At 63.8% G+C, this 113,592-nt stretch carries 110 protein-coding genes, 4 tRNA genes and 1 pseudogene (2 of these 115 cut by a window edge); 59 read left to right on the top strand and 56 right to left on the bottom strand.

Annotated features, from left to right (window positions below):
• Both NGM15_RS10015 and NGM15_RS10010 read right to left on the bottom strand, forming a co-directional pair.
• On the bottom strand, window positions 1–75 hold the beginning of the coding sequence (locus tag NGM15_RS10015; RefSeq protein WP_253430277.1) for an archaellin/type IV pilin N-terminal domain-containing protein. 546 nt of this gene lie to the left of the window's left edge; the window shows 75 of its 621 coding nt (coding positions 1–75); the start codon lies at window positions 73–75; its stop codon lies beyond the left edge, outside the window.
• Window positions 76–77: 2 nt separating this feature from the next.
• A complete protein-coding gene (locus NGM15_RS10010) occupies window positions 78–680 on the bottom strand; it encodes an archaellin/type IV pilin N-terminal domain-containing protein (RefSeq protein WP_253430274.1) in 603 nt (200 codons plus the stop codon).
• Between the two features lie 606 nt (window positions 681–1,286).
• Here NGM15_RS10010 and NGM15_RS10005 point away from each other — a divergent pair.
• From NGM15_RS10005 to flaJ, 6 genes are read left to right on the top strand one after another with little or no spacing between them, the layout of a single operon-like run.
• Window positions 1,287–2,384: a FlaD/FlaE family flagellar protein gene (locus tag NGM15_RS10005; RefSeq protein ID WP_253430272.1), complete on the top strand. Its 1,098-nt coding sequence runs from the start codon at window positions 1,287–1,289 to the stop codon at window positions 2,382–2,384.
• Between the two features lie 4 nt (window positions 2,385–2,388).
• Window positions 2,389–2,832 (top strand): archaellum stator protein ArlF, encoded by a 444-nt coding sequence (arlF, locus tag NGM15_RS10000; protein WP_253430269.1) that lies wholly within the window; start codon window positions 2,389–2,391, stop codon window positions 2,830–2,832.
• Entirely contained in the window at window positions 2,822–3,289 is a 468-nt protein-coding gene (gene arlG, locus NGM15_RS09995; protein WP_253430266.1) for an archaellum stator protein ArlG, read from the top strand. The genes arlF and arlG overlap by 11 nt, the downstream gene beginning before the upstream one ends.
• The gene (arlH, locus tag NGM15_RS09990) at window positions 3,286–4,011 is read left to right on the top strand and encodes an archaellum protein ArlH (RefSeq protein WP_253430263.1); all 726 of its coding nucleotides are present in this window, start codon (window positions 3,286–3,288) and stop codon (window positions 4,009–4,011) included. The genes arlG and arlH overlap by 4 nt, the downstream gene beginning before the upstream one ends.
• 1 nt (window position 4,012) lies before the next feature.
• The gene (locus NGM15_RS09985) at window positions 4,013–5,692 is read left to right on the top strand and encodes a type II/IV secretion system ATPase subunit (protein WP_253430261.1); all 1,680 of its coding nucleotides are present in this window, start codon (window positions 4,013–4,015) and stop codon (window positions 5,690–5,692) included.
• 14 nt (window positions 5,693–5,706) lie between these two features.
• Entirely contained in the window at window positions 5,707–7,431 is a 1,725-nt protein-coding gene (flaJ, locus tag NGM15_RS09980) for an archaellar assembly protein FlaJ (RefSeq protein WP_253430258.1), read from the top strand.
• A gap of 183 nt (window positions 7,432–7,614) precedes the next feature.
• On the opposite strand, the gene NGM15_RS09975 is transcribed toward flaJ, so the two are convergent.
• The 4 genes from NGM15_RS09975 to NGM15_RS09960 all read right to left on the bottom strand — a co-directional run bounded on the left by NGM15_RS09975 (window position 7,615) and on the right by NGM15_RS09960 (window position 9,646).
• Window positions 7,615–7,761: a DUF1328 family protein gene (locus NGM15_RS09975; RefSeq protein WP_253430255.1), complete on the bottom strand. Its 147-nt coding sequence runs from the start codon at window positions 7,759–7,761 to the stop codon at window positions 7,615–7,617.
• A 189-nt stretch (window positions 7,762–7,950) separates the two neighbouring features.
• Complete coding sequence (locus tag NGM15_RS09970; protein ID WP_253430252.1) at window positions 7,951–8,745, bottom strand: NAD+ synthase; 795 nt, start codon at window positions 8,743–8,745, stop codon at window positions 7,951–7,953.
• Window positions 8,746–8,949: 204 nt separating this feature from the next.
• Complete coding sequence (locus tag NGM15_RS09965) at window positions 8,950–9,411, bottom strand: homing endonuclease associated repeat-containing protein (protein WP_253430249.1); 462 nt, start codon at window positions 9,409–9,411, stop codon at window positions 8,950–8,952.
• A 164-nt stretch (window positions 9,412–9,575) separates the two neighbouring features.
• A tRNA-Gly gene (locus tag NGM15_RS09960) sits at window positions 9,576–9,646 on the bottom strand.
• 99 nt (window positions 9,647–9,745) lie between these two features.
• Between NGM15_RS09960 and hemC the strand changes: the two genes are divergently transcribed.
• From hemC to NGM15_RS09945, 3 genes are read left to right on the top strand one after another with little or no spacing between them, the layout of a single operon-like run.
• Window positions 9,746–10,972, top strand: a complete 1,227-nt coding sequence (hemC, locus tag NGM15_RS09955; protein ID WP_253438018.1) for a hydroxymethylbilane synthase — start codon at window positions 9,746–9,748, stop codon at window positions 10,970–10,972.
• The gene (gene cobA / locus NGM15_RS09950; RefSeq protein WP_253430247.1) at window positions 10,965–11,768 is read left to right on the top strand and encodes a uroporphyrinogen-III C-methyltransferase; all 804 of its coding nucleotides are present in this window, start codon (window positions 10,965–10,967) and stop codon (window positions 11,766–11,768) included. Before hemC ends, cobA begins: the two co-directional genes overlap by 8 nt.
• Window positions 11,769–11,771: 3 nt before the next feature.
• Window positions 11,772–12,536: a uroporphyrinogen-III synthase gene (locus tag NGM15_RS09945; RefSeq protein WP_253430244.1), complete on the top strand. Its 765-nt coding sequence runs from the start codon at window positions 11,772–11,774 to the stop codon at window positions 12,534–12,536.
• 33 nt (window positions 12,537–12,569) lie between these two features.
• Here NGM15_RS09945 and NGM15_RS09940 read toward each other — a convergent pair whose 3' ends face one another.
• Window positions 12,570–13,895: a glycosyltransferase family 2 protein gene (locus tag NGM15_RS09940; RefSeq protein ID WP_253430243.1), complete on the bottom strand. Its 1,326-nt coding sequence runs from the start codon at window positions 13,893–13,895 to the stop codon at window positions 12,570–12,572.
• A 113-nt stretch (window positions 13,896–14,008) separates the two neighbouring features.
• Between NGM15_RS09940 and NGM15_RS09935 the strand changes: the two genes are divergently transcribed.
• Window positions 14,009–15,160, top strand: a complete 1,152-nt coding sequence (locus NGM15_RS09935; RefSeq protein ID WP_253430240.1) for a CapA family protein — start codon at window positions 14,009–14,011, stop codon at window positions 15,158–15,160.
• Window positions 15,161–15,409: 249 nt separating this feature from the next.
• On the opposite strand, the gene NGM15_RS09930 is transcribed toward NGM15_RS09935, so the two are convergent.
• Together NGM15_RS09930 and NGM15_RS09925 are read right to left on the bottom strand one after the other, a co-directional pair.
• Window positions 15,410–16,534 (bottom strand): YhjD/YihY/BrkB family envelope integrity protein, encoded by a 1,125-nt coding sequence (locus tag NGM15_RS09930; protein WP_253430237.1) that lies wholly within the window; start codon window positions 16,532–16,534, stop codon window positions 15,410–15,412.
• A 115-nt stretch (window positions 16,535–16,649) separates the two neighbouring features.
• Window positions 16,650–18,107 carry an MATE family efflux transporter gene (locus tag NGM15_RS09925; protein ID WP_253438015.1) on the bottom strand — a complete coding sequence of 486 codons (1,458 nt, stop codon included), beginning with the start codon at window positions 18,105–18,107 and terminating at the stop codon, window positions 16,650–16,652.
• Between the two features lie 426 nt (window positions 18,108–18,533).
• Between NGM15_RS09925 and katG the strand changes: the two genes are divergently transcribed.
• Window positions 18,534–20,717: a catalase/peroxidase HPI gene (gene katG / locus NGM15_RS09920; RefSeq protein ID WP_253430234.1), complete on the top strand. Its 2,184-nt coding sequence runs from the start codon at window positions 18,534–18,536 to the stop codon at window positions 20,715–20,717.
• Window positions 20,718–20,802: 85 nt separating this feature from the next.
• On the opposite strand, the pseudogene NGM15_RS09915 reads toward katG, so the two are convergent.
• Window positions 20,803–21,138 (bottom strand): annotated as a pseudogene (locus NGM15_RS09915) (helix-turn-helix domain-containing protein); the annotation flags it as partial.
• A 102-nt stretch (window positions 21,139–21,240) separates the two neighbouring features.
• On the opposite strand from NGM15_RS09915, the gene NGM15_RS09910 reads away from it, so the two are divergent.
• The 4 genes from NGM15_RS09910 (at window position 21,241) to NGM15_RS09895 (ending at window position 25,793) form a co-directional block, all read left to right on the top strand.
• A complete protein-coding gene (locus NGM15_RS09910) occupies window positions 21,241–21,618 on the top strand; it encodes a hypothetical protein (protein ID WP_253430231.1) in 378 nt (125 codons plus the stop codon).
• Window positions 21,619–21,623: 5 nt separating this feature from the next.
• Window positions 21,624–22,556 (top strand): CPBP family intramembrane glutamic endopeptidase, encoded by a 933-nt coding sequence (locus tag NGM15_RS09905; protein ID WP_253430228.1) that lies wholly within the window; start codon window positions 21,624–21,626, stop codon window positions 22,554–22,556.
• Between the two features lie 1,506 nt (window positions 22,557–24,062).
• Window positions 24,063–24,893, top strand: a complete 831-nt coding sequence (locus tag NGM15_RS09900) for an IS5 family transposase (RefSeq protein ID WP_425494479.1) — start codon at window positions 24,063–24,065, stop codon at window positions 24,891–24,893.
• Between the two features lie 96 nt (window positions 24,894–24,989).
• The gene (locus NGM15_RS09895; RefSeq protein WP_253430221.1) at window positions 24,990–25,793 is read left to right on the top strand and encodes an alpha/beta fold hydrolase; all 804 of its coding nucleotides are present in this window, start codon (window positions 24,990–24,992) and stop codon (window positions 25,791–25,793) included.
• A 300-nt stretch (window positions 25,794–26,093) separates the two neighbouring features.
• Here NGM15_RS09895 and NGM15_RS09890 read toward each other — a convergent pair whose 3' ends face one another.
• Window positions 26,094–26,456 carry a DUF7344 domain-containing protein gene (locus tag NGM15_RS09890; protein WP_253430218.1) on the bottom strand — a complete coding sequence of 121 codons (363 nt, stop codon included), beginning with the start codon at window positions 26,454–26,456 and terminating at the stop codon, window positions 26,094–26,096.
• A 93-nt stretch (window positions 26,457–26,549) separates the two neighbouring features.
• Between NGM15_RS09890 and NGM15_RS09885 the strand changes: the two genes are divergently transcribed.
• From NGM15_RS09885 to NGM15_RS09875, 3 genes are all read left to right on the top strand, one after another.
• Complete coding sequence (locus NGM15_RS09885) at window positions 26,550–27,206, top strand: helix-turn-helix domain-containing protein (RefSeq protein WP_253430215.1); 657 nt, start codon at window positions 26,550–26,552, stop codon at window positions 27,204–27,206.
• 520 nt (window positions 27,207–27,726) lie between these two features.
• Window positions 27,727–28,005, top strand: coding sequence for a gas vesicle protein GvpA (gene gvpA, locus NGM15_RS09880; RefSeq protein WP_253430212.1), 279 nt, complete (start codon window positions 27,727–27,729; stop codon window positions 28,003–28,005).
• Window positions 28,006–28,447: 442 nt separating this feature from the next.
• Entirely contained in the window at window positions 28,448–29,752 is a 1,305-nt protein-coding gene (locus NGM15_RS09875; protein ID WP_253430210.1) for a 5'-deoxyadenosine deaminase, read from the top strand.
• A 127-nt stretch (window positions 29,753–29,879) separates the two neighbouring features.
• Here the strand turns inward: NGM15_RS09875 and NGM15_RS09870 are convergent, their stop codons facing one another.
• Window positions 29,880–30,074 (bottom strand): XapX domain-containing protein, encoded by a 195-nt coding sequence (locus tag NGM15_RS09870; RefSeq protein ID WP_253430207.1) that lies wholly within the window; start codon window positions 30,072–30,074, stop codon window positions 29,880–29,882.
• A 108-nt stretch (window positions 30,075–30,182) separates the two neighbouring features.
• Between NGM15_RS09870 and NGM15_RS09865 the strand changes: the two genes are divergently transcribed.
• Window positions 30,183–30,407 (top strand): helix-turn-helix domain-containing protein, encoded by a 225-nt coding sequence (locus NGM15_RS09865; protein WP_253430204.1) that lies wholly within the window; start codon window positions 30,183–30,185, stop codon window positions 30,405–30,407.
• Window positions 30,408–30,564: 157 nt separating this feature from the next.
• Here the strand turns inward: NGM15_RS09865 and NGM15_RS09860 are convergent, their stop codons facing one another.
• Window positions 30,565–31,386, bottom strand: a complete 822-nt coding sequence (locus NGM15_RS09860; RefSeq protein WP_253430202.1) for an HD domain-containing protein — start codon at window positions 31,384–31,386, stop codon at window positions 30,565–30,567.
• 334 nt (window positions 31,387–31,720) lie between these two features.
• Here NGM15_RS09860 and tatA point away from each other — a divergent pair, with 334 nt between their 5' ends.
• The 4 genes from tatA to NGM15_RS09840 all read left to right on the top strand — a co-directional run bounded on the left by tatA (window position 31,721) and on the right by NGM15_RS09840 (window position 34,402).
• Complete coding sequence (gene tatA, locus NGM15_RS09855) at window positions 31,721–32,029, top strand: twin-arginine translocase TatA/TatE family subunit (RefSeq protein ID WP_253430200.1); 309 nt, start codon at window positions 31,721–31,723, stop codon at window positions 32,027–32,029.
• A gap of 11 nt (window positions 32,030–32,040) precedes the next feature.
• A tRNA-Arg gene (locus tag NGM15_RS09850) sits at window positions 32,041–32,113 on the top strand.
• A 430-nt stretch (window positions 32,114–32,543) separates the two neighbouring features.
• Window positions 32,544–33,899 (top strand): TIGR00341 family protein, encoded by a 1,356-nt coding sequence (locus NGM15_RS09845; RefSeq protein ID WP_253438012.1) that lies wholly within the window; start codon window positions 32,544–32,546, stop codon window positions 33,897–33,899.
• A 107-nt stretch (window positions 33,900–34,006) separates the two neighbouring features.
• Window positions 34,007–34,402, top strand: a complete 396-nt coding sequence (locus NGM15_RS09840; RefSeq protein WP_253430198.1) for a DUF5518 domain-containing protein — start codon at window positions 34,007–34,009, stop codon at window positions 34,400–34,402.
• Window positions 34,403–34,421: 19 nt separating this feature from the next.
• Here the strand turns inward: NGM15_RS09840 and NGM15_RS09835 are convergent, their stop codons facing one another.
• The 3 genes from NGM15_RS09835 to NGM15_RS09825 form a co-directional block, all read right to left on the bottom strand.
• On the bottom strand, window positions 34,422–35,093 hold the full coding sequence (locus NGM15_RS09835) for a DUF2238 domain-containing protein (protein WP_253430196.1): 672 nt from the start codon (window positions 35,091–35,093) through the stop codon (window positions 34,422–34,424).
• Window positions 35,094–35,203: 110 nt separating this feature from the next.
• Window positions 35,204–35,854, bottom strand: coding sequence for a metal-dependent hydrolase (locus tag NGM15_RS09830; protein ID WP_253430194.1), 651 nt, complete (start codon window positions 35,852–35,854; stop codon window positions 35,204–35,206).
• Window positions 35,855–36,103: 249 nt separating this feature from the next.
• Window positions 36,104–37,123: an aldo/keto reductase gene (locus NGM15_RS09825; protein ID WP_253430192.1), complete on the bottom strand. Its 1,020-nt coding sequence runs from the start codon at window positions 37,121–37,123 to the stop codon at window positions 36,104–36,106.
• 94 nt (window positions 37,124–37,217) lie between these two features.
• Between NGM15_RS09825 and NGM15_RS09820 the strand changes: the two genes are divergently transcribed.
• From NGM15_RS09820 to NGM15_RS09810, 4 genes are all read left to right on the top strand, one after another.
• A complete protein-coding gene (locus NGM15_RS09820; protein WP_253430190.1) occupies window positions 37,218–38,543 on the top strand; it encodes a nickel pincer cofactor-dependent isomerase, group 22 in 1,326 nt (441 codons plus the stop codon).
• A gap of 215 nt (window positions 38,544–38,758) precedes the next feature.
• Complete coding sequence (locus NGM15_RS18710) at window positions 38,759–38,884, top strand: hypothetical protein (RefSeq protein WP_256498840.1); 126 nt, start codon at window positions 38,759–38,761, stop codon at window positions 38,882–38,884.
• The gene (locus NGM15_RS09815; protein WP_253430186.1) at window positions 38,868–40,073 is read left to right on the top strand and encodes an RNA-guided endonuclease TnpB family protein; all 1,206 of its coding nucleotides are present in this window, start codon (window positions 38,868–38,870) and stop codon (window positions 40,071–40,073) included. Before NGM15_RS18710 ends, NGM15_RS09815 begins: the two co-directional genes overlap by 17 nt.
• A gap of 208 nt (window positions 40,074–40,281) precedes the next feature.
• Window positions 40,282–40,551 carry a cupin domain-containing protein gene (locus NGM15_RS09810; protein WP_425494478.1) on the top strand — a complete coding sequence of 90 codons (270 nt, stop codon included), beginning with the start codon at window positions 40,282–40,284 and terminating at the stop codon, window positions 40,549–40,551.
• A 99-nt stretch (window positions 40,552–40,650) separates the two neighbouring features.
• Here the strand turns inward: NGM15_RS09810 and NGM15_RS09805 are convergent, their stop codons facing one another.
• From NGM15_RS09805 to NGM15_RS09795, 3 genes are all read right to left on the bottom strand, one after another.
• Window positions 40,651–44,910 (bottom strand): DUF7282 domain-containing protein, encoded by a 4,260-nt coding sequence (locus NGM15_RS09805; protein ID WP_253430181.1) that lies wholly within the window; start codon window positions 44,908–44,910, stop codon window positions 40,651–40,653.
• Between the two features lie 564 nt (window positions 44,911–45,474).
• Window positions 45,475–45,548: transfer RNA gene (locus tag NGM15_RS09800), tRNA-Ile, on the bottom strand.
• Window positions 45,549–45,615: 67 nt separating this feature from the next.
• Window positions 45,616–46,272: an FxsA family protein gene (locus NGM15_RS09795; protein WP_253430178.1), complete on the bottom strand. Its 657-nt coding sequence runs from the start codon at window positions 46,270–46,272 to the stop codon at window positions 45,616–45,618.
• Between the two features lie 202 nt (window positions 46,273–46,474).
• Between NGM15_RS09795 and NGM15_RS09790 the strand changes: the two genes are divergently transcribed.
• The gene (locus NGM15_RS09790) at window positions 46,475–46,981 is read left to right on the top strand and encodes a halocyanin domain-containing protein (RefSeq protein ID WP_253430175.1); all 507 of its coding nucleotides are present in this window, start codon (window positions 46,475–46,477) and stop codon (window positions 46,979–46,981) included.
• 55 nt (window positions 46,982–47,036) lie between these two features.
• Here the strand turns inward: NGM15_RS09790 and NGM15_RS09785 are convergent, their stop codons facing one another.
• From NGM15_RS09785 to NGM15_RS09760, 6 genes are all read right to left on the bottom strand, one after another.
• Window positions 47,037–48,146: a geranylgeranyl reductase family protein gene (locus NGM15_RS09785; protein ID WP_253430172.1), complete on the bottom strand. Its 1,110-nt coding sequence runs from the start codon at window positions 48,144–48,146 to the stop codon at window positions 47,037–47,039.
• Between the two features lie 74 nt (window positions 48,147–48,220).
• Window positions 48,221–48,844 (bottom strand): GTP-dependent dephospho-CoA kinase family protein, encoded by a 624-nt coding sequence (locus NGM15_RS09780; RefSeq protein ID WP_253430169.1) that lies wholly within the window; start codon window positions 48,842–48,844, stop codon window positions 48,221–48,223.
• A 70-nt stretch (window positions 48,845–48,914) separates the two neighbouring features.
• Window positions 48,915–49,112, bottom strand: coding sequence for a transcription elongation factor subunit Spt4 (gene spt4, locus NGM15_RS09775; RefSeq protein ID WP_253430166.1), 198 nt, complete (start codon window positions 49,110–49,112; stop codon window positions 48,915–48,917).
• A 2-nt stretch (window positions 49,113–49,114) separates the two neighbouring features.
• Window positions 49,115–49,687 carry a DNA-directed RNA polymerase gene (locus NGM15_RS09770; protein ID WP_253430163.1) on the bottom strand — a complete coding sequence of 191 codons (573 nt, stop codon included), beginning with the start codon at window positions 49,685–49,687 and terminating at the stop codon, window positions 49,115–49,117.
• A complete protein-coding gene (locus NGM15_RS09765) occupies window positions 49,688–50,074 on the bottom strand; it encodes a type II toxin-antitoxin system VapC family toxin (RefSeq protein ID WP_253430160.1) in 387 nt (128 codons plus the stop codon).
• Between the two features lie 9 nt (window positions 50,075–50,083).
• Window positions 50,084–51,316, bottom strand: a complete 1,233-nt coding sequence (locus NGM15_RS09760) for a translation initiation factor IF-2 subunit gamma (protein WP_253430157.1) — start codon at window positions 51,314–51,316, stop codon at window positions 50,084–50,086.
• 434 nt (window positions 51,317–51,750) lie between these two features.
• Here NGM15_RS09760 and NGM15_RS09755 point away from each other — a divergent pair, with 434 nt between their 5' ends.
• Window positions 51,751–52,656, top strand: coding sequence for a winged helix-turn-helix domain-containing protein (locus NGM15_RS09755; protein ID WP_253430154.1), 906 nt, complete (start codon window positions 51,751–51,753; stop codon window positions 52,654–52,656).
• A 62-nt stretch (window positions 52,657–52,718) separates the two neighbouring features.
• Here the strand turns inward: NGM15_RS09755 and serS are convergent, their stop codons facing one another.
• On the bottom strand, window positions 52,719–54,098 hold the full coding sequence (gene serS / locus NGM15_RS09750; protein ID WP_253430151.1) for a serine--tRNA ligase: 1,380 nt from the start codon (window positions 54,096–54,098) through the stop codon (window positions 52,719–52,721).
• Between the two features lie 289 nt (window positions 54,099–54,387).
• Complete coding sequence (locus tag NGM15_RS09745; RefSeq protein WP_253430148.1) at window positions 54,388–54,627, bottom strand: hypothetical protein; 240 nt, start codon at window positions 54,625–54,627, stop codon at window positions 54,388–54,390.
• A gap of 368 nt (window positions 54,628–54,995) precedes the next feature.
• Between NGM15_RS09745 and NGM15_RS09740 the strand changes: the two genes are divergently transcribed.
• Entirely contained in the window at window positions 54,996–56,204 is a 1,209-nt protein-coding gene (locus NGM15_RS09740; protein WP_253430145.1) for a potassium channel family protein, read from the top strand.
• 15 nt (window positions 56,205–56,219) lie between these two features.
• On the opposite strand, the gene NGM15_RS09735 is transcribed toward NGM15_RS09740, so the two are convergent.
• The 5 genes from NGM15_RS09735 to NGM15_RS09715 form a co-directional block, all read right to left on the bottom strand.
• Window positions 56,220–56,753: a GNAT family N-acetyltransferase gene (locus tag NGM15_RS09735; RefSeq protein WP_253430142.1), complete on the bottom strand. Its 534-nt coding sequence runs from the start codon at window positions 56,751–56,753 to the stop codon at window positions 56,220–56,222.
• 132 nt (window positions 56,754–56,885) lie between these two features.
• Complete coding sequence (gene argS, locus NGM15_RS09730; RefSeq protein WP_253430139.1) at window positions 56,886–58,658, bottom strand: arginine--tRNA ligase; 1,773 nt, start codon at window positions 58,656–58,658, stop codon at window positions 56,886–56,888.
• An 85-nt stretch (window positions 58,659–58,743) separates the two neighbouring features.
• Complete coding sequence (locus tag NGM15_RS09725; protein ID WP_253430136.1) at window positions 58,744–59,631, bottom strand: class 1 fructose-bisphosphatase; 888 nt, start codon at window positions 59,629–59,631, stop codon at window positions 58,744–58,746.
• 2 nt (window positions 59,632–59,633) lie between these two features.
• The gene (locus NGM15_RS09720; protein WP_253430133.1) at window positions 59,634–60,422 is read right to left on the bottom strand and encodes a class I fructose-bisphosphate aldolase; all 789 of its coding nucleotides are present in this window, start codon (window positions 60,420–60,422) and stop codon (window positions 59,634–59,636) included.
• Window positions 60,423–60,648: 226 nt separating this feature from the next.
• Window positions 60,649–61,206, bottom strand: coding sequence for a hypothetical protein (locus tag NGM15_RS09715; RefSeq protein ID WP_425494440.1), 558 nt, complete (start codon window positions 61,204–61,206; stop codon window positions 60,649–60,651).
• Between the two features lie 201 nt (window positions 61,207–61,407).
• Between NGM15_RS09715 and NGM15_RS09710 the strand changes: the two genes are divergently transcribed.
• Both NGM15_RS09710 and NGM15_RS09705 read left to right on the top strand, forming a co-directional pair.
• Entirely contained in the window at window positions 61,408–62,262 is an 855-nt protein-coding gene (locus tag NGM15_RS09710) for a 3-hydroxyacyl-CoA dehydrogenase family protein (protein ID WP_253430130.1), read from the top strand.
• 65 nt (window positions 62,263–62,327) lie between these two features.
• Window positions 62,328–62,780: a hypothetical protein gene (locus NGM15_RS09705; protein ID WP_253430126.1), complete on the top strand. Its 453-nt coding sequence runs from the start codon at window positions 62,328–62,330 to the stop codon at window positions 62,778–62,780.
• Between the two features lie 246 nt (window positions 62,781–63,026).
• Here NGM15_RS09705 and NGM15_RS09700 read toward each other — a convergent pair whose 3' ends face one another.
• A complete protein-coding gene (locus NGM15_RS09700; RefSeq protein WP_253430124.1) occupies window positions 63,027–64,073 on the bottom strand; it encodes a phytoene/squalene synthase family protein in 1,047 nt (348 codons plus the stop codon).
• A 193-nt stretch (window positions 64,074–64,266) separates the two neighbouring features.
• Here NGM15_RS09700 and NGM15_RS09695 point away from each other — a divergent pair, with 193 nt between their 5' ends.
• The gene (locus tag NGM15_RS09695; protein WP_253430122.1) at window positions 64,267–65,409 is read left to right on the top strand and encodes an acyl-CoA dehydrogenase; all 1,143 of its coding nucleotides are present in this window, start codon (window positions 64,267–64,269) and stop codon (window positions 65,407–65,409) included.
• Between the two features lie 6 nt (window positions 65,410–65,415).
• Here NGM15_RS09695 and NGM15_RS09690 read toward each other — a convergent pair whose 3' ends face one another.
• The 5 genes from NGM15_RS09690 to NGM15_RS09670 form a co-directional block, all read right to left on the bottom strand.
• A complete protein-coding gene (locus NGM15_RS09690; protein ID WP_253430119.1) occupies window positions 65,416–65,718 on the bottom strand; it encodes a PadR family transcriptional regulator in 303 nt (100 codons plus the stop codon).
• Between the two features lie 91 nt (window positions 65,719–65,809).
• A tRNA-Gln gene (locus tag NGM15_RS09685) sits at window positions 65,810–65,913 on the bottom strand.
• 72 nt (window positions 65,914–65,985) lie between these two features.
• Window positions 65,986–66,735, bottom strand: coding sequence for an HNH endonuclease (locus NGM15_RS09680; protein ID WP_253430116.1), 750 nt, complete (start codon window positions 66,733–66,735; stop codon window positions 65,986–65,988).
• A gap of 89 nt (window positions 66,736–66,824) precedes the next feature.
• Entirely contained in the window at window positions 66,825–67,253 is a 429-nt protein-coding gene (locus NGM15_RS09675; RefSeq protein WP_253430113.1) for a metal-dependent transcriptional regulator, read from the bottom strand.
• 76 nt (window positions 67,254–67,329) lie between these two features.
• Window positions 67,330–67,824: a ferritin-like domain-containing protein gene (locus NGM15_RS09670; RefSeq protein WP_253430110.1), complete on the bottom strand. Its 495-nt coding sequence runs from the start codon at window positions 67,822–67,824 to the stop codon at window positions 67,330–67,332.
• Window positions 67,825–67,946: 122 nt separating this feature from the next.
• Here NGM15_RS09670 and NGM15_RS09665 point away from each other — a divergent pair, with 122 nt between their 5' ends.
• The gene (locus NGM15_RS09665; RefSeq protein WP_253430107.1) at window positions 67,947–68,591 is read left to right on the top strand and encodes a DUF456 domain-containing protein; all 645 of its coding nucleotides are present in this window, start codon (window positions 67,947–67,949) and stop codon (window positions 68,589–68,591) included.
• Between the two features lie 162 nt (window positions 68,592–68,753).
• Here NGM15_RS09665 and NGM15_RS09660 read toward each other — a convergent pair whose 3' ends face one another.
• Window positions 68,754–69,146 (bottom strand): DUF5811 family protein, encoded by a 393-nt coding sequence (locus NGM15_RS09660; protein ID WP_253430104.1) that lies wholly within the window; start codon window positions 69,144–69,146, stop codon window positions 68,754–68,756.
• Window positions 69,147–69,263: 117 nt separating this feature from the next.
• Window positions 69,264–71,069 (bottom strand): translation initiation factor IF-2, encoded by a 1,806-nt coding sequence (infB, locus tag NGM15_RS09655; RefSeq protein ID WP_253430101.1) that lies wholly within the window; start codon window positions 71,067–71,069, stop codon window positions 69,264–69,266.
• A 282-nt stretch (window positions 71,070–71,351) separates the two neighbouring features.
• Between infB and NGM15_RS09650 the strand changes: the two genes are divergently transcribed.
• Together NGM15_RS09650 and NGM15_RS09645 are read left to right on the top strand one after the other, a co-directional pair.
• Window positions 71,352–71,597: a PRC-barrel domain-containing protein gene (locus NGM15_RS09650; RefSeq protein ID WP_253430099.1), complete on the top strand. Its 246-nt coding sequence runs from the start codon at window positions 71,352–71,354 to the stop codon at window positions 71,595–71,597.
• Window positions 71,598–71,601: 4 nt separating this feature from the next.
• A complete protein-coding gene (locus NGM15_RS09645; RefSeq protein WP_253430096.1) occupies window positions 71,602–72,066 on the top strand; it encodes an NOB1 family endonuclease in 465 nt (154 codons plus the stop codon).
• Window positions 72,067–72,151: 85 nt separating this feature from the next.
• Here the strand turns inward: NGM15_RS09645 and NGM15_RS09640 are convergent, their stop codons facing one another.
• The 6 genes from NGM15_RS09640 to NGM15_RS09615 all read right to left on the bottom strand — a co-directional run bounded on the left by NGM15_RS09640 (window position 72,152) and on the right by NGM15_RS09615 (window position 75,616).
• On the bottom strand, window positions 72,152–72,544 hold the full coding sequence (locus NGM15_RS09640; RefSeq protein ID WP_253430093.1) for a DUF8048 family protein: 393 nt from the start codon (window positions 72,542–72,544) through the stop codon (window positions 72,152–72,154).
• An 8-nt stretch (window positions 72,545–72,552) separates the two neighbouring features.
• The gene (locus tag NGM15_RS09635; protein WP_253430090.1) at window positions 72,553–72,813 is read right to left on the bottom strand and encodes a MoaD-like domain-containing protein; all 261 of its coding nucleotides are present in this window, start codon (window positions 72,811–72,813) and stop codon (window positions 72,553–72,555) included.
• 148 nt (window positions 72,814–72,961) lie between these two features.
• Window positions 72,962–73,240, bottom strand: coding sequence for a ubiquitin-like small modifier protein 1 (locus NGM15_RS09630; RefSeq protein ID WP_253430087.1), 279 nt, complete (start codon window positions 73,238–73,240; stop codon window positions 72,962–72,964).
• A gap of 106 nt (window positions 73,241–73,346) precedes the next feature.
• Entirely contained in the window at window positions 73,347–74,456 is a 1,110-nt protein-coding gene (locus NGM15_RS09625) for a glycosyltransferase (RefSeq protein ID WP_253430084.1), read from the bottom strand.
• A gap of 209 nt (window positions 74,457–74,665) precedes the next feature.
• On the bottom strand, window positions 74,666–75,136 hold the full coding sequence (locus NGM15_RS09620) for a hypothetical protein (RefSeq protein ID WP_253430081.1): 471 nt from the start codon (window positions 75,134–75,136) through the stop codon (window positions 74,666–74,668).
• A gap of 93 nt (window positions 75,137–75,229) precedes the next feature.
• Window positions 75,230–75,616 carry a DUF7971 family protein gene (locus tag NGM15_RS09615; protein ID WP_253430078.1) on the bottom strand — a complete coding sequence of 129 codons (387 nt, stop codon included), beginning with the start codon at window positions 75,614–75,616 and terminating at the stop codon, window positions 75,230–75,232.
• 1,125 nt (window positions 75,617–76,741) lie between these two features.
• Between NGM15_RS09615 and NGM15_RS09610 the strand changes: the two genes are divergently transcribed.
• Window positions 76,742–77,779: a Cdc6/Cdc18 family protein gene (locus NGM15_RS09610; RefSeq protein WP_253430075.1), complete on the top strand. Its 1,038-nt coding sequence runs from the start codon at window positions 76,742–76,744 to the stop codon at window positions 77,777–77,779.
• Window positions 77,780–77,834: 55 nt separating this feature from the next.
• Here the strand turns inward: NGM15_RS09610 and NGM15_RS09605 are convergent, their stop codons facing one another.
• On the bottom strand, window positions 77,835–78,404 hold the full coding sequence (locus NGM15_RS09605; protein WP_253430072.1) for a GMP synthase subunit A: 570 nt from the start codon (window positions 78,402–78,404) through the stop codon (window positions 77,835–77,837).
• A 92-nt stretch (window positions 78,405–78,496) separates the two neighbouring features.
• Between NGM15_RS09605 and NGM15_RS09600 the strand changes: the two genes are divergently transcribed.
• On the top strand, window positions 78,497–78,634 hold the full coding sequence (locus NGM15_RS09600; protein WP_253430069.1) for a hypothetical protein: 138 nt from the start codon (window positions 78,497–78,499) through the stop codon (window positions 78,632–78,634).
• A gap of 82 nt (window positions 78,635–78,716) precedes the next feature.
• Here NGM15_RS09600 and pan1 read toward each other — a convergent pair whose 3' ends face one another.
• Entirely contained in the window at window positions 78,717–79,934 is a 1,218-nt protein-coding gene (pan1, locus tag NGM15_RS09595) for a proteasome-activating nucleotidase Pan1 (RefSeq protein ID WP_253430066.1), read from the bottom strand.
• Window positions 79,935–80,058: 124 nt separating this feature from the next.
• Between pan1 and NGM15_RS09590 the strand changes: the two genes are divergently transcribed.
• The 3 genes from NGM15_RS09590 to NGM15_RS09580 all read left to right on the top strand — a co-directional run bounded on the left by NGM15_RS09590 (window position 80,059) and on the right by NGM15_RS09580 (window position 84,597).
• Window positions 80,059–80,328, top strand: a complete 270-nt coding sequence (locus NGM15_RS09590) for a MarR family transcriptional regulator (protein ID WP_253430063.1) — start codon at window positions 80,059–80,061, stop codon at window positions 80,326–80,328.
• Between the two features lie 103 nt (window positions 80,329–80,431).
• On the top strand, window positions 80,432–81,826 hold the full coding sequence (gene mre11 / locus NGM15_RS09585) for a DNA double-strand break repair protein Mre11 (RefSeq protein WP_253430060.1): 1,395 nt from the start codon (window positions 80,432–80,434) through the stop codon (window positions 81,824–81,826).
• Window positions 81,823–84,597 (top strand): DNA double-strand break repair ATPase Rad50, encoded by a 2,775-nt coding sequence (locus tag NGM15_RS09580; protein ID WP_253430057.1) that lies wholly within the window; start codon window positions 81,823–81,825, stop codon window positions 84,595–84,597. The genes mre11 and NGM15_RS09580 overlap by 4 nt, the downstream gene beginning before the upstream one ends.
• Before the next feature lie 57 nt (window positions 84,598–84,654).
• On the opposite strand, the gene NGM15_RS09575 is transcribed toward NGM15_RS09580, so the two are convergent.
• The 3 genes from NGM15_RS09575 to NGM15_RS09565 all read right to left on the bottom strand — a co-directional run bounded on the left by NGM15_RS09575 (window position 84,655) and on the right by NGM15_RS09565 (window position 85,860).
• Window positions 84,655–85,107 carry a DUF7346 family protein gene (locus NGM15_RS09575; protein ID WP_253430054.1) on the bottom strand — a complete coding sequence of 151 codons (453 nt, stop codon included), beginning with the start codon at window positions 85,105–85,107 and terminating at the stop codon, window positions 84,655–84,657.
• Window positions 85,104–85,589, bottom strand: coding sequence for a DUF7322 domain-containing protein (locus tag NGM15_RS09570; protein ID WP_253430051.1), 486 nt, complete (start codon window positions 85,587–85,589; stop codon window positions 85,104–85,106). The genes NGM15_RS09575 and NGM15_RS09570 overlap by 4 nt, the downstream gene beginning before the upstream one ends.
• A gap of 106 nt (window positions 85,590–85,695) precedes the next feature.
• Complete coding sequence (locus NGM15_RS09565; protein ID WP_253430048.1) at window positions 85,696–85,860, bottom strand: DUF7331 family protein; 165 nt, start codon at window positions 85,858–85,860, stop codon at window positions 85,696–85,698.
• A gap of 170 nt (window positions 85,861–86,030) precedes the next feature.
• Between NGM15_RS09565 and NGM15_RS09560 the strand changes: the two genes are divergently transcribed.
• From NGM15_RS09560 to NGM15_RS09530, 7 genes are all read left to right on the top strand, one after another.
• A complete protein-coding gene (locus tag NGM15_RS09560; RefSeq protein ID WP_253430044.1) occupies window positions 86,031–88,769 on the top strand; it encodes a DNA-directed DNA polymerase in 2,739 nt (912 codons plus the stop codon).
• Between the two features lie 295 nt (window positions 88,770–89,064).
• Window positions 89,065–89,973 (top strand): ABC transporter ATP-binding protein, encoded by a 909-nt coding sequence (locus tag NGM15_RS09555; protein WP_253430041.1) that lies wholly within the window; start codon window positions 89,065–89,067, stop codon window positions 89,971–89,973.
• 61 nt (window positions 89,974–90,034) lie between these two features.
• Window positions 90,035–91,465, top strand: coding sequence for a Fe-S cluster assembly protein SufB (gene sufB, locus NGM15_RS09550; protein WP_253430038.1), 1,431 nt, complete (start codon window positions 90,035–90,037; stop codon window positions 91,463–91,465).
• Between the two features lies 1 nt (window position 91,466).
• Window positions 91,467–92,675, top strand: coding sequence for a Fe-S cluster assembly protein SufD (gene sufD / locus NGM15_RS09545; RefSeq protein WP_253430036.1), 1,209 nt, complete (start codon window positions 91,467–91,469; stop codon window positions 92,673–92,675).
• A gap of 153 nt (window positions 92,676–92,828) precedes the next feature.
• Window positions 92,829–93,515 carry a hypothetical protein gene (locus NGM15_RS09540; protein ID WP_253430032.1) on the top strand — a complete coding sequence of 229 codons (687 nt, stop codon included), beginning with the start codon at window positions 92,829–92,831 and terminating at the stop codon, window positions 93,513–93,515.
• A gap of 88 nt (window positions 93,516–93,603) precedes the next feature.
• A complete protein-coding gene (locus NGM15_RS09535; RefSeq protein ID WP_253430029.1) occupies window positions 93,604–95,496 on the top strand; it encodes an ATP-binding protein in 1,893 nt (630 codons plus the stop codon).
• A 163-nt stretch (window positions 95,497–95,659) separates the two neighbouring features.
• Window positions 95,660–97,057, top strand: coding sequence for an FAD-dependent oxidoreductase (locus NGM15_RS09530; protein ID WP_253430026.1), 1,398 nt, complete (start codon window positions 95,660–95,662; stop codon window positions 97,055–97,057).
• A gap of 75 nt (window positions 97,058–97,132) precedes the next feature.
• On the opposite strand, the gene NGM15_RS09525 is transcribed toward NGM15_RS09530, so the two are convergent.
• From NGM15_RS09525 to hemB, 3 genes are all read right to left on the bottom strand, one after another.
• Window positions 97,133–98,569, bottom strand: a complete 1,437-nt coding sequence (locus NGM15_RS09525; protein WP_253430022.1) for a hypothetical protein — start codon at window positions 98,567–98,569, stop codon at window positions 97,133–97,135.
• A 164-nt stretch (window positions 98,570–98,733) separates the two neighbouring features.
• Window positions 98,734–100,386: an ammonium transporter gene (locus NGM15_RS09520; protein WP_253438006.1), complete on the bottom strand. Its 1,653-nt coding sequence runs from the start codon at window positions 100,384–100,386 to the stop codon at window positions 98,734–98,736.
• Window positions 100,387–100,884: 498 nt separating this feature from the next.
• Window positions 100,885–101,901: a porphobilinogen synthase gene (gene hemB, locus NGM15_RS09515; RefSeq protein ID WP_253438004.1), complete on the bottom strand. Its 1,017-nt coding sequence runs from the start codon at window positions 101,899–101,901 to the stop codon at window positions 100,885–100,887.
• A gap of 209 nt (window positions 101,902–102,110) precedes the next feature.
• Between hemB and NGM15_RS09510 the strand changes: the two genes are divergently transcribed.
• The 7 genes from NGM15_RS09510 to NGM15_RS09480 all read left to right on the top strand — a co-directional run bounded on the left by NGM15_RS09510 (window position 102,111) and on the right by NGM15_RS09480 (window position 111,035).
• On the top strand, window positions 102,111–103,286 hold the full coding sequence (locus NGM15_RS09510) for an acyl-CoA dehydrogenase family protein (RefSeq protein ID WP_253430019.1): 1,176 nt from the start codon (window positions 102,111–102,113) through the stop codon (window positions 103,284–103,286).
• A 222-nt stretch (window positions 103,287–103,508) separates the two neighbouring features.
• Complete coding sequence (aroC, locus tag NGM15_RS09505) at window positions 103,509–104,663, top strand: chorismate synthase (protein ID WP_253430016.1); 1,155 nt, start codon at window positions 103,509–103,511, stop codon at window positions 104,661–104,663.
• A gap of 116 nt (window positions 104,664–104,779) precedes the next feature.
• Window positions 104,780–105,322, top strand: a complete 543-nt coding sequence (locus NGM15_RS09500) for an NUDIX hydrolase (RefSeq protein WP_253430013.1) — start codon at window positions 104,780–104,782, stop codon at window positions 105,320–105,322.
• 220 nt (window positions 105,323–105,542) lie between these two features.
• Window positions 105,543–107,444, top strand: coding sequence for a 2-oxoacid:acceptor oxidoreductase subunit alpha (locus tag NGM15_RS09495; protein ID WP_253430009.1), 1,902 nt, complete (start codon window positions 105,543–105,545; stop codon window positions 107,442–107,444).
• A 2-nt stretch (window positions 107,445–107,446) separates the two neighbouring features.
• On the top strand, window positions 107,447–108,379 hold the full coding sequence (locus NGM15_RS09490) for a thiamine pyrophosphate-dependent enzyme (protein ID WP_253430006.1): 933 nt from the start codon (window positions 107,447–107,449) through the stop codon (window positions 108,377–108,379).
• Window positions 108,380–108,603: 224 nt separating this feature from the next.
• Entirely contained in the window at window positions 108,604–110,427 is a 1,824-nt protein-coding gene (locus NGM15_RS09485; protein ID WP_253430003.1) for a Rieske (2Fe-2S) protein, read from the top strand.
• A 101-nt stretch (window positions 110,428–110,528) separates the two neighbouring features.
• On the top strand, window positions 110,529–111,035 hold the full coding sequence (locus tag NGM15_RS09480) for a DUF367 family protein (protein WP_253430000.1): 507 nt from the start codon (window positions 110,529–110,531) through the stop codon (window positions 111,033–111,035).
• A gap of 23 nt (window positions 111,036–111,058) precedes the next feature.
• Here NGM15_RS09480 and NGM15_RS09475 read toward each other — a convergent pair whose 3' ends face one another.
• Window positions 111,059–111,280, bottom strand: coding sequence for a hypothetical protein (locus NGM15_RS09475; protein ID WP_253429997.1), 222 nt, complete (start codon window positions 111,278–111,280; stop codon window positions 111,059–111,061).
• Between the two features lie 127 nt (window positions 111,281–111,407).
• On the opposite strand from NGM15_RS09475, the gene NGM15_RS09470 reads away from it, so the two are divergent.
• Complete coding sequence (locus NGM15_RS09470; protein ID WP_253429994.1) at window positions 111,408–111,557, top strand: 50S ribosomal protein L40e; 150 nt, start codon at window positions 111,408–111,410, stop codon at window positions 111,555–111,557.
• Window positions 111,558–111,607: 50 nt separating this feature from the next.
• Here NGM15_RS09470 and NGM15_RS09465 read toward each other — a convergent pair whose 3' ends face one another.
• Complete coding sequence (locus NGM15_RS09465; protein WP_253429991.1) at window positions 111,608–112,219, bottom strand: MBL fold metallo-hydrolase; 612 nt, start codon at window positions 112,217–112,219, stop codon at window positions 111,608–111,610.
• A 213-nt stretch (window positions 112,220–112,432) separates the two neighbouring features.
• On the opposite strand from NGM15_RS09465, the gene NGM15_RS09460 reads away from it, so the two are divergent.
• The 3 genes from NGM15_RS09460 to NGM15_RS09450 form a co-directional block, all read left to right on the top strand.
• On the top strand, window positions 112,433–112,840 hold the full coding sequence (locus NGM15_RS09460; RefSeq protein ID WP_253429988.1) for a hypothetical protein: 408 nt from the start codon (window positions 112,433–112,435) through the stop codon (window positions 112,838–112,840).
• Window positions 112,841–112,913: 73 nt separating this feature from the next.
• Window positions 112,914–113,087 (top strand): DUF5786 family protein, encoded by a 174-nt coding sequence (locus NGM15_RS09455; protein WP_253429984.1) that lies wholly within the window; start codon window positions 112,914–112,916, stop codon window positions 113,085–113,087.
• Window positions 113,088–113,120: 33 nt separating this feature from the next.
• Window positions 113,121–113,592 carry the 5' portion of an endonuclease dU gene (locus NGM15_RS09450; protein ID WP_253438001.1) on the top strand. The gene runs 215 nt beyond the window's last position, so only the first 472 of its 687 coding nucleotides appear in the window; its start codon is at window positions 113,121–113,123; its stop codon lies off the right edge, out of view.

Below are 113,592 nucleotides of genomic sequence, written 5' to 3'. Positions count from 1 at the left end.
CATCGCGATGAAGACGATGAGGGTACCGATACCCACCTGCCCGCGTTCGTCAGTGTTTGTTAGATTCTCGAACATGATTAGACCTCCACCACGCTCTTGTCACCGAAGGTCGCGGGTGCGGTTACACCGTACGTGAACTTCGCACCGGACTGGTCGACGAGGCTGAGCGTCGCACTGTCACCCTCTTCGAGCACGGCGTCGTTCTCGAACTGCGGATTGGCGTCGGTGAGATCGATCTCGATCCGGACCCGGTCGTCCGTATCCGTCAGCGAGTCACCCTCGGCTTCCGTGCCGGCGATACCGGTTGTGTTGAACCCGTCGTCGTACAGCAACGCTTGCGAGACGTCGGAGCTCGTATACTGGACGGTCATCGACGTGAGGTCAATTACGTCAGAACCGGCGGATTTCTTGACAATAATGTTGAGGTCGGTGATGTTACCGTAGTTCGGGTCAGCCTCTGTCTGGTTCACCTCGCCCGTCGCGTGAATGACCTCGATTTGGTTCGCCACCGCCTGCTGGGTTTCTGTACCGGTATCGGACGCCTGGCTCTGCAAAGAGCCAGCCGTATTGATCAGGACGCCGGCGGCGATCGCCGCAACCAGCACCATCGCAATGAAGACGATGAGGGTACCGATACCCACCTGACCGCGTTCGTCGTTATCTGTTATTGTTTCGAACATGTATGCGTACACCCTGTGTGCCCTCTCGAGCCGCCGGTCGCAATAGCAGTCAACCCACCATTGTCCCTCGAGACACCCTGTCGGTCCCTCGAGCCTGTCTCCGCCGACTCGACGGGCACAGCCCGTCGCTTCCTGGGGGGACGTAGCGACGGAGTCGTGTGGACGCGAACGGACGCGTCTGAACCCCGTCGAAAGTCGGCGTGCGGCGATATCGTTGACATCACAGATTCTGGGGATGTACCCCAGTCGATCCATAGCCTAGTTAGGTAATCAACCTCCGTAGAATATCGAACGGCGTATCGAACGCCGACTCACGACTCGATACGCAGGCCGAATCGTGGAGCGAACTCGAGCGTACTACTATACCGCTACTGTGACTACTGAGTGATGAATGACTGTAACTGCGCGACGTGACGACGGGCTCGCCGCCGGCCCGCGTCACTGCCTCTCTGGTGTCTGTGGCCGTCGTCAGGGTTCCGGCCGCAGTCCCGTTTTCGCTTTTGGTTCCGTTTTGAATTCTACTTCCGCCTTCGCTTCTGCTGTCGCACTCGACCTCCCTTACGCTCCCACTCACGACACGCGACGCGCCACACGCGCGGTGATCCGATGAATCTCGGCCTGGGAAACATCCGCGAACTGCTCGAGAACTTCCTCGGGAACTCCGGGGGTCGACGAGGGCGGGACCGTGAGGCAGAGCGGCAGGCGAACGCGGAGGCCGAAGCCGGAGCCGCCGACACTGACGCCGCACACGACGGCGACGAACCCGGACCCGACGAAGCCGCCACTGGCCAGTCCGAAGCCACGACCTTCGAACGCGAGGAACGTCCCGACCCCGACGAACTCGACGAGGACGAGGTCGTCGACGACCTCTACCACCGCATCGAGAATCTCGAGGACGACCTCGAGCAGAAGGGCAACACGCTGGGATCGATCCAGGACTCCACCCAGCACGTCTCGAGCCAGGTCGAGGACGTCAACGACACGATCCGCCAACTGCTGGGGATCTACGACCGGTTGACCGACGACGTGAACCCCTTTACGGGGAGCGGCGAGGAGCGCCACGGGTTCGGGGTCTTCGACGACGAGGACGAACCCGAGGGCTTCGGCCTCGGTCAACCGGCGACGGAGGCGACCGAGGCGAGCCGCGACCGTGACGGCCTCGAGATGGATGCCGACCCAGAAGCGGAATCCGTCTCCTTCGACGACCTGAAAGGGATGATCGAGGACGCGGCGGCCGACGCGACCGCCGACGAAACCGGGCAGACCATCACGTTCGACGAGGACGACGTCGACGACACGCACGTCGAGGTGCAGGCCACCGATAGCGTCGATGGTGCGGACGGAGAGGCAGCCGAAGACGAGGACGAGGACGAGGCTGACACGAGCGACGCCACCCTCGCGCGTCTCTCGAACACGTACGCGAGCGACATCATCGTCTTCGAGTGGCTCACCGCTCTCGTACGGACCGGCGGCCCGGCCGCCACACTGCGGGCCATCTCGTACTATCGCGAGATCGGCTGGATCAGCGAGGACGTCAAGGACCACCTCGAGAGCGTTCTCAGCGGGCCGGACCTCGACATGCACGTCGATCCGGAGACGACACCCGACGAACTCACCGCCGAAGACCACGCCGACAGCTACACGTACATCATGAAACTCCAGGAAATCCACGAGACCAAGCGAGAAGTAACCCCCCAGAGGTGACAGGATGGGATTCAGCACCAGCGGGGCCGTGGCGATCCTCTTCATCGGGCTCCTCGTCGCCGTCGGCATCGTCTACCCGACCGTCGAGACCGCCCACGAGCGACGGGCCGACGCGATCGACGAACGGGACGAGCGCGCGCTCGACCTGCGGAACTCGGACGTTGCGCTCGAGGCGACCTACGACGATGTGGCGAACGAACTTCGCGTGAACGTGACGAACACAGGGGCGACGACGTTATCGGCGACCGAGACGACGCTGCTCGTCGACGGCGTCGTTCGGCCGGACGCCGCAACCAGCGTGGAGGACGACGCGACGCGCGAGCGCGTCCACAGCGGCGAGGAACTCCAGTTCATCGTCTCGGACGTTACCGACTACCCCAACCGGGTCAAGGTCGTCACCGAACACGGCCTCGCCCGAATCCTCACGGAGGTGACCGATGGCCAGTGAATCCGTCTCGACTCTGATTCTGTTCATCGCCGCGATGCTCGTCGCGGCGGGAATCGCGGGCACGCTCGTAGCGAACGTCAACGAACTCAGCAACTCGATCGACACCCAGAGTAGTAGCGTCAAGCAAGAAATCGACACCGACATCGAGATCATCAGCGACGCCGGGAGCAACGCCGTCTACAACGACTCCGAAGGCGAGGAGCGAATCACGCTCCTCGTCAAGAACACGGGCAAGCGAACGCTCCCCACTGACGGCGCGAACCTGGACGTCCTCGTCGACGGAACTTACATCCAGAGCGACGGCCTCGAGGTGTCGGTGCTCACCGCCGGCCCGACCTGGCGACGCGGCGAGGTCGCCGAACTCGTCGTCGCCGTCGACGGCGGGCTCGATCCCGGCGACCACCGCGTCGTCGTCGACGTCGGCGGTGACAGGGAGGTGTTCGAATTCTACCTATGACCGACCACTACTCACTCGGATTGACGGAGACGGACCGCGTGGACAACGCTATTGGCGGCGGCCTGCCGGAGGGGAGCGTCGTGCTCATCGAGGGTGAAGACGGCGCCGGCAAGAGCGCCCTCTCCCAGCGCTTCTCCTACGGGATGGCCGAGGAGGGGACCTACGTCACCTACGTCTCGACGGAACTCGAGTCCTGGGAGTTCGTCCAGCAGATGCACTCGCTGTCCTACGACGTCGTCGAGCACTTACTCGGCGAGCAAATGCTGTTCCTGCACGCAAACGTCGACACCCACTCGCGGGGGAAGAAGCGCCAGTTGCTGGCGCGACTGGCCGACGCCGAGACGCTCTGGCGGGCGGACGTGGTCTACGTCGACACGCTCTCGGCGCTGTTGCGAAACGATCCCAACTTCGAGGCGGCCGACCCGGCCGACACCGATCACGTCCTCCAGCGACTGGTCACGTTCCTCCGGCAGGTCACGCTCCAGGACAAGACGGTCGTGTTGACGGTCGATCCGACGAGCGTCGACGACGACGCGCTCCGTCCGCTTCGGAACGTCGCGGACGTCTACTTCGACATCGAGACGTCCGCAGTCGGCCAGGAGATTCGCCGCCAGATCAGGGTGCGTCGCTTCCAGAACATGAAGAGCCCGGTCGACGACTCCATCGGGTTCAACGTCCAGCAGGGCCGGGGCGTCTCGATCGTCAGCCGGACGGTGGCCTGAGATGGCGGACTTCGGCACCGCGCGACTCTCGAACGAACTCGAGGCACTGGCGAACGAGTATCCTCACCTCCGCGAGCACCTCGAGTGGTTCCACGAGGAGTACGGCGAGTACCCGACGCTCATCGAGGAGCCGTCGGGCGAGTGGGAGTCCCACCGCCCGAACGTGATCTACGAAGCGGAGGCGCCAATCTTCTGCCACGTTCACGGTGACGTGGGCATCGACAAGACGTACTACTGCGTCGAACCCATCCTGGACGAGGCCGACAAGGCGCTGTACAACCAGATCAGACAGCGGATCCTCGACAAGAGCGTCACCCGGCCCGCCCCGACCGACAACGAGGAGTTCGAGGCCCACCTCGACGAGTTGCTGAGCGAGGTCGCCGAGGTAACTTCGGGAATTACCGGCCAGTCGATCGGTCGACTGCGCGCCTTCGGCGGCGGAAAGATCGGCCTTACCCAGGCACAGTACGACAAAATACGCTACCAGCTCCAGCGCGACATCGTGGGCCTCGGCCCCCTGGAACCGGTGATGGTCGACACGGCCAACGAGGACATCCACGTCATCGGCCCCCACCAGTGTTACATCGATCACGGCACCTACGGGATGGTCGAGGCGACGGTCGACTTCGGCTCCGCCGAGGAGTTCGAGCAGTGGCTCCGGAACATGGGCGAGCGGATGAACCACCCCATCTCGGACTCGGACCCGGTGATCGACGCGACCCTGCCCGACGGCTCGCGTATCAACATCATCTACTCCGACGACGTCTCCGTGCAGGGGCCGTCGCTGACGATCCGGCAGGGCGAGGAGATCCCGCTCACCATCCTCCAGATCACGAAGTGGGGAACGCTCAGCCCCGAACTCGCGGCCTACCTCTGGCTCTGTCTGGAGAACGAGCAGACGGTGTTCGTCGTCGGCGAGACGGCGTCCGGGAAGACGACGACGCTCAACGCGATGCTCTCGTTCATCCCGCGTGACGCCAAGATCTACACCGCGGAGGACACCGCCGAGGTCGTGCCGCCTCACAGTACCTGGCAGCAGCTCCTCACCAGGGAGGGCTCGAGCGACGGCAACGCTGACGTCGACATGTTCGATCTCGTGGCGGCCGCCCTCCGTTCCCGCCCCGACTACATCATCGTCGGTGAGGTTCGTGGTGCGGAAGGACAGATGGCGTTCCAGGCCGCTCAGACCGGCCACCCGGTCATCCTGACGTTCCACGCGAGCGACATCGTCTCGATGATTCAGCGATTTACCGGGAACCCGATCAACGTCCCGGAGACGTTCATGGACAACTGCGACGTCGCGCTGTTCCAGAACCGGGTGAAACAGGGCGACGACATCCTTCGACGGGTGACCTCGGTCCAGGAGATCGAAGGCTACTCCGACTACGAGGGCGGTGTCGTCACCCGCGAGGCCTTCAGCTGGGACCCCAGGGACGACAACGTGACGTTCACCGGGCGGAACAACTCCTACGTCCTCGAAGAACAGATCGCGACCCTGCTCGGCTATCAGGACACCCGCGACATCTACAACGAACTCGACCGTCGCGCGGAGATCATCCGCCAGCTCATCGACGCCGACGTGCTCGGGTACACCGAGGTCAACAAGGCCATCACGGACTTCCAGCGCGACGGCGTCCAGGGGCTCCCGATCCAGGTTCGCGGGCTCGAGCAGTTCGCGTAACGATCACCGAAATTATGGCGACCGACACCCAGACTCAACCGCCCGACTTCTCCACTCGCTCGGCGCTGGCCTCGATCAACGCGGCCTACGAGACCATGGAGATGTCCGTCGAGCGGTACCTCCTGCTCGTCGTTCTCCCGGCGTTTGCCATCTTCGTCGCGTCGGTCGTCGTGCCGTTCGTGCTCGGCTTCTCGCTCACGGTGACGGTTCCCGCCGTCGTCTTCGGACTGTTCGCCGTCGTCGTCGCAGTCATCTACCCGAAAATCGCCCAGGATCGCAGGCGCAAGGAAGTTCGCCAGCGCTTTCACCTCTTCCTGACTCATATCACCGTCCTCTCGACGACCAACGTCAACCGCGTCGAGGTGTTCCGGATCCTCGCGGAGGAAGACGAGTACCAGGCCATCGCCGAGGAGATGGGCCATCTCGTCGCCCTCGTAGACACCTGGAACCTGAGTCTCGACGACGCCTGTCGCATCCGGGCGAAACAGACCCAGAGCCCCCTGCTCTCGGACTTCCTCGAGCGCCTGGCGTACACTGTCGGCGGTGGCCAGGAGATCAGCGACTTCCTGATGGACGAACAGGATACGATCATCCAGCAGTTCGTCACCCGGTACGAGGGCGACCTGACCAAACTCGACGTGATGAAAGAGCTGTACCTGTCGATGATGCTCTCGGTGGCATTCGTGCTCGTGTTCGCCATCATCCTCCCGATCCTGATTGGAACGAGTCCGACCTTGCTCATCGCCGGGACCATCGTCATGTTCGGCTTCGTCCAGGCCGGCTTCGTCTACGCCGTCCACACCATCTCCCCGTACGACCCGCTCTGGTACATCGAAGAGACCGACGGCGAGGGACCGCTCGTCCGTATTCCGCAGGCGCTCGTCGTCGGCGTCGGCGGGTGCCTCCTGCTCGCCGTCCTCGTCGTCGCCGTCGCCCTCGGATTCACGCCGCTCGCGCCGGATCGGATTCCGCTCCCAATCATGGCAGCCATCCCGGTGACGCCGCTGTTGCTCCCCGGGTGGCGGATGCGACAGGAGGAACAGAAGGTCAAGAATCGCGACAGCGAGTTTCCGAGTTTCATCCGTGCACTCGGGGCCGTCGAGAGCGTCAAGCAGACCTCGACCGGGAGCGTCCTGGAGAGCCTGCGCCACAAGGACTTCGGCTCGCTCACGAAGAACGTCGACGCGCTCTACAAGCGGCTGAACATGCGGATCGACGACGTTCGATCCTGGCGGCTGTTCGCCGCGGAGACGGGGTCGTACCTGATCCAGAAGTTCGGCGACATGTACGTCGTCGGCCGGCAGATGGGCGGCGATCCGAAGGTGCTCGGCCAGGTCATCAGTAAGAACCAGAACCAGGTGCTGAAGGTGCGCGAGAAGCGCCAGCAGGCGACGACCACGCTCATCGGGGTCCTCTACGGGATCACCGCCTCGAGCGTCTTCGCGTTCTTCATCGGTCTCGAGATCGTCGAGGTCATGATGGACATCACCGCGGAGATGGACCTAGATCAACAACTCGTCGGCGACTTGCTCAATACCAGCCAGTACAACCTCGTCGTGATGGAGTACCTGTTGATCACGACGATCTTCATCAACGCCGCGCTCTCTGCCATCATGATTCGGCTCACCGACCGGGGGCACATCCTGAGCGGGCTCGTCCACTTCGTGTTCATGTCCTGGCTGGGCGCCATCGTCGCCGCGATTACGACGTACGTCGTCAACGCGGTCGTCGCCGTCTGAGGGACTCGATCTCGTGGTTGCCACCATAGCGTCGGTAACTGTGTCCGAATCGCTCGAGAGAGCTGGCGCTCCCGAGCACCTATCTCGTCGGAGAACGGCGGTCGCTGGCGATTACTGCGTGCTGCGCCGAAGAGGGCCGACCACCCCGCTGGTGGCCGACCCCTGCCCGGGACCGCCCCCGGGCTACAGTAACAGCGACGCCACGGCCAGTACCAGGAAGATCAGGACCAGCCACTTGGCGATGGTCATGCTCAGGCCTGCTACACCACCTGCCCCGAGGGCGGCGGCGATCAATGCTATCACGAAGAACAGCAGTGCCAGTTCGAGCATACCATCTATGCGAACCACGGATTTCTGCAAACCAGTGCGGCCTGCAGGTGCCACTAACTCACAAGGGGGGAGATAGTACGTGTCCAGTGACCGTCACGACCGGTGATGAGAACCATTCTCGCGGTCGAATAGCTGATTGCTCGCGGCTCGAGTTAGAAAACGGCACCTGTCGTGGCCAGCGAACGCCGATCACTCGAGGGGTTCCGGGGCGGGCGGGACCTGCCGTTTGTGCGCGCTGACCTCGTACAACCCTCGAACCATCTCGACCGTTTCAGGATCGACCTCGAGACGCCGAGCCGTCGCCGCGACCGAGAGCGGCCCGTCGACGTGGCTCACGAGTATCGCATCGAGGGTGTCGTAGTCGATGCCGAGTTCGTCCTCGTCGGTCTGATCGGCCCAGAGCTCGGCCGTCGGCGTCTTCGTCACCAGGTCCTCCGGGACGTCCAGGACGCGGGCGAGTTGGCGAACCTGCTGTTTGTACAGGTTGCCGATCGGGTGGCAGTCGACCGCGCCGTCGCCGTACTTCGTGAAGTAGCCCACGGCGGCCTCGCTGCGGTTGCCGGTCCCCAGCACCAGTTGCCCGTCGTGGTTCGCCACCAGGTAGTTGAACACCGCCCGGACGCGAGCGCGGGCGTTGCCGACCGCCACGTGGTCACCCTCGGCTTCGGGGTAGGCCGCGAGCAGTGCCTCGACGACGGGTTCGACTTCGATCACGTCGTAACTCATCTCGAGGTCCCGCGCTACCCGCTCGGCGTCGCTCATGTTGTCCTCGCTGCTGACGCGGGCGGGGAGCACGAGACCGTGGACGCGCTCAGCACCGAGGGCCTCGACGGCGAGGTAGGCGACGGTCGTGCTGTCGATCCCGCCAGAGAGTCCTAGGACGACGCCGTCGACGCCCGCGGCTTCGACCTGGTCGCGGACGAACTGCACCATATGTTCGCGTCGCGCCTCGAGTTCCGCGTCCGAGAATCGAAGATCGATCATCGCGCGTGTGTTTGCTCGAGAGCGACTAATAGGCTCGCCTCGAGCGGGAAAAGTGGACGGGCGTTCGATTTGGCAACGCCCACCGCAAAGCGTTCATCGTTTGCCCATTCTCGAGAGTGGATTGAGAATTCGAGTTAGTACTCTATTTATGGTCGTATTCATTATCCACCGTCTCGACTAGTTACGCACTTATTGGCACAGGAATTACTCGATCATCACCTCAAAATCTTCCATGAGTATATGCAGCGCAAGGTGTTGACGTTTGGTTAGTGCAATGATGTTGTCGGGAGTGTTGAGCCATGGAATCGGCTTTTTGTGATGAATTTGCTTGTCCACTACTGCGTCAAATCCGAACTCAGATACCGCGAGAAGACGATGAACGCTAACCTCAGATTGCTCTCCCTCGTATGTATGCACCCACCGCTCGTAGCCGCTTGAGTCTGGATGGTACGGGACGTGATCGTATGCTTCCCCGACTTGATCGTACGTCTCAACACCTGCCGCCTCCTTCGCTTTATTCCATCCTCCTACAATATCGCAGATATGGGTTACGCACGGCGAAAGATTGAGTTCTCTATATTCGGCTTGCGTGGGTGACTTCTCGAGCTTCTGAGCCGCTTTCTGGAGCGATGAGATACAATCAGCCTTCGTGTAGACTGTCGCCATATGAAACCACTTCGAGCGTTTTCACAAATAAACTGATTCTTCAGCGATCCAACAGTCAGGATGATGGATCTCATCCCGACGATCATCGGAACAACTCACGAAACAAACTGACGCGATCTCGAGACTCTCGTAGCTACCTTCTTCCCGAAGGACTGATTAAGAAGTGCGCGGTCCGGGAATTGAACCCGGGCTCTAAGCTTGGGAAGCTTATGTCCTGCCACTGGACCAACCGCGCTCGCCCACTCCTACCACCTCCTCGTTTAAGTGCATTCCTTTCTGCGTCACCCAACTCGAGAGCGTGCGCTTTTCATACTCGAGGCTCGGACTCATGGATATGCGAACCAAGGGGACGGTCACACTGGCGACGCGAGGCTCCACCCTCGCCCGGCGCCAGGCGGACCTCGTGGGCGAGGCCCTCGAGAACCGCCGCTACGACGTCGCGTTCGAGACCGTCGAAACCACGGGCGACCAGCTACGAGACGAGTTGATCCACCGACTGGGGAAAACCGGCGCGTTCGTCCGCGAACTCGACGAGCGCGTCCTGGAGGGGAGCGTCGACGGCGCGGTCCACTCGATGAAGGACATGCCGACTGAACAGCCCGGCGACCTCGTCACCGCGGCGGTGCCGGAACGCGCCCGACCTGGCGACGTGCTGGTGACCCCCGACGGAACGAGCCTTGAGGATCTCCCCCATGGTGCTGTTGTGGGGACCTCGAGCCTGCGCCGACGGGCCCAGCTCCTCTCGGAGCGCCCGGACCTCGAGATCGAACCGATCCGCGGCAACGTCGACACCCGCCTCGAGAAGGTGCTGGCGCCCGCGCTTCAGGCCGAGCGCGAGGAGCGACGCGAGGCGGACAGCGAACGGAAGGGGAACGCGGGTAGCGATGGTGGGAGTTACAAGCCGTCGTACGACGACCCTGACGACGACGCCGAGAACGGAGACGAGGCCGACGAAATCACCACGGTCGACGACTGGTACGCCACCCTGAGTGACCTCGAGCAACGCGCCCTCGAGCGCGAGGTCGACGTCGCGTACGACGCGCTCGTCCTCGCCGAGGCCGGCCTCGAGCGCAGCGGACTGAACGAGTACGTCGAGTACCAGCGACTCTCCCCCCAGACGTTCGTCCCCGCACCCGGCCAGGGGGCGCTCGCGGTGACGGCCGTCGACGGCGAGACTGCCCGCGAATTCAACGAGGTTCTCGACCATCCCCGGACCCGCGTCGAGACGACCGTCGAACGGTCGATCCTGGCGGAACTCGGCGGCGGGTGTATCGCCCCAGTGGGCATCTACGCCGTCTTGCAGGGGGAGTACGTCCACGCGAACGTGCAGGTGTTCGACGAGGACGGCCAGGAGTCGGTAGTCGGCAGTCGCGACCTGCCGGTGGAACGCCACGCCGAGGCCGCCCGACAGTTCGCCCGCGACCTGGCCGAACGCGGCGCCGCCGAGTTGATCGAGGCCGCTCGAGACACAGAAGACGAAGAGAATGAAGCGGGCGCGGCGGACGTCCAGGCCGAAGAAGGTGCGGCGGACGTCCAGACCGAAGAGGGCCGCGATGACTGAGGCTGAGGCCGACATCGGCACCGTCTACCTCATCGGCAGCGGACCGGGCGATCCCGACCTGCTCACCGTGAAAGCGAAACGATTGCTCGAGACCTGTGACGTCGTCCTCCACGACAAGCTACCGGGCCCCGAGATCCTCGAGTCGCTCCCCGACGACGCCGAGGACGTCGGCAAACGTGCCGGCGGCGAACGCACGTCTCAGGCGGAGATCAACGAACGGCTGGTCGCGCTGGCCCGGGAGGGAAATGACGTCGCCCGCCTCAAGGGCGGCGACCCGTTCGTCTTCGGACGGGGCGGCGAGGAAGCCGAGTATCTCGCCGACCACGAGGTCCCGTTCGAGGTCGTCCCTGCGGTCACCTCGGCGGTCGCCGCGCCCGCCGTGGCCGGCATCCCGGTCACCCACCGCGACCACGCTTCCTCGGTGTCGTTCGTCACCGGCCACGAGGACCCCACGAAACCCGAGTCGGTCGTCGACTGGGAGGCGCTGGCCGCCACGGGCGGGACCATCGTCGTCCTGATGGGCGTCGGTCGCCTCCCCGACTACACCGCGGCCCTGCTCGAGGCCGGTATGGCGCCCGAGACGCCCGTCGCCCTCGTCGAGCGCGGCACCTGGCCCGGTCAGCGGGTCGCGACGGGAACCCTCGAGACCATCGTCGACGTTCGCGACGAGGCCGGCATCGAACCGCCCGCCGTGACGGTTATCGGCGACGTGGCGGGAACGCGCAAACGGGTGCTCGAGTTCCTGGCGAACGAGCGAGAGCAGGGTGGCGATCGGATCGAGAACGGGGGGAACTGACCCGTGCGTGACCTCACCGTCGCCGTCTTTCGCCCCGACGACGACCGCCTCGAAGACGCTATCGAATTGGTCGAGTCCCTCGGCGCGACGCCCGTTCCCGACTCGATGCTGGCCGTCGAGCCGACCGGCGCGAGTCCGCGCGAAGACGCGGATTACGCGATCCTGACGAGCAAGACGGGGGTCGAACTCGTCGCCGGGTCGGCCGAGAGCGAAGAACGTGACCGCTGGGACCCGGGTACCGCGACCGTCTGTGCCATCGGCCCGAAGACCGCCGACGCCCTCCGCGAACAGGGGTACGATCCCGAAATCGTCCCCACGGAGTACACCTCGAGCGGTCTCGTGGCCGACCTCGAGGGCCGCGTCGACGGCGCTCGCGTCGAGGTCGCCCGGAGTGACCACGGAAGTCCGGTCCTGCTCGAGGGGATCGAGGCCGCCGGCGCCTACGTCCACGAGACCGTCCTCTACCGACTCGTCCGGCCCGACGGGAGCGGCGATTCCACGGAACTCGCCGCCGCGGGGGACCTCGACGTGGCCTGTTTCACCTCCTCGCTGACGGTCACCAACTGGCTTGAGGCCGCTGACGAGCGGGGTATTCGGGACGCGGCGCTCGAAGGACTCTCGAATGCCACGGTCGGCGTCATCGGCGAGCCGACGCGCGAGACCGCAGCCGCGGCAGGAATCGACGTCGACCTGGTCGCGAGCGAGGCGACGTTCGAGACGCTGGCGACCGAGACGGTCGAGCTGGCGGCGCCGACGTACTACGAGTGATCGGCCGTCACCACCCTGGCCGACCGCAGCCGTTTACGCTCCCGTTTTCGTCACCCGGTACCACTCGCCGTTCCAGCTGATCGCGTACTCGAGGACGGCCTTGAGCGTCAGGACGCCGAAGGCAGGCACGACGAAGACGACGAAACAGGCGCTCCAGTGGAGTCCGTCGATGCGCCCGTCCCGGACGTCCCTGAGCGCGACGCCGCCGATCAGGGCCAGGAGGCAGGCCACGGGCACGAGCAGGGCCGATTCGGTGTCGAGCATGAGCAAGAGAGCGATTTTGCCGGCCAGCAAGAGGACGGCGAGGGTGCCCAGCAGGGCAGACGTCAGGCGGCCGATCGAGACCAGGCCGCGCCGATCGATCCCCTCCGTGAGGGCCTCGCGAAGCGTCCGGTGGAGCACCTCGACCTGGCCGACGCGCCAGCGCTTCCGTTGGCCCCACAGGTCCCGGAGCGTGTGAGGTGCTTCCATCGTGTTCGTCCACTGGCGTGCCTGTGTGACCGAACAGCCCGCCCGGTAGCAGTCGTGGGCGAACGCCAGGTCCTCGGTGAGCACGTCGTCGAACCCCCCGACGCGCTCGAGGGCCTCGCGGGTAAAGACGGTAGAGGAACTCCGGCAGTTCGCGAAGCCGAACAGTTCGACGAGCTTGTAGCTCGAGTGAAAGAGGACGCGCTCGCAGTACGCCAGCGTCTCGACGGGGCCGGTCGCTCGCGGGACGCGACGGCCCTGGAAGACGTCTGCGTCGCCGCCGTCAGCCTCGTCCTTGCCTTCGCCCTCTCCCTCGAGTTCGGCCATCGCCCGCGGAAGAAAAGCCGGGTCGACCCACTCGTCGGCGTCGAAGACCGCGAAGTGGTCGGCGTCGCTCTCGGCGACCGCCCAGTTGATCGCGCCCGCCTTCGAGCCTGGACGGCCGTTGACGCGACACCGAACCCGGTCGTGACGGGCGGCCAGTCGGCAGGCCACCGATACGGTGGGCTCGTCGTTCGGTTCGACGACGACCGTCACGGCCAGGTTTTCGTACTCGCTCTCGACCAGACTCTCGACGCTGATCGGGAGCGTCTCCGCGTCCCCGTAGACGGGCACGATGGCCTCGAGTGGCGGCCCGTCGGTAATTCGCGGGTCGTCGTCGTTCGAGGCCCACACTTCCCGGAGCAATAGTGCGCCCGTCGCGAGGAGGAACGCCGTGAAGAGGACGACGGCAGGCAGGGCCTCGAGGTAGACGACCTGAACGGTCACTAACAGTAACTCGACGGTGACCGTCTGGATGTCCGCCCCTTGGTAGAGGCCGGCGAGGACCAGCGATCCGGTCCCGACTCCCGTCCCGAACCGTTCGATCACTCGAGAAATCGGGGAACCCATACAGGGCAACGTTCCAACCGACCCGTATTCAATATTATGAACGAACGTTCGAACTGCACGCAACCCCTGCTCGAGGCTGAAGGTTTTTGTCAGTTTGCTCGGTAGGTCGAGCAATGACGGAGCGACGGGTGACGCGCCGACGGTCAGTTCTCGCGACCGGCGGCGCAGTTGTGCTCTCGGGATGTGCGTCGGTTCTCGACCGCAACCGTTCGGATCAGAATGAGGCACGGGGTGCGAACGAGAATGGGTCGCGTCGCGAGGAGAAGGCGGACCAGGAGCGAACCCGCATTGGCTTCGTCGGCGACGTCATGCTGGCACGAGGCGTCGAGGCCGAGCACGTCGACGGCGGTCCGTCCGACCCCTGGGAACCCGTCCTCCCGTACCTCGACTCGCTCGACGGCCTGGTCGGGAACCTCGAGTGCTGTCTCTCGACTCGCGGCGAACGATTTCCCGACCGAGAGTTCTACTTCCGGGCGGACCCGTCGTGGGCGGCGCCGGCGCTCTCGCGGGCCGGGTTCGACGCGCTCTCGCTCGCCAACAACCACCTGCTGGATTACGGTCCGACGGCGCTGCTCGACACGCTCGAGGCGCTGGACGAGGAGGGAATCGCCCACGCCGGCGCGGGTGGGACGCCCGACGATGCCTACGCGCCGACGCGCGTCTCCGTCGACGGGGCCGACCTCGCGGTCGTCTCGATCGCCGACCACTTCCAGTCCTACGGCGTCACCGACGACCGTCCTGGAACGGCCTACCTCGAGTGCGACCCGACGGAGGCCCGGACCCAGGTTCGGCTGCGGGAGGCACTCTCGCAGGCGAGGGCGTTCGATTCCGGCCCCGACCTCGTCGTCGTCTCGGTTCACTGGGGACCGAACTGGGTCGAGTACCCCGAAACGGCGTATCGAAAGTTCGCTCACTACCTGATCGATTCGGGTGCCGACGTCGTCCACGGCCACAGCGCCCACGTCTTCCAGGGCGTCGAGACCTACAACGGTGGCGTCATCCTCCACGACACGGGCGACTTCGTCGACGACTACGTGATTGAGGAGGAACTGCGAAACGACCGCAGCTACTGCTTCGAACTCGTCCTGGAGGCGGGTACGCTCGAGGCGGTCCGACTGGTCCCGATCGCGATCGACGACTGTCGGGTCCATCACGCGAGCGACGACGCGGCCGACTGGGCGCGAGGCACCATGCGCGAGCGCTCTGACCCGTTCGACACCGACTTCGAGCGCGACGACGACGCGCTGGTAGTCACGCTCGAGTAGGACTGACGGTCTCGAGCGCAGTCACGCTCGAAATCGCTTGTAACGAGCAATACTATACCTTCTATAGTTTGCTTCCCGACTGATCGTCTTCTCAAAAGCTTGTATCGGTCAGGCCGGGAAGCCCGTACTGGCCAGCGCCGGGAAGCCCGTACTGGCCAGCGCCGGGAAGCCCGTACCGGTAGCGCCGGGAAGCCTGTACGGCTAACGTCGGGCAGGTCGTTCCCGTCGATAGCCAGCCACCGGAGGGACTCAGGAGTCGCGAGACCGACGGACAGTACCCACCTTCACCGTCTCGACCCGTCCCAGGGCCGCCATCAGTGTCCGTCTCCAGGACGGCTCCTCCTGGCGCTCGAGTTCTCGCCGGAGCGCCTCGTTCTCGCGCTCGAGCCGGTGGACCGTCGATGCGAGCCGATCGACGCGGGTCTCGAGGTCGTTCCGACGTGACCGCTGGGTGCGCAGGGTCGATCGAAGGTGATCGCGCTCACGCGTGAGTCGATTTCGCTGCTGTTCGAGTTGCTCGAGTTCCCGCTCGCGGGTGACCTGCCTGGCGGGGGCCCGATCGAGGTCGTCCTCGTCTTCGACCTCGAGGGTGAGCCGTCCCGCCGTCGTGGCGTTGACGACCGCGCCGACGAGCAACACCAGGCCACCGAAGTACAGCCAGGTCAAAAGCAAGAGGATGGCGCCGATCGCACCAGCGGAGTCGGTGCTACCCGAGAGGGCGACGTACACCTGAAACAGCGCCTGGAGCGCCGCCCAGCCGACGGCGGCGACGACGACTCCCGGGAGAATCTCGCGGACGCCGACGTCGACGTCGGGGAAGAAGTAGTACATCGGGAGGAAGGCGAGCGTGAACCCGACGACGAGCATGAGCGGGTTCGCGACCCCGAGCAGCGGACTGTCGGGGAGGGACGCGAAGACCGCCGTCGCGACTGCGGCGGCGAGCAGCGCGAGCCCGATCGCGGCGAAGACGACGAACGCATCGCGAAGTTGCTCTAAAAAACTGTTCTCCGCGGACGACTCGTAGATCTCCGAGAACGCGGTGTCGAGGCCGCGGAATATCTTCAGCGACCCCCACACCAGCGTCACGAGGCCGATGATCGACGCGCCCGCGCTCTCTACGGAGCCGGCGATCGCCTCCTCGAGCAGCACCTGGCCACTCTCCGGGAGGACGCCTTCGGTCGTCGCGGCGACCTGTTCGGCGACCTGTTCGTCACCGGCGATGGAGACGAGGAAGAACACGAGGACGAGCAGCGGAATCAGCGAAATGAACGCCTGGTAGGCGATGCTCGCCGCCATGAACGTCACGTTCTTCTGCTGGATGCCCGCGACGACGTCCTTTCCCGTCGATAGCCGCCGGCGAACGTCGAGAACCATATCTATAGCCGGATGCACCACGGCACCGTCGATAACGGGTTTGCTTGCATGCGTTCTGCACACGAGCGTTCCCGGTGCGGGCGTGATTCCGGACACGAGAAAGACTGTCGGAAACCTACTCGGTCGGTGCGTCGGAATCTCGGTCGACGTCCGCCGCGTCCGCTCCGCTCGCTGGGGCTCGAGGCTCACCCGGGTCGTCCTCGACGATCGCCTCGCGCCACGTACCGAGCCGGAACCAGACTACGGCGACGACGAACGTGGCGCCCATGCCGATCGAGAACGCCCACCAGATGCCGTCGACGCCCCACTCGAGCCCCGAGACCGTGATACCGAGGCCGGGGACCGTCACCGTCCAGGCGAACGCGAGCACGAGCGCGACGGGAACGCGAAAGACCCACCGCGAGAGCATCGAGAGCACCATCGCCTCGCGGGTGTTCCCGGCGCCGCGGAACGCACCCTGGATGACCATCACGCCGGCGAAAACCGCCCAGAAGGGGGCGTTGATTCGGATGAAGACGATCCCCTCAGCGATCACGTCGGGATCGTCGACGAAGATGGCCATCGCCTGGGCGGGGAACGCGAAGACGACGGCAGCAATCGCGAAGATGAATCCGATCGTTCCCGCCGTCGCCGTTTTCGCCACCGTTGCCGCCCGGTCGGGCGTCCGTGCGCCGAGGTTCTGGCCGACGCCGGTCGCGGTCGCGTCGCCGACGGCGCCCGCGACGGACCACGTCACGGACATGAGCCGAACGACGATTCCGTAGGCGGCAGTCGGCGTCGCGCCGAAACGGGCGACGAACCCGGCCATCGCGACCGACGCGAAGCTTCGCGCCCAGCCGTCGAACGTGGCCGGGTAGCCGACGTCGATCAATCGACGCTGGATCGTCAAGTTCGGTGCGAGGTCTCGAAGGCGGAGTCGAACCCCGTAGCGACCGTCCAGGAGGATGGCGATTCCGGCGATCCCGGCGACGGCCCGCGAGAGGAAGGTCGCGATGGCCGCCCCCCGCGTCCCCCATTCGGGAAACGGCCCCCAGCCGAGGATGAGAAACGGGTCCAGGATGACGTTCAGCCCGGCCGATATCAGGACCAACCACATCGCCGTCTTCGTGTCGCCGGCACCCTGCAGGGACGACCGGAACGCAAAGAACAGGAACGTCAGCGGCAGGGCGAGGAAGATCACCTCGATGTACGCCAGCGCCTCGACGAACACCTGGTCACGCGCGCCGATGAGCTGGAGTAACGGTCGCCGGAACGTCAGGCCGAGCGTCGCCAGGAGGCCGGAAACGACGAGGGCGAGGATGATGGTCTGGCCGACGACCCGGTCGGCTGCGCGCTGGTCGCCGGCGCCGACGTGCTGGGAGACGAGGGCGATGGTCGCCGCCGTCAACCCCATCGCCGTCGAGACGAACATCCACGAGAGCGGGAACATCAGCGAGACAGCCGCTACCGCCTCCGAACTGACACGCCCGACCCAGAACATGTCCGCGAGATTGTAGACCGTCTGCAGGAGGTTGCCGAGGACCAGTGGCCAGGCCAGCCGCGCGAGCTTCGGTGGGATCGATCCGGTCGTCATGTCGATCCCTTTTCGTGCCTCGACATCGACATCGCCGGAACGGGAACCGGACCCGGCCTCGTGTGCGGCCGCTTCACCGTCGCTCGTCGACGAGTCGGACTCGAGCACGTCGTCGCTATCGTCGGCCCCCGGAGACACCACGTCGGTGATTCTCCTCGGGGAAGCAGCAAAAGGGCTCCCGTCTCGTTCGGCGTTGCCGGCTTCTGAGCGCGGGTTGGGATACAATTTTCCCTTACGGTGTAGCCAGGACACGACCATGCCTGGTAAATCGCGATTACTAACGGGCCTCGATGGCCGTAGTGGCCGTACAGCGCGAATCCATCGTCGACGGCGAATTTGCAAATTCGGAATATTGCTTTCGCTGCAGCGAATACTTCGTTATCGATTTAGACAATCTTATTAGGCGAAAGTAGCAATTACCGGGTGATGACTAGGTCCAACCGAGACTGGTGGCCGAACCAGTTGAACCTGAAGATTCTCGACCAGAACGCCCGCGATGTTGGTCCGATGGGCGAGGAGTTCGACTACGCCGAGGCGTTCCAGGAACTCGACCTCGAGTCCGTGAAGGCGGACATCGAGGACGTGATGACGACGTCGGAGGACTGGTGGACGGCCGACTACGGTCACTACGGCCCGCTCTTCATCCGAATGGCGTGGCATAGCGCCGGCACGTACCGCACCAGCGACGGTCGCGGCGGCGCCTCGGGCGGCACGCAACGGTTCGCGCCGCTCAACAGCTGGCCCGACAACGCGAACCTCGACAAGGCCCGCCGGCTGCTCTGGCCGGTCAAACAGAAGTACGGCGAGAAACTCTCGTGGGCCGACCTGATCGTCCTGACGGGGAACGTCGCCCTCGAGTCGATGGGATTCGAGACGTTCGGCTTCGCTGGCGGACGCGAGGACGCCTACGACCCCGACGAGGCCGTCGACTGGGGGCCCGAGACCGAGTGGGAAGCCTCCGAGCGCTTCAGCGACGACGACGAACTCGAGCATCCCCTCGCTGCCACCGTGATGGGGCTTATCTACGTGAATCCGGAGGGACCAGACGGCGAGCCGGAGCCGGAAAAGTCCGCGGAACGAATTCGAGAGTCGTTCGGTCGGATGGCGATGAACGACGAGGAAACGGCTGCGCTCATCGCCGGCGGGCACACCTTCGGGAAGGTCCACGGCGCCGACGATCCCAACGAGCACGTCGGCCCCGAGCCCGAAGCAGCACCTATCGACCAGCAGGGCCTGGGCTGGGAGAGCAGCCACGGCTCCGGAAAGGGCGCCGACACGATCACCAGCGGAATCGAGGGCCCGTGGAACGCCACGCCGACCCAGTGGGACATGGGCTACATCGACAACCTGCTCGAGTACACGTGGTGGCCCGAGAAGGGTCCCGGCGGCGCCTGGCAGTGGACTACACAGAACGGCGAACTCGACGGCACCGCACCCGGTGCCGAGGATCCGTCTGAGAAGGAGGACGTGATGATGCTGACGACGGACGTCGCCCTGAAGCGCGACCCCGACTACCGGGAGATTCTCGAGCGCTTCCAGGAGAACCCCGACGAGTTCCAGGACGCCTTCGCGAAGGCGTGGTACAAGCTGATCCACCGCGACATGGGGCCGCCGGTGCGGTTCCTCGGCCCGGAGGTTCCCGACGAGGAGATGCTGTGGCAGGATCCCGTCCCCGACGTCGACCACGACCTGATCGGCGAGGCGACGATCGACGACCTCAAGGAGACGATTCTCGCGTCGGACCTCTCGGTTTCCCAACTGGCCAAGACCGCCTGGGCAGCAGCGTCGACGTACCGCGACAGTGACAAGCGCGGTGGCGTCAACGGCGCTCGCATCCGCCTCGAGCCTCAGCGGAGCTGGGAGGTCAACGAACCCGAAGCGCTGGAGACGGTGCTCGCGACCCTCGAGGAGATCCAGGACGAGTTTAACAGCTCCCGCTCCGACGACGTGCGCGTCTCGCTCGCCGACCTGATCGTGCTGGGCGGCAACGCGGCCGTCGAGCAGGCCGCGGCCAAGGCCGGCTACGACGTGGACGTGCCGTTCGAACCGGGCCGTACCGACGCCACGCAGGAACAGACCGACGTCGAGTCCTTCGAAGCGCTCGAGCCGGAGGCCGACGGGTTCCGCAACTACCTCGGCGAGGGCCACGATCGGTCGGCGGAGGAGTTGCTGGTCGATAAGGCCGACCTCCTGGACCTGACGACACCCGAGATGACGGTGTTAGTCGGCGGTATGCGCGTGCTGGGCGCGAACTACAAGGATTCCGACCTCGGCGTCTTCACCGACCGGCCGGAGACGTTGACCAACGACTTCTTCGACACCGTCCTCTCCATGGACTACGAGTGGGAAGCCGTCTCGGACGCGGACTCCCAGGACGTCCTGGAGTGGGAAGCGCCCTCGGAGGGCCACGACATCTACGAGTTGCGCGACCGCGAAACGGGCGAGGTCGAGTGGGCGGGGACCCGTGTAGACCTGATCTTCGGGTCGAACGCCCGGCTTCGAGCCATCGCGGACGTCTACGGGTCCGACGACGCCGAGGAGAAGTTCGTGCACGACTTCGTCGATACGTGGGGCAAAGTGATGCATCTCGACCGCTTCGACCTCGAGTGATCACGTCTGCGGGTTCGGGTCGGTAGTCGTGTAGGCCGTGTCGACGGCACACGGCGCCCTTGCCGGCGTGAACGGTGAGGGACGACCTGTTGAACTTCTCAGCATTTGAGACTGGATCTTCACGCCGATCAACGTACAGAGCTAATTGCCCGTCTCGAAGCTCAACCGTGAGTCGTTCGAAGTTCGTCGCGTACATGGTTCGATGATGTCCACCATCTGTATCGAGTTTTGTCCGTTCAATGAGTAGGTCGCACTCTCGAAGCTCTTCCAGCCGACGATAAATCGTCGGTTCGGAGACGCCACAGCGGTCACTCAGGGTGGTTGCTGACATGGGTTCTTGGCTCGTTTCAGTGAGGATCGTCCGTGCTGTCGAGTCCTCCAGCACGGCCGCAAGTCGTTCGATTTCGTCATCCTCACTCACAATACCTTCCATCCGTAGCTACATTTTTAAAGAGGTTAGCATAACTACAGGGGCTGAAGTCGTGCTCGACCCACTATCCATCTACTCTCCGTCACTCAGCGTATGGCAGCACACGCCGCCACGGAAAACGCAGTTCGAGTACCATCAACAACGCTCGGTGGGCTCGTAATCGTCCTTACAAGTGTCGTTCTGAGTATCGTTTCCTACAGTCACCTCGAAAACACTGTTCGAATTCGATGGACTGTCGGAACCTACCAACACTACGGGCCAGAATACATCTCGACGTTACTCGTACTTGTAGCGTTTCCAGTGACTGTAGCGAGCCTATACGTCGGAGCACGGTGGCTCAAGGCCTACCTGGAGCGTAGCGACGCGAGTGACGACATCGAGGGGTTCTGTACCATTTACGACATTTGTGTCCTGGTGACCCTCGGAACGGTTGTTGTTGGTCAATTCGTTATCATTGGCCTCAACCTGTGATTCCAATGAGCCGAACCACCTCAACACCAGAAACTATCGATACGCGCAACCTCGCAGAGTTCCTCTGCATCCTGACAGTGCTCACCCTGGGGTTCACCGGCGTCACTCACGTTACGGATATTGATCTCGTAGCCGTTGGGCCACTCTACATGTTCACACCTGGGATCGCCGGACTGATCGTGTGCCTGCACAACGGCATTGCACTCTCGGACGTCGGTCTGGTAATCGGGCGGAAGCGGTGGCTCGCTCTGGCCGCGATCCTGCCGCTTCCAATCCTCAGTGCCATAACGGCACTCTCGATTGGCGTGCCGGGCGTGACGTTCGATTCCTCTCTCGATATCGCGGTCGAGGTCGGCCTTCCGTCGGGAGTGTTCTGGGCACTCATTGCGTGGGGTATCGTCGTCGTGATTGGTGCGACGTTCAATGCGATCTTTGGCTTCGGTGAAGAGTTCGGATGGCGGGGCTACCTCTTGTGGGAACTCGCTCCACTGGGCTTCTGGAAGGCGTCGCTGGTGATTGGTGCCGTGTGGGGAGTCTGGCACGCCCCCCTCATCCTCGTCGGACACAATTACCCGTCGTTCCCGATTATCGGGGTCGGAGCGTTCGCCCTCACGTGTATCGCTTTGGCCCCGCTGTTCACCTACATCGTCATTCGGTCGCAATCCGTTTTCCCTGCGGCTATCTTTCATGGTGTGTTCAACGCAGTTGGGCTGGTGGGATATGCAGCAACCGATGACGCCGTTCTCAGACAACTTGTTGCCAGTGAGGGCGGTGTAATAGGGATGGTCGTGTTCGCATTCATCGCGTTCATGATTGCGATTACTGGATCACCGCGCTTAACCCGTAATTTTGCAAGGGGGAGGTATCCCATCTCGACTGGCTCCGCTGTGGGCGAAACAAACTCGGTACGCGAGACGCAACTGCCGAAAGATCAGTAGCAGGTATCATCTGGTGTAACGACTATTGATAACGGTTACTGCATGCGCCCTCTGTACTGAGGGTTCGACCTTCCGCGTTGTTCCCTTCTCAGACTGTGCAACATTCGCGCCCTAAATTCAGCACGATCGTTGAAACCTATCACCGTTTGAGGATTTCAACAAAGCCTTCAAATCCTACTCGCTCACATTGCTCGCACTATGTCGTCTTCCTGGCCACAGAAACAAATTGACGATCCAGAATTCGAAAGAGGATCGAAATTTCCTCGTTTTTTACCGTGAGAGAGTGTCAACGGCGACGTTTGAGGATATAGAACATAAATGATGGGCGTTTGTGTAGCCCTCAACTACGAGTACGTATGGTGATATCGCGCATACCGGTTTCGGGCTACTAACCGCATGCTCACCCCGACATGGAGTATAAGTTTGACGTAGCAGCTCTTGATTCCAGAGTAACCGCTAAACTGAAAGCGGAAGGTAGGGATCTCAGTGAATATGCTCCCTAACGAATGGAGGAATTCACAGAGGAATGAGCGCTTCTATGATCGTATTGGCCAGACTACCTTGGTGATCATAACCACGACAGCTGTCCGGAAGATGTGTGTAGAAGTGGTCTATGGACGAACCTAGGAAGAGATCCTGGAGTGGGTGGTTATCGCTCGAGATGGCTTTTCAGGACAGAGGTAGGCGTGAGCGGGACAAAGAGAGTGACCCAAAAAGAGGAGAAATCACGCTTTCAAACGTTCATAATCGGTTTCCATCTTGCGTTTCCCGAGTTAGCGGCAACCAGGAAGAAAAACGCCACGAAGAGAGCCTCAAGCCAGTCTCACAAAATCGTATTCGGCGTTTTAGAGCCTTCTCCGGAGGGATCTTACTCACCCGCTCGAGTCGAACGTGTGGCCGTCCAGGACACGATTCAAAAGTTCATAATCGGTCCTCTGCTATCGATTTTGAGGTCCTAGACGACGCTTGAATGTCCGAACAGGTTGAGACACTTTTTGAGAAGGATAACACACCATAGAGCGCGTCTCGAACCGGTTATGAACGTTTGACGCCTTGACCCCTGCATCTACGCAGCGAGTACCGATTACGAAACGGACCTCGCTCGCCCATCAGTCTCGGAAATCATCGAGACACACGCGAAAGTATCCTAACCCCCTCGAGAATCCTCCTATTCGACGATTGGGACACAACTCATGCTCTCGAGGAAGATCCTCATCGTGCAACCTTTCCTAGACTATCTTCATAATCGGCTCTCGAAACAGAGACCATACTCACTCTTCCGGACAGAGAACCCGATTATGAGGTATCTGAAACGCGGTTAGTACGTTTTGTTGTAATCTTCAGTAGATAACAAGAGTTGTCTGCTGAATACAGAGGATGGGCCTTGTTTAGACGCTCAAACGTTGGCAGTGTAGAACCGATCGAACTCATATCGTCGTGCTAGTAGCTCGGAGAAAATACCAAATTTACTAGGAAGTGAAGCGGGACGGGTTCGTTGTGCACACGATGACCTCCCGCTTCACAGAGAAGGTTGTATCGCTCGCCCAAAAAGCCGTCGTTGGTACGCCAGCTCCGGCCTACCGTCCGGGGGAAGAAGGCTACGCTAACTGGGTAATTCTCGCCATTCAGGGATTAAAAGAGTATCTCGGTCATCCATACCGGAAGCTGATGGACGTCCTCCGTGAGATGCCGAGAGTCACGAAATCACTCGGATTGACGCCTGAAACAGTCCCTCACTTCTCGACAGTATGTACGCGAAAGCAGGCGATTCCGATGAAGCGGTGGCGAGCGATCCTCGATCAGTCCGTCGAACTGTATGATCTCGGTGATGTGCAGGCAATCGACGCAACCGGTGTCGATCGCGTTCAAGCTAGCCAGCACTACGCAAAACGGACGGATTACACGTTCGAGGCGGTGAAGACGACGCTACTCATCGATTGTGAAACCAGTGCGATTCTCGATATACACTGCTCGATGAAACAACCGCACGATACGCAAGTCGGCTGGCAGGTGCTAGTACGGAATCTCGACGAGTTGGCGACTGTCGCTGCCGATAAGGGCTACGACTGGGAAGAGCTTCGTACGAGGTTACGTGCGGAAAGTATCACGCCGCTGATTCCGCAGCGAGATCCTGGGATGCGGGGGTGGGCGAGAAATTTACTCATCAAGGATCGGGCGTATCACCAGCGCTCGAACGCTGAATCGGTGTTTTTCGGGCTCCGACGCAGATACGGCGATACGCTCTGGTCCAGAACCTGGTTCGGTCAATTCCGCGAACTTGTCATGAAATCCGCCGTCCGCAACATCGAACGCGCCATCGAGGACTCACACCCGTGAAATCAGGCGTTCTAACAAGGCCCAGAGGATGTACTCACCACCTCCCCTTAGCCTGTGGCGTAGGCTTATCATCGAGTGAAGCGTACAATCATCGTTATGCCGTACGTCCAGTGTAACGGGGCAGACCTCTATTACGAGGACCACGGCGAGGGCCAGCCGATCATTTTTCTTCACGGCGTGATGTGTGGTCTCAGGTTTTTCGAGCCGCAGTTAGCCAGTCTCTCGAACGAGTACCGCACAGTCGCCGTCGATTTCAGAGGGCATGGCCGATCTGAGAAGACGGAACTCGGACACACAGTCGCGCAGTACGCCCGTGATCTTCACACGTTCCTCAAACAGCGAGACCTCGAAGAAGTTGTCATGGTGGGGTGGTCGATGGGAGCGTTCGTCTCGTGGGACTACGTGAATCAATTCGGCACTGAGCGGATACGGGGACTGGTTGATATCGATATCGAGGCATCGCGTTTTCAGTGGGATGATTACGACTATGGACTCACCGATTTAGTGGGACTGAAAGATACGCTCGCACTGGTCCAGGAAGATCAGACGAGTTTCATCCAACGCCTCACGGAGCAAGTCTTCTCAAACCCCACCACTGAGATGAGAACGTTGCAGGTCGACGAGACGTCTCGAACTCCGACCCCCATCAAAAGCGCCATCCTGTTCGATGCGCTCACACGTGATTACCGAGCAGTCCTCCCCGAGATCGATGTCCCGATGTTGGTGTGCGCCGGCGGGGACGAAACGCGGGGAACGGGGACCGTCGAAGCGGTGAGACACGTCACAGACCTCGTCCCGGACGCCACGTTCGAACTCTTCGAAAACTGCGGCCACTGTCCGCCTATAGAGCAACCCGAGCGGTTCAACCGGGTAGTGAGCCAGTTCATCAACTCACTGTGACCGATACGCGCTCTGTATTCAGCAGAAACTGAACGTTCTATTCAAATCCTGCCAGAAGGTGTCTGCTGAATATAGAGGACGTATGCAGCACGCTCATCTCGTTCTTCCGGCTCCAGGTTACTGAATCAGCGGACTCGTGAGGATGCTGACTGACCGGCGATATTCTATCATATTTGATGATGCCCTTCGAATCTTGCTGAATGTACAGCGCGTATCTTGCAAAGCAGATCGAACTCTCAATCTCTATCGATCCTGGCAACTTTGAGTCCTATACTTACCGAAGCTTGGGAAGTTCGACATCTATTGATCGATATTGGCAGCTATCTCTTCCGTGGAGTTCAGGAACTGGGATACATCGATGAGTTCGCTGTCGGTTGTCCCTCGATATCGAACATCGCCGTTTCGGGAGTCGTATTCGATGAGTCCTGCATCATCTAATTTCGGCAAGTGTCGGTGATGAAGCTCTATTTTCACCTGCTCTCGTTTTTCCTCAGAGACTTCAGAAGGATCGGTCTCCTGGATAGCAATTATCTGGGCAAGGTCGTCAAGGTGAAAGAGATCCTTGTTGATGGTGTGCATATAGGCGACGAGCTGTCGTCGATGACGATCGCTCAGCGCACCAAAGAGCAGTTCGATTTGAAGCCGTCCACTGTTTTCAGTCATTATTGATTGGGTTGATGGTCAGGCAAATTCAGTCCATAGCAGAAATATTCCTGCACTTTATTGCCCTCAATCCCTATCCCCTAACCGAGCTCCATGATCATCGTCGAGTTTCGACTGGACCATCCGATCCTGAAGAAGGCATTGAACCAAGTGCCGGAGATGGAGATTACGTGGGAGCGGTCGGACGCCGTCGATGACAGTCAAGTCCGAACCCTCGTCTGGGCAGAGGGCGGTGATTTCAAGACTTTTGAAGACGCTCTCGATGACGATCCTACGGTTGCGCCTCCGTCTCGAGTGATCGAGGTAGGGGACCGACGGCTCTATCAGATCGATCTGGTTGGAGAAGGATTGCGTACGAGTATTTACCCGTTGGTGGTTGAGGAGGGAGGAGTGATTCAGAATCTGACTGCGTCCCATGACGGTTGGGAGTTTCGAGCTTCGTTTCCTGACCGGACGTCATTTGTTCGATTTCACGATTTTTGTCGTGAGCACGAGATCGGGTTTGACTTCACCCGGATGTACGATGAGCATGAAACCGGTGATGGGGCGGGTTACGGATTAACCGAACGACAGCGGGAAACGCTTGTTGGGGCTGTTGACTGCGGGTATTTTGAGATCCCCCGGGAGTGTTCACTTGCTGAGCTTGGAGAGCATCTTGGAATTTCCGAAACGGCGACCTCGGAACGGGTTCGCCGTGCTGTAAATATGCTTATCGTCCAGACCGTTCATTCCGGCACTTCAGAGCCTTAGTACCCCAGTTGTGGCGCGATCCAGTTGTGGTATACATCTGATTTTGGAATCTGATAGATACATCTCTGATTCTGTCAAAAGTCGGGCTCCCATTGATGATTCCCCCTATGCTGAGCGATCACCACCTTTGCAAATCGGACCAGATTTCGTGTGACATTCGCGCTTTGTATTTAGCATACTCTGAACGATATATCGAACCGCTATCAAGAGGAGCATGCAAGATACAGAGGATGAGTGCAGCACGGCGACCAACTTTGTTTCATAGGAGTGGTTCTGAATTACCCAAAAGAAAACCTGCGAACCTACCCCTGTTACTTCTATCAACTATCACTGTCATATTCGACAGCCAGTCGTCGTCCCACCCTGTCCCTAATCAAAATCAGGGTGAGACGTATTCAATTGGCCTCAAATGGTCGTTTCGGTCCGTAAGAGAGTCTTCGCTACCGTTTTCAGATTTTGCTTGCTACCGCAGACAGAACGGTAAACCGAATCCAGACTCTACTCTTCGATGGCGATCACAATGGCATCACCACAACGTCGACCAGATTCCTCGAGTCTCGCAGAAGTGCTCGATCGCATTCTTGACAAAGGCGTCGTTATTGACGTTTGGGCACGCATCTCCGTTGTCGGAATCGAGCTCATCACCGTCGAGGCTCGAGTCGTCGTGGCCTCCGTCGATACCTTCCTGCACTACGCGGAGGAAATCGCGAAAATCGAGCGGGCCACCGCCGAGGGCGGCCTCGAAGACCTCGAAGTTGAGACACGGCCGGAGTCATCACCCAAGACAGCAGCCGAGTAACACTCGAGATCTGAGGCCGTTCTCGCGAACGCAGAAGGGCTATCCCGGGAAGAGGGAGAGCGTTCAGAGCTGATTTCGGAAGACAGAATATCCCGTTATGATGAATCCACCCCCTCTGTGTTGACCGAACACCGCCCACGCAAATCGAGCCAGAACTCATGCAACATTCGCGCCCTGCATTCAGCACAGTCTCTAAATCCTATCACTATTCAAGGACTTCAACGATACTTGGAGCACGGAAATTCCTCGAGCAATCGGGCTTTTCCGACTGTACCAATGTTTTCGGGTCGAATGATTCGAGAGTCCCTCGAGACGGGTCACCTTTCGTCGCAATTCGCGTACTCCTCGCCGACGTCACCTTTGCCCACCTCAGGAGCTATCGCCGCTCCTCGAGAGAGAGAACGCCATAGCTAAGGCGGCGGCGACGCTACCCGGTGTCGGTATGTTGATCGCGGGAACCGTCGTCGTCGACGCTGAGACGATCATCCAGGACGGAGCCGTCGTCGTCGAGGGCGACCAAATCGTCGCCGTCGGCCCTCGAACCGAGTGTCTCGACCGGTATCCCGACCACGAGCGTCACACCTGTGACATCGTGGCTCCGGGGACCGTCGGTGCGCACGTCCACTCCGTCCAGAGCCTCGGCCGTGGCATCGCGGACGACACGGAACTGCTGGAGTGGCTCTTCGAGTACGTGCTCCCCATGGAAGCCGAACTGGACCCGGAGGCGATGCGCGTTGCCGCCGAACTCGGCTACCTCGAATTGCTCGAGAGCGGGACGACGACCTGCATCGACCACCTTTCGGTCCGCCACGCCGAGGAGGCCTTCGAGGCCGCACGTGAGATGGGCATCCGGGCGCGCCTCGGCAAGGTCATGATGGACACCGAGTCCCCGTCCGGCCTGCTCGAGGACACTGACGAAGCGTTAGCCGAGAGCGAACGCCTCATCCGGCGCTACCACGGGGTCGACGGTGGCCGAATCCAGTACGCGGTCACCCCTCGATTCGCCGTGAGCTGCACCGAGGAGTGTCTGCGGGGGGCGAGGCGGCTGGCCGACAGCTACGACGGCGTTCGCATCCACACCCACGCGAGCGAGAACCGGGGCGAGATCGCCGCAGTCGAGGAACGGACCGGGTTGCGAAACGTCCACTGGCTGCACGAGGTCGGCCTCACCGGCGAAGACGTCGTCCTGGCCCACTGCGTCTGGACCGACGAATCCGAACGCGAGGTGCTGGCCGAGACGGGGACCAACGTCACCTACTGCCCGTCGTCGAACATGAAGCTAGCGAGCGGCGTCGCACCCATCACCGACTACCTCGACCGCGGGATCAACGTCGCGTTGGGCAACGACGGGCCGCCGTGTAACAACACGCTCGATCCGTTCACCGAGATGCGACAGGCGTCTCTGCTCCAGAAGGTCGAAGCCCTCGAGCCACGAGCACTCCCCGCGGAGACGGTCTTCGAGATGGCGACGATGAACGGTGCGACCGCCGCGGGATTCGACCGCGTCGGGAAACTGCGCGAGGGGTGGAAAGCTGACATTATCGGCCTGCGGACGGACCGCACGCGGGCCACGCCGATCCACGACGTGCTCTCACACCTCGTGTTCGCCGCCCACGGCGACGACGTGACGTTCACGATGGTCGACGGAGAGGTCCGGTTGCGAGACGGGGAAGCGGTCGGTATCGACGCTGAACGGCTTCGTGCCCGCGCGGCCGAAATTGCGTCGGGACTCGAGGCGGCGCCGTAGCGGGCCGGACATCGATTACTCGCCAGAACTGCGTCCGCTCCGGTCGCAGTCGGTGTCGAGGCGTCCGAAAGCATCCGAATCCACCGCTCACGCGACGGTGCGAGCACGGACTCGAGTTCTGCAGCACCTACAATCCGAGCGTTTCGAGCACGGTTGTGCCGAGTCCTGCCGTCTCCACGAACTTGTAGCCGAGGTAGATTCCCACGATACCCAGGAGCCCGGGGAGTTCGGGCGGGGCCGGAATCGGCACGTCGACTAGCGCGAAGAACGCTCCGGTCAGGAATCCCGTCAGCAGCCCCAGTGCGATGAGTTTGACTGTCATACCGGACACCGGGTCGGCGAAACCAAAAAGGGCTCTGAGTCTGCTCCGACAAGTTACGTCAATCGTCGATACAAGGTTTTAATATCGTCGAACACCCGACCCTGTAGTATGCAAACCGACGTTCGACAGCAGACCCTGGTGGCGGTCCCACCGGATATCGAATCGGCGCAGGCGAAACTCATCTACCTCTCGCTCGCCGTCTGGGAGGGAACGTCCGTCGACGACCTCTGTACGGAACTCGACGTCGAGAAAGGCGCGGCACTCTCGATCCTCGGAACACTCAGGGAACGCGGTCACGTCGAACGCCTGGACGGTCGGTATCGCGTCTGCTGAAGGCTCCTGTTCTCGGAACGATTACACGTCGCAGTGCCATCGACGACCGTCGATATCGGCCGTGGAGGCCACCAACGTCTCGAGCAATCCCTCGTGAAACGGCACCCTGAACGACCAGTACGTTACTGGGCTATCCCCGTTTCGCGACGGAGTCGTCTCACAGTTCGATACGTTCGACGAGCTGTTCGCGGTTCTCGTTCGTGTTCACGGCGACGATCCGGATGTCGTCTTCGAGCCCCGATCCCTTGAGCTTGGCCTTTAGCAGATTGTCGACCTGGTAGACGCCGGCGGCGTTGGTCATCGCGATCTCGACCATTACGGGGCTGGATTCGCCCTCGTGAAGCGAGACGCGGCTGATCGCCTGGCTCGAGAGGGTGTTGATCCCGCGGCCACCCTGTTCGTACGGGATCCGCGAGCGACCCCGCTCCATATCGAGCGCGTCCGAAACCCGGATGACGCCCGCCTCGGTCGTCAGGGGCTTTTCGGCCGTGTGATGACAGAGAATTGCGTGCAGGGTCTCGCCCTTTACGCGGACGCGATCGGCGATGTCGTAGAACTCCGGCAGTATCCGGTCGAGAATGTCAGCGGCCAGCGGAATCGAGTAATAGGCGTGCTGGTCGCGGTGGACGATGTGGCCGACGTCGTGGAGGGTGGCCGCCAGCGCGATGATCACCGCTTCGTCGGCCTCCTCGAGGCCCTGTTGTCTGGCTCCGTTGAAGTCGACGTCGCCCGCTTTCAGCAGGTCGTAGAGACAGAGCGCACGATTGCGAACGATCTCGATGTGTTTCGCCCCGTGGTCGTTGTACCGTTTGCGGTCGACCGCGTTGACGTTCTGGGCCTCGAGGTAGGTCTGTATCTCTTCGTCTGCCTCGACGAACTCGAGCACCGCGTTCAGTTTCTCGTCGGGAAAGTGATGATCGTCGTCTGGGTCGTAGATGCGGCCATCGGAGGGACTCTCGACGTGTTCGCTGTCACTCATAGCCTAGCCGTCGTCGGGCAAGCAAAAAAGCCCTCCGCCAGCGGCGTATACGAGGTGACTCGCGGTCGTTGCGAGCGTCGGCACGTCACGCCGCTCCCGCAGGTTTAGCCCGGATTGCGGTCAGAATCGTTCTGTCGGACCGATGGTCAGCATTAGGCCAAGGTGACGGAATTAACCGGTCATACCAACTGTGGGCGAGTGAACGGTGGAGATGCTCCATCTGTGCGCACTGAATTGGGCGTATGGCGCCTCTCGTCCCCTTTTGTGGCTTCCTGTGGCTTCACTTGCCGGTCCAAAAAGGTTATAATTGCCAGCGGGTAATCTGCGGACAGAGATGGTAGCCGAAATCGCACCGCTTGTCATCCCCGGCGTCCCCGGGGGTCCGGAACTCCTGATCATCCTCTTCATCGCCATTTTGCTCTTTGGGGCGAACAAGATCCCCAAACTGGCACGGTCGACCGGAGAGGCCATGGGGGAGTTCAAGAAGGGTCAGGAAAAGGTCGAGAAAGAACTCGAAGAAATGCGTGAAACGGGGAACTATGACGACGAGGAAGAGGAGTTCGTCGACACGGAGCCCGTCACGGCTGAGGACGAGGAGACGGAAACCGAAACGGAAACGGAAACCGAAACGGAAGTCAACTAACATTTTTCTCGGGGCGAGTGGCCTAGCGGAGAGGGCAGGAGGTTCCTAACCTTCTGATCGCGGGTTCGAATCCCGTCTCGCCCGTTTTCCTGCGAGCGTCAGCGAGCAGTGAAAACGGCACAGCGGGTTCGAAGTAGAGAACGGCGAGCAACGCGAGCCGTTCGCGTGGTTCGAATCCTGTCTCGCCCGTCAACGGCCTCGCGTCGCTCGGCACGTTGACGAACCCCGTCTCGTCCGTTATCACCTCCGCAGGACTCAATACGATGACGGATCCCGAGACGCCACGTCTTCGTCTCGCTCCGTCGATCACTCGTGGCCTTGCCGAACGTCGAAAACCCACAGGTGTGCTCGATCCAGTCTCGCCAGGTCTTGAGCATCTCGAGGTGCACCCCGAAAGTCGCGATTTTCGCTTCGTCATCCCTCGAATCGGTCTAACTCGCTGCCTACCCGGCGGCTGTTCTTCTCGTCTCGACCCCGGGTGGCCTATATGTCACTGTCCGTGGTCGAAGTCTCCATGCGGTACCTCGAAATCGCTATTCCGGAGGGCCGTCGCCAGGCCGTACTCGACATCCTGGAGGACGAGGGAATCGACTACGTCGTCGGCGACGAAACGAGCGGGCGAGGGTACGCGGCCGTCGTCCGGTTTCCGCTTCCGACGCGAGCCGTCGAACCGCTTCTCGACCGATTGACTCGGGCTGGCGTAGACAACGAGGCGCGCGTCGTCGTGATCAACGCCGAGACCGTCATCTCACGGAGTTTCGACGCCCTGCTGGACCAGTACAGCCACGGCGGCACGAAAGGAGAGCGAACATCGAGACAGGTGCTCCGAACCAGGGCCGACGAACTCACGCCGTCGTTTTCGATCTACGTGGTGATGTTGCTCATCAGTGCCGTCGTCGCGACCGCCGGCCTCCTGGCGGACTCGCCGGCAGTCGTCGTCGGATCGATGGTCATCGCGCCGCTAATCGGCCCCGCGCTGGCTGCGAACGTCGGCATCGTCACCGGCGATAGCGAACTCACGTCGACGGGGTTTCGTTACCAGGTCGTCGGCGTCGCTATCGTCGTCGCCGCGTCAGTCGGCCTCGCGACGCTCGCTCGGTTCGCCGGTCTCGAGCCCGCGGGCGTCGACATCGTCGTGGTCGCCGAACTGCAAGAGCGGGTGTCCCCGAACCTGCTCTCGCTCGCCGTCGCGCTGGGGGCCGGCGTTGCCGGCATCCTGAGTCTCACGCGGGGCTTTTCGGAGGCCATCGTCGGCGTGATGATTGCCGCCGCGCTCATCCCGCCAGCGGCCGCGGTCGGGATCACTGTCGCCTGGGGAATGTACGGCGCGGCACTCGGTGCCGCCGTGCTCGTGACCGTCAACGTGCTCTCGATCAATCTTGCCGCGCTGACCACGCTGTGGATCGCCGGCTACCGTCCGCAGGGACTGTTCGAGGTGTCGCCAACTCGACGACCAACCTACACGTACGCGGCGGTTTTTGGGGTCGCGTTGCTCGTGCTGGCCGCCCCTCTCGTTAGCGTTACTCTGGTCGACTTTCACACGACGGAACTGCGCTCGAGCGCGACCGACGAGGTTGACGCCGCACTCGAACAACCGCGATTCGACGGTCTCGAGGCCGAGTCGGTCGAGGTGACGCTCGACGACGACTATCCCGTCCGGTCGGTCGACCAGGTCGTCGTCACCGTCTCTGGAGACGACCCCGGCCAGTTACCGGCGCTGACCGAGCGGATCCAGGAGGGGATCACAGCGCACACGGGCGAGTCGGTCGTCGTCGAGGTCCGGTTCGTCGTCTCCGAGCAGCGAGGTGGGACGTCCAACGACCAGACCGACGTGTTCTCGAGGGTGGACGGACGACTTTCGACACCATGACCGTCGTTCTGACGGGAGAGGAGGGGTGAGGTAGCTGGTACGTCTCCGGCCGATTACGGCCACTCACACGCCAACGCTTTTAACCGCAGGTTCGGTACGTCTCTGGTATGACTGCCGACACGTCCTCGAGAAGACCGGCCGACACGCCCGATACCGGCGGTTCGAGCACCCTGATCAACGCGCTGATCGGTGCGGCAGCCGGAATTATTCTGACGTTCATCCCGCTCTCGACGCTCCTCGGTGGCGCGGTTGCGGGGTACCTCGAGGACGGCGAGCCGACCGAGGGGATGAAAGTGGGGGCCATCGCGGGACTCATCATGCTGATCCCGTTCGTGTTTATGGGTTTGTTTTTCGTCCTGTTCTTCCTCGGGTTCGGCGCCAGAGGCGCGCCTATCGCGTTCGGTCTGATGGGGTTTTTCGTGCTCACGTTCGGCGCGCTGTACACCGTCGGCCTGAGCGCAGTCGGTGGCTACCTCGGCGTCTACCTCAAGGACGAGTTGTAGTCCGATGACGCGCGCCTAATCACGACTCTCCGCTTCGGGCATCGAGGCCGAGAACGACGAGCGCGACGGCGAACACTAGCACGCTGGCTCCTATTACCGTCACGCCCCGTGACTCGAGCGACTGGTCGGCGACCGGAACGAACAGCCGCAGGTCGAAGAGCACGACCAGCAGCGCCCCGAGCACGTCGAAGACGAGGTCGAACGCCGTGTCGCGCCAGCCGTAGTGGACGAGGACGGGTTCGACGTCGTACCGGATCCCGACCCGACGTGCGATGATCTCGAGCAGTTCCCACAACACGCCGACGACGAACGTGACACAGATGGTCAGGAGCCCGATTTGCCACCACCCGAGCGCAGGGGTCAGAACCAGGAACCCGGCGTAGACCAGCGCCGCAACGAGGGCGGCGGACACCAGGTGAGTGAGGTGATCCCACCACCAGACCGAATCGTACGGACCCAGCATCCCGACGGCGTGCAAGAACCCCGCGATGGCAATCCAGAGGGGTAGGTCCGTTCCGAACGCGATGGATGCGCCGAAGCGGGCTTCCGCGACGTACTCGACGGCTGCCGGAAGCAGCGTGACGGCGAACGACACGAGCGCGTTCGTGGCAGCGGCGGCGTCTCGGCGACGAAGCGCCTCCAGTAAGATGGCGAGAATCCCGACCTGGAACGAAACGAGTGCAACTGTCATCCATCCAGTCATCGCAAACGCCTTGCTGATGACTGATGCCGAGTTGATATGATTCTTTGGTCGTTATTACTATATATTCTATAGTAAAATCGTCGCTCGCGTACTCGAGTCTATCGAGACTGCGTCGAACCGCGTTCGGCGCTGGCTTCCAGATAACGGGCCGGGACGTACGCCAGGACGCGATTCGAGGCGTTCGGGACCACGAGGTCACCGAGCAGTCGACTGGCGACTGCGGGCAGCATCCGTCGAACGGCCGTGTACGTGACCGCGATACCCAGGAACGCGATCACGAGCCACTCGAGCGCGCCCTCAAGGGCGACCACGAGCGGCACGGCGAGGACGACTGACAGTGCTAGGTCCTCCGGCGCCCCATCGTAGCGTACCCAGCGCAGGGGAGCGATCCATCGGCGGTTGTGGTGGTCGTAAACCGCACGGTTCGATGTCGCCTCCCAGGGGCGAAGCTCCAGTCCGCCGCCGAAGACGTCGCCGACGCTGTGGAGGGCGGCGCCGACCAGGAACCACGTGGCGACGACCACGGGGAGGGTTGGCCGTAAGAGGGCGATTGGGACGACGAGCGTGGCGACCCCCGAGTAGTACACCGGGTAGTGCAGCGTCTTCCGGTGACCGGCGTACAGATCCAGGTCCGGAACGATCCCGCCGAGAAATCCGGCGAGCAGGGCCACAGGGCCGAATTCGGGGAACGCAAGTGCGTACGGGAGGGCAATCACCATTCCCGCGAACGCGTGGGTCGGCAGCATCATTTTGTCGTTTATGAGGGGACACGACAGTATGAATCCGTCGCCCGCCTCGAGTTCGTATCCACGTTCGTGTCAGTGTCCGCGTTCGTGTCTGCGTCCACGCTCACGTTCGTCTTTGGGTCGCTCTTCCTGGCACCGTTCGCTGCCTTCGCGGACCCTCGGTCGCCGACCTCTCCGGTAAAGTCGAACGATCCACAGTGAGGAACGAAGAATCGGTACTCGAACTCGAGTCGGCGAGCGTCCCCGGGCTCCTTACAGTCCCTCGTAGGGGCCCGCCTTCGCGGTCGTCAACCGATCCATCTGCTCGTCGGAGAGGTTGACCGTCGCGGCCGCGAGATTCTCCTCAAGTTGCTCGACCGTCCGGGCGCCGACGATGGGTGCACTGACCCCCTCTCGGTGGGAGAGCCACGCCAGCGCGACCTGGGCCGGCGACGCGTCGACCTCTTCGGCGACCGCGTCGAGTTCGTCGTGCAGGTCGAAGTTCTCCTCGGTGAGGTAATTCTCCCTGAACCGACTCGACTCAGCGGACTTCGAGTCCTCCGGGACGTCCTCCTCTCGGGAGTACTTCCCGGTCAGGAACCCCTGCCCGAGCGGGCTCCACGGACAGATCGCGAGGTCGCGTTGGCGGGCGAATTCGAGGTAGTCGCCCTCGATCTCTCGGTCGACGAGGTTGTATCGCGGCTGGAGGATGGTGAAAGGCTCCCAGCCGTGGGCATCGGCGATGGCGTTCGCGCGAGCCACTTTCCAGGCGTTCGGTCGCATGGTCGACGCGCCGAGGTAGTGGACTTTCCCGTCCTGGACGAGCCCGTTCAGTGTCTTCATCAGTTCGCGGGTTGAGGTCGCGTCGTCCCAACGGTGGATGTAGAGGACGTCGACGTAGTCGGTGTCGAGACGATTCAGGAGGGCGTCGATGCGATTCCTGACGGTCTTCCGGTTCGTCCCCTTGCTGTTCGGGTCGCCGTCGCGGATCTGCCAGTAGATCTTCGAGGCAATGGTGTAGCGCTCGCGGTCGCGGTCACCGTCGGCGAGCCAGTCGCCGATCCAGCGCTCGCTGTCGCCGCCGCCGTAGACGTCGGCCGTGTCGATGTACCGACCGCCGGCCTCGGCGTAGGCGTCGAGCAATTCGTGGGCGCGTTCCTCGGTGATCTCGAGGTTCCCCTCCTCCGTGGTCCGGCCGAAGCGCCAGGTCCCGAACTGGAGTTCGCTGGTCTGGATGCCGGTTCGACCGAGCGAAACGAACTCGAGGTCGACGTCGTCGAACGAGTCAGTCATGCACCGACCGTTCGCGGCCAGGAGAAAAAAGCCCTGAGGAAGCGGCGATCATCTCGCCCACACGTTTTTGACGGTCACCGCCGTCTACGCGCCCATGATCGACGAACTCGCGATTGGCGAGTCGACCGTCCAGGACGCCTGCGGAGACGTCGCGCTCCCGCGAATGGGCGTCATCGAACAGCGGTGGGAGACCGACCCGGTCCCGCCCGAAGACGTGTCGGCCGAGGCAGCCGAGGCGGTGGCGGCCCTCGAGTTCGCGGACGTCCCCGCGGGTGGCGACGTGGCCGTCGGCGTCGGCAGCCGCGGCATCGACAACCTCCCCGAGATCGTTCGCGGCGTCGTCGACGCGCTCGAGGACCGGGGGTACGAGCCCTTCGTCGTCCCCGCGATGGGGAGCCACGGCGGGGCGACCGCCTCCGGACAGCGCGACAAACTCGAGACTCTCGGCGTCACCGAGGCATCGATTGGCTGTGCGATCCGGGCGACCATGGACGTCGTCCAGGTCGGCGAGACGCCGGATCGCGGAGTGCCGGTGTACGCGGACGCGTACGCGGTCGAGGCGGACGCCATCGTGCCGATAAACCGGATCAAGCCCCACACCGGCTTCAGCGGCGACGTCGAGAGCGGCCTCTCGAAGATGCTCGTCATCGGGATGGGGAAACAGCGCGGCGCGAAACTCGCCCACGACTGGGCGGTCGAGTGGAGCCTCAGCAATATGATTCCCGAGATCGCCGACCAGTTGCTGCGGACGCTGCCGGTCGCCGGCGGCGTTGCAGTCGTCGAGGACCAGCACGACGACACCACACTCGTTGAGGGCGTCCCACCGGAGGGATTTCTGACTCGAGAGGCCGACCTCCTCGACGTCGCCCGCGAGCGCATGCCGACGCTGCCGTTCGACGACCTGGACGTCCTCGTCATCGATCGGCTCGGCAAGGACGTCAGCGGCCAGGGGATGGATCCCAACGTCACGGGTCGACGCCACTTCACGATCAACGAACCTGAACCGGACTCGCCCGAGATCAAGCGCGTCTTCGCTCGTACTCTCACCCCGAAGACGAAGGGGAACGCGATGGGAATGGGCCAGGCGGACGTCGCCCATCGCGACGTGCTCGCTGAACTCGACTGGTCGAAATCCCTCATCAACGCCATCACCGCGAGCACGGTGCGCGGGGTCCGTCTCCCGCCGGTGGTCGAGACCGACCGCGCGGGACTCGTGGCCGCCCTCGGTACCATCGGCCCCGTTCCAGGTGAAGACGCTCGCGTTCTCAGAGTGACGGACACGATGCGCCTGAAGCGGTGTTACGCCTCGAGTCCACTCGTCGAAGTTGCGCGGGAACGCGATGATCTCCAAATAATTTCGGAACCGGCGCCACTCGAGTTCGACGACGACGGGCAGTTCGTCGCTCCGTCCCCAGAATAACGCTTGTCGGCGGTCACGTTCCGCTTCGCGTGGTTTCTTAGGCGACGAGTGCGAGGATTCTCCTATCTTTGAACAGCGAGAGAATCCCGCCGTCCACGGCGGGCGTGAATCGCGCCACTTGACTACGCAACCCACCGTCTACAGCAGTCTGAATGCCAAACAGAAGTTATTAGCACCAAGAAAACGTTCAAAGAGTTGTGCGAACTGAAATCGATATGGAGCGAGGGGGCGACCTCCACGAGCGGGTGAAAGAGTACGCCCGCGACAATGGCATCCGACATCCTCGCGCCTACGCCGAACTAATCGAGAAAGGGTTAGACGCCAGTGACGACGATAACTAAGACGCTTCAAGCGACGTTCGCCCCACCGACCGCGCACAAGCAGTCGAAACTGAACGACCTGCTCGAAACCTACCGTGACGGTCTGCAAGAAGCGTTCGACGCCGGGGCGAGTACCATGTCGGCGGTGAGTGACATCGTGACGCCCTACGACCTGCCGTATCAGGCCAAAGCCGCCCTCTGCAACTACGTCCCGAAACTCCACAAGACGTACAACGCGAAAGAATTGGACGACGAACACCCGATACGCCTCACGAACCAAGCCGCGACGTTCGACCGCTCCGAAGAACGTCGCTACGAATTCACGTGGTGGGTTCCCCGTCCCGGTCGGGGAACGAACTTTTGGATTCCGCTCCGCATCAATCCCGAACAGGAGGACCTCTGGCACGCCCTCGTAACGGAGGACGCGAAAGCGGGCGAGATACGGCTTCAGAAGCACCGGAAGAACTGGGTACTGCATGTCACCGTCGAGTACCTGGTCGAAGAACCAGCAACGGACGGTGACACCACGCACATCGGCTTAGACATCGGAGAGACTGCCCTCATCACGGGCTGTGCCCTCAAGGACGGTTCTCCGACTGACCCGTTCGTGTGTAGCGGAAGCAGAGCGAAGCATCTCCGCAAAGAGATGCACACCACCCTGAAACGACTCCAAGAGCGTGACGCATCCGAGTGGCGTACCGACGACCGCTTCTCGCACTACCAGAACGCATTCACCGACATCGTGGAGAAAGCGTCTCGGCAGGCTGTCCAGTACACCAAACAGTTCGAGAATCCGGTGTTGGTGATGGAGGACTTGACGTACATCCGTGAGCGTCTCGACTACGGGAAGTACATGAACCGTCGGCTTCACTCGTGGGCGTTCGCCCGACTCCAAGGGCGCATCGAGGACAAGGCGACGGAAGCAGGCATCCCGGTCGAGTACGTGAACCCGGCGTACACCTCGAAGACGTGCCACTCGTGCCACCGTATCGGTCGGCGGGACTCCCAGGCTGAGTTCCGGTGTCCGCACGACGACTGCCACGTTTCGACGTTTCAGGCCGACATCAACGCTTCCGCGAATATCGCACGGCGGGTTGACCCGTGGGGAGAGAGCGTCCCGCTTGACAAGGCGGAGCGCGATGACTCGCCTCGGGATGGGAGCGGTTGTGACACCGCCACGACTCACTGTGAGCAGAGCATACCAGCGTAGATGACGCTCACGGCCTGCGAAGAGTCGAAACCCTCTGCCAGCGTTCACGAGACTAAAAGTCTCGTGCAGCCCGCCAGAACCGAAAGTTCTGGAGACGGCGACTGACTGGTATTCCCCATGCGTGGGAAGCCTCGCCGTCAACGGCGAGGAGGATGTCACGGGGTACGACGCAACCTCGTACGAGGATGTCGAACCGCGCGCGCCGGGTATGTCCTTCCTTCGGGACGCGCTCGACTGCGAGACGCACGGGCTAACCGTCATCGAAGCCGACGAGGGCTGGGACGGCCTGGAACACGACCACGAAGACGACGGCCAGGAGGAAGTGTACCTGTTGATCGAGGGCGAGGCGACCATCCAAATCGACGGCGACCAGGTCGACCTCGCGTCCGGTGACGCCGTTCGCGTCGACCCGGAGACGACGCGCGAACTGCGGTTTACGGCGGACGACTCGCTGATGGTCGTTACGGGCGCACCGTAAGCGGACGCGACGGTCGCTGTTTCTGCACAACCCGGTAAAATCACGAGAGCGATCGAGTTTTGACGCCCTTCGAGCGCTACGACCGGTTGCCTCGGGCGGCTACGAATCCACTCGATCGACCGAGATCAGATAGCTCGGTACGTACGCGGACGCCGAGACTGCCGGATCCGTCCCAGCCGTCGGTCCCGCTCGAGCGTCCTGCTGGTCGCCTCCATCCGAAGACTCGATCACCTCGACAGTCGTCGACGTCCGGTCATCGGCCGTGCGAACCCCGATCTCGAGGTCGCCCACGTCGCCCGGGCCGGTCTCGACGGTGACGACGAGCGTCGCCGTTTCGTCGGGAGAGAGCGAGACGAAATCGGTAGCGGCGTCGAAGCCGTCGATGTCGAACACCACTTCGGCTTCACCGGGAGCCGCACCGACGTTCGTCACCTCCGCGGCGACCTCGATGGACTCGCCTGCCTCGACGGTTTCGGGTGCGTCGAGGGCCGTCACCTCGAACGCCGGTTCGCCGGCCTCCTCGACGGTGACGGTCACCGAATCGCTTCCCTCCTCGGGCGCAGCCACGTCTGGGTCGTCGACGCGAACTGTCACCTCGAGTTCGCCGACGGCGTCGGTCGGCGGGTCGACGGCCACCGTGAGCGTCGTCGTCTCGCCGGGTGAAAGCGTGACGGACTCTTCGACGACCGCCTCCTGCGCACCGACGCCGATCACCACGGGCGCCTCGCCGGGACCGGCGCCGCGGTTCTCCACCTCGACGGCGAGTTCGATCGGCTGGTCGGGCTCGACGGTTTCCGGCGCGTCGACGATGGAGACGGCGAACTCGGCCGAGAGGGTGAGTTCGGCCTCGTCGGCGACGGGGTCGCCGTCCGCGTCGAGGTACGGGCCGTCGTGGACGCCGATTTCGTCGACGCTCTCGAACGTAAACTGGCCGTCGTCGGTCAGATCGCGGTGGACGATCGCGACGAGCGTTCGGTCCTCGTCGATCGATTCCGCGAGGTCGACGGTGACGTTCTCGTGCTCGCCGGGCTCGAGGTACTCGGAGACGCCGAGGACGGCCTCGTCCTCGATCGGCGCTCCTGCTTCGTAGAGGGCGACGAAGCCGCCTTCCGAGAGCGAAACGGTGTCGACGGTCGCGCTCGTCCCGTCGGTCTCCTGGTCGCCGAACGCGACGTCGGCGGTCGGGCGCTCGCCGAAGCCGAGTTCCTGACAGTCCTCGACGGTCGCGGGGTGCGGATTCTCGACGACGTTCTCGTCGTCGGCTTCGGAGAGGGACGCGAACTCGACGTAGTGGGTGAACTCGCTAAAGGGGTACAGATCGGCCGTCGAGAGGACGGTCCCGTCTTCGATCGGGCCGTCGACCGTCTCCGCGAGCACTTCCTCCTCGAGTTCCGTCTCGTTACCCGCCAGGGGCCCCTCCAGGTACGAGACGCGTAGCGAGAGGCGATCGATTTCGGCCGCGTCCCGGACCTCGAGCGCGGTACAATTGAGGAACGCCACCGGAGCCTCGACGGCGTACTCGATCGTCTGACCCGTCAGTTCCGAATCGTCGTCGTCGGCTCTGACGGCGACCTCGACGTCGCTGGTCTCCTCGAGGGGTGGATCGAGTTCGAGCGTCAGGTTCTCGACGACCTCGTCCGCGTCGAACGATTCGCTTTGCACCACCTCATCGTCGTAACGAGCATCGACGAAGAAGTCGACAGTCGCGGTGGCGTTTTCGACGGCGAGGGTCCCCCCGTCGCCGGTCTGGTCCGTCACCTCGAGATCGGCCGTCGGCTCGACCGGTTCCGCATCGACGGCGTACTCGATCGCTTCGACGGCCAGGTCCTCGTCGTCTTCGGTCGTTACGACGGCGATCTCGACCTCTGCATCCGCCTCGAGGGGCGGATCGAGTTCGAGCGTCAGGTTCTCGACGACCTCGTCGGCATCGATAGCGTCGGTTCGTACCACCTCGCCGTCGTAGCGCGCTTCGACTGCGAACTCCTCGTCCGCGGTCGCCCGATCGACGGACAGCGTCTCGCCGTCGCCGGCCTGGTCCGAAACGTTCAGGCTCGCCGTCGCCTCCGCCGGTTCGTCGGCGCCGGCGGCGTCGACGTCGTACTCGAGCTCCGCCGACTCGAGTCCCTCACCGTCCTCGACGGCACGGATCGTCACCTCGAGGTCGGTAGCCTCCTCGAGCGGCGGGTCCAGATCGAGCGTCAGATTGGCGGCGGTCTCGTTCGCCCCGAATCCCTCGCTCTGGACGACCCGGTCGCCGTCGCTCGCCTCGACGTAGAATTCGACGTTCGCCGTCGCGCGCTCGACGGTCACCGTTTCACCCTCCCCGGTCTGGTCGGCGACCTCGAGGTCGGCGGTGCGTTCCTCGGCGACCGTCGCCTCGAGCGATGCCACCACCGGTTCGCCACCCTGCCGGACGTACGGCGGATCCGCCCCGTCGTCGGTGTCGATGCGATCGAACACCTGGTCGTCGTCGCCGTCGCGATACGGGACGACGAAGAGCGAGTGCTCGCCGGCCTCGAGCGCGTCGACTTCGTACTCGGCACCGGGAACGTCTTCGAACAGGGGAACGGTCACCGATTCGTGTTCGCCGGGCTCGAGGTACTCGGAGACGCCGATCACGCTGTCGGCGCGTTCGCCTTCCAGCCACCTCCCGTCGTGGACGGCGACGAATCCGCCCTCCGAGAGCGTCACGTCGTCGATCGTGACCGTCTCCCCGTCGATCGTCTGACCGACGGTGCTCACCGTCGCCTCCCCCTCCGAAGGCTCTTCTTCGGCGGTTCTATCGACCGCGCTCGCCTCCGCACGCTCGCGGATGTCGACCTCGCGGTCGAGGTCATCATCGACCGTCTGCTGGGTCGTGTCCGCGGCGGTACGTTCGCTGATCCGCTGAACTTGCTCGACGGTGACTCGCTGGTCCTGAACCGTCTCCGAGACCGACTGGCACGTTACTTCGGCCACCTTCTGTATCTGGAGGATCGTCACGCGCTGTTCCTGGGCGACCGACAGGACGCCTTTCGCCGCGCCGCGGGCGATCGTCTGTACCTGCTGTACGCGCACCGTCTGCGTCTGTTCGACGGCACCTTTTCCGGCGCCCATCGACGCGGCCTGGATCTGCGTGACGGTGACGGCCTGGTACTGGATCGCGGATTCGACGGCGCCCATCGCGGCGCCGCGAGCGGCGTACTGGACCTGCGTCACGTGAATTTCCTGTTTCTGGACAATCGTTCCCTTCGCTGCGCCGATCGCCGCCGCCTGGATCTGTTCGACCGTCGCCTCCTGGCTCTGGTAGATCGCGCCCGTCGCGGCGCCGGTCGCCGCCGCCTGGATCTGCGTGATCTCTACCCTCTGGATTTGCGTAACCGACAGCACGCCCTTCGCGGCGCCGCGTGCGGCGACCTGCGTCTGCTCGACGGTGACCCGTTGCTTCTGGACGAGTGCGCCTTTCGCGGCGCCCATCGCAGCCGTCTGAATCTGCTTGATCGACACGTGCTGTCGCTGCTCGACCCTGACGTGCTGTTCCTGGTGCCCGTCGACGACCCCCGCTGCCGCCCCTGCTGCCGCGTGTTGAATTTGCTCGACGGTTATCTCCTGGCGCTGGACGACGTGCTGTCGAGAGGGGTGCTTCTGCTTCTTCGCGGCCTCGAGCGCCCCGTGGGCCGCACCCTGGGCGGCCTCCTGGATCACGCCGACGTGACCGACTCCCTTCTCGCCGGCCTCTCGTGCGGCGCCTGCGGCGGCCCCGCGAGCCGCGTACTGGATCTGCTCGACCGTCACCGCCTGGTACTGGTCCAGCGCACCGTGAGCGCCGCCCCACGCCGCGTTCTGCATCTGCGTGACGTTGGCCGATTGGTGCTGGCTCAGCGCGCCGTCCGCGCTGCCGGTCACGGCCGACTGCAACTGCGTAACGTTGACCGCCTGGTGCTGAAGCAACGCGCCGTGAACCGCACCCGTGGCGGCGTGCTGAACTTGCTCGACGGTCGCCTCCTGATGTTGTTCGACGGCATCGACGGCGGCGGACGTCGCGGCCTCTCGTTGCTCCTGGGTGACGTTTACGCCCTGTGCCTGGGCGAGTTCGATCCCTCGGTCGGCACCCTCCTCGGCCGCCTCTCGCTTCGACTGGGCAGTCGCTTCGTCCTGTCGTGCGCTCGAGTGCGTCTCGTCGAACTCGACGAGTTCGACACCGTCCTCCGAAACGTCGCTTGTTCCGTCGATTGCATCGCCACCAGCGGAGGATTCGGGTTGCGTCTCGCCGTCTCCTGAACCAGCGAGCGGAGCGCTCCCGAGCGTCAATCCGGAAGCGCCGACGACCAACCCGCTCACGATCACGGCGACGAGAAACGCGAACAGAAGTCGCTTCATCGCTCGAAACGACCCCCGTGCCGTGAATCGAACGTTGCCTCGTTAGACGGTGAAGCGAGATTTGTGGGGCTTTCATGTGATACCGTGCACCAGGCGCAGAGGTTCGGAATCATCTTCCTATCCAGACCGCTGTGCGATAAAAACGGGGTTCATTGTTCCCCCACGGCTCGAGCCGGTAACCGTGCGTTCCGTTACACCAGCGCCTCGAGGAGTCGACTGCGACCGCTCCAGCCCGTTCGGCGGGGTCGAGAAGGGAGGGTGAAATTCTTCGACCACCGCCACGAACTCTGAAACTTCTCCTCGAGTAATGCCCAGTTGCGAACGACGGAAACCACTCGCTGGGTTATAACCCGGTCGCTGATGCCTAAGAAAGACCCCCGCGGCAGCCCGTACTCTCGGCTCACGAAATTGGTCGCTGAGAAGAGTGGGCCACCTCGGATTTGAACCATCTCGAGACGTTCCGGGTCGCTCGTTTCGCTCGCTTCCCGGGCTTGCGACTCACGTCATTCAAATTCGAGCAGGATCCAGTACTCTCCGTTCGAGAATTTGATCGCTACAAAAATATGGGCCAACTCGGATTTGAACCGAGAGCCTCCACCTTATCAGAGTGGCGCTCAACCTGATTGAGCTATTGGCCCGCGTCGCATCTGTGAGTTGCGCGGAGGGACGTTTAAACGTTTCTTTCTCTGTGGGCCGTGAGAACCGCTAGCGAGCGGAGGGGTCGTCGCGGTCGCCCCGGTCATCTCCCTCGTCGTCGAACCCCACGTGGCGACCGCTCGAGCTGGTATCGACCGAGTAGTCGTCCTCGTCGAGGTCGACCGTCGTGGCGTCGTCGCTGCGAGTTTCAGTTCCGGTTCCGGTTCCGGTTCCAGCTCCAGTCCCGACTCCCGCGTCCGCCCCAGAACCGCTGGACCACGAGATGCCAGTCGACCCCTCTCCGGGGAACCCGCCTGTCCAGGTGACGCCGCTGGCGAACCCGTCGCTCTTCTTGTCGAGGTAGGGGACGATGACGAACCGCTTGAGCGCGGCGCGAATCGGCACCCGCGTGAGCGGAATCACGAACAGAAAGCCGATCAGGTCAGTCACCAGCCCCGGGGTGAGCAAGAACGCGCCGGCGGCGATCAACAGAGCGCCGTCCAGGAGCTGGTTGGTCGGTGGTTTTCCCTCTGCGAGCGATCGCTGGGTCTTTCGGAGCGTTCTGCGGCCTTCGGCACGTACGAGCAACATGCCGACCAGGCCGGTGAGGACGACGAGGGCGACCATTCCGATCCAGCCGATGTACGTCGTCTGGCTCACGACGACGGCGAGCAACACGGCGTCGAGAAACGGAATGAGCAATAGTGCGAGGATCCACCGAAGCATTACTCGAGATAGCCACTCGAGGGTGAAAACCCTTTACTCTCGGTCAGTCCGTTTTGCTCTTCGTTCGAGTCTCTCGGTCGATTAGCCGTCGACAGAATGCTCTACATATATGCTACGAACATGTTCGACGAAATTCCCGCCGACTGGTAATGACCGAGCAACTGACCCTTTACCCGGACATACACTCTGATAGCGACGAACAATGACTTCACACACCAGCAGTCGACGGACGTTCTTGCAGGTATCGGGCGGAACACTAGCGCTGGCCCTCGTGGCCGGTTGTGTCGAGGAAGACGAAGGGAGTAGCGGCAACGGTAATGGAAATGGTAACGGCGACGGTGGCAGCGGCAACGGGAACGGCAGCGCCGAGTACGACTTCGACGGCTACCTCGACGACGCCAACAACTACGACGGCGTCGAGGACCACACCGGTGAGTCCGAGGTCGCCGTCGACGTCGGCGCCGGCTCGGACGGCTTCGCGTACGAACCTGCGGCCATCGTCGTCGACTCGGGAACGACCGTCGTCTGGGAGTGGACCGGCGCCGGTGGCAGCCACGACGTAATCGCCGAGGACGGAAGCTTCGAGAGCGAGATGTACGGCGACGAAGGCGAGACCTTCGAACACACTTTCGACGAGACGGGAACCTTCACCTACTACTGCTCGCCCCACATCAGCATGGGCATGAAAGGCGCCGTCGTCGTCGAGTAAGGTCTCGTTTTCATCCGCGCCCTCCTCTTTACCTGACGCCGACGGTCGGCGTGCGTTACCGACTTCCGGAGAGCATCGCCTTCAGGTGCTCGAGGCTGGCGACCGACGTCGGTCGATCCATGTGAACACCGATTTCTCCGGCCGTCGCCGCCAGGCCGAGACGCTGAACTGGTTCGGGGAGCGAGTACGCCCGCCTGAGCCAGTGGCCGAGTTCGATCTCGCGCTCGAGGTCGTTCCGCCAGGCGTGCTCGTAGGCGGCGAGACTCGCCGGACGGTTGGGATCGATCCGGTCGGCGGCGTGATCCGCACAGGTCATCCCGTAGAGGATGCCGCCGCCGGTGAAGGGCTTGGTCTGGGCCGCCGCGTCGCCGACGAGAAAGCCCCGACGGCTCGTAACTCGATCAGGCGGACCGATGGGAATCAGCCCCGAGCAGCGGTGTGAGACCTCGATGTCGTAGCCGTCGATCAGCTCCTCGAAGTGGCGGTTGACGTGGACGCCTGGCGGCGCGGCCAGGCCGTACTCGACGCCGGCGTCGGCGCGCGGAATGCGCCACGCGAAGAATTTCGGCGCCGTGAGGTGAACGTCGACGAAATCGCCGGGGTCGTCCTCCGCGGAGAAGGCGAGCACGCCGTGGAGCAACTCGTCGGGTTCGGGAAGCGAGAGCGCCTCCCGAACTCGCGAGCGGGGACCGTCACAGCCAGCGACCATCTTCGCCTCGAAGGTGTCGGTTCCGTCGGGGCCTTTAACTGTCAGTTCGACGGACCCCTCGCGCTCGTCGACGGCCGTCACGGTGTGCCCGTCTCGAACGTCGGCCCCGGCCTCGCGAGCGAGCTCGGCGAGGTGGCGGTCGAGACCGACCCGATCGATCACGTTCGAGACGACCTCGCGCTTGTAGAACTGGTAGCTGTCGCGTCCGCCATCGTGGTCGACTACGTGGGGGCCCCCGACGTGAAATCGGGCGCCGTACACCTCGTTCTGGAGGAGGTCCTCGCGTGCGCCTGCGCCAGCGAACGACCAGACGTCGGTGCTAACGTGACCGGAACACGCGAGTGGCTCGCCGATTCGGCCCTGCTCGAAGGCGACGACGTCGTAGCCCAATTCGGCGGCGCGCCGGGCAAAGCGCGCCCCAGCCGGGCCGACGCCGACGACGGCGAAGTCGTACATACCCGGGCAGTACTCAGCCGACGGTAAATAGCTTCACGAAGCCCGTCTCGTGGCGAGAACCGCCGCCGTCTTTCTCACGCCTCGAGCAGCGCCAGCGCTCGCTCGACGTCACCGTCGAATCGTTCGAGCAGGTCTCGCGCGCTCTCTCGCGTCTCCGCGTCGACGGTGACGTGAACCATCCCCACGTCGGGCTGGCCGTAGACGACGCTCGCGCCCTCGGGCGCTGCGAGGAGGGCCGGGAGGACGGCCAGGTCCTCCTCGCCATCGACCACGATGGTCACCGGGTCAGGTCGCTCGAGGCCCTCGACCAGCGCCTCGAGCAGCGGTCGGGTCAGCACGGCGGGCGGGTTCGTGACCTCGAGGGTGGTGCGGTCGTCCTCGCCGCGTTCGTCGCTGACGACGCGTTCGACCTCCGCATCGACGGCCTCCCGCTTGGTGTAGCCGTCGATCAGGGCGACGTCCGGCGTGCGCCCAGCCTCCAGGAGGTGGTAGGTCACGACGTCGCCGACGGCGATCAATGGTCCGTCGACACCCTCGAGCAGGATCCCGGCGTCGGTCTCGACCGGCCCCATCGGGTCCTTGAGTTCGTGGCGAAGCGATTCAGGAAGCGAGAGCAGGGGCTGGTCGTCATCGTTATCGTTATCGTCATCGTCGTCAGAACCGGCGTCTCCGTCCGCGCTCGTGTCGTCTCGAGTCACGGCTGGGGAGTCACGCTCACGCCCATGCTCACGGTCATGATCATGATCATGATCACGCTCACGAGATCGACTACCGAACCTTGAGGGCGTACGAGCCCGGTTCGGTGACCTGCATCTCCGTCGCAATCTCGCTCTGTTCGGGGTGGGCGATGACGACGTAGCCGGCCCAGTCTTCGGTGAGCGAGGAGGAGGCACAGGACTCACAGGTGGTGGCGTCGGCCGGATTGACGAGGTGGCACTCGCGACAGACGAGGCGGTTCGACGCCACGACTATTCACCCGCCGTTACTTCTTCGCGTTGCTCGAATTCTTCGGTCAGCCAGCCGTGTTTGCCCAGACCGGGCTGTTTGGCCGTGAGACCGATCTTCGAGTCGCGCGGGTTGCGTTCGTCGATGCTCTTCGTCACGATGCGCGCCCGGACGGCGTCGTCGACGCCGATGGCTCGGTCGGACTCGCTCGAGGCGAGACGCTGGTTCTCCCGATCGAACGCGAGGTACTCGTCGGAGATCTGGGAGACGTGGAGCAGTCCGTCCACGGGGCCGATGCCGACGAAGGCACCGAACTCGACGACTTCGACGATCGTCCCGTCGACGACCTCCTGCATCTGCGGGTCGAAGGTGACCGCGTCGAACTCCGCCTCGTAGTAGACGCCGGGGCGGTTGGGCAGGACCGTCCCTTCACCGATGTCGTGGACCTCGGTAATTGAGACGACGCTGCCGACCTCCTCGTCCATGCGTCCTTCGAGTTTGTCCTGGAGCAGTTGCTTCACGAGCCCCGGCGAGACGTCGCCGAGGGCTTCCGGGGGCACTTCTACTGTATCCTTTAGTTTGACCCGTTTGTACATCTATGGTTGAGTGGTTGCTAACTTGTTTCTCCCGCGTAATGCAATTACCGGTATCCCCGCCTCGAGGATCCGGTCGCGAAGCGCGAGGTCGTTCGTGACGACGTAGTCGGCAACGCCCTCGCGGGCGAGTTCGACCAGCGCGTCGTCGGCGTACGATTCCTCGGTGTCGACCACGAGACAGCGCTCGGTCGCGAGATCGTGGCCGACCGTCGCCGCGGTGCCCTCCTCGCCGCCCCGCTCGGACAGTCGTCGGAGTTCTTCGAGGACCGGCTGGGGCGTCGTCGGTTCGTACGACCCAACGACTCGGTCGAGTTCGTCGAACAGGCGCACGTCGAGTTCGACCGGCATCATGAGCGCGCTCGTATCGAGGACTACCGTCGTGGTCATCTCTCCGGACTATTCTTGGAGCGTGCCGAGGCCGATCAGGCGCCACCGGGCGCCGATCCGGCGATTGATGGCGATCTTCGCGCCGGGTTCGGCACAGACGGGGCGCTGGAGGTTGACCTCGCACTCGCCCTCTCGGGCGCTGGTGACGGCGCCGACGGTCGTCGAGGTGCCGACGGTCATCATCAGCGGTTCGCCCGTGCTGATCGGGTCGATGGTCTCGCTCCCCTCGGCGCCGACGACGCGCTCAAGCAGGTCGACGCTCATGGTGAACTGCTCCCAGGTCGGCGGGAGCGACCCCGGTGGGCCGGCGATGCGGCCCGCAAGGGCGTCGCCCTTCGTCAGCGATGGGTCCAGTCCGGTGCCGACGCCGAGCAGGCCGCCCGGCGTCGCCGTGTCGACGGACTGTCCTGCCGCCTGCAGCGAGCGGACCGTCGTCTCGATCGGAACGTACTCGGACTGGCCGCCCTCTTCGACCTGTCGACCGGGACGAACCTCGAGTTCGCCGCCGACCTCGAGTTCTCCGGCGACCAGGCTGCCGCCGAGGACGCCCCCAGTGATGTTCTCGTGGGTCGTCCCGGGTTTGTTGATGTCGAAGCTCCGGGCGACGTGCATCCGGGGGTCGACGTCGGGGTCGCGCTCGGGCGTTGGAATCTCCTCCTCGATGGCGCCGATGAGGTAGTCGATGTTGACCTCCTGACCGGCGGAGAGGGGGACGATTGGAGCGTCCTCCGCGACCGTGCCCTCGACGAACTCCTTGATCTGCTGGTAGTTGTCGCGGGCGGTTTCGGCGTCGACTAGGTCGACCTTGTTCTGAGCGATGACGATGTTCTCGATGCCGATGATGTCGAGCGCCATCAGGTGCTCCTCGGTCTGGGGCTGTGGCACGGGCTCAGAAGCCGAGACGACGAGCACGGCACCGTCCATCAGCGAGGCGCCCGACAGCATCGTCGCCATCAGGGTCTCGTGCCCCGGGGCGTCGACGAACGACACGGTCCGGACGGGCTCGCTTTCGGAGCCGTCCGGACACTCCTCTTCGACGGTGAAACACTCGGGTTCATCGACCCCGGGACAGCGACGGAACGTCGCGTCCGCGTAGCCCAGCCTGATGGAGATACCGCGTTTCATCTCCTCTGAGTGCTGGTCAGTCCACGAGCCGCTCAGGGCCTGCACCAGCGTCGTCTTGCCGTGATCGACGTGGCCGACGAGTCCGATGTTCACCTCCGGTTGTCCATTTCCTGCCATAAGACGGTAAGTAATTCTACTAGGGCTTCCGCCCTGCGATTGATAAACCTACTGTTCTGCAGGTGCGTGCGCCAGGCCCTGCCAGCCTCGCCCGCTCGAGCGATGGCGGTTGCGCGACTCGCTACCTCGACACCGCTCGAGCGGTTTGCGTTTCGGTCGGTTGCTCGAGAGAGGCGCAATCGGGTGCGACGGGTGCGACGGGTGCGACGGGTGCGATGGGTGCGACGGGTGCGATGGTGCGATGGGTGCAGCGAGAGCGGCAGGAGTGGCGGGCGCGAGAGACGCGGTGAGCGTGGCGGAAGCGACGGGAACGGCGAGCACGGCAGGCGCAGCAGATTTGGCGAGAGCGACGGACACAGCGGCGAGAAACCTCTGATTCCTTACAAAAACACAATTCAGCGAACGCTTTAGTCGTTCCTGGTCGATCATCCGATATGAGCAAACCCGAGGTCTCGAGCGACTCCACGATCCTCGAGTGCACGGACTGTCTCGGACCGGCTGAGGCCTTCGCCCTCATCGGCAACGAGACGCGCCTCTCGATCCTCGAGGCGCTGTGGGCCGCCGACGAACGCCCGGTGTCATTCTCCAACCTCCGCCGGGCCGTCGACATGCGGGACTCGGCGCAGTTCAACTACCACCTCCAGAAGCTCTCGGGCCAGTTCGTGGTCCAGCGTGACGGCGGCTACGACTTCAAACACGCCGGCGAGAAGGTCGTCAGATCCGTGATCGCCGGCACGTTCAACGAACACCCCGACCTCGACCCCTTCCCCGTACAGGGGGGTTGCGTCACCTGCGGCGGCCCGCTCCAGGGCGTCTACGATGACGAACGACTGGCCATCGAGTGCGCCGACTGCGGTCAACGCCACGGCGAGTACTCCTTCCCGCCGGGCGGCCTCGCCGACCGGACCCACGAGGAAGTCGCCGAGGCGTTCGACAACCGAGTGCGCCACCTGCACTGTCTGGCCGCCGACGGCGTCTGTCCGGAGTGCAGCGGCCGTATGGAAACGCACGTCGTCGAGGAGGGATCGTGCTGTCTCGGCGTCGACGTCCGCGTCGACCACGAGTGTGTCCAGTGCGGGCACACCCTCTGTTCGGCGGCCGGCCTTCGCCTGCTCGACCACTCTGCCGTCGTGACCTTCCACCGCGAACGCGGGATCAACCTCGACGAGCGCCCCTACTGGACGCTCCCGTGGTGCGTCAGCGACGAGTTCACCCGCGTCGTGGCTCGCGACCCGTATCGACTCGAGGTCCGGATGCCCGCCGGCGAGGACGTGATGACCGTCCGGCTGGACGACGACCTGGACGTGCTCGAAACGAGCGTCGACTCGCGGTCCTGTTGAAAACGAACGAACGCCTTCTCGCGGCCGAACGACCACCCGGTTTCTCGTGGCCGAATGCCCGCCTACTCCCGCTCGCCCGCGCCCAGCGCGCTCTCGCCCACTTTCTCGTGGCCCTCGATGATCTCCTGGCCACCCATGTACGGCCGGAGCGCCTCCGGGACGGTGACGGTCCCGTCCTCGTTCTGGTAGTACTCGATGATCGCCACCATTACGCGCGGCAGCGCCAGCCCCGAGGCGTTGAGCGTATGGAGATATTCGGCCGACTCGTGACGCTCGGGGCGGTACCGCAGGCCCGCTCGACGGGCCTGGAAGTCCTCGAAGTTCGACGCGCTCGAGACCTCGAGCCAGCGTCCGCCCTCCTCGGGCCCGTCGTCCATGTCGTCGCCGGGCGCCCAGACCTCGATGTCGTAGGTCTTCGCGCTCGCGAACGTCAGGTCGCCGGTGCAGAGTTCGAGGATGCGGTAGGGAAGTCCCAGTCGCTCGAGCACCGCCTCAGCCTCGCCCACGAGGTCCTCGAGGCGGTCGTCACTCGTTTCGGGTTCGACGAAGTTGACCAGCTCGACCTTGTTGAACTGGTGAACGCGAACGATCCCGCGGGTCTCGGTGCCGTGCTCGCCGGCTTCCCGCCGGAAGTTCGGCGTGACCGCCTGATGTTTCAATGGGAGGTCGTCCCTCAGAAGGATCTCGTCGGCGTACATGTTGGTGACGGGGACCTCAGCGGTCGGGCAGAGCCAGAGGTCCTCGTCCTCGTAGGGGTCCTCGTTGCTGCCGCCGAGTCGGTAGGCGTCGTCGACGAACTTGGGGAACTGGCCCGTCCCTCGCATCGATTCGCTCGAGACCGGGACCGGCGGCAGGAGGTCGACGTACCCCTGCTCGCGGTGGACCTCGAGCATGAACTGGATCAGCGCGTGCTCGAGGCGGGCGCCGTCGCCCTTGAGGAAGTAAAAGCCGGCGCCGGTGGTCTTCGCTGCTCGGGCTTCGTCGATGACGTCCAGATCCTCACCGAGGTCGTAGTGGGGCGTCACGTCTTCGGGCAGGTCGCGGAGGTCGTCGAACCCCCACCGGCGGCGCTCGACGTTCTCGTCCTCGTCCGCGCCGACGGGGACGCTCTCGTCGGGAATCTGCGGTAACTCGAGAATGCGTTCCTCGAGGTCGGCCTCGAGTTCGGTCGCCCGGTTCTCGACCTCCTCGATCTCGGCCTTGAGCGACTGCGAGCGCTCGATGGCTTCCTCAGCCTCTTCGTCCTCGCCGGCCTGTTTCAGTTCGCCGATCTTCGAACTCACCTCGTTTCGCTGGTGGCGAAGGTCGTCGCCGCGGGCTTTCAGGTCGCGCCACTCCTCGTCGGCCTCCAGGATCGCCTCGAGGTCGACGTCGGTCCCTCGGTTCTCGAGGGCCGTGCGGACCGCCTCGGGGTCCTCGCGCAGGATCGTCCGGTCGAGCATTGGGCGTCGATTCCCGTCCCCCGGCAAAAACCGTGTCGGATGTGTGTGACGGTGAGACAGTCCCCTTCCCGTCTCTCGTCTACGTGCGAGCCGACTACGAGCCTTCCACTGTTTTAAATTTTAGTTACCTCTAACCATCGGCCGCCTCGAGGAGCATACGGAGCACAGTCCGTTTCGCGTTCGAGACTCTCTGGGTGGTATTGTCCGGGTGGCGTAGTCTTTCGAAAAAACTGACGGTCACGACGTCACTCGAGGGCCGTTCCCCGCGAGTCTTGGGTTGGCGATCCGGTCACCTGACCAGGCCGGCGAGCCAGAGGAGGACTCCGGCCCCGACCATTATCATGCCGACCGTCGAGGTGATGGGTTCCGGGAAGAGAACGAGGACGACCCCGGCGGCGACGAGCAGGGTGCCGAGACCGTACTTTGCCCGCGCCCGGCTCAGCCAACTGCCCGACTCGTCGTCGACCGTCTCCGATTCCTCGCTCCGGCGACCGAACCAGCTCCCTCGCTGGTTCTGCCCTGGCCGCATGGAATTCCACTTCCTCCAGCCGGATCGGCCGCTCGATTCCTCCGGTGGCTCCTCCGCCGATCGCCGCCGTACTCGATCGAGCCAGGATCCCGATTCGTCTTCGGATCGTACGGACGTTTGTCTTCCTCTCATGTACTATACTCGTGCATCGTGACCGAATAGCGACTCGCTTTCCAGTGCCAGCCATTGAAAGTCACCCCGATAGATAGGACACGAACGAGCGGCGGGTGACGTTCGGATCGGTCCGCTCTGTTCGTCGCGAGTCGTCGAAATCGAACAGTCGGACGCTCGAGCCATCGGACGCCTCTCGGCCGATACGCGACCACGGCCGGGAAACGCTTTTTTCCACGCGGTGGGTGTGTTCGGGTATGGACCCGCTCGCGGACGAGGCGCCGTCGACGCCCATCGAGTACGAGCCGATCAGCGTCAAGGACGTGTTGATCGAGATGAAAGACACGGCCGAACTGCTGATCGACCTCGCGTACTCCGCCGTGCTCCACCGCAACGAGGACCTGGCACGCGAAGTCCTGCGCCTCGAGTCTCGAATGGACCTCCTCGAAATGCGCGGGCGGATGAGCCTCATGATGGCGGCCCGAAACCCGGACGACGCCGAACAGCTCGCGCCGGTGCTGGGCATCGTCGCCGCCGCAGACCAGATCAGCGACGCCGCCGGGGACATCGCGAAGGTCGTCCTGGAGGACATCGGTCTCCCGGAGGCGATGCGGGCGGCGCTCCCGGAGGCCGTCGAGACGCTCGTCCGCGAGGTCGTCGCCGACGAGTCGGGATACGCCGGGCGGACCCTCCAGGACATCAACATGGAGTCCGAGACGGGCGTCCGGGTCATCGCGCTCCGGCGTGGCGACGAGTGGATCCTCAACCCCGGCCCGCAGACGACCGTCGAAGCTGCGGACGTAGCGTTCATGCGCGGGCCCGACGCCGGAATCGAGGAGGTCTGTGAGGCAATGACCGGCTCACCCCACGAGCCCCCAGTCGCTGCGACTCCCGACCTGGCGGATCTCGAGCGGGCTGTCGACGCAATCGTTCACATGAAGAACCTCTCGGAACTGGCCGTCGATCTGGCTTACAGCAGCGTCCTCTTCGACAGTGACGGCCTGGCCGAGGAAGTCCAGAACCTCGAGGTGGAGGTCGACGCGCTCGAGTCACGCTTCGAAGCGTGGGCGCTGCGGGCGGCCGCCGACGCTTCGGATCCGGTGCGATTGCGCGGGTTGATCCACCTGAGCAAGGCGACGGAGATCATCAGCGACGCCGCCGTCGACATCACGGAGGGCGTCTTTCGCGAGATCGACGTCCACCCGGTCGTGCAGATGGCCGTCGAGGAGAGCGACGAGATCATCACCCGCCTCGAGGTCGAGCCGGGGAGCCAGCTCGACGGCCAGTCGATCGTCGACGGAATGCCCGACACCGAGTCGACCATGTCGATCATCGCCATCCGCCGGCCCGAGGACGGCTGGTTGCTGGTCGGGGACGCCGACGCGAGCCTCCAGGCGGGCGACGTGTTGATCGCGAAAGGGACCAGGACGTCGGCGTCGGCGTTCGAGGACCTGGCTCGAGCCTGATTCGTTTTCCCGGCCTTACTGGCGTTCACCCCACTCATCCGCCAGCAATCCATACCGAAGGAGGTCCACGTACTCGCCCTCGACGAACGCCTCCCGGCGAAACTCGCCTTCCTTCTGGAACCCCGCCTTCTCGAGCACGCGCGCCGAGGCCCCGTTCGTCGCGTAGACGCTCGCGTACACCTTGTTGAGCCGTCGTTCGGTGAACGCGTACCCGCAGAGCGCCTCGACCGCGTCGGTGGCGTAGCCGTTGCCCCACTCGGCCGGCGCGACCATGTACGCGATTTCGGCACAACCCCAGACGTCGTTCGGGGGCTCGAGGGTGACGATGCCGACGGCCTCGTCGTCGACGCAGATCAGGAGTTTGACGGCGTCGTCCTCGCCGATCGATTCGATCCACTCGCGCTCCTGGTGGCCGGCGATGGGACGGTGAGCGAACAGGCTCGTCCGGACGGCCGGGTCGTTGATCAGTTCCTGCAAGAATTCAGCGTCTTCTAGTTCGACGGTTTGGAGTTCGACCCGCTCTCCCTCGAGGAATACGGCTCCGGGCATACGCTTCACTCACGGACTACGTACTTCAACGTCGCCGTCGTGTGCTATGCATTCACTCAGTCCGGGCGTCCGGGATCACCCGCCCGAACGACCGGAATCACGCTGTCTCTAATTGAGGAGTACGCGTCCAACTCACATCGACTCCGGTGCCTCGACCCCGAGCACGGACAGCGCATTGGCCACCGTGTGCCTCGAGGCGGCGACCAGCGCCAGGCGCGCCTCGCGCACGTCGGGTTCGACGTCGTCGGCGAGCACCGGACACTCGCGGTAGAAGGCGTTGAACGCCTCGGCGAACTCGCGGGTGAAAGTCGCCACCTGGTGGGGCTCGAGGTCGTCGGCGGCTTCCTCGATGACAGCCGGGAAGCGAGCGATGGTCTCGAGGAGGTCGCGTTCGGCGTCCGTGGTGAGCAGGTCGGTGTCCACGTCAGTTTCGAACTCGCCACCGACGCCGACACCGGCCTCGTCCAGGATCCCGCAACAGCGTGCGTGGACGTACTGCACGTAGGGGGCCGATTGGGCCTCGAAGTCGAGTGCCTGGTCCCACTCGAAGGTGATCCCCTTCGTCGGCTGTTTGGAGACGATGTCGTAGCGGACGGCTCCGATCCCGACCTGGTGGGCGATGCGCTCGACGTCCTCCTCGTCGAGGTCGTCGTCGCGGATGCGGTCGTCCATGCGGCTCTCGACTTCCTCGCGGGCGCGGGCGATGGCCTCGTCCAGCAGGTCGTCGAGCATGATCCCCGTTCCGCGGCGAGTGGACATCCCCTCACCGCCGGGAAGGTTGACCCACGAGAAGTGAATCGAGTCCAGCGCGTCCGTGTCGTTGCCGAGCAGTTCCAGGGCCGCCTCGAGCTGATTCGCCTGGAGTTTGTGATCCTCACCGAGTACGGTCACGGCGCGGTCGTAGGTGTCGAACTTCCACTCGTGATGGGCGAGGTCGCGGGTCGTGTACAGCGAGGTGCCGTCCGAACGCAGGAAGACGAGCTTCTTCTCGATGCCCCACTCCTCGAGGTCGAGTTGCCAGGCCCCCTCCTCCAGGACGGCGTACTCGGTGTCCTGGAGGCGGTCGGCGAGGTCCTGGGTGCTCCCGTCGCGCATGAACCGGGTCTCCTTGACGAACTGGTCGAACGTCGCGGGGAGACGGGCCAGACACTGCTTCATTCCGCCGAGCACCTGATCGACTACCGTCTGGACGCGCTCGTAGGTCTCCTCGTCGCCCGCTTCGAGCCCCTGCAGGATGCCCTGGATTTCGGCTTCGGCCGCCTCGACCGCGTCCTCGTCGGCCTCCTCGAGGTAGGCGTTACCTTTCTGGTAGTAGCGCACGAGGTCGTACTCGATGCGGTCGCGGTCGGGCTCGGAATCGAGGTCGTCCTCGTCGAAGGTCTCGTAGGCCCAGGTGAAGACGGCCATCTGGCGGCCGGCGTCGTTGACGTAGTAGTGGCGCTCGACGTCGTAGCCCGCGGCGTCGAGGACGTTCGCGACAGCGTCGCCGACGATTGGATTGCGGGCGCGGCCGACGTGGACCGGGCCGGTGGGGTTGGCGCTGGTGTGCTCGACGACGACCGAGGTGTCGCGGTCGGGCAGGTGGCCGTAGGCCTCGTCGGTACCCGCCGCGAGAGTGTCGGCGAAGTAGGCGTCGCTCGGCAGGACGTTGAGATAGGGCCCCTGGGTGTCGATCCGGCCGACGTACTCGAGATCGTCGACGTCGATTTCCTCGGCTAGCTGGGCCGCGACCTGTGGCGGGGCCGCCCCCATCTCGCCGGCCAGCCGGAAGGCGACGCTCGAGGCCAGGACGGCCGGGACGTCTTCCGGTGGCTCTTCGATGCCGAGGTCGTCGGTCGGGAGGTCGAGCGTAGAGAGCGCCCCCTCGAGGGCGGCCTCGACCTCCGCACGGAGTGAACGGAACATACCACCCCGTTTTCGGGGCGCGAGTAAAGGGGTGTCGGGTTTCCCCGACCGCCGACGGAGCCGGGATCCACTCGCCGCTGACGAGCTACGTGTCCGCGAGGACGTCCTCGATCAGATCGACGTACGCCTCGTTTCCGACGTACAGCGGCGTCCGCTGGTGGAGTTCGGTCGGTTCGACGGCGAGCAGGGAGCCGTGCCCGTCGCTCGAGCGGCCCCCTGCCTGCTCGAGGATGTAGCCGATGGGGTTACCCTCGAACTGGACGCGCAGTTTCCCCTCGGGACTCGACTCGAGGGTCGGGTACGCGAAGAGGCCGCCGTAGGTCAACACCTGGTTGACGTCGCCGATCATCGCGCCGCCATACCGGAGTTTGAGTTCGCTCTCGAGGCGGCTCACGTAGGTCTCGATCGCCGGCGGCCAGTCGGGAACGCGCCCGCCGACGCCGTAGACGACCGGGTCGTCGGGGAGGGTCACGTCGTCCTGGACGACCGTCGCCTCGCCGCCGCCGAGTTCGTACTCAGAAACGCCGTCCTCGGTGGCGACGACCATCGTGATGATCGGCCCGTAGAGGACGTAACACGCGCCCACGAGGGCCTCGCCTGGCGCCGGGAGTGGCTCGTCGTAGATCCCGACGATGGTTCCCATCGTGTTGTTCGACTTCAGGTTCGAGGAGCCGTCGAGCGGGTCGAGGGCGACGGCGACGCCGTCGTCCACGCCGATGTCGTCGCCGCAGTCGAGAATTTCCTCGCGCTCCTCGCTCGCGTACTGGGCGACCCCCTCGAGTCGCGAGAGGCGATCGTAGAGGAGGTCGTCGGCCCAGACGTCGGCCTCGAGCTGGGTTTCGCCGCTGGGGTTCTCCTCGGCGGCGCTGCTCCGGCGGCCGATGAGTCCCTGACGAATCTCTGTTGCCGATCGAGCGACTGTCCGAATGATCGAATCGACCGGCTCGACCGCGCCGTTGAGCGCCGTCGACATCGTCACGCCTCGAGCGCGGCGTCGGCCGTCTCTTCCTCGTAGATGACCTTCTCGAGGGCGTCGAGCAGCCGTTCGGGGTTCTCGCGCTGCCAGACGTTTCGGCCCACGGCGAGGCCGTTGCCGCCGGCGGCGATCACGGCCTCGACCGTCGAGAGGAAGTCGAGGTCGTCGGTCTTCGAGCCGCCGCTCATGACGACCTTCATGTCGCCGGCACACCGGACGGCGTGTTCCATGGCGTCGGCACTGCCGGGGTACTTGACCTTCGCGATGTCAGCGCCCAGTTCGAGGGCCAGTCGGGTCGCGTAGGAGATCGTACCCGGTTTCGTGTCGTTTTTCAGCCCCTGGCCGCGCGGGTACGACCACATGACGACGGGGAGGTCGTACTCGCGGGCGGCCTCGTGGATCTCGCGGAACTCCTCGGCCATCTCGACCTCGTTGTTCGACCCGCCGTAGAGGGTGAACCCGACCGCGTCGGCTCCGATTTCGGCGGCGTACTCCACCGAACAGTTGAGCGAGGAGTCCGGTTCGCCCATCCAGAGGTTCGACGTGCCGTTGAGTTTGACCAGGAGGTTGACGTCGTCCTCGTAGCTCGGGTAGTAGCCCTCGGCGATCCCCTTCTGGACGGCGATGCACGTCACCGCGTCGTGGGTCGCCGTCTCGAACACGGTTGCGGGGTCGAGCTTCTCGGGCACCGCCTCGAAGTCGACCGGCCCGTGCTCGAGGCCGTGGTCCATCGCGAGAATGCAGGCGTTTCCGTCGCGAACGATCGGTGAGTCGTCGATGGGTCGCATCTGCCTGCAACTCCACCATCGACCCATATATCGTTGGCGGTCCTCTCAGCTGAAAAATACTTTCTCGAGTAGTAAATTCGGTGCTCCCCGGCCCGCATCCGCTGGTCGTCGTCCTGCTCCAAACGTCACGCTCGAGTATCTATCCAATGGGTGATACGTATTTGGGATGTGCTCGCTAGCCTCGAGGTAGGCGGGTCGGATGGCTCAAGTGGCCCGGATGATTCGCTCAATCGACTAACTCGCGAGCGTTGTGACGCCACGTCCGAACGTGGAGCACGCTCAACTCGAGGACCTTCGCGACTTCGGTCGCTTGAATCGTCGCCAGCCGTTCCGCGGAGTTGACCCCCGCCTCGGCCAGCCTCGCGGCGTTTTCAGGACTGACACCGGTGACTGCCGTTACCGGCGTGGGCCGGGGCCAGGGACGGTCGGGTGCGTCCTCGGCTCCCGCTTCGGCCCCGCTCGAGGGGATGGGTTCGAACGCCTGCCAGCCCTCGTCGGCGCTCGCGGCGACCCAGGCGCGTTCGGCCTCTCCCAGGCCGCGGACCTCGCTCGAGCGCCGGTCCAGGTCGCCGTCGGTCTCGAACGACCACGGCAGGGAGAACTGTCGGCGGAGCGCGTCGGCGGCGTCTTCGTCGAGGCCGGCGTCGAGCAGCATCCGATAGGAGCACCGCTCTCTGGAGACGACTGCCGGTTTGATACCCGCGTCCTGGAGAGCCTCGCGATGGCCTGGCTCGAGGACCTCTGCGGAGTCGTCTCTCGTTTCGGCCACGTTTTCCTTGCTCACGCGATTCACCGGAACTATCAGTACCTCACACGCCCGGAACTTGAACCTTCCCCCTCGAGAAAATCGCCAGCAGTCGCGACGTCTGACGCCGCGGTCGCCGTCCCCTTTTCGCACCGAATCCAGCAGGGGGACGGGGACTCGACCGGCGGCTCGTTCCGACGTATCGCTACACTTACCAGCGAATCGCAAGTATTGCCCGCCATGGTACGCCAGGACATCGAGCGAATCGGCGTCGTCGGCGCGGGGACGATGGGGAGCGGTATCGCCCAGGTCGCCGCCACGACCGGCTACGACGTAATCATGCGCGACATCGAATCCGAGTACGTCGAGGGCGGATTCGACGCGATTTCCGACAGCCTCGAACGCCTCGACGGGAAGGACGCCCTGCCCGACGACCCCGACACGATTCGGGAGCGAATCGCCGGGACGACCGACATCGCGGCCCTCGCCGACTGCGACCTGGTCGTCGAGGCCGCCGTCGAAAATATGGATATTAAGCGCGACATCTTCCAGGACCTCGAGGCCCACTGCGACGCGGACGTCGTGCTCGCGACCAACACGAGCACGCTCTCGATCACCTCGATCGCGGCGCCGCTCGAGCACCCCGAGCGCGTCGTCGGCCTGCACTTCATGAATCCCGTCCCGATCATGGAGGGCGTCGAAATCGTCGTCGGGGAGAAGACCACTGATGCGGTCACCGACCTGGCTCACGAGGTCGCCGAGGACCTCGGGAAGACGACCTGGGAATCGGACGACAAGCCCGGTTTCGTCACGAATCGCATCCTGATGCCCTGGCTCAACGAGGGGATCAGAGCCTACGACGAGGGCGTCGCGAGCAAGGACGACATCGACGCAGGGATGGAACTCGGAACGAACGTCCCGATGGGGCCGCTGAAACTGGCCGACCACATCGGCCTCGACGTCTGCCTGCACGCCTCCGAGACCATGTACGAGGAACTCGGGGACCGGTACAAGCCTGCCTACCTCCTCAAGCGCAAGGTCGAGGCAGGCGACCTCGGCAAAAAGACCGGACGGGGCTTCTACGAGTACGACTAGCACTCGCATACCTCTTGGCGAGTCAACAGGTATATGAGTAGCGCCGTTGAAGTGTTCGGTAGCCGATGCCCTCCACTCCAACGTACTCCCGCCGAACAGTCCTCGGTCTCGGGCTCGGCGGTCTCGGCACGACCCTGACCGCCGCCGTCGCCTGGGGCCAGCGTTCCGATCCCGGCACCTTCCGGATCGCGTCGCTTTACGTCGTCAACGACTCGAGCGAGCGCGCCACGGTCGAGATTGCCGTCGGCACTGACCTCGAAACCGCCCGCGAGACCACTCGCTGGCTCGACCCCGCCGGCCACGAGAGCGGCCGCGACCGCCAGGCCGTTCGGGGCCCGTGGCACGAGACCGCCCGTCCCTACGGCATTCGTGTACGACTTGACGACGAGTCGATTCAACTCTCGAGCGATTCAATCGAGGACCAGCTCGAACCCGGCTGGGGCGTCACGGAGGCCCACGTGGCGATCACCGTAACCCCCGACAGACTGCTCGAGGCGGACGTCTTCGCACTCGAGTAACGTCTGCGCTAAATTTTCCCGTCCTGGACATCCCGCGGATTTCGAGGCTGCGCAACCCGAAGAGCGGCAATCGCCGACGAATTTTGGATGCTCGAGGCGCACGTGCCGACCCGATACTATACTCTGGATAGTAATACGATATATTTTCTGTAGTAAGTTGCGTGCCGTCGAATATTCCACCTCTCTCGAGCCCTCGCGGACCCACTACTCGCGGACACGAACTCACTACCGGCAGACACGAACTCACTACTGATGAAGCGGCTTCTCGGACATCTCGCTTCGCAACTCCTCGAGTGCCGACCTCGAGAGGTCCTGTTCGAACTGTTGCATCACGGCGAAGACCTCCGCGCGCGAAATCTTGACGTTCCCCTCCTGGATGACGTCCTCGGGTCGTTCGCGGAGTTCCCGGAGGGTGCCCACGGCCAGGAGGTACGGAATCGCCCAGGCCGACAGCGTGTTGCCGTGGCGTTCGGGCAACACCTCGAGGTACCGTTGAGCGCCGTCGAGGTATCCCTCCGCTCGTCCGGTCACCCGGCGGATGACGTTCGTGACGCCGCTGTGGTGGGCTTCGTCAGTGACGCCTTCGACGGCGACGTTCTCTTCTGCGAGCCACTCGGCCGGCAGGTAGACGTTGTTCTCCTCGTGGTAGTCAGTCTCGACGTCCTTCGCGATGTTGACCAACTGCAAGAGCAGGGCGAACGACCGAGCGTTGTCACGGAGTACCTGGGCGCGCTCGGGCGAGGTGCCGCGGGCGACGAGCCCCGTAATGAGCGTTCCGACGGTCCCGGCGGCGTACCAGCAGTACTCCTCGAGTTCCTCGAGCGTCTGGAGGCGGAGGCCGCCCTCGTCGGCGTACCGGCTGGTAAACATCGCCATCCCGTCGACGAGTTCCCTGACGGGTTCGCGCATGATCTCTCGAGGTTCGTCCTCGAGCGATTCGAAGGACCTGACGACTCGCGGGGTGTGCGCGACGACGTCCCAGTCGCTAGATCGCTCCTCCGGGATCCAGGGTTTGACAGCCTCGCGGAAGTCTTCCGCCGTCGTTTCGGCGTCCGGATCGAGTACCCGATCGAACTCCTCGAGCAGGGCGGTCTGCTCGGCCGGCGGAATGTGACCGGCGTCCTCGATCGTATCCGCGATTCGACACAGGAGGTACCCCAGGCAGATGTGACGCGCCATCGGCTCCTCGAGTCGGTCGATGGTAATCGAGAAGGTGCGCGAAACGCCGTGGACGGCGTCGTAACACCACTCGATGTCGGATTCGGCGGCTGGAGGGGAGTGGCCCGTAGTCATCTTGGCCCCTTATTGGTCGTCGTTCCGGAAAAACACCCCGGTCGCGGACGATCCTGAATATATGCGAACCGGACCAGTCGGTTCATCCTGGATGGGGCCGACCCACCGGGTCTCGAAGGGCGGTCGAATACACGCAATTCAACGGGACGAGCGTACAACAACAATAAAGCGGGGGCCGCTCGATGGATCGGTCATGGACTTCAGCCTCTCGCCGGAGCAGGCACAGATTCGGGACATGGTCGCGGAGTTCGTCGACGAGGAGATCGTGCCCGTCGCGAGCGAGATCGACCACGAAGACGAGTTTCCGCGAGATCTCGTCGACCAGATGGCCGACCTGGGCCTGATGGGGATGCCGTTTCCCGAGGAGTACGGTGGCGCGGGTCTCGACTACCACTCCTACGCGATCGGGATCGAGGAGATTTCCCGGGGCTCGGGTGGACTGGGAACCGTCGTCGCCGCGCACATCTCGCTGGCGGGGAACATGCTCTACGAGTTCGGTGACGAATCTCAGAAGGAGGCGTACCTGACGCCGCTCGCCGAGGGGAAAGACGTCGGCGCGTTCGCCCTCTCCGAAGCCGGAGCCGGCAGCGACGTGCCCTCGATGACGACGACGGCCGAACGTGATGGAGACGAATACGTCGTCAACGGCGGGAAGCTCTGGATCTCGAACGGATCCGTCGCCGACACCGTCACCCTCTTCGCGAAGACCGATCCCGACGCCGGCAACCGCGGCATCTCCTCGTTCGTTGTACGCCCCGAGGAGGACGACGGCTTCTACGTCGAGGGCACGGAGGAGAAGCTCGGCGACAAGGGCTGTCCTACCGCCGAACTCCGCTTCGACGACCTCCGGATCCCTGCCGACCGTCGACTCGGCGAGGAGGGCGACGGCTTCGTCCAGGCACTCAAGACGCTCAACGGCGGCCGCATCACCATCGCGGCCCGTGGCGTCGGCATCGCCCGTGCCGCCTTCGACGAAGCCCGGTCGTACGCCGGCGAGCGCGAGCAGTTCGGCCAGCCCATCGGCGAGTTCCAGGCCATCAAGCACAAACTCGCGGACATGGACACGAAGATCCAGGCCGCGAAACTGCTGATGCACAGGGCCGCCGACAACAAGATCCGCGGCGAGGACTACATCACCGAGGCCGCTCAGGCGAAACTCTACGCCAGCGAGGTCTCCCGTGAGGTCGCCAACGAGGGCATCCAGATCCACGGTGGCTACGGCTACACCAAGGACTTCCCCGCCGAGCGCTTCTACCGGGACGCCAAACTCAACGAGATCTACGAGGGCACGAGCGAGATTCTGCGAAATACGATTGGGGACCGACTCCTCGAGTAAGTTGCGTTATTCGGGACCGTCGTTCCCGTTTTCGCCCTCGAGACACGCCCGCACCCACGACCCGTGTTCGCGCACGCGAGCCTCGCCGGCGTCGGTCAGGCGATAGACGTCGTGGAGTCCCTCGACGTCCTTCTCGACGAACCCCGCGTCGACGAGTGCCGACAGCGATCCGTAGAACGCCTTCGGCTCGAGGCGCTCGTCGTAGTGGGACTCGAGGGCCGACTTGAGTTGCTGGCCGCGCGCCGCCTCCATCGCTGCGAGGAGGTAACAGATATCGCGTCGCCGCCCGCTCTGAAGCCATCTCGCCATACCGGACGTGGTGTGGACGAGGCTACAGTCGTTACGGTTCGTTCTCGAGCGTGGTGCCCTGGCCCGAGGAATTAATGTAAAAAATATGCCATAGTCCCGGGCGGATTCGAACCGCCGTCAATGGCTGTCTCCCGCAATAGGTGGGTTCCGATTGCGTCCAAAGGCCATTATGATTGGCCACTACACCACGGGACTGTACGCGTCTCCACGGCCAGCCGTCGGCTTGACAGTGGGTATCCAGTCGTAGTCGGTCGAAAAGTAATAGTGTTACCTTTTTCCGTCAGGTGAAACGGCGATCGACCCCTCCTCTGCCAGTCGATGACAACGACGACAGAGTGAAACGACGTTATCCAGAGTATGGGCGTCTTCGGGGTCGTCGAACGTTCGGACCGGGATGACGTGATGGACGTCGGGATTTCGCCCAATCGCCTCGTTGTCGCGGCCACACGCCTGACAGCGATAGTCGTCTCGTTCGAGCGCCCGCCGGCGTATTTTCCACCACGCTCGCCCGTACGATATCGGGCCACCGGCCCACTGGTGGTGATTCTCGCCGACGATCGTCTCCGAGAGCCAGTTTCCGTAACACGTCCGATCACAGAACACGCCGCGCTCGTTCGCCTCAACACGGGACGGATAGACCTCGAGATTAGCGTCGCAGTACGCACACATGGTCGATACCCGTTCACCCGGCGCCGACGGATTGTCCCGGAGCAGTCCATCCGCGTCAGCGACGCACGACGGACAGTACACGCCCTCCTTGTTCGAGGGATAGTACTCGAACGTCTCGTCACAACGCACGCACGAAGCCTCCTCCATGGCATCCTTCCAGTTGCCGTTGTTCGAGCCGCCGTTCGGATTGTAGTCGTCGCAGTAGACTCGTCTCGACTTCGGATCGTAGAACTCGAGGCCACAGCCCGTACACGTCCGGTTCGGCAGTGGCTCTCCGTGGACTTTCGTGTGGTGTTGTCGCAATCCCCGCTCCGTCTGCAGGGACTTCTCACAGGTCGGACAGCGCACGCCGGGTCTGGCCGCCCGATCTTATATAAACTCCCGTACCGTCCGCGACCGATGCCAACACGTCGCCATGCCGCCACGCCGTCACGCCGTCACTCCGCGAGCGACCCCGCCTCGAGGTAGGCACAACAGTCTTCCTCGGCGTCGAAACAGTCCGGGCACTCCTCCCGGCGGTCGATAATCGTGTCCAGTCGGTCCGCGACGGTCTCGTCGATGACGCTCTCGAGGGCGCGAGCCTCCTCGCGGAACTCCTCGACCTCGAGGACGTTCGTGAGAAATCGCTCGATGATACAGTACGTCTGGAGGGCGTTGTGTGCGCGCTCGAGTCCCTCGTCGGTGAGCGTCGCTCCCTTGTACTTCTCGTGTTCGACCAACTCGCGCTCCTCGAGTTTCCCGATCATCTCGTTGACGCTCGCCGGGCTGACCTCGAGTAACTCCGCGAGGGTGCCGGTGGAGGCCGGGCCGTCTTCGAGACGCTGTGCCAGGTAGACCGCCTTCAGGTATTGATCTGCCGTATTCATCGATTGCCACCTCGCGTCCGCGATGTGCGCAATATGTGCGACGTGCGTGTTCGGTTCGTTCCCGTCGTCTCCCCGCTCATGCTCGTCGCTCCATGATCTCCGTTACCGCTTCGACCCCCTCGGTCTCCTCCTCGCGGATCGCCTCGAGGGTGTCGAGGACGCGCTCGCGGTCGACGCTGAAGTCCGTCTCGGAGGCCTCGATCGCCGCGATGAGGTCGTCGTAGAACTTGTAGGCCGTCTCCTCGTTACACAGCTGATCGTAGAGGACGCCGTCGGTGTCCTCGGGCGGCCCGTAGCGGGCGTCGACCAGCGTGTTGATCTCCTCGTAGGAGACCGTCTCGGCGTCGAGTTCGTCGACGAGCGCCTCGAGGCGCTGGCGGTGCTCGGCTGACTCCTCGGCCGCCTCGGCGAGTAACGCTCGTACCTCCTCGTCGATGGCCTCGCGTTCGGCCTCGGGCAACGACTCGAGGTGGTGGGCGGCACGCGACTCGACGACCTCTTCCAGGACGATCCCGATCTGTAGCAGTCGGGTGAGCTGGTGGTCGCTCGAGACCCGCTGTCCCAGGCTCATACCCCCGATTCGGGGCGGATCATACTTAGTCTCCCGCTTTTCGGCGCGTTTCGCACGCCCTGCTGGCTACTCGATCTCGTGTCAGCGAAGGAACTATCCCGTCGTCGCCCCTCGAAGACGGTATGAGCGAGCGTTCCGACGAGGTACCGGTGGACGACGGCGAGACGCGGTCGTCCGGCCAGCGCGAGCCGACCGAAAGGGGCGGGTCTGGCGCCGACACCGACGACCTGCTGGCCGAAACTGAACGGCTCCTGGAGGGCGGGTCCGGCGCGAGCGCCGACGCTGGTGTGAGCGCCGACGCCGAAGCGCGGTCGACCCCGTCGGCCGAATCGACGACGGACTCGAGTCGGAGGCGAAAGTGGAACCCGTTCTCGCGGTTGCGACTTGGCGGCTCGATCCGCGACCGGCTCTCGCCGTCGCGGTACCCCTCCCCGAAGAGTCTCCTCGCCATCGTCCTCACACTCGGGTTCGGCATGGTGGCTGGCGGCATCGTCTTGCCGTTTTCCGGCATCGGCCGCCTGCTCGGCCTGCTCGCGATGGCGTTCGTGGTCGGCCTGGTCACCTCGAGGCGTCGCTACCTCGAGGTCGGACTCGCGGGCACCGGCATCGGTGCGCTGGGCGTCCTTCTCGATTTTGCTCTCTTTCTGCCGACGGACACGGGTCGATACGTGCTCGCCATCGGTGCGGGCGCTGGCCTCCTCGCGAGCGTGATCGGCTACTACTTCGGTCGTGACCTTCGGGCAGGACTGGTTCGCGACGTCGAGTGATCGAATCGCCACGCTCGGGCGGATCAGCTCGTTGTGTTCGAGCGAATCGACTCGTTGTGTTCGAGCGAATCGACTCGCTACGCTCAGGGCGATAGACTTGCTGTACTCGAGAGGGTCGAGGGCGGAAGACGGGCCGAAGACGGCAGAAATCGGATTCGACGGTTAGCGTGCCGTCGGCGTCACGTCGTCGCTCACGGCCTGTTTCACCTGCAAGGCGGCGCTCGCGGCCAGACCCCGGGCGACCTCGTCGCGGTCGTCGGCACTAATGAGGTCCTCCGGCGTGTTTTCGAGGTCGGGCGTGAACCCGGCGCTGACCGGATGACCGATGGGTGGCTGGACGGCCACGAGCGCCTGCGGGCCGGAGACGCCGTCGGCGACGTCCGCGTCGACGATGTACTCGTCGGGGAGGAAGTCCCGCGTCCTGGCGGCGATCTGACTGACCGTTCGCTGGAGCGTTCGCTTTTGCTCGAGCGACAGTTCGGGAACGTCCGCCGCCGCCCGATGTCCGGCCTGTGTAACTCCCGGCAACCCCCCGTACGGCGTATTTCCGTTCATGAGAACTCGCTACTTCCGATTGGGGATGGCGCCTAAAAAACGTTCCCTTCGTGACAACTGGTATCACGACCGGCTACGGGGCGGATCAGGGCCGTCTCGAGCCGTCGATCGGCGTCGCTACTTGCCCCAGAACGGATCCCGCTTGCGGTGTTTCTCGAGGTACATGTTCAGCGCCTCGAGTTCGTCGGCGGGGATCTCGCTGGCGAGTTCCTGCTCGAGGATCTTGGCGTGCTTCTCGGGGACCTCCGTCCACAGGAGGTCGCCTTCCTTGACCTGCCGGCCGATGGTCGGGCCATCGATGGCCACCGACACGCGCTCGCCCGCGCGGGCCTCGTCGACGTCCTCGCCCTGCTCCTGGATGCCCTTGACCTGTCCAACTCGCGTCGGTTCGTTGTCCTCCCACTTCGCGACGAAGGAGTTGTTCTGGAGCGTCCCCGAGTAGATCTCGACGCCGACGACGGCGGGGTCGTTCTGGCGGAAGACGTGGTCCTCGAGTACGCGGAACCGGGATGGGCGGGTGATGTTGTCGAGGATGGTGTCCTGCTGGGCGCGCTCGATCTCTTCGACGTGATCGGTGTAGCCCTCGACGAGCTGGTAGATCACGTCGTCGGTGAACAGCTCGACGTCGTCGATTTCGGCCCGGCGCTCGGCGTCGGCGAGGACGTCGACGCTGAACCCGAGGACGGCGCGCTGTTTCGCGTCGTCCGCGGTCGAGGCGACCGAGATGTCCCGCGGCGCGACGTCGCCGACTTCGGCCCGGACGATCGGAATCTCGGCCTCGCCGAGAGCGTCGGCCATCGCCTCGAGGCTGCCCAGGGTGTCGGCTTTGACGACGACGCCCTCCTCTTCGGTGTCGACGGCGATGTCCGCGAGTTCGGACTCGACCTCGGCGACCACGTCCTCGAGGTCGCGGTCCCGGACGACTCGAACGGGGGCGCCGGCCATCGCGTCCTCGAGGTCCGGCGCGGCGACCTTGATCCCGGCGGCCGCGCCGACCTCTTCGACGTTGTCGAAGCGGCTCTCGGTCCGGATTTCGGCGAGCGGTCGGGGCTGGAGCAGGGCGCGGACCTCGGTGACGATGGGGTCGTTCAGGCCGCCGACGACGATGGTGTCGTCGCTCCGGATCGTCCCGTCGTAGAGGACGGTGTCGACGGTGGTTCCGAACCCCTTCTCCTCTTTGACTTCCAGCACGGTTCCGACGCCGGGGCCGGCGACGTCGATCTTCATTTCCTCTTTCATGTAGCGCTGGGAGAGTCCCATCATGACGGCGAGCAGGTCTGGGACCCCCTCGCCGGTGAGCGCGGAGACGGGGACGACGCCGACGTTGCGCTGGAAGTTCTGGACGCGCCAGTAGAGGTCCGCCGAGAAGTCCTGGTCGGAGAGGTTCCCGATGATGGTGTAGAGACTCTCGTCCAGTCGTTGGCGGGTCCGATCTGACTGGGACTCGTAGGTCTGGGTGATCGGGGCGTCCTCGTGGACGTTCCAGCCAGGGACGGTGTCGATCTTGTTCGCGGCGACGATGAACGGCGTCTGGGAGCGCTTGAGTATGTCCAGCGCCTCGAGTGTCTGGGGCTGGAAGCCGTCGTTGACGTCGACGACCAGGATGGCGATGTCCGCGAGCGCGCCCCCGCGAGAGCGAAGCGTCGTGAACGAGTGGTGGCCAGGCGTGTCGATAAAGAGGAGCCCGGGGAGGTCGAAATCGTCCGGATCGACGAGTTCGCCGGCGATCGAGGAGACGACCTCGAGCGGGACGGCGGTCGCGCCGATGTGCTGGGTGATCGCCCCTGCTTCGCCCTCGATGACCGCGGAGCCGCGGATCTTGTCGAGGAGACTGGTCTTACCGTGGTCGACGTGTCCCAGGACCGCGACGATCGGGGTCCTGAGGGCCGCTGGATCGTGTGTATCCGAGTCAGTGTCCGACATAGTGAACCACCCGAGAAGGTCTTATCCGTATCGTCCGTTGCCCGGTAGTTAAACCCATCGTCACCGGCTTCTCCGCGCGTCACCTGTCCAGGAGGTCGAGATGGCCGTCTTCGAACTGTAGTAGGTCTCGAACTGTCGAGCAATCGAGCCCTCGACGATTGAGCCCTCGAGCGCACAGGCACGCAAATTCACGTCTCGATCACGAGTCTCCGTCTGCTCGAGGGGCGACGTCCGTCTGACGGCTCCCATGTCTTTAATAGTCACTAGTCAGTACGAGGGGGTATGAGCGAGATACTCGCCGAGAACCTCTCGGGGAAGTCCGTCATGGGCTCTGACGGAACTGAACTGGGACTGCTCTACAACATCACGATGGATATCAACTCGGGGAAACTCCACGACCTGGTGGTCGACCCCGACGAGCAACTGCCGTCCCGTTCGGTCGACTTCGACCGAAACGACGCCGGCCGCTTTCTCATCCCCGTCAGCCGCGTGCAGGCGGTGAAAGACTACATCGTCGTCCAACGCTAACGGTATGTACATTCTCGATTCGTCGGCCTTTATTCACGACTTTCACACCACCGAACAGACAGCCACGATTCCACTCGTCCGCGAGGAACTCGAGGACGAGAGCGTCTACCGCTACGACGCCATGGAGGGGTCGGGCATGCACGTCCACATTCCCAACGGCGACACCACCGAGAAGGTTCGCCGGGCTGCGAAGGAGTCGGGCGACCTCGACGTGCTCTCGGACACCGACGTTCGCCTCGTGGCCGCTGCGTTCGAACTCGACGCCGTGCTCGTGACCGACGACTACGCCATGCAAAACGTCGCTGAGCGCCTGACCGTCACCGTCGAACCGATCGCGCGTGAGGGCATCGAGGAAGAGCGCGAGTGGACCTTCCAGTGCCAGGGCTGTGGACGGGAGTACGACGAACAGAAAGACCGTTGCCCGATCTGTGGCGCCGAACTCGCACGGAAGAACCCGGGCTCGAGCTAACATCCGGTTCGAGGTAATTCCTCTCGCGCGTATCCGAGCGCGTTCGGTGCACTTCGGAACTCTTCAGTGCTCGTTCGACGCGCCGTCAGCCAGTTCTGTCTCGCTCGTCAGCGGCGGGACGGCCGATACAGACCGGTTCGCGAATCTCCAGCGCCGTCTCGAACTCGGCCTCGCGATCGCGGCGACGTCCAACCCGACGAAATTGTTCGACGTGTGCGCGCGAGACAGCATCCCACTCGCGCTCCTCGAGTGCGAGCGCCGACCCGATTTGCTCCCAGAACCCGGTTTCAAACAGCAACACGATCCGGTCGTCGTCCTCGTAGGGGCACTCCGCCGATTGGCGATGACGTTGGATGTCGGCCACGAGGTAGTGCTGAACCCGATCCACGAGGTCCGGAAGCTGTGACGGCGCTACGCTCGCTTTCGCCGCCGCGAGCAACAGGATCTGGCCTTCGATCGGCTCGCCGGCGTCCGTCATCGTCGATCTCACCCCCCGGCCCGCATCGCCTTCCGAGCGAATGCGGGAACGAGTTCCTCGAGCGTCTCCTCCTCGCCGTCGAAGACGACGGTCACCTCGGTCAGCGTCAACGTCGGTCCGACGCCAACCGTCTCGGCATCGAACTGGGCTCGCCAGCCATCACCCTCGACGACATCGTCTCCCACTCGCTCACCGCCCAGGTTCTCGAGGTAGCGGACGGCGAGTCGCTCGGAGATCCCCCGGAAGGAACGTTCGACGCGCGCGGTCATTGGATCAGCTTGGTGGAGAGTACCCATAAACGTGCGTCCGGCGGCAGGGTGTCGGGTAACTCTCGACAGTGAAGGTGCCTCCGGTACGATGCCGAGCCACTCGGCCACTTACTACTTATCCTTTTTGTAGTCTTACCCCGAGAGTGAATCAGCCGCCCGCAACGGGTGGAAACACCGAGAGCCGATCGCCCTCCTCCAGGTCGGTGTCGACGCCGGCCATGTGAACCACGTCCCGGCCGTTTTTCAACACGCTCAGTTGTGGCCGAATCGCGCCGTCCTGGAGCAGTTCTCCCTCGAGGCCCTCGTACTCCGCTTCCAGCGCTGCGAGCACGTCGCCGACGGTCGCGCCGTCCTCGACCGTCCTGGAGAGATCCTTCTGACCGACGGCTTCGCGAAACGTGGCGAAAAATCGAAGATCGAGTTCCATGCGCTCGAATTGGCGCGACGAAACTTAAGTGCCCGCGGTCGGGAAGTGGGGACGACCGGCCCCGAGCGGACCGCTTGCCGGTTCCCGAGACCGCTCCTGAGACCGCTCAGACGAGTCGATCGTAAATCTCCGATAGCTGCTCGATGGAGTGGTCGACCGAGAGCATCGCCCGTCGTCGGCGACAGAGGTCGGCTAGGCGGTCGTGTTCGTCGAGACAGCGCGTGATCGCCCACTGGAGGTCACCGATCGACCCGCGTCGGTAGCGATAGCCGGTTTCGCCCTGGATCACCGAATCGGTCAGCGCCCCCTCGTCGACGGCGACGACGGGCGTCCCGCAGGCGGTCGCCTCGAGCGCCACGAGTCCCTGGGTCTCGACCGGACTCGGGAAGACGAACACGTCGAGGGCGGCGTAAAATGCCGGCAACTCCTTGCGCTCGAGGAAGCCGAGGAACCTGACGTCGGCGTCCACATCGGCCGCACGTTCCTCGAGGGCTTCGCGAGCGGGTCCGTCGCCACCGAGGACGAGCGTCATCCGCGTTCCGTCCACGGCGTCGATCGCCTCCTCGAGGTTCTTCTCCTCGCCGTGGCGACCCGTGTAGCCGAGCAGCGGGCGGTCGTCGGGAAGGTCGTATCGGGTGCGAAACGAGGTCGGATCGACGGGCCGGAAGAAGTCGGTGTCGATGCCGTTCGAGACCACCGTCACGTCGACGTCGGCCTCGACGGTCTCGAGCAAGTGGTCACGGGCGAAGGAGGTCGGCGCGGTGACGTGGTCGACGCGCTCGAAGAACGTGCGTTCGTAGAGTCGGCAGGTCCGCTTGACGCCGTCGAGGACGTTGCCGGAGACGTGCTGGCTCGCCCGGTCGTCCAGGAGGGTGTGGTAGGAGGCGACGACGGTCACGTCGCGCTTGCGGGCGAAGCGAATCCCGGCGAAGCCGATGGTGAACGGCGTGTGGACGTGGACGATGTCCGGCGTCTCGAGGTCGTCCGGAATCGAGGGAAGCCCGAGACGGTACTGGGGATACAGCGGCGCGCGAACGCTTCGAATTGGGTACTCGCCGGAGCCCGCCTCGTAGCCGTCCATCTCCGGGTAGACGATGGGCATCGCCGTCCGCTGTTGGCGCCAGCGCTCGCGCCAGAGCTGGATCGTGTAGGTGACGCCGTTGACCGTGGGGAGGTAGAGGTCCGTGAAGGCGGTGACCGTCTCCGTCCGGGTCATGAGCCGTGGTTCGAACGCGGGGACCGAATAGGTTGCGTTGTCGATACGTTCTCGGGCTCGTTTCGAGAGGTGAAAACGAGGCCTCTCGAGGCACGGTACGAAAGGTCTCGAGGCACGGTACGGTACGAAAAGTCTCGAGACGCACAACGGGGACGTGTCGAGACACAGTACGAAAGGTCTCGAGGGGCGGTCCGCCGCGCTGGCCTCGTCTAGTCCACGACGAACTCGATCCCGTGACCCCGCAACAGCGACCGCATCCGTTCGACACCTCCCGACGTATCCCAGCCATCACCGACGTAGTGCTTGTAGGGGTGGCGAAGCCAGGAGTACTCCCGGTGGGCAAACACCTCGATGGCGTCTCGCCCGTCCTGGAACAGGGTCACGTGTAGCTGCCAGTCGGCCAGCGGCGATCGTCGTCGTACCCAGCTTCCAGCCGAAAAGCGGCCGTCCTCGTGGACCTTCAGCGAGGCGATCGGTTCGGGTGCAAACGCCATCGCCTCGAGGTCCGGTCGAAACGCTCGCAGGTCGCGTTCGATGGTCCCAACGTACTCCGACGGGTGTTGAGTACACGTGGCAAACCCGCCCAGCGGCTCTTTGATTCGGTGCAGTGTCGGGAGCACGCGTCGGCGAAGCCGCGTCGTCGCGTCCAGGTCAGCGCCGTCCTCGTCCCTCGCGTTCACGCCCCTCTCTACCGTAGATGCGGAGAAAATCGTTGCGTCTGCATTCGCAACCGATCGGTTTGAACGGAAGACTATCTGATCGACTGTCAGCACTCACCGGTCCCGGAGACGAATCCCGTCCTGGACCAGCCGGGAGTTTCGCTCACGGTCGAGGTACGTCGCGAGGTCGTCGTGTTCGTACAGCTGTGCGATGACGTCCGCGTAGAGCGTTCGCCACGCGATGGCGTAAATCGGTGACTGCCCCCACGCCCGTAGCTCGGGGACGAACGCGTCGTAGGTCTCGAGGCGTTCCTCGAAGTGTTCGATCGCGTCGAGGACGTGGCCGGCGGCTTCCGCGTCGTCGTCGGCCTCCTCGATAGCGCGATTCAATCGGCTCTCCCAGCCGGCGACGGCCTGTTGCATGTCCATCGCCGCGTCGCCGCTCTCGTCAGGCAGTCGCTCGAGCACCGGTTCCGGAACGCCGAGTGAAACCTCGTCCATACCGGAGGGTGTCGGCCGGTGGTAAAGAAACCACGGTCGACGGGCCACATTGTTCCGTCAGACCCTGTGGCGTGGCGAGAACGATGCCCGACTCACTCGTTTCGAGCCCCCGAGGCCCGAGTAGTGCCTCCAGGCCGGATTTAATATACCATTATATGATTTATCTGGCCCGTGTCGGTCCGGCCATTCGTCCGATTCAGCTGCCGAATCATCACGTGAGGCCGGGTGGCCAGGGAGATGGAAGTCCAATGAGCGCATATTCGAGGCATTGGCTAGGGTGTGCTAGTACTCCCTCTCGAACGAGTAAACTCGTCTAGCGGCCACATTCGACGGCCCGGGCTTCGAGAATGTGATTTGCTCAATCGTGCCAAACCACCGAAACGCTACTCGAGTCTCTACTCGCGAACGATTGTGATAATGCGTTCAGGTCAGCCGGTCACGAACGATACTCATATCTGGTTCTCCTGAGCGAACGAACTCGAGCGTGAGCCCGATTTTTCGAACTAGCCTGGACGAGGAGGACAATGTTCGGTCCAACAATCGAGGGTCTACGGCGCCAGGACAGATTTCGCGAACGGTGGGTCGATCGGTGCAACTTTGCTGTGGGTGCCGGGCGCCCCAGTCGTTTTCGTACAGTTGCTACTGTTCCACATTTCGTTGGGTCCGCAAACGAGACGACCACTCTTCGAACGTACGCAGTGCAGATAATCGATGGATCCTGGTTGCACCTGGCGGTGATGGGGGTTGCAATCGTAGAACAGCCAGTTGTTCGTCTATTCGACTGTCGGCAGTCGGTCCACCGCACGAGAGTGCTCACGGATCGCAAACACAATTTTTCACCAGGGTATGAATTCCCGCGCCTCTGGATAGAGGCTACGTCGATCAGCGAGACAGTCGTGTGGGTCTCATTTAGGACCGCGTCGCAATACGGGCTCATCGATAAATATACTGTATAACGATATACGAATACTGGTCGATTGGGCCTGGACGCGTGACAAACTAGACGAACGCGGGCCTCTCGTCTCGGTAGTGAGTGAGTACACCTTGCGTCGAAAACGCTGGTATGGAGAGTGCACGCGGCGAGCCACGACCGTTTAAGGTACTCGAGTGCACACTCGTCGTATCGTGATCGTCGATCCGCGCGTCCTCCAGGAGGACTTCGTCCCGAGTGAGGTGGTCCACCGTCACGACGAGGTCTCCCACCTCTCGGAAACGCTCGAGCCGATTCTCCGCGGGGATCGACCGGAGACGACCTTTCTGCTGGGGCCGACGGGCGTCGGCAAGACCTGCATCGCGCGCTACACGCTCGACCGGTTGCAGGAAAAGCGACCCGACGTGCAGGTCGCCTACGTCAACTGTTGGCAGGACCACACTCGGTATCGCGTGCTGTACGCGATCCTCGACGCGCTTGGACTCGCGCTCGAGGTCCATCGCTCGACGCCGAAGGACGAACTGTTCGACCGCCTCGCAGCGGCGAACGACCAGCCCGTCGTCGCCATCCTCGACGAGGTCGACCAGCTCGAGGAGACGACGGCCCTGTACGACCTCCACCGGCTCGGCCACCTGTCGCTGGTGTTGATCGCCAACCGCGAGGCCGAACTCTTCGCCGGGTTCGACGACCGCGTCCGCTCTCGCCTGCGCGCCGGGACGCGCGTGCAGTTCGACCGCTATTCGACCGAGGAACTGGTCGCGATCCTTCGAGAACGGGCGAAGCAGGGTCTCGAACCGGGCACCGTCGAGGACGACCAGCTACAGCTGATCGCACAGGCGGCGGGCGGCGACGCCCGCGTCGCCATCGGCATCCTGCGCTCGGCGGCTCGACTCGAGACGCGCCGCGGCGACGGGACGCTCTCGGACGAGGCGCTCCAGGAGGCGATTCCCGACACCAGGGAGGCGATTCGTCGGGAGACCATCGACGGCCTGATCGAACACCAGCGGGTGCTCTACGACGTCATCGACGAGGCGGGCGAGATCGAACCGCGTGCGCTCTACGCCGAGTACGAGCGACGGGTAGACGATCCCAAGACGTCGCGGACGCTGCGGAACTACCTGACGAAGATGGTTCACTACGATCTGATCGAAGCCGTCGGCAGCAAGCGGGGGCGGACGTATCGGGTGGTCGGTGATCGATCCGAGCCGGAGAGTGAATCAGCCGGAGAATGAGTAGCCTCGAGCCGCCAGGGGACGGCAGGAGACGGCAGACTCGATGGGGTGGCCGTCAGTGTGTCGCTTCCGCCGACGCCAGACAGATCTCGAGGAAGTTTTCGAACACTTCCTCGCCCTCTTCGGTGTGGGCCACCTCTGGGTGCCACTGGACGCCGTAGAGGTCCCGGTCGGTGTCGCTCATGGCCTCGACGCCGCAGACGTCGCTCGAGGCCGTGCAAGTGAATCCCTCGGGCAGCGTTTTGACCTCGTCTGCGTGACTCGCCCAGACGCGCGTTTCGGGGGCCAGCGAGCCGACGAGCGGATCGTCCGCCTCGAGCACGTCGACGGTGACGTCGGCGTAGCCACCGTAGTCGCCGCTGCCGACCTCGCCGCCGAGTTCGACGGCCATGAGCTGCATACCGAGACAGATGCCCAGGACGGGGCGGTCGTCCTCGAGGTAAGCGGCACTCTGGCCGATGCCGTCCATGTCGGGGCCACCCGAGAGGACGATGCCGTCGGCCTCGACGTCTTCGGGCGGCGTCTCGTTGTCGACGAGCGTGCAGTCGACGCCGAGGTCGCGCAGCGCGCGCTGTTCCAGGTGGGTGAACTGTCCGTGATTGTCCACCACGGCGATTGTCGTCATTGCAGCGAGGTAGCCACTCGAGCGATAAAAACGGTCCGAACGATGGCTGGCGTTCCCGGTACGTTTATATCCGCGTCGGCGGAGAATCGGGTATGGCACTCGATCTCTCGGCGTACGAGCATCCGACGTGGCTCACGGCCCTCGGGACGGGCGCGGGCTATCTGGCGATACTCGGGCTGATGACCGTCGCGTTGTTCCTGGTTCCCTGGGCCCTTTTCGCGACGCTGTAGGCTCCCGTTCGTTTTCACTGCGGGTACTCACGGATTCGACTATCGAGTAAAACGCGAACGCGAAAAGGATCTCGCTCGAGGCTCAGGCGAACGTCTTCGAGACCTCGGGGTCCTCGGTGGACTCGGCCTGGACTTTCTCCCAGGCGTCGTAGAAGTCCTTCATCCGGATCTCCGTGCGGTCGTCGCGGATGGCGAACATCCCGGCCTCGGTGCAGATGGCCTTGACGTCGGCCCCGGAGGCCTCGGGCGTCTCGGCGGCCAGCTGGGTGAAGTCGACGTCGTCGGCGACGTTCATGTTCCGGGTGTGGATTTGGAAGATCAGTTCGCGGCCGTCCTCGGTCGGCTTCGGGACCTCGATGAGGCGGTCGAACCGTCCAGGACGGAGAATCGCACGGTCGAGCATGTCGAAGCGGTTCGTGGCCGCGATGATGCGGATGTCACCGCGCTCTTCGAAGCCGTCCATCTCGCTCAGCAGCTGCATCATCGTCCGCTGGACCTCGGCGTCGCCGGAGGTCTTCGACTCGGTACGCTTGGCGGCGATGGCGTCAATTTCGTCGATGAAGATGACGGCAGGTTCGTGCTCGCGGGCGACATCGAAGAGGTCACGGACCAACTTCGCACCCTCTCCGATGAACTTGTGGACGAGTTCGGAGCCGGCCATCTTGATGAACGTCGCGTCGGTCTGGTTGGCGACCGCTTTGGCGAGCATTGTCTTCCCCGTACCCGGCGGCCCGTAGAGCAGGACGCCGCTCGGCGGATCGATGCCGACCTCGTCGAACATCTCGGGGCTCTTCAGTGGCATCTCGACGGTTTCGCGAACTTCCTGCATCTGCTCGTCGAGGCCGCCGATGTCCTCGTAGCTCACGTCGGGACTCTCGGTGACTTCCATCACCCGGGCCCGGACGTCGGTCTCGTTCGAGAGGGACTTGACGATCGACAGCGAATTGTTGACGGCGACGCGGGCGTCGGGCTCTAAGTCGCCGCGCATCTCCTCGGTGACCTCGGTCAGCGCCTCCTGGTTGTTGCCGTGCTGTTTGATAATGACGCCCTCGTCGGTCATCTCCTGGACGGTGGCGACGAACAGCGGCGACTGCTTGAGCTTCTTGTTCTCGTGGGTCAGACGCTCGAGTTTCTGCTGGTACTTGTTGTTCTCGGCGTTCGCGTCGAGGAGCTTGTCCCGCATCTCCTCGTTCTGGGACTCGAGGAGTTCCAGGCGCTCCTCGAGGGCGCGTATTTTCTCCTGTTGAGACGCCTCGTCCTCGTCGTACGGGACTTCGACGTCGTCCACAGTATCGGTCATTACGCACTGGTAGGGCATTCCATCATAAGAGACTTCGGGTAGATACACCCCCTCCGTGGAATAACCATGGAGCATATTCTGAAACAGAAAATATTATCACGCTGTATGCGGAAGGTGGTCGTGTATGAGTGTCTCAGAATCGTTTCAGGGAGAAGAGCCGGAGCGAGGGACGTGGGAAGATGTCCGCGACCTGCCGCCGAGCGCGAAACTCGTCGCGAAGGTTCTCGAGTACAACGACACGATGACCCAGAAACAGATCGCTCAGGAGAGCCTGTTGCCGCCGCGAACCGTCCGCTACGCCCTCAGTCGACTCGAGGAGCAGAACGTCGTCGCGTCTCGTTTTTCCTTTTCGGACGCCCGCAAGCGACTCTACTCGCTCGAACTCGAGAACTGATCACTCGTTCGGACCTCGAACTCGAACTCGAATGCAAACCGATCTTTCACTTTCGGCCCGGTCGCGGAACCCCTTTAGTCGACGACGCACAATGTCGTCGTAGATGACGCGGGTGATACACACGGGCGACACCCACATCGGGTACCAGCAGTACAACGCGCCCGAGCGCCGACGGGACTTTCTCGAGGCCTTCGACAGCGTCGCGACGGACGCCATCGAGGACGAGGTAGACGCCGTGATCCACGCCGGAGACCTCTTTCACGACCGCCGGCCCGGCCTGGTCGACCTTCAGGGAACCGTCGAGGTGCTCCGGCGCCTGGCCGACGCCGAGGTTCCGTTCCTGGCGGTCGTCGGCAACCACGAGGGCAAACGGGACGCCCAGTGGCTCGACCTCTTCGCCGACCTGGGGCTGGCGACCCGACTCGGACCCGACCCGGTCGTGGTCGACGACGTGGCTTTCTACGGCCTCGACTTCGTCCCCCGCTCACGGCGCGAAGACCTCGCCTACGACTTCGACCCGATTCCCGGCGACGCCGACCACGCCGCCCTCGTGAGCCACGGCCTGTTCGAACCGTTCGCCCACGCCGACTGGGACACCGAATCCGTCCTCGAGGAGGCGTCGGTCGACTTCGACGCGATGTTGCTCGGAGACAACCACGCGGCCGACACCGCGGAGGTGGCCGACACCTGGGTCACCTACTGCGGGTCGACCGAGCGTGCGAGCGCGAGCGAGCGCGAGGATCGGGGGTACAACCTCGTCACGTTCGACTCCGACTCCGACGTGGCGATCAGCCGACGGTCGATCCCCGGCACCCGCGAGTTCGTCTTCGTCGACGTCGACCTCGCGGACGAGGAGGGCGTCGACCGGGTCCAGGAACGGGTGCGGGAGTACGACCTCGAGGACGCGGTCGTGATCGTCACCGTCGAGGGGGAGGGTCGACCGGTCGCTCCCGCAGCCGTCGAGGAACTCGCCCTCGAGCGTGGTGCGCTCGTCGCACGGGTGAACGACCGCCGGGAACTCGCCGACGAGGACGCCGAGATTTCGGTGAGCTTCGCGGACCCCGACGCGGCGGTTCGCGAGCGCGTTCGCGAACTCGGACTCAGCGACGCGGCCCTCGAGATCGACCAGACGGTCCGAGACGACGACGTGGCCGACGCGAACGTTCGCGAATCGACGAAGCGGCGGGTCGAGGAACTCCTCGAGTCCGACGAGTCGGCGTTCGCCCCGGCCCCGGAACGGGATCCGGAGGACGTCCAGACCGTCGCGGACGCGCTCTCGGGTGGGGACGATGCGACGGCGGAGGCGCTCGAGGGCGACAAAGCGGCAGAGGCGCTCGAGGACAGCGGCTCAGCAGCGGCGCTCGAAGCCGACGAATCGGACGAAACGGCGGATGTCGCGGAAGTCGCCGCCGAAACCGAAGCCGAGGGTACCGACGAGGGGAGCGCAACCGAACCGGACGACCAGGCCGATACTACTTCCCTGGGTGATTTCGCGTGAGAGTCGACTCCCTCTCCCTGCGCAACTTCAAGTGCTACGCCGAGGCCCACCTCGGCCTCGAGCACGGCGTCACCGTCGTCCACGGCGTCAACGGCAGCGGCAAGTCGACCCTGCTCGAGGCCGTCTTCTTCGCGCTCTACGGCTCGAAGGCCCTCGACGACCGAACCCTCGACGACGTGATCACCATCGGCGAGGACGAGAGCGAGGTCGACCTCGCCTTTACCCACGACGGGACGAGCTACCGCATCCGCCGGGAACTCAAACTTCGGGGCGACCGGGCGACCACCACGACGTGCGTCCTGGAGACGCCCGACGACACGGTCGAGGGCGCCCGGGACGTCCGCCGGGAGGTGACGCAACTCCTGCGGATGGACGCCGACGCGTTCGTCAACTGCGCGTACGTCCGCCAGGGCGAGGTGAACAAGCTGATTCACGCCTCCCCGCGCGAGCGACAGGACATGATCGACGACCTCCTCCAGCTCGGCGCGCTCGAGGAGTACCGCGAGCGGGCGAGCGAGGCACGATTGGGTGTCAAGGACGTCCTCGACCGCCAGGAGGGTGCCCTCGAGAAACTGCGCGAGCAGATCGAGACGAAGGAGGAGAAGGACCTCCCCGAGCGGCTCAACGCCCTCGAGACCCGGCGAGCCGACGTGGTCGCGGAGATCGACAACTTCGAGTCCCAGCGCGAAGCCGCCCGGGAGACGCTCGAGGACGCGACGGAGGTCCTCGAGCGCCACGAGGAGACCCGCGAGGAGATTACGGCGCTCGAGGGCGACGTCGAGGAGCTCCGGGAGACGATTTCGGCGACCGAGCGCGAGCGAGAATCCCTCCTCGAGACGATCCAGGACCTCGAATCCGAGCACGAGAGCGTCCTGGAGGAACGAGCATCATTACTCGAGGCCCTCGAGGAACCGGTTGCGCTCTCGGCAGGTGGTGCTGGGGACTCCGACGATGTCGACGGTTCCGATGGTGCCGACAGTTCCGATGGTCCAAACCGTGCCGAGAGCGCCGACGAGAACGCACCGACCGTCGACGCCCGCATCGACACCCTCGAGTCACGAGACGACGAACTTCGGGACCAACTCGAGGAGATTCGCGTCGAGATCACCGAGACGACCGGCAAGGTCGACCGACTCCGGACCCGCGCGGACGAACTCGAGTCGGAAGCCGACGAGAAGCAAGCGACGATCGACGATCTCACCGAGACGCTCGAGGCGGAGGCCGAGACGATCGAACGACGAGAGGAGACGCTTTCGGAACTCGAGGACGAGATCGAAGCGCAGCGAAATCGCTTCGAGGACGCGCCGATCCCGTTCGGCGACGCGGACGACCACCGCGAGGAACTGGCGGCCCAGCGAGACGAGTACAAATCCGATCTCGCCACCGTGACGGCCAGGATCGAGGCCGTCGAGGCGTCGATCGAGGAGGGCGAGGCCCTGCTCGAGGAGGGGAAGTGTCCCGAGTGTGGCCAGCCCGTCCAGGACTCGCCCCACGTCGACGTACTCGACGAACGCCGGGAGGAACTGACCGACCTCGAAACCGAGCGGGACGATATCGAGGCCGACCTGGAGGACGCCGAATCCAGACTCGAAGGCGCTGAGGACCTGGTCGAAGTCGAGAGCGAGGTCGCAGAACTCGAGGGCAACCGCGAGAACGTCGCCCAGTTGCTCGACGAAAAGCGCGAGACGATCGCGGAGCGCCGCGAGCGGCGCGAGGAACTCGAAGGGCGCGTCGAGGATCTTCGGGAGTCGGCGACCGAGAAACGCGACGAGGCGGACGCGCTCGAGGACGGCCTGGCCGAGACCCGGAAACGCCTGGGAGACCTCAACGGCGAGCGCGCCGAGATCAAGACCGAACTCGAGACCCTCGAATCGGTGGAATCGCTCACCGATCGGCTCGAGGAGCTCGCGGGCGACCTCGAGCGTGCCCGCACGGAACGGGCGAACAAGGCCGAGTTGAACGAGGAACGCCGGACTCGCCTCTCGGACAAACGGGAGCGAAAGCGGACCCTCGAGGACGAGTTCGACAAGGGCCGGATCGAGGACGCCCGCGAGAAGAAACGAAATGCAGAGAACTACCTCGAGCAGGTCGAACCGAAACTCGAAGAGCTCGAGGAGAAGCGCGAGGGCATCCAGAACGCGATTGGCGCCGTCGAGCAGGAACTCGAGGACCTCGAGGACCTCCGAACGGACCTCGAGCGAGTCGAGGATCGGGTGGCGGACCTCCAGTCGCTGTACGACGAGGCCGAGACGCTGCAGGCGACCTACGGCGACCTCCGGGCCGAACTGCGCCAGCGAAACGTCGAGACGCTCGAGCGCCTGCTCAACGAGACGTTCGACCTGGTCTACCAGAACGACTCCTACGCGGCGATCGACCTGGACGGCGATTATCGGCTGACGGTCTACCAGAAGGATGGGGAGGCGCTCGAGCCCGAACAGCTATCCGGGGGCGAGCGGGCCCTGTTCAACCTGAGCCTCCGCTGTGCGATCTACCGGCTGCTGGCGGAGGGCGTTGAGGGATCGGCTCCGATGCCGCCGTTGATCCTCGACGAGCCGACTGTGTTCCTGGACTCGGGACACGTCACCCAGCTCGTGTCGCTCATCGAGTCGATGCGCGACCTGGGCGTCGAACAGATCGTGGTCGTGAGCCACGACGAAGAACTCGTGGGCGCGGCCGACGACCTCGTGCGCGTCGAGAAGGACGCTACGTCGAATCGCTCGCGCCTCGAGCGCGGCGAACCCCCGGAGGCGGCGTTGCTGGCGTCCGATTGAGAGTTGACGGGTGACGACAACGGGTGACGGATGACGGCGACGATTGAGGGCTGACGACTACGGCGACCGCTCCCCGTCGACCGCCGTTCCCTCGGTGAGCACCTCGAGTCCGCGTCTGGCCGACTCGCTGATCGCGTACCCGCGCTCGCCGCCGACCTCGGTCTCCTCCAGGACGCCGCCCGCCGTGAGGACGGCCAGTCGGCCGTGGAGATCGCTCTCGCAAAAGTCGCTGTACCCGAGGATCTCTCGGACGCCGAGGGGGCCGCGTCTGGCGATTTCGAGGACGAGCCCGAGCGTTCGTTCGTCGTGAATCGACAGGAGAGGGGTACGGACGTCGCCGTCGACGGCTCGAGCGGCCAGCTCGAGCGCGGATTCCTCGGGGAGGGTTTCGAGTCGATCGTTTGTGACGTAGCGTTCCTCGCCCGTTCTCGGGTCACGAACGAGGCTCGAGTCCGACGAACGTTTGACGAGCAGGTAGCGGGTGCCGTCGTCGTCGCGGACGGGTTTCACGGCTGGTCCTCCGCGGTGGCTGCCGTCGAGTGTTCGACAGTCGGATCGTCGGCGATTCTCTCGACGTCGGTGTTTGCGGGGTCTTCCGAGGCATCGTCGCCATTGCCATCGTCTTTGCTATCTCCGTCGTCGTTGCCATCATTGTCGTCGCTGCTATCACTATCGTCGCTCGAGACGGCCGACGGATCGAACGTCCGGTACCGGTAGACGGCGAACCCGGCGAGCACGACTCCGGCCGCGAGCGCCGCCAGGCCAAACTGCGGCATGACGTCGAACGCGAGCAACAGAATTCCGAGGGCAGTCGTGAGAATAGACGCCTTGACGACGAGCACGAGCGCCCAGAACATCGTGACCAGTTTCGGATCGGCGTCGCTGGCGTCAGTCTCGACCCGCGGGATCGTCAACGAGTCGGAATCCGGATCGTAGAGGTCGCTCTCGGGGTCGAACTCCTCGGGTTCGTGGTCGCTCGGCTCGAGATCCACGACTGATCTCAGGAGGGTGTCGCAAAAAAGCGTTCGCGTTGGGGGTTCGAGAGGGTGTGCACCGCGCACCCCGGAACCGTGCACCTGGGGACTCGAGGCCGCCAGATCAGGCGACTTCCTCGAGCGAGAACGTCTGGGTTGTCTCCATCCAGGCGAGGGGGTTTTCGGCGTCGTAAAAGACGGTTCCGTCGTCGGTTTCGTAGCACTCGATCGTGGCGGTGCCTGCTGGTTCGCCACTCGGTTCGCCACCGTCCGTCGTATCGTCGTTCATATGGATAGACACGGCATGTACCTCGTTATATGCTATGTGTTACCACGTTAAATGTCTTGTTGCCCACTGTCAGAACACTACCACGTCCGAATGGCGAGCAGGCAACGTGAGTTAGAGCCCGAAAGCCGATTCGCGTGGGTTTTTATCCGGTGACTGCCAAAGCCGACACCATGACTGACGCGGGCCAGGCAGGGCTGGATGCGTTCTCGGCGTCGGACGACGAGGCCGACGAACGCCCCGACGAGGAAGCCGTACATGTCGCCGGCAACGGCGGCGCGCTCGGCAGCGAGGTAATCGACGTGCAAGCGGAGACGCTTCCGGAACCCGATGGGACGCTCGAACTCGCCGTAATGCAGGTCGACTACACCGTGTCGGGCTACGGCGACGACGAGTCCCCAATCGTACACGTCTTCGGGCGTACACGCGAGAACGAACTCGAACACGTGAAGGTGCTCGGCTTTCGGCCGTACTTCTATGCGCCGACCGAGACGCTCGAGGAGGACGCCCTCGAGCGTCACGACCGAATCACCGGCTGGGAAGAGAGGGGGTCAGATGGTCAACCATACGAGAGTATCCGCGGCGAGCGACTGACGAAAATATTCGGCCAGACGCCCCGCGACGTCGGCCAGATGCGCGACGAGTTCGAGCACTACGAGGCAGACATCCTGTTTCCCAACCGATTGCTGATCGACAAGGACATCCGGAGCGGGATTCGCCTGCCCGAGCGACGAGCGGACGACGGGAGCCTCGTCGTCCCGCACGACGAACTCGAGGCTTGCGAGGTCGACGCCGACCAGCGTGTACAGACGTTCGACATCGAGGTCGAGGACCGGAACGGCTTCCCCGAGGACGGCGAGGAGCCGATCATCTGTCTGGCCAGCCACGACTCCTACCGCGACGAGTACATTCTGTGGATCTTCGAGGCCGACGACGGTGACGGCGAGCCGCCGGCGACCCTCGAGAACTACGAGCCCATCGAAGGCGACATCGACCACGAGGTCCGCGCGTTCGAAGGCGAAGAAGCCATGCTCGAGGCGTTTCTCGACTACGTAGACGAGACCGATCCAGACGTGCTTACGGGGTGGAACTTCGACGACTTCGACGCCCCCTACTTTCTCGACCGGCTAGAGGTGCTCGAGGGGCCACACCACGACTACGATCTGGACCCGGACCGACTATCACGAATCGGTGAGGTCTGGCGAAGCAACTGGGGTGGCCCGGACATCAAGGGTCGTATCGTCTTCGACCTGCTCTATGGCTACCAGCGAATGGTCTTCTCGGAACTGGACTCTTACCGTCTCGACGCGGTAGGCGAGGCCGAGTTAGGTGTGGGCAAGGAGCGCTACGCCGGGTCGATCGGGGACCTCTGGGAGGACGACCCCACCCGCCTGCTCGAGTACAACCTCCGAGACGTGGAACTCTGCGTCGAACTCGACCGCCAACAGGAGATCGTCGCCTTCTGGGACGAGGTGCGCACGTTCGTCGGGTGCAAACTCGAGGACGCACCCACGCCCGGAGATACCGTCGACATGTACGTCCTCCACGAAGCCTACGGGCGGTTCGCCCTCCCCTCGAAGGGCCAGCAAGAGGCGGGCGAGGAGTACGAGGGCGGGGCGGTCTTCGAGCCGATCACGGGCGTCAAGGAGAACGTGACCGTGCTCGACCTGAAGAGCCTGTACCCGATGTGTATGACGACGATCAACGCCTCCCCGGAGACGAGAGTCGATCCCGATGAGTACGACGGGGAGACGTTCGTCGCGCCTACAACCCCGGAACCGACCCACTTTCGGCAGGAACCCGACGGCGTTATGCGCGAGATGATCACCGAGTTGCTGGCCGAGCGCGAGGAGAAGAAATCGCTCCGAAACGAGCACGAACCGGGCAGCCTCGAGTACGAGCAGTACGACCGCCAGCAGGGGGCCGTGAAGGTTATCATGAACTCGTTGTACGGGGTGTCGGGATGGGAACGTTTTCGTCTATATGACAAAGAAGCCGCATCCGCAATCACGGCCACTGGGCGCGAAGTCATCGAATTTACAGAGACTGCCGCAAACGAACTGAATTATCATGTTTCGTATGGTGACACCGACAGCGTCATGCTCGAGCTGGGCCCCGAGGTCACGAAGGAAGAGGCCATCGAGCAGTCGTTCGAAATCGAGGAGTACGTCAACGGCCGCTACGACGACTTCGCGCGCGAAGAACTCAACGCCGAGGAACACCGCTTCCAGATCGAGTTCGAGAAACTGTACCGGCGATTCTTCCAGGCCGGTACCAAGAAGCGCTACGCCGGCCACATCGTCTGGAAGGAGGGCAAGGACGTCGACGACGTCGACATCACCGGCTTCGAGTACAAGCGCTCGGACATCGCGCCGATCACCAAAGAAGTGCAACACCGGGTGATCGAGATGATCGTCCGCGATGGTGACATCGAGGGCGTCGAGGAGTACGTCGCCGAGATCATCGAGGACTTCGAGGACGGGAACGTCAGCCTCGAGGAGATCGCGATTCCGGGCGGAATCGGCAAGCGCCTGGATAACTACGACACCGACACGGCCCACGTTCGCGGGGCGAAGTACGCGAACCTCCTGCTGGGGACGAACTTCGACCGCGGGAGCAAGCCAAAGCGACTGTATCTGGAGCGCGTCGACCCCGCCTTCTTCCGGCGTGTCGAGGACGAGCAGGGGCTGGATCCCCACACCGATCCCGTCTACGGCGCGTTCAAACGCGACCCCGACGTGATCTGTTTCGAGTACGACGACCAGGTGCCCGAGGCGTTCGCAGTCGACTACGACAAGATGCTCGAGAAGACGCTCAAGGGGCCGATCGAGCGAATCCTCGAGGCGCTCGACATGTCCTGGGAGGAGGTCAAGTCGGGACAGACCCAGACGGGTCTCGATTCGTTCATGTAGGTTTGTAAGGGGTTCGGTGCCTCGAACGAGACCGAGGGCGGCGCACGCCGTGGGAGTGCGGCGAATATGCTAGCCAGCCCTGTTACTATTTACGGGAACAACGGTGTACCTGCCGTGCTCGGCTAATACAGCATTGGATCCGCACCTTCCCTGACGGATACGGGCGTTCTCGCCTCCCCGCCAGTCCTTTCTCTTTCAAAAAATTATCTTCCCGAATCGGCACATCATCCACTCAGATACGAAACCATTATCAGGCTCACGCTCCACTTTCGAGACGACAGAGGTATCCGATCATATGGCACGTCTTGAACTCAAAAATCTGCACGCGAAAGTAGCTGAGGGCGACGAACAGATCCTGCACGGCGTCGACCTCGAGGTCAACTCGGGCGAGATCCACGCCCTGATGGGGCCCAACGGCTCCGGGAAGTCGACGACCTCGAAGATCGTCGCCGGCCACCCGGCCTACGAGGTCACCGAGGGTGAGGTCCTGATCCACCTCGAGGAGGGCGAGTTCGGCGACGAAATCGACATCCCCGAGGACAAGCGCACGTGGAATCTGCTCGAACTCGAGCCAAACGAGCGCGCGGCACTGGGCGTCTTCCTCGGCTTCCAGTACCCGGCCGAGATCGAGGGCGTCACGATGACGAACTTCCTCCGGACGGCGCTCAACGCGAAGATCGAAGAGCGCGAAGAGTTGTTCGAAGAGGGCGAGGGTGAGGACGACGAGGACGAAGACGATACGCCTGCCACGTCGCCGATGGAAGGTCCGGCTGACGACGGCGAGATCGGCGTCTCCGAATTCCAGGACCTCCTCCGGGAGAAGATGGAACAGCTCGACATGGACGAGAAGTTCGCCCACCGCTACCTCAACGCCGGCTTCTCCGGCGGGGAGAAAAAGCAGAACGAAGTGCTCCAGGCCGCGATTCTCGAGCCCTCGATCGCCGTCCTCGACGAGATCGACTCCGGGCTCGACATCGACCGCCTCCAGGACGTCTCGAACGGGATCAACTCCCTGCGCGACGACCAGGGTACGGGCATCCTCCAGATTACCCACTACCAGCGCATCCTGGACTACGTCGAACCCGACCGCGTCCACATCATGCTCGACGGTCAGGTCGTCAAGAGCGGCGACGCCAGCCTCGCCGAGCAACTCGAGGACAAGGGGTACGACTGGGTGCGCGAGGAGGTCTACGAGACCGCGTAACCGAATCTGCCTAGGCGAACCGTCATAACGCCAGGGCTGCAACCAACTACATACACCAATCATGAGTTCAGAACAAGACCACCTCAAAGACACCGACACCGAAGCCAGGTTCGAGTTCAAGAAAGAAGAGCGCTCAGCCGTCAAATCGGGGAAGGGGTTGACCGAAGAAGTCGTCAACCTCATCAGCGACGACAAGGACGAACCCGACTGGATGCGCGAGCGCCGCCTGCGCGCGCTTCGGCAGTACCACGCGATGCCGCTCCCGACGGACTGGCCCGGCCAGCCGGACCTGACCGAGCTCGACATCGAAGAGATCGTCCCCTACATCCGCCCGGACGTCGACAAGCGCGAAGGCGTCGACGACTGGGACGAACTCCCCGACGACATCAAGGACACGTTCGAACAGCTCGGCATTCCGGAGGCCGAGCGGAAGGCGCTCTCGGGCGTCGGCGCGCAGTACGAGTCCGAGGTCGTCTACCAGAACATGCAAGAACAGTGGGAGGAGAAGGGCGTCATCTTCATGAACATGGACCAGGCGGTCAAGGAGCACCCCGAGATCGTCAAGGAACATTTCATGACGACTTGTGTCCCCCCGAGCGACAACAAGTTCGCTGCGCTCCACGGTGCGGTCTGGTCTGGCGGTTCGTTCGTCTACGTCCCCGAGGACGTAACCGTCGAGATGCCTGTCCAGGCGTACTTCCGGATGAACAGCGAGGGTATGGGCCAGTTCGAGCACACGCTCATCGTTGCCGAACCCGGTTCGGAGGTCCACTACATCGAGGGCTGTTCGGCCCCGAAGTACGGCAAGCACAACCTCCACAGCGGAGGCGTCGAGGTCTTCGTCAAGGAGGGCGCACACGTCCAGTACTCCACCGTGCAGAACTGGTCGAAGAACACCTACAACCTCAACACCAAACGGGCCATCGTCGAGGCCGACGGGACGATGGAGTGGGTTTCGGGCTCGATGGGCTCGAAGGCCACCATGCTCTACCCGTGTTCGATCCTCAAGGGTCGCGGCGCCACCGATACGCACATCACCATCGCCTTCGCGGGCGAAGGTCAGAACATCGACACCGGCGCGAAGGTCTACCACAACGCGCCGGACACGAAGTCGACGATTGAGTCGAAGTCGATCAGCAAGGACGGCGGCCGCACCAATTACAGAGGATTGGTCCACATCGCTGACGGCGCGGAGAACTCCTCCACCGCGGTGGAGTGTGACGCGTTGATGTTCGACAACGAGTCGACCTCGGACACCATGCCGTACATGGAAATCGAGGAGTCGAAGGTCGACGTCGCCCACGAGGCCACCGTCGGGAAGATCGGCGACGAGGACATCTTCTACCTCCAGTCTCGTGGACTGGACGACGACGACGCGAAGAAGATGATCGTCGCTGGGTTCATCGAACCCATCACGGAGGAACTGCCCATCGAGTACGCGGTCGAACTCAACCGCCTCATCGAACTCGAGATGGAGGGAAGCCTCGGATAACATGAGCACGCAGGTACACGCCAATTTGACGCCGGAACAGGTACGCCAAATTTCGGGGGACCTCGAGGAACCCGAGTGGATGCTCGAGACCCGTCTCGAGGCCCTCGAGGCCCTCGAGGAACTGGACATGCCGGACGTGATCCGTACGCCGGGTCGCAACTGGACGAACCTCCACGGACTCGACTTCGAGTCCCTCGTGGACCCCCTCAACGCGGCTGAAGAGAAAGACCAGGTCGGCCCCGACGACGTCGACGTGCTCCCGTGGGCGGAGGCCCTCGACGAGCACGAAGACCTCGTGCGCGAGCACTTCGGCTCCATCGTCGACCCCCAGGAGAACTACCTGACGGCGCTGTCGACGGCGCTGTTCAGTACGGGAACCGTGATCTACGTCCCCGAGGGCGTCGACGCCGAGGACGTCACGATCCGGACCGAGATGCACTCCCGATCGCTGTTCAATTACACGCTCGTCGTCACCGAAGACTCGAGTTCGGTGACGATTCTCGAGCGCCAGTCCACCGGGACGGAACTCGACGAGGAGCAGTACTACAGCGGCATCGTCGAGATCGCCGCCGGCGAGAACAGCTACGTCCAGTACGGGAGCCTCCAGAACCTCTCGGAGGAATCGTACTGCTTCAGCGCCAAACGCGGCGAGACCGACACCTACGCCACGATCAACTGGATCGAGGGCAACATCGGAACCAAGCTGACGAAGACCGAAACCTCGACCCTGCTCTCCGGGGACTCCTCGGAGACCCAGATCGTCGGCGCCTTCTTCGGCCACGACGATCAGCACTTCGACATCGACGCGAAGGTCTGGCACCGCGCCGAGCACACGACCGCGGACCTCGTCACCCGCGGCGTCACCGACGACACCGCCCGCTCGGTCTACGAGGGCGTCCAGGACGTCGGCAGGGACGCCTGGGACACGAGTTCCTACCAGCGCGAGAACACCCTGATGCTGAGCGACGAGTCGGAGGCCGACGCCTCGCCGAAGCTCATCATCAACAACCACGACACCGAGGCCAGTCACTCCGCGACGGTCGGCCAGATCGACGCGGAGGACCTGCTGTACATGACTTCGCGTGGAGTCTCCCCGCGACTCGCGCGCAATATGCTCGTGGAGGGCTTCTTCGTGCCCGTGCTCGAGGAAGTCGCCGTCGACGAGCTGCGCGAGGACCTCGAGGACCTGATTCAGGCGCGTCTCGAGTAGGTCGCTTCAGACTCACTCGAAACGACGTTATCAAACTGTTTCTCGGGCGCAGATCATTCGTGTACTGTTCGACCGATCGTTCGTCCCCTCGCTCCTCCTGTCGAGCGCTCGAGCCACCTGAAGACTTATAATTTCATGTTAGGGATTTTGAATATGGCGACGAATCCCTCCCGCCGCACGCTCCTCGGGAGCGTCGGTGCTGTCGTACTTTCAGGCTGTCTCGGTGAACGGATCGAGAATACCAGTCCGGAACGAACCACAGGGCCGAACGATTTCGACAGTGCCGACAGTGATGGTTCGTTCGACGACGATGGGTCCTCTGAAGACGAAAATAAATCCGAGGTGACAGACGCACCCGGAAACGATGACGCCACTCGAGACGATTCGTCCTCCAAAGACGACGAATCGTACGAAGACTCCAGATCCTGTCGCCAGTACGATCAGCGACGGTCCCCCGGCCAGGCGGAGCCAATCGAGGAAATGGTCACCGTCGAGGAAACGGATCGCCTCCATCGGGAATGTGCCAGGGCGGCCGCCGATATCGCCCTCGAGGCGGCGGACGAACGAGTCGACCTCGATCTCACCGACCCGGATTCGTGGTGGATTTCCGCGGGCGCCTCGGGATACAGCGAGGACTGGGACGCCGGTATCACCGTCCGGACCGAGACGGACAGCGACGGCGACTACATCGTGTGTCCACCCGCCGAGTTCGACTTCGACGAGATCGTCGGGGCGGTCCCCGAGGAGGTGACCGTCACGATCTCGCCCGAAACCGACGACGAGACATTCACCTGCATGCACCGAATTACGGTCGAAGAGGTCCGCTCGAGTTTAGATTAGTTGGCCCTGATCTGGAACCGCCAGGGCCCGATGCGTCGAGTGTGCGGAGGGAAACGTGTTTGTAGCTCCCATCAGTTGACCTGAGTGTATGACTGACCTGGGTGACTTCGAGGCGTTCGACGCCGACGCCTCGAGCGAGGCGGCCGACGACGAGTCGGAAGCGGCGGAGTCGGCGTCTGCGAGCGCGAACGCGGGCGCGGACACGAGTAGCGGGACGACCGGTAGCGACTTCGAGCGAACCGCCGTCGAACCGCGCGGTCGGGAGAGCGGTATCGGGACCATCTGCGTCTCGCAGGGCCTGCGCGTCTCGACGGACGGCGACGAAACGACCCTGCGGGCGTACGTCACCGCCGACAATCGCTCCGATATCCGGCTAGGAACGTACGTCCTCGCGAGCTACCCCGACGGCGAGCGCCTGTTCTGCCAGATCGCGGGCCTCGAGTACGCCCAGCAGTACCACGCCGACGACGCGACCGAGATCCACGCTCGACGGGCGATGCACGGCGGCGGCTTCGACCCCGACGACGAGGCCGATTTCAAATTCGTCGCGGAACTCGAGCCGATCGCCGTCCTCTACGACGACAGCACGGAGCCCAGCTCCGCGAGCAGCCGGACGTCGTCCGGCGACGACGGCGAACTCAAGCGCCGGATGACCGACCGCGTGCCCAAACCGCAAACGGTGATCCAGGAAGCAAGCGACACCGACGAGATCAAGACCGGGCTGAAGATGCCCGAGGAGGGCGTCTTCCTCGGCCACCTTTCGGTTGGCGGGGAGAAGGTCCGGACGAACGCCTCGCCGCCGACCATCGACTACCGGCTCAAGGACGACTACGACTCGGGCGACCCACTTGTCTTCCGGCACACGCTGATCGCTGGCGGGACGGGCTCCGGGAAGACCCACGGCGCGAAGAACATCTTGCGGCAGTACCTCGCCGAGGAGCGCCGGTACCCGATGGCCGACGGCCGGGAGGTCACGCCCGCAGTCGTCCAGTTCGACCCCCAGGACGAGTACGCCCAGATGCACGACGACAACCCCGATTTAGAGGAGGACTTCGCCCGCCGCCTCGAGCGCGAGGGCATCGCCTATGGCGGCCACGACGACACGACGGCGTTCGTTCCGAAAGTGGGGGACTCGAGCTACGCCGCGGGTCACCACCGCGCCGAACAGGTGGAGTTCACTATTCCGTTCTCGATGTGTCGCTCCCGGCCGTGGCTTGTCTCGGGTGGGTCGCTCAACGACAATCAGTACGGGGGGCTCACGTACCTGCTCGACCAGTACTTCAAAGAAACGTCGAGCGCGAGCTACGCGGGCTTCAAATCCTTCCTCGACGACCCGGCTCTGCGGGAGGAACTCGACGAGTCGGGTCGGGTCCACGAGGCGACGTACGACGCCGTTCGGCGGCGCGTCTTCGGGTTCGACGACGTGTTCGACCAGGACGCGCGTCCGATCACGGACCTGATTTCGGAGTTCGTCGCGCCGGGGCAACTGAGCGTCGTTCCGACCTACCACATCAACGACTCGCGGGCGACGGAGGCGGTCGTCCTCGCGCTCTCGAGCCTGCTGATCGACCAGAAACTGTCGAACGACCCGGACTTCGACCGGATCAAGGAGACGCCGCTGATTCTGGGAATGGACGAGGCGCACAACTTCCTCACCGACGCCGACAGCGTGCAGGCCCGGAAGGTCATCACGAAGTTCACCGAGGCCGCAAAACAGGGCCGAAAGGAGCGTCTGGGACTCTTTTTGATCACCCAGGACCCCCAGGACATCCACGACGCGGTCTTCAAACAGATCAACACCACGGTCGTCCTCAATTTGGGCGACGAGGACGCGATCAAGAGCGTGAACATTCCGAGCGACCTCGAGTCGAAGGTCCCCTACATGGAGAAAGGACAGATGGTGGTCTATTCGCCCGACAACTCCGAACCCGTGGAGTTAATCGGACTGTCGCGGTGTGTGACGAGGCACGGGCGGGACTGAACTGTTCGAGCGTCGGGGTGAGACTGAGACCGTTCGGACGTCGATTGCCCCATCTTCTACGATCGTCGAAACGCCTTCTGACGATCGTTGGTGGCACACGTGCCGATAAAACATGACTTAAACCGTAGAAGGTCCGTAGTTCAGACAACCACCAGTACCACGCATGTCAGGCAAATACGACCTCGTTATCGTCGGCGGTGGAATCAGTGGCGCGTCGCTCCTCTACACGACCGCGAAGTTCACCGACATCGAGTCGATCGCCCTGCTCGAGAAGGAAGCCGAAATCTCGGCGATCAACTCCCACCACACGAACAACTCCCAGACCCTGCACTTCGGAGACATCGAGACCAACTACACCCTCGAGAAGGCCGAGAAGGTCAAGGAAGGCGCCGAGATCCTCGCCGGCTACCTCGAGCACCACGACCCGGACCGCGAGATTCACTCGAAGCGTTCGAAGATGGTACTCGGCGTCGGCGACGACGAGGTCGCCGAACTCGAGGCCCGCTACCACGACGAGGGCTTCGGCGACCTCTTTCCGAAGCTGCGCCCGATCGGTCGCGAGGAAATCGGCGAACTCGAGCCGAAGGTCGTCGAGGGTCGCGATCCCGCCAAAGACCTGCTGGCCCTGCAGACGCCCGACGGCTACGTCGTCGACTACGGCGAGGTCGCTAAATCGCTCGTCGACAACGCCCGCCAGGAGGCCAGCGTCGACGTCTTCACGGGCACCCAGGTCACCGACCTGACCGAGACGTACGACGGCTACACCCTCGACACGGCCCGGGGCAAGTTCGATTGCGACGTCGCGGTCGTCGCCGCCGGCTCACACAGCCTCCAGATCGCCAAGGAACTGGGCTACGGCGAGGACAAGGTCTTGCTCCCCATCGCGGGTAGCTTCTTCCTGGCCGAGGACTTCCTCAACGGCAAGGTCTACACGCTCCAGATGAAGAAGCTCCCCTTCGCCGCGGTCCACGGCGACGCGGACGTACACGACCCCTCGATCACCCGCTTCGGACCGACCGCGAAGCTCGTGCCGACGCTCGAGCGCGGTCGCCTCTCGACGGTCGAGGACTTCCTCGACGTGTTCGGTCTCAACGTTGCGGCGTTTGCCAGCTACGCCAACATCCTCTCCGATCGCATTCTCCTGCCGTACGTGCTCCGGAACCTCGTCTACGACCTCCCCGATGTCGGCCCGAAGTCGTTCCTCCCGCACGTCCAGAAGGTCGTCCCGACCGCCGAACTCGAGGACATCGAGCGTGCGAAGGGCTACGGCGGCGTGCGCCCGCAGATCGTCGACACGAAGAAGAAGTCCCTCGACATGGGCGAGGCCAAGATCGTCGGCGACGACATCATCTTCAACATCACACCGTCGCCGGGCGCATCAACCAGCCTGAAGAACGCGATGCAGGACGCGAAGACGGCCGTCGACTTCTTCGAGGAGGACTACTCCTTCGACGAGGAGGCGTTCCGCGAGGACACCATCGGTCACTTCCCGCGACTCGAGGACGACGCGTTCGAGACCGGAGCAGGTGCCGATCCGGAACCGGCGCAAGCGGACGACTGAGCCGCGTTACGCTATTCTCACTCGGTCTGGAGGCCTTCACCCTTCGCTCGGCCTCGAGTGCTGACGACGCCGCGTTCAGAAGTACCCGAACAGCGTGCCGGCCAGCACGAGCCCCCACATCGCGGCGCCGACTAGCAGCATGTCGTTCAGGACGCGGTCGCGAGTCGCTCGTCGAGCGGCCCCAGCGGCGATGAGTCCGATGGCGACGATCACGAGCATCCGCTGGAGCACGACGTCGATGGGGAGCGAACTGACGCCGACCATTCCGTAGTCGATCCACATCGCCGCCGCGAGTGAGACCGAGGCCGCGACGGCCGCATCGAGTCTGGACTCGAGGCCGCGGGCGATCAGGTAAGTGGCGATGGGGATGCCCAGCGCGATCACCGGATACAGGAGCGCCGCGATGTTGTGCATCGTGAGGAATGTGGCCCACTGTTCGAGGGCGATGCCGGCCACGCGAACGCCGAGAAACAGCGCGACGATGGTCCCCGCCAGGATGGGGTGGCGAACCTCGATCCGGTCGTAGGCGGCAGCGAGTCGTCGCTTGTCGACCTCCGTGAGACGGTCCTCGAGGCCTCGTGGTGCGCGCTCGACAATTTCCCGTCCGGCGGCGAGCCCGAAGACCGGAAGGACGAGGAGGCCAATTAGATCGACTTTGGTCGCCCAACCGTCGGCGTCGGAGGGGCCGGCGTTGTCCACGTTCCGGCGGACGACGTCCTCCTTTGGATCGACCTTCGGGAGGGCCATGAACTCGCGTTCGACCTCGAGTTGGGCGTTTTCGACGCCGTCAACGCGGTGGCGGAGGGTGAACCAGTCGAAGTGCTCGCTGTGGGCTTGCATAGCGACCCACTGGTCGTCGGGGTTGGGGCTCGCGTAGACCCGGATGTGGATCCGCTCACCGTAGTAGGTGCCGTCGTCGAGTTGCACTGTTTCGGTGGCCCAGTAGGCTGGTTCGTCGGGACCGGGATCGATCCAGGCGTATCGAGTTCCGCCCGCGGTTTCGCCCCAGTTCGTGGTGGTAGCGATCTGCCGGTTGATGGACTCGAGTCCGGTTTCGTTCGCGGTTTCGTTGGTTTCGTTTTCGTCGGTTTCGGTGGTTCCGTTGGTTCTGTTGACTTCGTTGGTTCCGTTGACTTCGTCGGTCCCGTTGGCGGTTTCGTTCGTTTCGTTCCCCCCGAACACCGCATAAGTGTCGGCGTCGGCGTCCTGTTCGTCTTCCTCGAGTTCCTGCCAGTCGCCGTCGGCTTCCTCCTGGAGCAGGCGGACGACCTCGTCGCTGTCGCCCCGAACGAAGACGTTGATGGGGCTGTGTTTCTTGTGCGTCTTACTCGGGCTCATGTACGCCCAGATCGCGCTTTCGGAGTCTTCGAAGGTGACGAGTTCGATCTCGGGGTCTTCGCTCGTCTCGGGTGCGACGTCTTCTGTCGACGGTGAGAGCAACGCCGACGGACCACCGACGAGGACGAGACTCAGCGCGACGAGCAGGAGACCGATGGTGAGCGAACGGCGCATCGGGTCGACGTATTCCGCACGTCCTCTTGAAACGTAGTGTATACTGACAGTCGACGGTCACGACCAGTTCTGATGCCGAACTGTCGAGCGAGGACGCGGGAGAAGCGTCCGAAACCCGTCTCGAGGTTCGTTTAGAAACCGTCCGAGACAGACGCAATCAGTCGTTAGACGGCTTCGGGGCCAGTCGCCCCCGTACGAACCTGGCAGGCGTCCTCGACCGGGATGACGAAGATTTTGCCGTCGCCCGGTTCGCCCGTGTTCGCGGCCTCGCGGATCGCGTCGACGACTTCGGTGGCCGGGACATCGGCGACGACGCACTCGATCTTGACCTTCTGGTGGAGGTCGACGGCGTACTCCTCGCCGCGCCACTGGCCGGTCTTCGCGGGCTGGGAGCCGCGACCGGAGACGTTCGTGACCGTCAGCGAGGGAGCGCCGATTCCGGCGAGGTTCGTCTTCACATCGCCCAGGCGGTCGGGGCGGACGATGGCGGTGACCATCCAGATGCCGCTGTCTGCAGTACCGCCGTCCGCCCGGATCGCACCGCCGTCGGCCGCGACTTCGGGCGTGCCGAACTCGGGGTAGGTGTCGACGCCGTGTTCGCTCACGTCGAGGCCGTCGCGTTCGTGTTCTGGCGTAACTCGAGCCTGGCCGACCGCTTTGAACGCGCCCCAGACGAAGCCCGTGGCGAGGATCGTCCAGCCGGCGATGACGGCCACGCCGACGACCTGTGCGGCGAACGCGTTCGCGACGCTCTCGACGACGCCGGGTGCGGCGACGAACGGGTACAGGAGCGTCCCGAGGACCCCGGCCGAGCCGTGGACAGGGAACACCGCACAGACGTCGTCGATCTTCAGGACGTTCTCGACGAAGCCGAAGACCAGCGGGAGCTGGGCGCCAGCGAGGCCGCCGACGACGAACGCGCCCCACCAGGCGGTCGTGTGGGGAATTGCGGTGATGCCGACGAGCCCGGCGAGCAGGCCGTTTGCGACGTACAGGGTGTCGACCTTGCCGGTCTTGAGCCAGGCGACGAGCCCGGCACCCATGGCGCCACAGCCCATCGCGATGGTCGTCGTCATGGCGACGCGACCGACGGTGGCGAAGTCCCCGAGGACGAGTTCCCCGCCCTCGAGTGCGAAGACCGTCGCCGCGGTGCCGACGTTGAAGCCGTACCAGCCGAAGGCGAGCACGAGCGTGCCGAGCACGGCGAAGGTCATCGAGTGGCCGGGGATCACGTTGACCGTCCCGTCCTGGTTGTAGCGGTCGAGGCGCGGGCCGAGGACCCACGCGGCGGTGAGGCCGGCGATGCCGCCCATCCCGTGGACGATCATGCCGCCGGCGAAGTCCTCGAAGACGACTCCACCGACGACCAGATGGCTCCCGGCCCAGGTGAGGCCGGTGACGACCGGGTAGATGACCGCCGCCAGCAGGAATGTGTAGCCGACGTACGCGCGGAGTTTCGCACGGCCGGCGACGGCTCCGGAGACGATGGTCGCCGCCGTCATCGCGAAGACGGCGCCGAACAGCCAGTCGACCCACGCGTTGGGTTCGGCGACGTCGAAGGCCGGCACGAACCCGTCGCCCGCGACGAGACCTTCGACCCCGGCGCCGACGAGGAAGAACACGGTCACGCCGACGCTCCAGGTCAGCAAATTCTTCGTCAGCTGGTTCGCGACGTTCTTCGAGCGCACCTGGCCGGCCTCGAGCATGGCGAAGCCCGCGTGCATGAAGAAGATCAGGAAGGTGACCGTCAGCACCCACGCGAGGTTGACGCCCTCGACGAGCACCTCGGGATCGACCTGCAACGGTGTGGCATCGATCATGGTAGCACCTCCGACGAGTTGCAGCTATCGTGCAGACGTTCGTTCGCTTTCAACCACTTTTTTCGCATGTTTGGACTGTATATCACGTTAGGTGTGGAAGATAGCGTATTGTATAAGGATTAGTGTTGATGAATGTCCAAATATGTCTCTATAAGAGTAAAATCCTACAGCATATAATGTGCCTTTTACCGATCTAAGGTGTCCGTCCGTCCGGCAGCGTGATTCCCGAGCGACCGAAACTGGACGATTGTCAGCGTCCATTCGCGGTAAGAATGGCCGAGTCGCCACCATAGGCATTCGGAACGGCTGATTTCGGGCTCACGCGCGGCAAACGTTGCCAGTCGTCACGGAGCCCGGAACCCCGACTGGACGAACGTCCGAGCGCCCCTGCTCGAGTGCGACGAATCGTCGATTCGAGTCGTACGAACTCGAGTCACACGCACTCGAGTCATCAGTCCGAGTGCGTCGAATCCTCCGAATAGCGACGAACTCGACTCAGAGGCGAGGGGCCACGTCCTCGGCGAAGTACGTCAGAATCAGATCGGCACCCGCCCGTTTGATCGACAGCAGCGACTCGAGGGCGGCCGCCTCGAGGTCGAGCCACCCCTTCTCGCCGGCGGCCTGGAGCATGGCGTACTCCCCGGAGACGTTGTAGGCGGCGACGGGGTGGTCGAACTCTCTTCGGAGGTCGCTCACGACGTCGAGGTAGGGTAGGGCGGGTTTGACCATCAGCACGTCCGCCCCCTGCTCGACGTCGAGGCGGACCTCGCGGGTCGCCTCGCGGCGGTTGGCCGGGTCCATCTGGTAGTGGCGGCGGTCGCCGAAACTGGGCGCGCCGTCGGCCGCGTCCCGGAACGGGCCGTAGAAGGCGCTCTCGTACTTCGCGGCGTAGCTCATGACCGCCACGTCGGCGTGGCCCTCGCGGTCGAGGGTGCTCCTGATCGCGCCGACCATTCCGTCCATCATGCCACTCGGGGCGACCATCTCCGCGCCCGCATCGGCGTGGGAGACGGCGATTCGTTCCAGGGACTCGAGAGTAGCGTCGTTGTCGACGGTGAGGCCGCCGCTCGCGCCCGCGGTTCGCCCTCCTCGTTCGCCCTCGAAGTCGCGCGCCCCCGTCTCGATCGGCCCGCAGTGACCGTGCTCGGTGTACTCGCAGAGACAGACGTCGGTGATCACGTAGGCGTCCGTCTGGGCGGTAATCCGACGGGTGGCCTCCTGGACGACGCCGTCGTCGGCCCACGCCCGAGTCCCCTCGGCGTCCTTCGACCGCGGAATGCCGAAGAGCATCACCGCCTCGACGCCGGTCTCGAGCACCTCCTCGACGCGGGGGACGGCCTCCGCGATCGGGACGCGCTCGTGACCGGGCATCGATTCGATAGGGATGCGCTCGTCGGCCGTCGCGTCGATGAAGACGGGCGCGATGAAGTCCGACGGCTCGAGGTTCGTTTCGCTGACGAGTCCCCGAATTCGGTCCTTGCGGAGTCGGCGGGGACGGTGCGTGAGGTCCACGTTCATATCTGCCACTACCGACGGCACGGCCAAAAGCCGTGCGCTCGCGGATCGGGTGCCCGCAGTCGGTCGGCGACGACTCGAGGCCGTTCGATTGCCGACGTTAGCGGTCTCGAGACCGCACGGACGACCCTCCGTCGTCGGTAGCGCCCGGCAATTCTTGCGATGAGATAGGAGTTCTTTTCACGCCCTCTCGCGGACGTACACCCATGCTCGATTACCTCTCCCTCGAGGCCGACCTCGAGGAGGAAGAACGGTTGATCCGCGATACTGCCCGCGAGTTCGTCGAGACGGAAGTTGCGCCCGACATCGGCGACCACTTCGAGGACGGGACCTTCCCCACCGACCTTATCCCCGAGATGGGCGAGATGGGCTTTTACGCCCCAAACCTCGAGGGATACGGCTCCCCGAACGTCTCCGAGACGGCGTACGGACTGTTGATGCAGGAACTCGAGGCGTGTGACTCTGGTCTGCGGTCGATGGCCTCCGTCCAGGGCGCCCTGGTCATGTATCCTATCCACGCCTACGGCAGCGAGGCCCAGAAGGAAAAGTGGCTCCCCAAACTCGGGGCAGGCGAGGCCGTGGGCTGTTTCGGGCTCACGGAACCTGAACACGGCTCCAATCCGTCGGGAATGGAGACCCGTGCCGAGAAGGACGGGGAGGGCTACGTGCTCAACGGATCGAAGACCTGGATCACCAACTCCCCCATCGCGGACGTGGCGGTCGTCTGGGCGAAGGATCGCTCGAGCGACGAGACGGGCGGGGACGCGGTCCGGGGATTCCTGGTCGAGACCGATCGGGACGGCGTCTCGACGAACAAGATCACCGAGAAGCTCTCCCTGCGGGCGTCGATCACGGGCGAAATCGGCCTGAACGACGTGCGCGTGCCCGAGGAGAACGTCTTGCCCGGCGTCGAAGGGATGAAAGGACCACTGTCGTGTCTGACCCAGGCCCGGTACGGCATCGCCTGGGGCGCCGTTGGCGCGGCGCGGGATTGCTTCGAGACCGCGCGCCAGTACGCGACTGACCGCGAGCAGTTCGGCGGGCCGATCGGTCGGTTCCAGCTCCAGCAAGACAAACTAGCGGAGATGGCGACCCAGATCACGCTCGCGCAGCTGCTCGCCTACCGGTTGGCCGAACTCAAGGAGCGCGGCGACTTGCGCCCGCAGCACGTCTCGATGGCCAAGCGCAACAACGTCCGGATGGCCCGCGAGCAGTCGCGGGTGGCCCGCGAGATGCTCGGGGGTAACGGCATCACGACGGACTACTCACCCATGCGCCACATGGCGAACATGGAGACGGTCTACACCTACGAGGGAACCCACGACATCCACACGCTCGTGCTGGGTCACGATCTGACGGGCATTCCGGCGTACGACGGATAATTCGAATCACTCGAGAGTCGAGAGTAGAGGGGCGAGAGTTACGTCGCTCACAGCCCGAGTCACCCGTAGCCCGAGGGTCGAGACCCGAGACCTCAGCCCAATTCGGCACTCGGGACCGAAACCCTGTTCTCCACTCGAGAAAATCGACCGCGGCAACCATCGATATCGCCCCTTCTTGCACAATCCTGCACCGATAAGTACGCCCGCCACAGAGGGCCAGCTATGAACGGCAACCGCTTCGGTCGCCTCTTCCAGGTGACGACCTTCGGGGAGAGCCACGGCGAGGCGATGGGGTGTACGATCTCCGGCTGTCCCGCCGGCCTCGAGCTGACGGAGGACGACATTCAGGCGGACCTCGACCGGCGAAAACCCGGCCAGTCGATGATCACGACCAGCCGCGGCGAACCCGACTCGGTCTCGATCAAATCCGGGATCCAGGACGGCTACACCACCGGGACCCCCATCGGCCTCGTCATCGAGAACAAGGACGCCCGCTCGGGGAAGTACGAACCCTTCATCACTGCCCCGCGACCCTCCCACGGCGACTTCACGTACTCCGCGAAATTCGGTACGCGAAACTGGGGCGGCGGCGGGCGCTCGTCTGCGCGCGAGACCGTGAACTGGGTCGCCGCAGGCGCGGTAGCAAAGCAACTGCTCGCAGGCGAGGGGATCGAACTCAAGGCCCACGTCAACCAGATCGGCGACGTCGAGGCGCCCGAGACCAGTTTCGAGGAGATCCTCGAGCACAGCGAGGAAAACGACGTGCGCTGTGCCCACCCCGAGACAGCCGTGAAGATGCAGGACCTGATCGAGGAGTACCAGGAAGCGGGCGACTCCATCGGTGGGAGCATCTACTTCGAGGCTCGAGGCGTCCCCGTCGGCCTCGGTGCCCCGCGGTTCGACTCGCTCTCCGCTCGACTCGGACAGGCGATGATGGCGATTCCGGCGACGACGGCCTTCGAGTTCGGGCTGGGTCGGGAGGCACGGGAGTACTCGGGGACGGAGCGAAACGATGACTGGGAGTTCGGCGAAGACGGCAACCCGACGCCCGTCGAGAACGACCACGGCGGCATCCAGGGTGGCATCTCCAGCGGCGAACCGATCTACGGCGAGGTCACTCTCCACGCGCCCACATCGATTCCGTCACCCCAGCAGACCGTCGACTGGGAGACCGGCGAGGTCGTCGAGGACGCGCAGGTCATCGGGCGCCACGACCCCGTGCTCCCGCCGCGCGGGGTGCCAGTCGTCGAGGCGATGCTCGCGCTCACGCTCGTGGACTTCATGTTGCTGTCGGGCCGGATCAATCCCGACCGGGTAGATGGGACGCCCGGCGAGTACGATACCGACTACCACCCGACCAATCCCCGGAACGAGTGAGGCGCGTCCTGCGTCTGCCCTCGCTGACGTTTGCACTTTGTACTCGTACTCGTACTCGTCCACCGCCCATCACTCGAGCAAAATTGCTAACTGGATGGCACCATCAGTATCGCGAGATGGCCGCCCCCGTCACCGAACGAACTAGGAGACGAGTCGAGTCGTCGGTTGCCGACCTGCGGGACGAGTACGGCGAGTTCGAAACGGTCGACAAGACGTGGGAGCACGCACCCGACCAGTATCGACGCCTGTGCGGGCGGGCCGAGGAGGGTGCACTCGGTGGCGCGGGCGTCTGGCTGACGAACGCCGACGGAGCGGTTTTGCTGGTGCGAAACGAGGGCGACGAGGGCTGGGGTGACCCCGGCGGCAAGCGAGAACGCGAGGAAACCTACCGGGAGGCCGCCCGTCGGGAACTTCGAGAGGAGACGGGTGTCGAGTGTGAGATCACAGGCGTGCTCGAGGTACACGTGATCGAACATCGTCCGATAGATGCCGATTATCCGCCGATTTACGACCTGATCGTAATCTTCGCCGGCGAGTACGCCGGCGGCGAACCGCGTGCTCGAGACGGCGAAATCGCCGATATCGGCTGGTTCTCGGAGCCTCCGTCGACGGTTCTCTACGACGAGGTCGCGACCAGGCCGTTCGAGGGTGGGGCGTGATCGGCTATTCGCCCCGTAGTGGTAGTCCTCGAGCGTCGATATGACTGGCCCCTGTCTACAATTCTAAACTCGTTTTCCGTACGTACTTGCGGAAAAGGGCGGCGTATCTGTCGCGGATGCTCATTCTTCACGAAAGTTTCTTGGTAATCTATAGCAAAGGCTTTAGGTTCGCTGGAGCAAAATTCCGCATACTGCTGGCCACCGAGGCCGCTTATCCACCATGAGCGACCATGAACTTATCTGGCGAATCGCAGGCGGTTCCGGAGACGGAATCGACTCGACAAGTCAGAACTTCGCGAAGGCCCTCATGCGGTCGGGCCTCGACGTATTTACCCACCGACACTATCCGTCTCGGATTCGCGGTGGCCACACCTACGTCGAGATCCGCGCGGCAGGGCACAAGGTACAGTCTCGGGGGGACGGGTACAACTTCCTCCTCGCACTCGGTGACTCCTTCGCCCGGAATCCGAAGGAAGGCGCCTACTACGGCAACGAGGAGATCAAACCCCTCTCGGAGAACCTGGACGAACTCAACGAGGGCGGGATCATCGTTTACGACTCGGGGCTGCTCTCTGAGGATGACGTGTCCGAACTCGACCTCGAGGAGCGTGCCGAGGAGAACGACTGGCACGTCTTCCCGATCGACCTTCGAGCGATGGCCAAAGAGCACGGCCGCGAGGTCATGCGCAACACGGCAGGCGTCGGTGTCACGGCGGCGCTCCTGGAGATGAACCTCGAGCATATCGAGGACCTCATGCGCGACGCCATGCCCGAGAAGATCCTCGAGCCGAACCTCGAGATCCTCCACGACGCCCACGACATGATCACGGAGGAGTACGACTTCGAGCACGACCTTCGCATTCCAGAGGGCGACCACGAGGGCGAGCAGGCGCTGCTCTCGGGCTCGAACGCCATCGCCTACGGTGCCATCGATTCCGGCTGCCGGTTCATCGCCGGCTACCCGATGACGCCGTGGACGGACGTCTTCACTATCATGTCCCAGAACCTGCCCGACATGGGCGGGATCTCCGAGCAGGTCGAAGACGAGATCGCGGCCGCGGCCCTCGCCGTGGGCGCGAGCCACGCCGGCGTGAAGGCCATGTCCGGCTCTTCGGGCGGTGGATTCGCTCTCATGAGCGAACCTCTCGGTCTCGCGGAGATGACCGAGACGCCGATCGTGCTGCTCGAGTCGATGCGGGCCGGCCCCTCGACGGGGATGCCCACCAAGCCCGAACAGGGCGATCTCGAGTTCACCCTCTACACGAGCCAGGGTGACTCCGCGCGCGTCGTCTTCGCGCCCGCTAACATCGAGGAGGCCTACGAGCAGACGCGCCTGGCGTTCCACATTGCCTACGAGTACCAGATTCCGACGATCATCATCTACGACCAGAAACTGAGCGGGGAGAACGAGAACGTCCCCGTCAGCCTCCTCGACCGCGAACCCGACCCGTCGCTGGGCTCGACGCTCACCGAGGACGAACTCGAGGACCTCCCGCACGACGAGTCCGGAAAGTTCCACCGCTTCCAGCACGACGTCGAAAACGGCGTCAGCCCGCGCTCGCTGCCCGGCCAGAAGGGCGGGCGCTATCTGGCGACCGGGAACGAGCACACGCCGGCCGGCCACATCTCGGAGGACCCCGACAACCGCGTCTTCCAGATGGACCGACGGCTCGAGAAACTCGAGGCCATCCGCGCCGAACTCGACGAGGAGCACGACTCGAACCAGACCTACGCGGGCGACGAGTCGGCCGACTTCGGCATCATTACCTGGGGATCGGCCCAGGGTGCCGTCGTCGAGGCGACCGAGCGCCTGAACGACCAGGGCCACTCGGTCAAGGCCGTTGGCGTCTCCGACATGATGCCGTTCCCCGAGGCCGAACTCACCGAGTTCATCGAGAGCGTCGACCAGGCGATGGTCGTCGAGATGAACGCCACGGCCCAGTTCCGCGGCCTGATCCAGAAGGAACTCGGCCGCTACGGCGAGAAACTGACCAGCCTGCTCAAGTACAACGGCAATCCGTTCGAACCCGCCGACATCGTCGAGGGCTACGAGCTCAACGTCGACGGCTCGGACGCGGAACCGGACGCGCAGGTTCGAATCGAACCCGCTGCAGGTGACTGACTATGAGTGCATTCAACGCAATCGGCGACGAACGCGAGATCGACCGTGACGAGTTCACACCCGGTCTCGAGCCCCAGCCGACCTGGTGTCCAGGATGCGGTGACTTCGGCGTCCTCAAGGCGCTGAAGCAGGCCCTCCCGGAGGTAGGACTCACCCCGGAAGAAGTCCTGACCGTCACCGGCATCGGCTGCTCGGGCAAGCTGAACAGCTACCTCGACACCTACGGGTTCCACACGATCCACGGCCGCTCGCTGCCGGTCGCCCGCGCGGCGAAACTGGCCAACGATGGCCTGACCGTGGTCGCCGCGGGCGGCGACGGCGACGGCTACGGCATCGGTGGCAACCACTTCATGCACACGGCTCGAGAGAATCACGATATGACCTACATCGTGTTCAACAACGAGGTCTTCGGTCTGACGAAGGGCCAGACCTCGCCAACGAGCCCGAAGGGCCACACGTCGAAGACGACGCCCCACGGCAACGCGAAGTCTCCGATTCGGCCGCTCTCGCTGGCGCTGACCTCGGGGGCGACCTACATCGCCCGCACGGCGGCGGTGAACCCGAACCAGGCCAAAGAGATCATCAAAGAAGCCATCGAGCACGACGGCTTCGCCCACATCGACTTCCTGACCCAGTGCCCGACCTGGAACAAGGACGCCCGACAGTACGTCCCGTACGTCGACGTCCAGGAGTCCGACGACTACGACTTCGACATCCACGACCGTCAGGAGGCCCAGGAGATGATGTTCGAGACGGAAAACGCTCTCTACGAGGGGACCGTCCTCACGGGTCGGTACTTCGTCGACGAGCGCCCGTCCTACCAGCAACAGAAGAAGGAACTGGGCGAGATGCCCGAGGAGCCGCTCGCGGAGCGCTACTTCGACGACGACGCCGAGTGGGAGCGAAGTTACGACCTGCTCGAGCGACACAAGTAGCCTCGCTCGCGCTCGAATCCTTTCGATTCGCTTTTCGAACCCGTTTTCGTCAGAATCTGATTGAGGCCCGTTTCACGCGAGCAGTTGCTCGAGTTACAGCGCGTATTCGTCCTCACGAGCCCGCGCTCACGACGTTCCCCCGCGAAGGGACGCGTCTCTCCCGTTCGCCGTGCTTAAATTGATTTCAGGGAACGCCTTTAGGACTCCTCGTCCATCGTTCTCGTATGTCATCCGATACCGACTCGGGATTCGTCGAGGCGGTCTCCCTCGAGGACCTGCGAGCGAGCGGTCGCGAATTGCTCTCGAAGAACGGCACGGCCATCGCCCTCTTCTACCACGAGGGCGAGGTCCGGGCGGTCGACAATCGCTGTCCGCACATGGGCTTTCCGCTCTCGGAGGGAACCGTCGACGACGGCATTCTGACCTGCCACTGGCACCACGCCCGGTTCGAACTCTCCTGCGGGGACACGTTCGATCCGTGGGCCGACGACGTCCGCACGTATCCGACGGAGGTCCGCGACGGCACCGTCTACGTCGACCCGAACCCCCCGCTCGAGGTCTCGCCAGCCGAACACTGGGCCAATAGGCTGGAAACGGGTCTCGAGGAGAACTTGCGCCTGGTGACCGCCAAGTCGACTATCGGCCTGCTGGACGCCGACGTGGAGTACACGGAACCGATGGCGACGACGCTCGAGTTCGCCACTCGCTACCGGGACATGGGCTGGTCCTCCGGGGCCACGATCCTCGGTTGTATGGCCAACGTGATGGACGACCTCGAACCCGAGGACCGAAAGCGGGCGCTCTACACCGGCGTTCGCCACGTCGCGAGCGACTGCGCGGGCGAACCGCCGAAGTTCGACCAGCCGTCGTTCTCGACGAGCGAGGTGTCCCTCGAGCGCCTCAAAGACTGGTTCCGCGAGTGCGTCGAGGTGCGCGACGCCGACGGCGCTGAGCGCTGTCTGCGGACGGCCGTCGCGGCCGGCCACACCGAAGCCGAGGTCGCGGAGATCGTCTTCGCCGCCGCCACGGACCACCCCTACCTCACGACCGGCCACGTCCTGGACTTCGCCAACACGGCATTCGAGTCCCTCGAGCACGTCGGCTGGGACCTCGCGGGAGACGTCCTCGCGTCGCTGGTCGAGCCGCTGGTGACCGCCAGCCGGAGCGACGAGTCCTCGGCGTGGCGACAGCCAGTCGACCTCGTGTCCCTGCTCGAGGAGGTCTACGGCGGCGACGTGAGCGAGACGAGCGGGCTCGAGGCGCTGGCTGCGGAGGGGGCGGACGCTCGCGAGGCGGGCGAGTGGACCCCGCCGGCTGACTTGCAGACGACCCTCCTCGGCGACGACCCCGAAGCGATCGTCGACGCGTTAGCGGACGCCGTCGCCGACGGCGCGACGACCGAGGACCTCGCCGCGGTCGTCACGCGAGCAGCCACGACGCGGGTCGCCCAGTTCGGCGTCGCCAACGAGTTCAACGACTGGAACACGGTCCACCACACCTTCACGTACGCCAACGCCGTTCAGCAGACGACCCGCCGAACCGACGCCGTCGAACTGTACCGCGGCGTGTTCGACGCCGCGATGAGCGTCTACCTGGACCGGTTCCTCAACACGCCGCCCGCGCCGGTGCCGGAGCCGAGCGATAACGAGACCGGACGAGAGCCCGACGCGATCCTGGAGACCCTCCTCGAGACCTTCGACCGTGAGGGCGAGGTCAACGAGGCGGGCCGGCTCGTCGCCGAGTTCTTCGACTGCGGCGGCGATCCCGCCGACCTCAAAGAGACGCTCGGCCGCGGACTCCTCCGGGAGGACGCTGGCTTCCACACCCTCCAGAACGTCGAGGCGGCGTTCCGACAGTTCGACCTGCTCGCGGCGGAGGGAGAGGCCGATGCAGGGGCCGACGACCCTGTCGACGAGCGTATGCGACGGATGCCGCTGCTCGAAACGGCCCGCTATATGGCCGCTCACTTCCCGACGAACCGCGAGGCCGAACAGACGTTCCGGATCGCCTCACGGCTGAATCGCGGGGAGGCGATCCACGAGGCCTGAAACGGTCGTCGGTCCGAGGCCGGCCCCGTCCCTGCCCTCGACGCTCGCACGGGAACGCAGAGATCGACCCCCTTTTGGTCCCCACGCCCCTCTCTCCGGGCGTGGAGTGTCACGTCTACTACGAGGGCGACGACGACCCGAAGAAGTGTACGGCCCGGCGCCTCGAGCGCTTCGACCGGGCGATCCTTCACCGGTCGATGCGGGCCGTCCCCTACGGCGTCGTGCTCAACCCCCACGCCGAGCAGGCGCTCTCGCCGGCGGACGCCGACGACGCCCTCGACACACTCGTGGCGCTCGACTGCTCCTGGGAGTCCGCCGAGCAGGCCGCGTTCTCGATGTCGGGCGTCCACCGGGCACTTCCCTTCCTGGTCGCCGCTAATCCCATCAACTACGGCCGACCGTTTCGGCTGACGACCGTGGAGGCCCTCGCCGCGGCGCTCCGCATCTTCGGTCACGAGGAGGCCGCCGGCGACCTCCTCGAGCCGTTTCGATGGGGCGAGACGTTCCTGACACTCAACGAGGAACCGCTGCGGCGGTACGCCGGGTGTGCGGACTCGAGCGAAGTCGTCGGCGTCCAGGAGGAGTACCTGGTGGACGAGGACACGTGAGTCTGTTTCTATCTCGAACCAGATCAGCTCCCTCTCGAGCCCCGACGCCCGACGAGCACCAGCAACAGGACGCCGACTCCACAGAGAACCAGCGGCGGGATGGCGACGACGCCGAGTGCCACGTCGTCCTGGCTGGCGAGCAGCGCACCGACGCCGAGTCCCGAGAGGACGAAGCCCACGGCCATCGCCTGGAGCCCTCGGCGGACTAGCGTCGCTCGCATCGACGTCGCCCTGTCGTCGCTCACGGTCGGCGAAACGGCCGAACCGGTTGTAAGCGTACCGTTCGACAACTCGGGTCCCGTACAACTCGAGACTCGCGTGGTACCAACGAGGGATCACAGCCGTTATATGGCCCTCCGGCTAACGACCGGTATGGCCAGTTTCGACGCCGCGGAAAAACGGACGCTCGAGAAGATGATCTGCATGCGCTGTAACGCCCGCAACTCCCAGCGAGCGACGCGCTGTCGCAAGTGCGGCTACAAGAACCTCCGTCCGAAGGCGAAGGAAGCCCGCGCGGCCTGATCGACTCGGCTCCGATTTCTCTCCGCTCGTTCGTGGCGAGTAACAGGCTACTACTCGTCGGGATACTTCGGCTCCCGTTTCTCCGCTCGCTCGAGCGCCGTCTCGATTACGTCTCTGACATCGCCGTGGAACACCTCGCCGTGGCCCGCGTAGAGGTGCTCGACGCCGTCGGGAAGCCGATCGAGCAAGTGCTCGAGGCTCTCGATGAGCGTCTCCCGGGACTGTCCTGGCATGTCCGTCCGCCCGAAACTGCCGTAGTCGAACGCGCCGTCGTCGTGGACGACGACGTCGCCGCTGAACAAGGTCGTCGCCGAGACCAGCGAGACGTGGTCGTCGGCGTGCCCCGGCGTGAACACCACCTCGAAGTCCTCGTCGCCGATCCGAACCGTCTCGTCGGCCTGGAGCACCTCGGTCCGGAGCGAGTGATCCGCGTAGGCGTAGACCGTGGGGTCGAACGCGTCGACGACAGCCTCGAGTTCCGCGACGTGGTCGCCGTGCTGGTGGGTCAGGACGACGGCCTCGAGATCGTCCGTGTGTTCGCGGATTGCGTCGACGACGCCGTCCATCGCGCCCGCGTCGACGAGCGTGGTCCGCCCGCCGGTGACCAGGAACGCGTTGCAGGTGAACGTGTCCGCCTTTTCGGTGACGTGGTGGACGTCCATATACGACCGACTCCATGCCGACGGACAAAAGCGCTGGCCCTCCAGCGAACGACCATACCAGCGTGGCTCGACTCGAGTGGGAGCAATAGGGCCGCCGTTACCGTCCAATACGCTCGAAACGGGTTTGTTATCGCCACTATCTGCTCTCGTGACCGATCAACTACCGATCGATTAGGTCGGTCGCTTAAGTACTATCGGCCCCAACGTGTTGGTATGACAACGGTTCGATTCGAGAACAGCACGGACACGATGCGGAAGTGGAACGACGTATTCGAAGCCCTCTCGGCCGAACCTCGGCGTCAGCTCATTGTCTCGCTCCTGGACGCCCCTCGAGACGAGGCGGTTCCGCTTCCGGAGCGGGCGATCAATCCGGACGCCCCCGCCGACCCCAACGTGCTCCGGAAGGAACTCTTTCACCGCCATCTGCCGCTCCTGGACGACCTGGGGTTCGTCGAGTGGGAGTCGGACCCGTTCGTCGCCTCCCGCGGTCCGCGGTTCGAGGAGGTGGCCGCGGTGTTCGAGGCGCTTCACTCTCACGCCGCCGAACTCCCCGAGTCGCTGGTTCTGGGCTGTCAGCGACTGGAACGGGAACGGGAACGAGAAGTTTCGGTCAGCAACTGACGCGCTCGAGTCGGCGAACGTCTCGTTCTGGTGCCAGCATTCTTATTTAGCTTCGGCCTGTAGTTTACTCCGTATGGGGTTCGGAAGCTACGACGAGTCCGAACAACGAGACGTCGATACGGATTTTGACGAGAACGATGCGGTGGAGTCGGACGAAACCAACCACCAGGGGAGTATCGAGTTCGAAAACGGCGCCTCGAGCGAGGAACTGCTCGATCGGCTCAAGGACATCAAAGACCGTAACTAGCGCGTCAGTTCACTGGAGGGGACCGCGATGCAACTGAAACCCGGGACGCGAGCGCTCGGCATCGCCGAGTCGTACCGTCCTGGGGCCGACGAGAGCACGCTCGCCGGGGTTGTCGTCCGCGCCGACCGCGTGCTCGATGGCGCGATTTTCGACCGGTGTACCGTCGGTGGCCTCGACGCGACTGATGCGATCGTCTCACTCGTCACCGGTCTCGAGCGTCCGGACGTTCGCGTCTGTTTCGTCGGCGCGGTCGCTCCCGCCTGGTACAACCTGCTCGACCTGGAGGCGATTTACGATCGGACGGGCGTTCCCGTCGTCGCGGTCACTTTCGAGGAGAGCGACGGCCTCGAACCGGGCCTCCGTGAGGCGTTTTCCGGCGAGGCACTCGAGATGCGCCTCGAGCGGTATCGGTCGCTCCCGCCGAGGCGATCGGTTCGCCTCGAGAGCGAGATGACTTCGGACGGGGCGGATTCGGACGAGATGGATTCGGACGAGATGGATTCGG

This window comes from Natronosalvus halobius, assembly GCF_024138145.1.
Taxonomy (GTDB): domain Archaea; phylum Halobacteriota; class Halobacteria; order Halobacteriales; family Natrialbaceae; genus Natronosalvus; species Natronosalvus halobius.
This window is presented reverse-complemented; position numbering and strand designations above follow the sequence as displayed.

Coding starts and splice junctions, on each gene's coding strand:
- NGM15_RS10010 (WP_253430274.1), bottom strand. CDS start 680: ATGTTCGAAACAATAACAGATAACGACGAACGCGGTCAGGTGGGTATC.
- NGM15_RS10005 (WP_253430272.1), top strand. CDS start 1,287: ATGAATCTCGGCCTGGGAAACATCCGCGAACTGCTCGAGAACTTCCTC.
- arlF (WP_253430269.1), top strand. CDS start 2,389: ATGGGATTCAGCACCAGCGGGGCCGTGGCGATCCTCTTCATCGGGCTC.
- arlG (WP_253430266.1), top strand. CDS start 2,822: ATGGCCAGTGAATCCGTCTCGACTCTGATTCTGTTCATCGCCGCGATG.
- arlH (WP_253430263.1), top strand. CDS start 3,286: ATGACCGACCACTACTCACTCGGATTGACGGAGACGGACCGCGTGGAC.
- NGM15_RS09985 (WP_253430261.1), top strand. CDS start 4,013: ATGGCGGACTTCGGCACCGCGCGACTCTCGAACGAACTCGAGGCACTG.
- flaJ (WP_253430258.1), top strand. CDS start 5,707: ATGGCGACCGACACCCAGACTCAACCGCCCGACTTCTCCACTCGCTCG.
- NGM15_RS09975 (WP_253430255.1), bottom strand. CDS start 7,761: ATGCTCGAACTGGCACTGCTGTTCTTCGTGATAGCATTGATCGCCGCC.
- NGM15_RS09970 (WP_253430252.1), bottom strand. CDS start 8,745: ATGATCGATCTTCGATTCTCGGACGCGGAACTCGAGGCGCGACGCGAA.
- NGM15_RS09965 (WP_253430249.1), bottom strand. CDS start 9,411: ATGGCGACAGTCTACACGAAGGCTGATTGTATCTCATCGCTCCAGAAA.
- hemC (WP_253438018.1), top strand. CDS start 9,746: ATGCGAACCAAGGGGACGGTCACACTGGCGACGCGAGGCTCCACCCTC.
- cobA (WP_253430247.1), top strand. CDS start 10,965: ATGACTGAGGCTGAGGCCGACATCGGCACCGTCTACCTCATCGGCAGC.
- NGM15_RS09940 (WP_253430243.1), bottom strand. CDS start 13,895: ATGGGTTCCCCGATTTCTCGAGTGATCGAACGGTTCGGGACGGGAGTC.
- NGM15_RS09935 (WP_253430240.1), top strand. CDS start 14,009: ATGACGGAGCGACGGGTGACGCGCCGACGGTCAGTTCTCGCGACCGGC.
- NGM15_RS09930 (WP_253430237.1), bottom strand. CDS start 16,534: ATGGTTCTCGACGTTCGCCGGCGGCTATCGACGGGAAAGGACGTCGTC.
- NGM15_RS09925 (WP_253438015.1), bottom strand. CDS start 18,107: ATGACGACCGGATCGATCCCACCGAAGCTCGCGCGGCTGGCCTGGCCA.
- katG (WP_253430234.1), top strand. CDS start 18,534: ATGACTAGGTCCAACCGAGACTGGTGGCCGAACCAGTTGAACCTGAAG.
- NGM15_RS09910 (WP_253430231.1), top strand. CDS start 21,241: ATGGCAGCACACGCCGCCACGGAAAACGCAGTTCGAGTACCATCAACA.
- NGM15_RS09905 (WP_253430228.1), top strand. CDS start 21,624: ATGAGCCGAACCACCTCAACACCAGAAACTATCGATACGCGCAACCTC.
- NGM15_RS09900 (WP_425494479.1), top strand. CDS start 24,063: ATGACCTCCCGCTTCACAGAGAAGGTTGTATCGCTCGCCCAAAAAGCC.
- NGM15_RS09895 (WP_253430221.1), top strand. CDS start 24,990: ATGCCGTACGTCCAGTGTAACGGGGCAGACCTCTATTACGAGGACCAC.
- NGM15_RS09890 (WP_253430218.1), bottom strand. CDS start 26,456: ATGACTGAAAACAGTGGACGGCTTCAAATCGAACTGCTCTTTGGTGCG.
- NGM15_RS09885 (WP_253430215.1), top strand. CDS start 26,550: ATGATCATCGTCGAGTTTCGACTGGACCATCCGATCCTGAAGAAGGCA.
- gvpA (WP_253430212.1), top strand. CDS start 27,727: ATGGCATCACCACAACGTCGACCAGATTCCTCGAGTCTCGCAGAAGTG.
- NGM15_RS09875 (WP_253430210.1), top strand. CDS start 28,448: ATGTTGATCGCGGGAACCGTCGTCGTCGACGCTGAGACGATCATCCAG.
- NGM15_RS09870 (WP_253430207.1), bottom strand. CDS start 30,074: ATGACAGTCAAACTCATCGCACTGGGGCTGCTGACGGGATTCCTGACC.
- NGM15_RS09865 (WP_253430204.1), top strand. CDS start 30,183: ATGCAAACCGACGTTCGACAGCAGACCCTGGTGGCGGTCCCACCGGAT.
- NGM15_RS09860 (WP_253430202.1), bottom strand. CDS start 31,386: ATGAGTGACAGCGAACACGTCGAGAGTCCCTCCGATGGCCGCATCTAC.
- tatA (WP_253430200.1), top strand. CDS start 31,721: ATGGTAGCCGAAATCGCACCGCTTGTCATCCCCGGCGTCCCCGGGGGT.
- NGM15_RS09845 (WP_253438012.1), top strand. CDS start 32,544: ATGCGGTACCTCGAAATCGCTATTCCGGAGGGCCGTCGCCAGGCCGTA.
- NGM15_RS09840 (WP_253430198.1), top strand. CDS start 34,007: ATGACTGCCGACACGTCCTCGAGAAGACCGGCCGACACGCCCGATACC.
- NGM15_RS09835 (WP_253430196.1), bottom strand. CDS start 35,093: ATGACAGTTGCACTCGTTTCGTTCCAGGTCGGGATTCTCGCCATCTTA.
- NGM15_RS09830 (WP_253430194.1), bottom strand. CDS start 35,854: ATGATGCTGCCGACCCACGCGTTCGCGGGAATGGTGATTGCCCTCCCG.
- NGM15_RS09825 (WP_253430192.1), bottom strand. CDS start 37,123: ATGACTGACTCGTTCGACGACGTCGACCTCGAGTTCGTTTCGCTCGGT.
- NGM15_RS09820 (WP_253430190.1), top strand. CDS start 37,218: ATGATCGACGAACTCGCGATTGGCGAGTCGACCGTCCAGGACGCCTGC.
- NGM15_RS18710 (WP_256498840.1), top strand. CDS start 38,759: ATGGAGCGAGGGGGCGACCTCCACGAGCGGGTGAAAGAGTACGCCCGC.
- NGM15_RS09810 (WP_425494478.1), top strand. CDS start 40,282: ATGTCCTTCCTTCGGGACGCGCTCGACTGCGAGACGCACGGGCTAACC.
- NGM15_RS09805 (WP_253430181.1), bottom strand. CDS start 44,910: ATGAAGCGACTTCTGTTCGCGTTTCTCGTCGCCGTGATCGTGAGCGGG.
- NGM15_RS09795 (WP_253430178.1), bottom strand. CDS start 46,272: ATGCTTCGGTGGATCCTCGCACTATTGCTCATTCCGTTTCTCGACGCC.
- NGM15_RS09790 (WP_253430175.1), top strand. CDS start 46,475: ATGACTTCACACACCAGCAGTCGACGGACGTTCTTGCAGGTATCGGGC.
- NGM15_RS09785 (WP_253430172.1), bottom strand. CDS start 48,146: ATGTACGACTTCGCCGTCGTCGGCGTCGGCCCGGCTGGGGCGCGCTTT.
- NGM15_RS09770 (WP_253430163.1), bottom strand. CDS start 49,687: ATGTACAAACGGGTCAAACTAAAGGATACAGTAGAAGTGCCCCCGGAA.
- NGM15_RS09765 (WP_253430160.1), bottom strand. CDS start 50,074: ATGACCACGACGGTAGTCCTCGATACGAGCGCGCTCATGATGCCGGTC.
- NGM15_RS09760 (WP_253430157.1), bottom strand. CDS start 51,316: ATGGCAGGAAATGGACAACCGGAGGTGAACATCGGACTCGTCGGCCAC.
- NGM15_RS09755 (WP_253430154.1), top strand. CDS start 51,751: ATGAGCAAACCCGAGGTCTCGAGCGACTCCACGATCCTCGAGTGCACG.
- serS (WP_253430151.1), bottom strand. CDS start 54,098: ATGCTCGACCGGACGATCCTGCGCGAGGACCCCGAGGCGGTCCGCACG.
- NGM15_RS09745 (WP_253430148.1), bottom strand. CDS start 54,627: ATGCGGCCAGGGCAGAACCAGCGAGGGAGCTGGTTCGGTCGCCGGAGC.
- NGM15_RS09740 (WP_253430145.1), top strand. CDS start 54,996: ATGGACCCGCTCGCGGACGAGGCGCCGTCGACGCCCATCGAGTACGAG.
- NGM15_RS09735 (WP_253430142.1), bottom strand. CDS start 56,753: ATGCCCGGAGCCGTATTCCTCGAGGGAGAGCGGGTCGAACTCCAAACC.
- argS (WP_253430139.1), bottom strand. CDS start 58,658: ATGTTCCGTTCACTCCGTGCGGAGGTCGAGGCCGCCCTCGAGGGGGCG.
- NGM15_RS09725 (WP_253430136.1), bottom strand. CDS start 59,631: ATGTCGACGGCGCTCAACGGCGCGGTCGAGCCGGTCGATTCGATCATT.
- NGM15_RS09720 (WP_253430133.1), bottom strand. CDS start 60,422: ATGCGACCCATCGACGACTCACCGATCGTTCGCGACGGAAACGCCTGC.
- NGM15_RS09710 (WP_253430130.1), top strand. CDS start 61,408: ATGGTACGCCAGGACATCGAGCGAATCGGCGTCGTCGGCGCGGGGACG.
- NGM15_RS09705 (WP_253430126.1), top strand. CDS start 62,328: ATGCCCTCCACTCCAACGTACTCCCGCCGAACAGTCCTCGGTCTCGGG.
- NGM15_RS09700 (WP_253430124.1), bottom strand. CDS start 64,073: ATGACTACGGGCCACTCCCCTCCAGCCGCCGAATCCGACATCGAGTGG.
- NGM15_RS09695 (WP_253430122.1), top strand. CDS start 64,267: ATGGACTTCAGCCTCTCGCCGGAGCAGGCACAGATTCGGGACATGGTC.
- NGM15_RS09690 (WP_253430119.1), bottom strand. CDS start 65,718: ATGGCGAGATGGCTTCAGAGCGGGCGGCGACGCGATATCTGTTACCTC.
- NGM15_RS09675 (WP_253430113.1), bottom strand. CDS start 67,253: ATGAATACGGCAGATCAATACCTGAAGGCGGTCTACCTGGCACAGCGT.
- NGM15_RS09670 (WP_253430110.1), bottom strand. CDS start 67,824: ATGAGCCTGGGACAGCGGGTCTCGAGCGACCACCAGCTCACCCGACTG.
- NGM15_RS09665 (WP_253430107.1), top strand. CDS start 67,947: ATGAGCGAGCGTTCCGACGAGGTACCGGTGGACGACGGCGAGACGCGG.
- NGM15_RS09660 (WP_253430104.1), bottom strand. CDS start 69,146: ATGAACGGAAATACGCCGTACGGGGGGTTGCCGGGAGTTACACAGGCC.
- infB (WP_253430101.1), bottom strand. CDS start 71,069: ATGTCGGACACTGACTCGGATACACACGATCCAGCGGCCCTCAGGACC.
- NGM15_RS09650 (WP_253430099.1), top strand. CDS start 71,352: ATGAGCGAGATACTCGCCGAGAACCTCTCGGGGAAGTCCGTCATGGGC.
- NGM15_RS09645 (WP_253430096.1), top strand. CDS start 71,602: ATGTACATTCTCGATTCGTCGGCCTTTATTCACGACTTTCACACCACC.
- NGM15_RS09640 (WP_253430093.1), bottom strand. CDS start 72,544: ATGACGGACGCCGGCGAGCCGATCGAAGGCCAGATCCTGTTGCTCGCG.
- NGM15_RS09635 (WP_253430090.1), bottom strand. CDS start 72,813: ATGACCGCGCGCGTCGAACGTTCCTTCCGGGGGATCTCCGAGCGACTC.
- NGM15_RS09630 (WP_253430087.1), bottom strand. CDS start 73,240: ATGGAACTCGATCTTCGATTTTTCGCCACGTTTCGCGAAGCCGTCGGT.
- NGM15_RS09625 (WP_253430084.1), bottom strand. CDS start 74,456: ATGACCCGGACGGAGACGGTCACCGCCTTCACGGACCTCTACCTCCCC.
- NGM15_RS09615 (WP_253430078.1), bottom strand. CDS start 75,616: ATGGACGAGGTTTCACTCGGCGTTCCGGAACCGGTGCTCGAGCGACTG.
- NGM15_RS09605 (WP_253430072.1), bottom strand. CDS start 78,404: ATGACGACAATCGCCGTGGTGGACAATCACGGACAGTTCACCCACCTG.
- NGM15_RS09600 (WP_253430069.1), top strand. CDS start 78,497: ATGGCACTCGATCTCTCGGCGTACGAGCATCCGACGTGGCTCACGGCC.
- pan1 (WP_253430066.1), bottom strand. CDS start 79,934: ATGACCGATACTGTGGACGACGTCGAAGTCCCGTACGACGAGGACGAG.
- NGM15_RS09590 (WP_253430063.1), top strand. CDS start 80,059: ATGAGTGTCTCAGAATCGTTTCAGGGAGAAGAGCCGGAGCGAGGGACG.
- mre11 (WP_253430060.1), top strand. CDS start 80,432: ATGACGCGGGTGATACACACGGGCGACACCCACATCGGGTACCAGCAG.
- NGM15_RS09565 (WP_253430048.1), bottom strand. CDS start 85,860: ATGAACGACGATACGACGGACGGTGGCGAACCGAGTGGCGAACCAGCA.
- NGM15_RS09560 (WP_253430044.1), top strand. CDS start 86,031: ATGACTGACGCGGGCCAGGCAGGGCTGGATGCGTTCTCGGCGTCGGAC.
- NGM15_RS09555 (WP_253430041.1), top strand. CDS start 89,065: ATGGCACGTCTTGAACTCAAAAATCTGCACGCGAAAGTAGCTGAGGGC.
- sufB (WP_253430038.1), top strand. CDS start 90,035: ATGAGTTCAGAACAAGACCACCTCAAAGACACCGACACCGAAGCCAGG.
- sufD (WP_253430036.1), top strand. CDS start 91,467: ATGAGCACGCAGGTACACGCCAATTTGACGCCGGAACAGGTACGCCAA.
- NGM15_RS09540 (WP_253430032.1), top strand. CDS start 92,829: ATGGCGACGAATCCCTCCCGCCGCACGCTCCTCGGGAGCGTCGGTGCT.
- NGM15_RS09535 (WP_253430029.1), top strand. CDS start 93,604: ATGACTGACCTGGGTGACTTCGAGGCGTTCGACGCCGACGCCTCGAGC.
- NGM15_RS09530 (WP_253430026.1), top strand. CDS start 95,660: ATGTCAGGCAAATACGACCTCGTTATCGTCGGCGGTGGAATCAGTGGC.
- NGM15_RS09525 (WP_253430022.1), bottom strand. CDS start 98,569: ATGCGCCGTTCGCTCACCATCGGTCTCCTGCTCGTCGCGCTGAGTCTC.
- NGM15_RS09510 (WP_253430019.1), top strand. CDS start 102,111: ATGCTCGATTACCTCTCCCTCGAGGCCGACCTCGAGGAGGAAGAACGG.
- aroC (WP_253430016.1), top strand. CDS start 103,509: ATGAACGGCAACCGCTTCGGTCGCCTCTTCCAGGTGACGACCTTCGGG.
- NGM15_RS09500 (WP_253430013.1), top strand. CDS start 104,780: ATGGCCGCCCCCGTCACCGAACGAACTAGGAGACGAGTCGAGTCGTCG.
- NGM15_RS09495 (WP_253430009.1), top strand. CDS start 105,543: ATGAGCGACCATGAACTTATCTGGCGAATCGCAGGCGGTTCCGGAGAC.
- NGM15_RS09490 (WP_253430006.1), top strand. CDS start 107,447: ATGAGTGCATTCAACGCAATCGGCGACGAACGCGAGATCGACCGTGAC.
- NGM15_RS09485 (WP_253430003.1), top strand. CDS start 108,604: ATGTCATCCGATACCGACTCGGGATTCGTCGAGGCGGTCTCCCTCGAG.
- NGM15_RS09470 (WP_253429994.1), top strand. CDS start 111,408: ATGGCCAGTTTCGACGCCGCGGAAAAACGGACGCTCGAGAAGATGATC.
- NGM15_RS09465 (WP_253429991.1), bottom strand. CDS start 112,219: ATGGACGTCCACCACGTCACCGAAAAGGCGGACACGTTCACCTGCAAC.
- NGM15_RS09460 (WP_253429988.1), top strand. CDS start 112,433: ATGACAACGGTTCGATTCGAGAACAGCACGGACACGATGCGGAAGTGG.
- NGM15_RS09455 (WP_253429984.1), top strand. CDS start 112,914: ATGGGGTTCGGAAGCTACGACGAGTCCGAACAACGAGACGTCGATACG.